This is a genomic window from Roseburia sp. MSJ-14 (assembly GCF_018918225.1).
Lineage (GTDB): Bacteria > Bacillota > Clostridia > Lachnospirales > Lachnospiraceae > Petralouisia.
The window spans coordinates 1-113,949 of the sequence record NZ_JAHLQD010000020.1; the positions used below are offsets into that span (position 1 = coordinate 1).

At 36.6% G+C, this 113,949-nt stretch carries 107 protein-coding genes, 3 tRNA genes, 1 rRNA gene and 2 pseudogenes; 7 read left to right on the forward strand and 106 right to left on the reverse strand.

Going from position 1 to position 113,949, the window contains the following annotated elements; all coding sequences use genetic code 11:
- Nucleotides 1–304: 304 nt before the first annotated feature.
- The 13 genes and pseudogenes from KQI83_RS08455 to KQI83_RS08515 form a co-directional block, all read right to left on the reverse strand.
- Complete coding sequence (locus KQI83_RS08455; protein WP_216556622.1) at nt 305–1,504, reverse strand: HNH endonuclease signature motif containing protein; 1,200 nt, start codon at nt 1,502–1,504, stop codon at nt 305–307.
- Complete coding sequence (locus KQI83_RS17085) at nt 1,494–3,353, reverse strand: DNA adenine methylase (RefSeq protein ID WP_216556624.1); 1,860 nt, start codon at nt 3,351–3,353, stop codon at nt 1,494–1,496. The genes KQI83_RS08455 and KQI83_RS17085 overlap by 11 nt, the downstream gene beginning before the upstream one ends.
- A gap of 185 nt (nt 3,354–3,538) precedes the next feature.
- Nucleotides 3,539–5,020 (reverse strand): annotated as a pseudogene (gene lysS / locus KQI83_RS08465) (lysine--tRNA ligase); the annotation flags it as partial.
- A 13-nt stretch (nt 5,021–5,033) separates the two neighbouring features.
- Nucleotides 5,034–5,513, reverse strand: a complete 480-nt coding sequence (gene greA / locus KQI83_RS08470) for a transcription elongation factor GreA (RefSeq protein WP_216556628.1) — start codon at nt 5,511–5,513, stop codon at nt 5,034–5,036.
- Between the two features lie 42 nt (nt 5,514–5,555).
- The gene (locus KQI83_RS08475) at nt 5,556–6,086 is read right to left on the reverse strand and encodes a hypothetical protein (protein WP_216556630.1); all 531 of its coding nucleotides are present in this window, start codon (nt 6,084–6,086) and stop codon (nt 5,556–5,558) included.
- A gap of 12 nt (nt 6,087–6,098) precedes the next feature.
- On the reverse strand, nt 6,099–7,082 hold the full coding sequence (gene dusB, locus KQI83_RS08480; protein WP_216556632.1) for a tRNA dihydrouridine synthase DusB: 984 nt from the start codon (nt 7,080–7,082) through the stop codon (nt 6,099–6,101).
- A gap of 4 nt (nt 7,083–7,086) precedes the next feature.
- The gene (locus tag KQI83_RS08485; RefSeq protein WP_216556633.1) at nt 7,087–7,863 is read right to left on the reverse strand and encodes a type III pantothenate kinase; all 777 of its coding nucleotides are present in this window, start codon (nt 7,861–7,863) and stop codon (nt 7,087–7,089) included.
- A 4-nt stretch (nt 7,864–7,867) separates the two neighbouring features.
- Nucleotides 7,868–8,218, reverse strand: a complete 351-nt coding sequence (locus KQI83_RS08490; protein WP_216556635.1) for a DUF6145 family protein — start codon at nt 8,216–8,218, stop codon at nt 7,868–7,870.
- Nucleotides 8,219–8,228: 10 nt separating this feature from the next.
- Nucleotides 8,229–9,221: a biotin--[acetyl-CoA-carboxylase] ligase gene (locus tag KQI83_RS08495; RefSeq protein ID WP_216556637.1), complete on the reverse strand. Its 993-nt coding sequence runs from the start codon at nt 9,219–9,221 to the stop codon at nt 8,229–8,231.
- A 13-nt stretch (nt 9,222–9,234) separates the two neighbouring features.
- Nucleotides 9,235–10,221, reverse strand: coding sequence for an ornithine carbamoyltransferase (argF, locus tag KQI83_RS08500; protein ID WP_216556639.1), 987 nt, complete (start codon nt 10,219–10,221; stop codon nt 9,235–9,237).
- Between the two features lie 82 nt (nt 10,222–10,303).
- Nucleotides 10,304–11,236, reverse strand: a complete 933-nt coding sequence (locus KQI83_RS08505; protein ID WP_216556641.1) for an SPFH domain-containing protein — start codon at nt 11,234–11,236, stop codon at nt 10,304–10,306.
- A gap of 37 nt (nt 11,237–11,273) precedes the next feature.
- Nucleotides 11,274–11,708 (reverse strand): NfeD family protein, encoded by a 435-nt coding sequence (locus KQI83_RS08510; RefSeq protein ID WP_216556643.1) that lies wholly within the window; start codon nt 11,706–11,708, stop codon nt 11,274–11,276.
- 125 nt (nt 11,709–11,833) lie between these two features.
- The gene (locus KQI83_RS08515; protein ID WP_216556645.1) at nt 11,834–13,039 is read right to left on the reverse strand and encodes a cell wall hydrolase; all 1,206 of its coding nucleotides are present in this window, start codon (nt 13,037–13,039) and stop codon (nt 11,834–11,836) included.
- Between the two features lie 276 nt (nt 13,040–13,315).
- Between KQI83_RS08515 and KQI83_RS17090 the strand changes: the two genes are divergently transcribed.
- Nucleotides 13,316–15,076, forward strand: coding sequence for a methyl-accepting chemotaxis protein (locus KQI83_RS17090; RefSeq protein ID WP_216556648.1), 1,761 nt, complete (start codon nt 13,316–13,318; stop codon nt 15,074–15,076).
- Between the two features lie 97 nt (nt 15,077–15,173).
- Here KQI83_RS17090 and KQI83_RS08525 read toward each other — a convergent pair whose 3' ends face one another.
- Nucleotides 15,174–15,488 carry a hypothetical protein gene (locus KQI83_RS08525; RefSeq protein WP_216556650.1) on the reverse strand — a complete coding sequence of 105 codons (315 nt, stop codon included), beginning with the start codon at nt 15,486–15,488 and terminating at the stop codon, nt 15,174–15,176.
- Between the two features lie 179 nt (nt 15,489–15,667).
- Here KQI83_RS08525 and KQI83_RS08530 point away from each other — a divergent pair, with 179 nt between their 5' ends.
- On the forward strand, nt 15,668–16,735 hold the full coding sequence (locus KQI83_RS08530) for an undecaprenyldiphospho-muramoylpentapeptide beta-N-acetylglucosaminyltransferase (protein ID WP_216556652.1): 1,068 nt from the start codon (nt 15,668–15,670) through the stop codon (nt 16,733–16,735).
- Between the two features lie 70 nt (nt 16,736–16,805).
- Here the strand turns inward: KQI83_RS08530 and KQI83_RS08535 are convergent, their stop codons facing one another.
- The 34 genes and pseudogenes from KQI83_RS08535 to KQI83_RS16755 all read right to left on the reverse strand — a co-directional run bounded on the left by KQI83_RS08535 (nt 16,806) and on the right by KQI83_RS16755 (nt 51,748).
- A complete protein-coding gene (locus KQI83_RS08535; protein ID WP_216556653.1) occupies nt 16,806–18,386 on the reverse strand; it encodes a glucose-6-phosphate isomerase in 1,581 nt (526 codons plus the stop codon).
- A 117-nt stretch (nt 18,387–18,503) separates the two neighbouring features.
- Nucleotides 18,504–18,920, reverse strand: a complete 417-nt coding sequence (locus tag KQI83_RS08540; RefSeq protein WP_216556655.1) for an HIT family protein — start codon at nt 18,918–18,920, stop codon at nt 18,504–18,506.
- Nucleotides 18,921–18,935: 15 nt separating this feature from the next.
- A complete protein-coding gene (locus tag KQI83_RS08545) occupies nt 18,936–19,928 on the reverse strand; it encodes an SCP2 sterol-binding domain-containing protein (RefSeq protein ID WP_216556657.1) in 993 nt (330 codons plus the stop codon).
- 64 nt (nt 19,929–19,992) lie between these two features.
- Nucleotides 19,993–21,219, reverse strand: coding sequence for a DUF6382 domain-containing protein (locus KQI83_RS08550; protein WP_216556659.1), 1,227 nt, complete (start codon nt 21,217–21,219; stop codon nt 19,993–19,995).
- Between the two features lie 2 nt (nt 21,220–21,221).
- The gene (locus KQI83_RS08555; RefSeq protein WP_216556661.1) at nt 21,222–21,437 is read right to left on the reverse strand and encodes a hypothetical protein; all 216 of its coding nucleotides are present in this window, start codon (nt 21,435–21,437) and stop codon (nt 21,222–21,224) included.
- Between the two features lies 1 nt (nt 21,438).
- A complete protein-coding gene (locus tag KQI83_RS08560) occupies nt 21,439–21,852 on the reverse strand; it encodes a prepilin peptidase (RefSeq protein ID WP_216556663.1) in 414 nt (137 codons plus the stop codon).
- A 1-nt stretch (nt 21,853) separates the two neighbouring features.
- Nucleotides 21,854–22,651, reverse strand: coding sequence for a TadE family protein (locus KQI83_RS08565; protein ID WP_216556665.1), 798 nt, complete (start codon nt 22,649–22,651; stop codon nt 21,854–21,856).
- A gap of 24 nt (nt 22,652–22,675) precedes the next feature.
- Nucleotides 22,676–24,229 carry a DUF5702 domain-containing protein gene (locus KQI83_RS08570; protein WP_216556667.1) on the reverse strand — a complete coding sequence of 518 codons (1,554 nt, stop codon included), beginning with the start codon at nt 24,227–24,229 and terminating at the stop codon, nt 22,676–22,678.
- The gene (locus KQI83_RS08575) at nt 24,186–24,353 is read right to left on the reverse strand and encodes a Flp1 family type IVb pilin (protein WP_216556670.1); all 168 of its coding nucleotides are present in this window, start codon (nt 24,351–24,353) and stop codon (nt 24,186–24,188) included. Before KQI83_RS08575 ends, KQI83_RS08570 begins: the two co-directional genes overlap by 44 nt.
- Before the next feature lie 26 nt (nt 24,354–24,379).
- Nucleotides 24,380–25,594, reverse strand: coding sequence for a hypothetical protein (locus KQI83_RS08580; RefSeq protein WP_216556672.1), 1,215 nt, complete (start codon nt 25,592–25,594; stop codon nt 24,380–24,382).
- 12 nt (nt 25,595–25,606) lie between these two features.
- Nucleotides 25,607–26,341 carry a type II secretion system F family protein gene (locus tag KQI83_RS08585; RefSeq protein WP_216556674.1) on the reverse strand — a complete coding sequence of 245 codons (735 nt, stop codon included), beginning with the start codon at nt 26,339–26,341 and terminating at the stop codon, nt 25,607–25,609.
- Nucleotides 26,325–26,960, reverse strand: a pseudogene (locus tag KQI83_RS08590) (CpaF family protein); the annotation flags it as partial. The pseudogene KQI83_RS08590 and the gene KQI83_RS08585, both read right to left, overlap by 17 nt.
- Entirely contained in the window at nt 26,936–28,690 is a 1,755-nt protein-coding gene (locus tag KQI83_RS08595; protein WP_216556678.1) for a recombinase family protein, read from the reverse strand. The pseudogene KQI83_RS08590 and the gene KQI83_RS08595, both read right to left, overlap by 25 nt.
- Nucleotide 28,691: 1 nt before the next feature.
- Nucleotides 28,692–28,865 carry a hypothetical protein gene (locus KQI83_RS08600; RefSeq protein ID WP_216556680.1) on the reverse strand — a complete coding sequence of 58 codons (174 nt, stop codon included), beginning with the start codon at nt 28,863–28,865 and terminating at the stop codon, nt 28,692–28,694.
- Between the two features lie 286 nt (nt 28,866–29,151).
- Complete coding sequence (locus KQI83_RS08605) at nt 29,152–29,340, reverse strand: hypothetical protein (RefSeq protein ID WP_216556682.1); 189 nt, start codon at nt 29,338–29,340, stop codon at nt 29,152–29,154.
- Between the two features lie 221 nt (nt 29,341–29,561).
- Nucleotides 29,562–29,789: a hypothetical protein gene (locus KQI83_RS08610; protein WP_216556684.1), complete on the reverse strand. Its 228-nt coding sequence runs from the start codon at nt 29,787–29,789 to the stop codon at nt 29,562–29,564.
- A 66-nt stretch (nt 29,790–29,855) separates the two neighbouring features.
- Nucleotides 29,856–30,389, reverse strand: a complete 534-nt coding sequence (locus tag KQI83_RS08615; RefSeq protein WP_216556686.1) for a hypothetical protein — start codon at nt 30,387–30,389, stop codon at nt 29,856–29,858.
- Nucleotides 30,380–31,336, reverse strand: a complete 957-nt coding sequence (locus KQI83_RS08620) for a hypothetical protein (protein WP_216556688.1) — start codon at nt 31,334–31,336, stop codon at nt 30,380–30,382. Before KQI83_RS08620 ends, KQI83_RS08615 begins: the two co-directional genes overlap by 10 nt.
- Nucleotides 31,329–32,069, reverse strand: a complete 741-nt coding sequence (locus KQI83_RS08625; protein ID WP_216556690.1) for a hypothetical protein — start codon at nt 32,067–32,069, stop codon at nt 31,329–31,331. Before KQI83_RS08625 ends, KQI83_RS08620 begins: the two co-directional genes overlap by 8 nt.
- Nucleotides 32,066–32,341 (reverse strand): hypothetical protein, encoded by a 276-nt coding sequence (locus KQI83_RS08630; protein ID WP_216556692.1) that lies wholly within the window; start codon nt 32,339–32,341, stop codon nt 32,066–32,068. The genes KQI83_RS08625 and KQI83_RS08630 overlap by 4 nt, the downstream gene beginning before the upstream one ends.
- An 11-nt stretch (nt 32,342–32,352) precedes the next feature.
- Nucleotides 32,353–32,937 (reverse strand): tyrosine-type recombinase/integrase, encoded by a 585-nt coding sequence (locus KQI83_RS08635; protein WP_216556694.1) that lies wholly within the window; start codon nt 32,935–32,937, stop codon nt 32,353–32,355.
- Between the two features lie 491 nt (nt 32,938–33,428).
- A complete protein-coding gene (locus KQI83_RS08640; RefSeq protein WP_216556696.1) occupies nt 33,429–34,112 on the reverse strand; it encodes a hypothetical protein in 684 nt (227 codons plus the stop codon).
- Between the two features lie 794 nt (nt 34,113–34,906).
- Nucleotides 34,907–36,388 (reverse strand): ATP-binding protein, encoded by a 1,482-nt coding sequence (locus tag KQI83_RS08645; protein ID WP_216556698.1) that lies wholly within the window; start codon nt 36,386–36,388, stop codon nt 34,907–34,909.
- 79 nt (nt 36,389–36,467) lie between these two features.
- Nucleotides 36,468–36,980: a hypothetical protein gene (locus KQI83_RS08650; protein ID WP_216556700.1), complete on the reverse strand. Its 513-nt coding sequence runs from the start codon at nt 36,978–36,980 to the stop codon at nt 36,468–36,470.
- Between the two features lie 34 nt (nt 36,981–37,014).
- Nucleotides 37,015–38,502, reverse strand: a complete 1,488-nt coding sequence (locus KQI83_RS08655) for a restriction endonuclease subunit S (RefSeq protein WP_216556702.1) — start codon at nt 38,500–38,502, stop codon at nt 37,015–37,017.
- 1 nt (nt 38,503) lies between these two features.
- Nucleotides 38,504–39,973, reverse strand: a complete 1,470-nt coding sequence (locus tag KQI83_RS08660; protein ID WP_216556704.1) for a class I SAM-dependent DNA methyltransferase — start codon at nt 39,971–39,973, stop codon at nt 38,504–38,506.
- Between the two features lie 38 nt (nt 39,974–40,011).
- On the reverse strand, nt 40,012–42,384 hold the full coding sequence (gene hsdR / locus KQI83_RS08665; protein ID WP_216556706.1) for an EcoAI/FtnUII family type I restriction enzme subunit R: 2,373 nt from the start codon (nt 42,382–42,384) through the stop codon (nt 40,012–40,014).
- Nucleotides 42,385–42,568: 184 nt separating this feature from the next.
- The gene (locus tag KQI83_RS08670; protein ID WP_216556708.1) at nt 42,569–43,348 is read right to left on the reverse strand and encodes a hypothetical protein; all 780 of its coding nucleotides are present in this window, start codon (nt 43,346–43,348) and stop codon (nt 42,569–42,571) included.
- A gap of 43 nt (nt 43,349–43,391) precedes the next feature.
- Entirely contained in the window at nt 43,392–44,201 is an 810-nt protein-coding gene (locus tag KQI83_RS08675) for a hypothetical protein (protein ID WP_216556710.1), read from the reverse strand.
- 12 nt (nt 44,202–44,213) lie between these two features.
- Entirely contained in the window at nt 44,214–44,519 is a 306-nt protein-coding gene (locus KQI83_RS08680) for a hypothetical protein (RefSeq protein WP_216556712.1), read from the reverse strand.
- 83 nt (nt 44,520–44,602) lie between these two features.
- A complete protein-coding gene (locus KQI83_RS08685) occupies nt 44,603–46,330 on the reverse strand; it encodes a DUF262 domain-containing protein (RefSeq protein WP_216556714.1) in 1,728 nt (575 codons plus the stop codon).
- 603 nt (nt 46,331–46,933) lie between these two features.
- Nucleotides 46,934–48,625: a hypothetical protein gene (locus tag KQI83_RS08690; RefSeq protein WP_216556716.1), complete on the reverse strand. Its 1,692-nt coding sequence runs from the start codon at nt 48,623–48,625 to the stop codon at nt 46,934–46,936.
- 1,070 nt (nt 48,626–49,695) lie between these two features.
- On the reverse strand, nt 49,696–51,009 hold the full coding sequence (locus KQI83_RS08695; protein WP_216556718.1) for a hypothetical protein: 1,314 nt from the start codon (nt 51,007–51,009) through the stop codon (nt 49,696–49,698).
- Nucleotides 51,010–51,076: 67 nt separating this feature from the next.
- Entirely contained in the window at nt 51,077–51,748 is a 672-nt protein-coding gene (locus tag KQI83_RS16755; protein WP_253295559.1) for an SHOCT domain-containing protein, read from the reverse strand.
- A gap of 129 nt (nt 51,749–51,877) precedes the next feature.
- Here KQI83_RS16755 and KQI83_RS08705 point away from each other — a divergent pair, with 129 nt between their 5' ends.
- Entirely contained in the window at nt 51,878–52,117 is a 240-nt protein-coding gene (locus KQI83_RS08705; RefSeq protein ID WP_216556720.1) for a helix-turn-helix domain-containing protein, read from the forward strand.
- Between the two features lie 37 nt (nt 52,118–52,154).
- Here KQI83_RS08705 and KQI83_RS08710 read toward each other — a convergent pair whose 3' ends face one another.
- From KQI83_RS08710 to KQI83_RS08800, 19 genes are all read right to left on the reverse strand, one after another.
- Nucleotides 52,155–52,385, reverse strand: a complete 231-nt coding sequence (locus tag KQI83_RS08710) for a DUF4314 domain-containing protein (RefSeq protein ID WP_216556722.1) — start codon at nt 52,383–52,385, stop codon at nt 52,155–52,157.
- Nucleotides 52,382–52,789, reverse strand: a complete 408-nt coding sequence (locus KQI83_RS08715; protein ID WP_216556724.1) for a DUF3846 domain-containing protein — start codon at nt 52,787–52,789, stop codon at nt 52,382–52,384. The genes KQI83_RS08710 and KQI83_RS08715 overlap by 4 nt, the downstream gene beginning before the upstream one ends.
- Entirely contained in the window at nt 52,746–54,014 is a 1,269-nt protein-coding gene (locus KQI83_RS08720) for a GmrSD restriction endonuclease domain-containing protein (RefSeq protein WP_216556726.1), read from the reverse strand. The genes KQI83_RS08715 and KQI83_RS08720 overlap by 44 nt, the downstream gene beginning before the upstream one ends.
- Nucleotides 54,007–54,606 carry a hypothetical protein gene (locus tag KQI83_RS08725; RefSeq protein WP_216556728.1) on the reverse strand — a complete coding sequence of 200 codons (600 nt, stop codon included), beginning with the start codon at nt 54,604–54,606 and terminating at the stop codon, nt 54,007–54,009. Before KQI83_RS08725 ends, KQI83_RS08720 begins: the two co-directional genes overlap by 8 nt.
- 123 nt (nt 54,607–54,729) lie before the next feature.
- Nucleotides 54,730–55,125, reverse strand: a complete 396-nt coding sequence (locus tag KQI83_RS08730; RefSeq protein WP_216556730.1) for a hypothetical protein — start codon at nt 55,123–55,125, stop codon at nt 54,730–54,732.
- Between the two features lie 3 nt (nt 55,126–55,128).
- Nucleotides 55,129–55,425, reverse strand: a complete 297-nt coding sequence (locus tag KQI83_RS08735; protein ID WP_216556732.1) for a hypothetical protein — start codon at nt 55,423–55,425, stop codon at nt 55,129–55,131.
- Nucleotides 55,426–55,861: 436 nt separating this feature from the next.
- Nucleotides 55,862–56,083, reverse strand: coding sequence for a hypothetical protein (locus tag KQI83_RS08740; protein ID WP_216556734.1), 222 nt, complete (start codon nt 56,081–56,083; stop codon nt 55,862–55,864).
- A gap of 2 nt (nt 56,084–56,085) precedes the next feature.
- Nucleotides 56,086–56,673 carry a hypothetical protein gene (locus KQI83_RS08745; RefSeq protein WP_216556736.1) on the reverse strand — a complete coding sequence of 196 codons (588 nt, stop codon included), beginning with the start codon at nt 56,671–56,673 and terminating at the stop codon, nt 56,086–56,088.
- The gene (locus tag KQI83_RS08750) at nt 56,670–57,284 is read right to left on the reverse strand and encodes a hypothetical protein (protein WP_216556738.1); all 615 of its coding nucleotides are present in this window, start codon (nt 57,282–57,284) and stop codon (nt 56,670–56,672) included. The genes KQI83_RS08745 and KQI83_RS08750 overlap by 4 nt, the downstream gene beginning before the upstream one ends.
- A 186-nt stretch (nt 57,285–57,470) precedes the next feature.
- Entirely contained in the window at nt 57,471–57,833 is a 363-nt protein-coding gene (locus KQI83_RS08755) for a MerR family transcriptional regulator (RefSeq protein WP_216556740.1), read from the reverse strand.
- Nucleotides 57,826–58,278 (reverse strand): hypothetical protein, encoded by a 453-nt coding sequence (locus KQI83_RS08760; protein ID WP_216556742.1) that lies wholly within the window; start codon nt 58,276–58,278, stop codon nt 57,826–57,828. Before KQI83_RS08760 ends, KQI83_RS08755 begins: the two co-directional genes overlap by 8 nt.
- A gap of 5 nt (nt 58,279–58,283) precedes the next feature.
- Nucleotides 58,284–58,787: a hypothetical protein gene (locus tag KQI83_RS08765; protein ID WP_216556743.1), complete on the reverse strand. Its 504-nt coding sequence runs from the start codon at nt 58,785–58,787 to the stop codon at nt 58,284–58,286.
- 99 nt (nt 58,788–58,886) lie between these two features.
- The gene (locus KQI83_RS08770; RefSeq protein WP_216556745.1) at nt 58,887–60,830 is read right to left on the reverse strand and encodes a hypothetical protein; all 1,944 of its coding nucleotides are present in this window, start codon (nt 60,828–60,830) and stop codon (nt 58,887–58,889) included.
- A 72-nt stretch (nt 60,831–60,902) separates the two neighbouring features.
- Nucleotides 60,903–61,199 carry a hypothetical protein gene (locus KQI83_RS08775; protein WP_216556747.1) on the reverse strand — a complete coding sequence of 99 codons (297 nt, stop codon included), beginning with the start codon at nt 61,197–61,199 and terminating at the stop codon, nt 60,903–60,905.
- Between the two features lie 23 nt (nt 61,200–61,222).
- Nucleotides 61,223–61,738: a helix-turn-helix domain-containing protein gene (locus tag KQI83_RS08780; RefSeq protein ID WP_216556749.1), complete on the reverse strand. Its 516-nt coding sequence runs from the start codon at nt 61,736–61,738 to the stop codon at nt 61,223–61,225.
- 43 nt (nt 61,739–61,781) lie between these two features.
- Nucleotides 61,782–62,417: an ATPase, T2SS/T4P/T4SS family gene (locus KQI83_RS08785; protein ID WP_216556751.1), complete on the reverse strand. Its 636-nt coding sequence runs from the start codon at nt 62,415–62,417 to the stop codon at nt 61,782–61,784.
- Complete coding sequence (locus KQI83_RS08790; RefSeq protein ID WP_216556753.1) at nt 62,377–63,399, reverse strand: hypothetical protein; 1,023 nt, start codon at nt 63,397–63,399, stop codon at nt 62,377–62,379. Before KQI83_RS08790 ends, KQI83_RS08785 begins: the two co-directional genes overlap by 41 nt.
- Nucleotides 63,396–63,893, reverse strand: coding sequence for an A24 family peptidase (locus KQI83_RS08795; RefSeq protein WP_330622342.1), 498 nt, complete (start codon nt 63,891–63,893; stop codon nt 63,396–63,398). Before KQI83_RS08795 ends, KQI83_RS08790 begins: the two co-directional genes overlap by 4 nt.
- Before the next feature lie 114 nt (nt 63,894–64,007).
- Nucleotides 64,008–64,280, reverse strand: a complete 273-nt coding sequence (locus tag KQI83_RS08800; RefSeq protein WP_216556757.1) for a pro-sigmaK processing inhibitor BofA family protein — start codon at nt 64,278–64,280, stop codon at nt 64,008–64,010.
- 141 nt (nt 64,281–64,421) lie between these two features.
- On the opposite strand from KQI83_RS08800, the gene KQI83_RS08805 reads away from it, so the two are divergent.
- Entirely contained in the window at nt 64,422–64,682 is a 261-nt protein-coding gene (locus KQI83_RS08805) for a DUF2508 family protein (RefSeq protein WP_253295560.1), read from the forward strand.
- A 72-nt stretch (nt 64,683–64,754) separates the two neighbouring features.
- Here the strand turns inward: KQI83_RS08805 and KQI83_RS08810 are convergent, their stop codons facing one another.
- The 7 genes from KQI83_RS08810 to KQI83_RS08840 form a co-directional block, all read right to left on the reverse strand.
- Nucleotides 64,755–65,231, reverse strand: coding sequence for a flagellar export chaperone FliS (locus KQI83_RS08810; RefSeq protein ID WP_216556759.1), 477 nt, complete (start codon nt 65,229–65,231; stop codon nt 64,755–64,757).
- Nucleotides 65,232–65,243: 12 nt separating this feature from the next.
- On the reverse strand, nt 65,244–66,692 hold the full coding sequence (locus KQI83_RS08815) for a flagellin N-terminal helical domain-containing protein (RefSeq protein ID WP_216556761.1): 1,449 nt from the start codon (nt 66,690–66,692) through the stop codon (nt 65,244–65,246).
- 87 nt (nt 66,693–66,779) lie between these two features.
- On the reverse strand, nt 66,780–69,929 hold the full coding sequence (locus tag KQI83_RS08820; protein ID WP_216556763.1) for a DUF6240 domain-containing protein: 3,150 nt from the start codon (nt 69,927–69,929) through the stop codon (nt 66,780–66,782).
- Nucleotides 69,930–70,014: 85 nt separating this feature from the next.
- Nucleotides 70,015–72,537: a hypothetical protein gene (locus KQI83_RS08825; RefSeq protein WP_216556765.1), complete on the reverse strand. Its 2,523-nt coding sequence runs from the start codon at nt 72,535–72,537 to the stop codon at nt 70,015–70,017.
- Between the two features lies 1 nt (nt 72,538).
- Nucleotides 72,539–73,684 carry a class I SAM-dependent methyltransferase gene (locus KQI83_RS08830; RefSeq protein WP_216556767.1) on the reverse strand — a complete coding sequence of 382 codons (1,146 nt, stop codon included), beginning with the start codon at nt 73,682–73,684 and terminating at the stop codon, nt 72,539–72,541.
- Between the two features lie 75 nt (nt 73,685–73,759).
- Nucleotides 73,760–74,302, reverse strand: a complete 543-nt coding sequence (locus KQI83_RS08835; protein WP_330622338.1) for a hypothetical protein — start codon at nt 74,300–74,302, stop codon at nt 73,760–73,762.
- A 60-nt stretch (nt 74,303–74,362) separates the two neighbouring features.
- Entirely contained in the window at nt 74,363–75,664 is a 1,302-nt protein-coding gene (locus KQI83_RS08840) for a patatin-like phospholipase family protein (protein ID WP_216556769.1), read from the reverse strand.
- Between the two features lie 97 nt (nt 75,665–75,761).
- On the opposite strand from KQI83_RS08840, the gene KQI83_RS08845 reads away from it, so the two are divergent.
- Nucleotides 75,762–76,550, forward strand: coding sequence for a sirohydrochlorin cobaltochelatase (locus tag KQI83_RS08845; RefSeq protein ID WP_216556771.1), 789 nt, complete (start codon nt 75,762–75,764; stop codon nt 76,548–76,550).
- A gap of 67 nt (nt 76,551–76,617) precedes the next feature.
- On the opposite strand, the gene KQI83_RS08850 is transcribed toward KQI83_RS08845, so the two are convergent.
- From KQI83_RS08850 to gnpA, 5 genes are all read right to left on the reverse strand, one after another.
- Nucleotides 76,618–76,761, reverse strand: a complete 144-nt coding sequence (locus KQI83_RS08850) for a hypothetical protein (RefSeq protein ID WP_216556773.1) — start codon at nt 76,759–76,761, stop codon at nt 76,618–76,620.
- 144 nt (nt 76,762–76,905) lie between these two features.
- Nucleotides 76,906–77,709, reverse strand: coding sequence for a class I SAM-dependent methyltransferase (locus KQI83_RS08855; RefSeq protein WP_253295561.1), 804 nt, complete (start codon nt 77,707–77,709; stop codon nt 76,906–76,908).
- A gap of 70 nt (nt 77,710–77,779) precedes the next feature.
- Nucleotides 77,780–78,376: a TetR/AcrR family transcriptional regulator gene (locus tag KQI83_RS08860; RefSeq protein ID WP_253295562.1), complete on the reverse strand. Its 597-nt coding sequence runs from the start codon at nt 78,374–78,376 to the stop codon at nt 77,780–77,782.
- Nucleotides 78,377–78,440: 64 nt separating this feature from the next.
- Nucleotides 78,441–79,013 carry a hypothetical protein gene (locus tag KQI83_RS08865; protein WP_216556775.1) on the reverse strand — a complete coding sequence of 191 codons (573 nt, stop codon included), beginning with the start codon at nt 79,011–79,013 and terminating at the stop codon, nt 78,441–78,443.
- Between the two features lie 186 nt (nt 79,014–79,199).
- Nucleotides 79,200–81,362 (reverse strand): 1,3-beta-galactosyl-N-acetylhexosamine phosphorylase, encoded by a 2,163-nt coding sequence (gene gnpA, locus KQI83_RS08870; protein WP_216556777.1) that lies wholly within the window; start codon nt 81,360–81,362, stop codon nt 79,200–79,202.
- A gap of 262 nt (nt 81,363–81,624) precedes the next feature.
- Between gnpA and KQI83_RS08875 the strand changes: the two genes are divergently transcribed.
- On the forward strand, nt 81,625–82,455 hold the full coding sequence (locus tag KQI83_RS08875; protein ID WP_216556779.1) for an AraC family transcriptional regulator: 831 nt from the start codon (nt 81,625–81,627) through the stop codon (nt 82,453–82,455).
- A gap of 32 nt (nt 82,456–82,487) precedes the next feature.
- Here KQI83_RS08875 and KQI83_RS08880 read toward each other — a convergent pair whose 3' ends face one another.
- From KQI83_RS08880 to KQI83_RS08900, 5 genes are read right to left on the reverse strand one after another with little or no spacing between them, the layout of a single operon-like run.
- Nucleotides 82,488–83,216: a phosphatase gene (locus KQI83_RS08880; protein ID WP_216556780.1), complete on the reverse strand. Its 729-nt coding sequence runs from the start codon at nt 83,214–83,216 to the stop codon at nt 82,488–82,490.
- On the reverse strand, nt 83,213–84,253 hold the full coding sequence (locus tag KQI83_RS08885) for an ABC transporter ATP-binding protein (protein WP_216556782.1): 1,041 nt from the start codon (nt 84,251–84,253) through the stop codon (nt 83,213–83,215). The genes KQI83_RS08880 and KQI83_RS08885 overlap by 4 nt, the downstream gene beginning before the upstream one ends.
- Complete coding sequence (locus tag KQI83_RS08890) at nt 84,189–85,934, reverse strand: ABC transporter permease (protein ID WP_216556784.1); 1,746 nt, start codon at nt 85,932–85,934, stop codon at nt 84,189–84,191. Before KQI83_RS08890 ends, KQI83_RS08885 begins: the two co-directional genes overlap by 65 nt.
- Nucleotides 85,935–85,949: 15 nt before the next feature.
- Nucleotides 85,950–87,023 carry an ABC transporter substrate-binding protein gene (locus KQI83_RS08895; RefSeq protein WP_216556786.1) on the reverse strand — a complete coding sequence of 358 codons (1,074 nt, stop codon included), beginning with the start codon at nt 87,021–87,023 and terminating at the stop codon, nt 85,950–85,952.
- Nucleotides 87,020–87,799: a sugar phosphate isomerase/epimerase family protein gene (locus KQI83_RS08900; protein ID WP_216556788.1), complete on the reverse strand. Its 780-nt coding sequence runs from the start codon at nt 87,797–87,799 to the stop codon at nt 87,020–87,022. Before KQI83_RS08900 ends, KQI83_RS08895 begins: the two co-directional genes overlap by 4 nt.
- Nucleotides 87,800–88,104: 305 nt before the next feature.
- On the opposite strand from KQI83_RS08900, the gene KQI83_RS08905 reads away from it, so the two are divergent.
- Nucleotides 88,105–88,941: a MurR/RpiR family transcriptional regulator gene (locus KQI83_RS08905; protein ID WP_216556790.1), complete on the forward strand. Its 837-nt coding sequence runs from the start codon at nt 88,105–88,107 to the stop codon at nt 88,939–88,941.
- A gap of 38 nt (nt 88,942–88,979) precedes the next feature.
- On the opposite strand, the gene KQI83_RS08910 is transcribed toward KQI83_RS08905, so the two are convergent.
- From KQI83_RS08910 to KQI83_RS09015, 22 genes are all read right to left on the reverse strand, one after another.
- The gene (locus KQI83_RS08910) at nt 88,980–89,594 is read right to left on the reverse strand and encodes a GDSL-type esterase/lipase family protein (RefSeq protein ID WP_216556792.1); all 615 of its coding nucleotides are present in this window, start codon (nt 89,592–89,594) and stop codon (nt 88,980–88,982) included.
- Nucleotides 89,595–89,767: 173 nt separating this feature from the next.
- Nucleotides 89,768–90,055: a helix-turn-helix domain-containing protein gene (locus KQI83_RS08915; protein ID WP_216556794.1), complete on the reverse strand. Its 288-nt coding sequence runs from the start codon at nt 90,053–90,055 to the stop codon at nt 89,768–89,770.
- On the reverse strand, nt 90,048–90,410 hold the full coding sequence (locus tag KQI83_RS08920; RefSeq protein WP_216556834.1) for a type II toxin-antitoxin system RelE/ParE family toxin: 363 nt from the start codon (nt 90,408–90,410) through the stop codon (nt 90,048–90,050). Before KQI83_RS08920 ends, KQI83_RS08915 begins: the two co-directional genes overlap by 8 nt.
- A gap of 123 nt (nt 90,411–90,533) precedes the next feature.
- Entirely contained in the window at nt 90,534–92,231 is a 1,698-nt protein-coding gene (locus tag KQI83_RS08925; RefSeq protein ID WP_216556795.1) for an ABC-ATPase domain-containing protein, read from the reverse strand.
- 20 nt (nt 92,232–92,251) lie between these two features.
- Nucleotides 92,252–93,382, reverse strand: a complete 1,131-nt coding sequence (locus KQI83_RS08930; protein WP_216556797.1) for an aldo/keto reductase — start codon at nt 93,380–93,382, stop codon at nt 92,252–92,254.
- Between the two features lie 35 nt (nt 93,383–93,417).
- Nucleotides 93,418–95,085: an extracellular solute-binding protein gene (locus KQI83_RS08935; RefSeq protein ID WP_216556799.1), complete on the reverse strand. Its 1,668-nt coding sequence runs from the start codon at nt 95,083–95,085 to the stop codon at nt 93,418–93,420.
- Nucleotides 95,082–96,806, reverse strand: coding sequence for a sensor histidine kinase (locus tag KQI83_RS08940; protein WP_216556801.1), 1,725 nt, complete (start codon nt 96,804–96,806; stop codon nt 95,082–95,084). The genes KQI83_RS08935 and KQI83_RS08940 overlap by 4 nt, the downstream gene beginning before the upstream one ends.
- The gene (locus KQI83_RS08945; RefSeq protein ID WP_216556803.1) at nt 96,760–98,328 is read right to left on the reverse strand and encodes a response regulator transcription factor; all 1,569 of its coding nucleotides are present in this window, start codon (nt 98,326–98,328) and stop codon (nt 96,760–96,762) included. The genes KQI83_RS08940 and KQI83_RS08945 overlap by 47 nt, the downstream gene beginning before the upstream one ends.
- A 90-nt stretch (nt 98,329–98,418) precedes the next feature.
- Complete coding sequence (locus KQI83_RS08950) at nt 98,419–100,026, reverse strand: alpha-amylase family glycosyl hydrolase (RefSeq protein WP_216556805.1); 1,608 nt, start codon at nt 100,024–100,026, stop codon at nt 98,419–98,421.
- Between the two features lie 82 nt (nt 100,027–100,108).
- Nucleotides 100,109–100,960 (reverse strand): sugar ABC transporter permease, encoded by an 852-nt coding sequence (locus tag KQI83_RS08955; protein ID WP_216556807.1) that lies wholly within the window; start codon nt 100,958–100,960, stop codon nt 100,109–100,111.
- A complete protein-coding gene (locus tag KQI83_RS08960) occupies nt 100,960–102,360 on the reverse strand; it encodes a carbohydrate ABC transporter permease (protein ID WP_216556809.1) in 1,401 nt (466 codons plus the stop codon). Before KQI83_RS08960 ends, KQI83_RS08955 begins: the two co-directional genes overlap by 1 nt.
- Before the next feature lie 87 nt (nt 102,361–102,447).
- The gene (locus KQI83_RS08965) at nt 102,448–103,701 is read right to left on the reverse strand and encodes an extracellular solute-binding protein (RefSeq protein WP_216556811.1); all 1,254 of its coding nucleotides are present in this window, start codon (nt 103,699–103,701) and stop codon (nt 102,448–102,450) included.
- 236 nt (nt 103,702–103,937) lie between these two features.
- Nucleotides 103,938–105,680, reverse strand: coding sequence for a glycoside hydrolase family 13 protein (locus tag KQI83_RS08970; RefSeq protein ID WP_216556812.1), 1,743 nt, complete (start codon nt 105,678–105,680; stop codon nt 103,938–103,940).
- Between the two features lie 32 nt (nt 105,681–105,712).
- Nucleotides 105,713–110,476, reverse strand: coding sequence for an alpha-amylase family glycosyl hydrolase (locus KQI83_RS08975; RefSeq protein WP_216556814.1), 4,764 nt, complete (start codon nt 110,474–110,476; stop codon nt 105,713–105,715).
- Between the two features lie 261 nt (nt 110,477–110,737).
- Nucleotides 110,738–111,313, reverse strand: coding sequence for a cytidylate kinase-like family protein (locus tag KQI83_RS08980; RefSeq protein ID WP_216556816.1), 576 nt, complete (start codon nt 111,311–111,313; stop codon nt 110,738–110,740).
- Nucleotides 111,314–111,391: 78 nt separating this feature from the next.
- Entirely contained in the window at nt 111,392–112,084 is a 693-nt protein-coding gene (locus KQI83_RS08985) for an LrgB family protein (protein WP_216556818.1), read from the reverse strand.
- Nucleotides 112,077–112,439: a CidA/LrgA family protein gene (locus KQI83_RS08990; RefSeq protein WP_216556820.1), complete on the reverse strand. Its 363-nt coding sequence runs from the start codon at nt 112,437–112,439 to the stop codon at nt 112,077–112,079. The genes KQI83_RS08985 and KQI83_RS08990 overlap by 8 nt, the downstream gene beginning before the upstream one ends.
- Nucleotides 112,440–112,522: 83 nt before the next feature.
- The gene (locus KQI83_RS08995) at nt 112,523–113,272 is read right to left on the reverse strand and encodes an SDR family NAD(P)-dependent oxidoreductase (RefSeq protein WP_216556822.1); all 750 of its coding nucleotides are present in this window, start codon (nt 113,270–113,272) and stop codon (nt 112,523–112,525) included.
- A gap of 99 nt (nt 113,273–113,371) precedes the next feature.
- A tRNA-Cys gene (locus tag KQI83_RS09000) sits at nt 113,372–113,442 on the reverse strand.
- 52 nt (nt 113,443–113,494) lie between these two features.
- Nucleotides 113,495–113,566 (reverse strand) — tRNA-Glu (locus KQI83_RS09005).
- Between the two features lie 39 nt (nt 113,567–113,605).
- Nucleotides 113,606–113,678, reverse strand: a tRNA-Asn gene (locus tag KQI83_RS09010).
- Nucleotides 113,679–113,848: 170 nt separating this feature from the next.
- Nucleotides 113,849–113,949 (reverse strand): 23S ribosomal RNA (locus KQI83_RS09015); the annotation flags it as partial.

The window sequence follows — 113,949 nt, forward strand, 5'->3', positions numbered from 1 at the left end:
ACAAAAAACTTCATAAACAACGTCATGGCGAATCCACCATTCGCTCTTTTGTCATGTCATTTTTTATTTCTAGTTCATTATACACTATTTCTGACGATTTGAGAAATTTCCTATAAATTCAAAAAAGACTGCCCAAACATTTTTGAGCAGTCTTTTCTTCAAGTTGCGAGTTTCCTCATCTTTTAACAGATATGTGTTTTTAACCTTTTAAGATTGATTTTTCTAGTTCAGTTGCTTTCTTTTTTTATCAATATTTTTTGTGCAAATTGCCAGTTGCTTTTAAAAAAATTTTTTCTTCTATTATTTATATAGCCTTATTCCTCCTCCATATATATTCTTGGAATTTCTTTGTCATAATTTCACCACTAAGCTGTTTTCTTTTTGTTATATCGTCTAAATAAATAATATGCCTTTTTTCCACATCATCAGAATAATATAATTGCCCTTTTTCATTCAATCTTAATATATTATCATCAAACAATTTGTGATGATTTTCACATAACCATAGTCCGTTTTCTCCATCCGTAGCGAAATTCAATTTTTCATCAAAAGATAACAATACCTCTTTCTTTATATCCGCCACAGACCATATGTGTGCACCTTGAATTAAAGAAGGAATTTCACAATTACAAAAGGCACAATGTTTCTTTCCTAATTTCATTCCCAAATTGTAGATATATTTAGGTGAACGTAAACTATTATTTTCCTCAAAGGCTCTTTTTTCTAACATTCTATCCGTAGCAACAACATCAATTCCACCCATTAAACGTATCACATTTAAACTTGCCTCTGGTAATTCTTTTAAATCTCCCTCTAAAATCTCATACAACGTAATTTTTTGTTTCTCATTCCGAAGCATTGACAAGGCATAACATATCATGCTGGTTTCATATTTATTCGCACCATATGTTTTTCCATATACTTCAATTTGAGAAGAATTACTTTTTGTAATATAAGTAGAATTATTACTTTTATTTTTTCCTGCATTTATTCTTCGATTAAACATAATATCTTCCACAGAATTATAAGCTTCTATTTTAGAAGATAGTGTTTCATCTGCATTCAAAAAACAACAGCCTACTGTATTCATAAGTCTATACATTAAAATCTGATAATCTGTTTCTGCGTTTCCAACAACATCTAAAAAATAATAGTATAATCTCTTCTTCGGATACGGATTAGTATAATAAATATTAAATGCAGTTGGAACACTTTGTACACTAGAATTTCTTCCACCTATTTCTTTTTCAGAAAATGTTATATAATTCACTTCATCTTCAAATTGCATAATTGCCAATCGCCCTTTATTATAGGATTTTGGAACAAATTCATCAGAATAATCATTTTCAACATATTCATATGTAAATTCTTTCTGATTCGTTATACGATAACAAACATCTTCTAATATACTTGGTGTTACAATATCGCTAAAATATATACCTTTTTGTTTTGACTTTTGCAAATTCTTTTTAATAATGAAATGCGGCTTTTCTCTATATATCATAATTTGTAATTAGCACTTCCTTTCTTTTGCTTCCAGAAATTCCTAATACTTCTCCCAAAGGGATTAAATTATACCCTTTATCTTGCACCCATTTAATAATATTTTCATTTTTTCTCCCTTTATGTTCTACCACATATGATAACATAAATTTAATTTCTTTTTCATTCAATATGTTTAAATTTTTTAATAAAGAGTTTTCTAAATCTTCATTCCATCCATTAAACCCTCTCTTTCCATCATTATACGAACCCGTTGTTAACTGATATGGTGGGTCAAGATAAATAAAAGTATTTTCATCAGCATTTTCAATAATTTCATTGTAGTCTGTACTGTTAAAAATAATATTTTTTTCTTTTATTATTCGAGAAAAACTTATCATTTTTTCAAGTACTTTATCATTAAACCACCGCATTCCAACTGGATTATTAAACTCATGTTTACTGTTAAATCTAATTTGTTGTTGATAACCATATAAAATAATGGTAAACAACATTCTTGGGTCTCTTTTCTGGATAGGCAGTTCATTATAATAACTTCTAGCTTCCCTATAAGCATCTGAATTAGCTTTTTCTAATCCAAATTTTTTTATGATTTTTTTCATATATAACAAATATTGATAAGTGTCATTCTCTTTAAATGACCTTATTATTTCTTCAACAAAATAATTTATGTCATTATATATAACCATTGGTGCATTACTATTGATTCCTACATTAAATCCTCCACCAAATACGTCTGCAAACATCTCAACATTATCAGGAACTTTTTCAAATATTTCATTTACAATTCTTCCCTTGCTTCCAATATAGTTTAATGGAGACTCATAATATATATCCTTTACATCTTTCATTTCAACAAAAAATAGATATTCAAAATGTTCTTTTGAATTATTTGATTTCCAATTTTGATACTTTTTATAAGAAATATCAATACACTGATATGTTTCTGGTTTTCCATATCGTTTCATTGAAGCCTCTATAAATTCTTTTGACATAAATCCATCGTTATTATAACTAAGCACTACATATTTCGCTTTTGTTTTCGACATAACTTTATCAAAAAGTATATTTGCTTTATACTCTTTTGACCAATCAGAACGCATTGGAGCTGTTTTTCTTGACCCAGTTACTTTACTTATTTCTGGTTCATCATTCAAAATTAATGTTTCAAGCAAATGATATTGTGTACCATATTGATTTTGCGTATATGGTGGGTCAAGATACAATATATCACACTCAATATCTGCAATAATATTTTCTATTTTATCATTATATAACTTAAATGACTTAACATCACAATCAACAGAATCAACTTCACTAAACCTAATTTCTTTCAAGGCTCTGCTATCCCATTGTTTTAAAAAAGCACCATATACTCCTGCGGTATTAGAAACATCTGAGACAGATTCAATCAGACATGCAAGTAAATAACAATACTCATCTTCTGATAATAACCCTTTTTCCCACCATTCTTCTATTTGTGCTCTAAAATAGTCAATTCTTCCTGCATTTTCACAAGTAAAATACATTCTTTTACTTGTAGTTGGAGCATAATTATTATAGTTAAAACCTTTCAAACTATCTTTACAACTATTTAAATATTCAATCGGATTAAATCCTAATTTTTCAAAATTACATTGACTTGAACAGATTTTTCCTCTTGCATAAACCGTAGACCACGTTAAATTATCATTTATAATTATTTCATAATATTGTTTAAAATAATCTGCAACAGTTCCAGTACCACAGAATGCATCAAAAAAAGTCAAATTTTGATTCAATAGTCCTTTGGCATTTAATAAATCTTCTATATCTTTTAAAATTGATTCTTTATTTCCTAAATATCTCACAAAAAATTTCACTCCTTGATTTCTGAGTTACCCTATTATCTTTTTATAAAACAAAACACCTCCCTCTAAACGAGGTTGAGGTGTCTTGTTAGCGTGTTCTCTTTATTTACTTATTTGGTCGCAAATCGGTCGCAATTTTTGACTTCCATACGCTTAAACCCTTATAAATAAAGGCTTTATTTATCCAAGCTCTTCATCGTCGGGAACAACAACACATCCCTGATTGCCGGGCTATTTGTCATCATCATAACCATTCTATCGATACCGAATCCGATTCCTCCTGTTGGTGGCATACCAATGCTCAACGCATTTAAGAAATCTTCATCTGTGTGGTTTGCTTCGTCATCTCCGGCAACTAATAATTCTTCCTGTGCCTTGAAACGTTCTCTCTGGTCGATTGGGTCGTTTAACTCAGAATAAGCATTTGCCATTTCCCATCCGTTCATAAAGAACTCAAAACGTTCTACATAATCTGGATTTTCCGGTTTCTTCTTGGTCAATGGAGAAATCTCGATTGGATGATCCATAACAAAGGTTGGCTGAATCAAGTGTTCCTCTACAAATTCCTCGAAGAATAAGTTCAGGATATCACCCTTCTTATGTCTTTCTTCAAACTCTACATGTTTTTCTTTTGCAATGGCTCTTGCTTCTTCTAAGGTATGAATCTCATTGAAGTCTACACCGGAATACTTCTTAACAGCGTCTACCATAGTAATACGCTCAAATGGCTTAGACAAGTCTAATTCTTTGTCTCCGTATGTTAAGATTTCAGAACCGGTTACTTCTTTTGCCACATAGCGATATAAATTCTCGGTCAAATCCATCATGCCGTGATAATCTGTATATGCCTGATATAACTCCATTAATGTAAACTCTGGATTATGTCTGGTATCTAATCCTTCGTTACGGAATACTCGTCCGATTTCATAGACTCTTTCCATTCCGCCTACGATTAATCTCTTTAAGTATAATTCCAAAGAAATTCTCAACTTCAAATCTTCATCTAATGCATTGAAATGTGTTTCAAATGGTCTTGCTGCTGCACCACCTGCATTTGATACTAACATTGGAGTCTCTACTTCCATAAATCCCTGTCCATCTAAGAATCTGCGGATTGTGCTCAATATCTTAGAACGCTTTACAAAAGTATCTTTTACATCTGCGTTCATGATAAGGTCTACATATCTCTGACGATATCTCACATCCGTATCTGTCAAACCATGGAACTTCTCCGGTAAAATCTGAAGACTCTTTGATAACAAAGTTACTTCTGTTGCATGGATAGACTTTTCGCCGGTCTTAGTGGTAAACACTTCTCCCTTAATACCAAGAATGTCACCTACATCATATTTCTTGAAGTCCTTGTAAGAATCTTCACCAATATTATCTCTCGCAACATATGCCTGAATATTTCCCTGCAAATCCTGTACATTACAGAACGAAGCTTTTCCCATTACACGCTTGAACATCATTCTTCCTGCAACAGAAACTGTCTTTCCTTCTAATTCATCATAGTTGTCTTTGATTTCCTGACTGTGATGTGTCACATCATACTTTGTAATCTGAAAAGGATCTTTTCCGTTTTCCTGTAAATCCTGTAATTTTTCACGACGAACCTTTAATAACTGGTTAATGTCCTGCTCTTGTCCATTATTATTCTGAGCCATTTGTATCCTCCTCTTAATTGGAACGCTGGATTCCCAATACCTTGTATTCTATCTCACCAGCCTGAGTCTCTACCTTTACTACGTCTCCTACTTTTGCTCCGATTAAAGCTTTTCCTACTGGAGATTCGTTAGAAATCTTACCCTGAAGGCTGTTTGCTTCGGTAGAACCTACGATTTTGTAGTCTAACTCTTCTTCAAACTCACAGTCGTAAATCTTAACACGACATCCAACATTGATTTTATCTAAATCCACTTCGTCTTCTACTACTACTTCTGCATTTTTCAAAATCTTTTCGATTTCTTCGATACGAGCTTCAATATCACGCTGTTCATCCTTTGCAGCATCATACTCTGCATTTTCGGAAAGGTCACCCTGCTCTCTTGCTTCCTTAATCTTCTGAGCAACTTCCTTTCTTTTTACTACCTTTAAATCCTGTAACTCGTTTTCTAATCTCTGTAAACCTTCATAAGTCAATAATTTTTTCTTTTCCATAAAGCGTTACACCTTTCCTCTATCTATTTATCATTATTATTTTTATATTCCTTTAACAATCACAATATTATACCCAATAGGTACTGAAATGTCAAGATTTTCCCCTTGATTCCAAGGTTTTTTGTAGATTGGAATATAATGAATTTTCTCATTGATACACTCTCTTAAAATTCCACTTTTCTGTTCCATATCCAAAACCACATTGATTCCTTCCAGAGAAAAATCATTCTTTGCTTCCAATTGCACTACCAGTCCATTTTCCACATACATTTTTTCTATATACTCGGAAAAATATGCCGGTCGCTCCGTTGCAATCCGTAAGAAGTTCAAATCTTCCGATATTTGTTCTAAAACCACTGCTACATCATCCTGAGAAAGCATGGATTCCGGTTCTGTGTCCTGATCCAGCAAAAGTGGGCGAAATGCACCATAGGGTATTTCGTATTTTTCAAGTATCTGTTCTATAATCCTTCGAAAATACACAAGAAACGGATTTTGTTGTACTTCCTTTGTTTGCTTGTCTTCCTTGGGATTTTCTTTGAAACACCAAAAGCGTTTCAGCCATTTCAACATACACGAATCCTACTACTGTTTTTCTCTAGTATATGATGCAACACTTCGGAATAATGCCTCTAAATCTTCGTAAGTCTCCACTTCGTTAATTTTTCCACGAAGTTTGGCAGAGTTCTTGTAGCCGCTGGTATACCATGCTGCATGCTTTCGCATTTCACGAATTCCTACCAGTTCTCCTTTAAAGGCAATCTGCGCCCTGGCATGACGCAGCAACATCTCTGTCACTTCCTCCATGGACGGCTTTGGCAATTCTTCCCCTGTTTCTAAGGAATGTAAGATTTGACGGAATATCCATGGATTTCCTTGTGCTCCCCGTCCAATCATAAAGCCATCGCAATTGGTCTGAGCTTTCATTTTCAAAGCATCTTCTGCGGTAAGAATATCTCCATTTCCGATGACCGGAATGGAAACTGCCTCTTTTACCTGACGGATAATATCCCAGTCTGCCTTTCCTGCATAATACTGTTCTCTGGTTCTTCCATGCACCGCAACCGCAGCAGCTCCTGCCTCTTCCGCAATTTTTGCAATTTCCACTGCATTGACATGTTCCTCGTCGAAGCCTTTGCGAATCTTTACCGTAACCGGCTTTTGAATAGCTTTTACAATAGCAGAAACAATTTCATATACCAGTTTGGGATTCTTCATCAGTGCAGAGCCTTCCCCGTTGTTTACTACTTTGGGCACAGGACATCCCATGTTAATATCTAAAATATCAAATGGGCGTTCTTCGATTTTTTTTGCCATCTCGCTCATAATCTTAGGGTCTGAGCCAAATAGCTGAAGGGACACCGGACGTTCTTCCTCTGTGGTGGTAAGGAGAATCTCTGTATTTTTATTGTTATAGTAAATTCCCTTGGCACTTACCATTTCCATACAGATAAGTCCTGCTCCCTGTTCTTTACATAACACACGAAATGGCAGGTCTGTTACTCCTGCCATGGGTGCTAATACCAGATTATTTTCTAATGTTATATTTCCGATTGTTAGTTTTTCCATACCTTTATTTTCCCCGATTTTGCTTATTATATATCAGGCGTAATCCCTGAAGCGTCAGATTCGGGTCGTAGATATCTATCATTTTTGTTTCCTTTGCGATAATCTTTCCAAGTCCCCCGGTTGCAACTACCTGCATATCGTGCCAGCCGGTTTCTTCCTTGGTCTTTTGAATGATATATTCTGTCTGTCCAATCTGACCGTAAATCAATCCTGCCTGCATACTGCTAATAGTTTCTTTTGCCAGAATACTTGCCGGCTTACGAATCTCGATTTCCGGCAGTTTCGCTGCATCTTCCCACAATGCTTTTGCAGAAGTTCGAATACCGGGTGCTGTTACTCCTGATAAAAATGCTCCGTTCCCATCTACCAGATCATATGTGGTTCCGGTTCCAAAATCAATAACAAATATCGGTCCACCATATAATTCATAAGCGGCAGCCGCATCTACAATACGGTCCGCTCCTATCTGTCTTGGATTTTCTGTTGCAATGCGAATCCCTGTCTTAATTCCCGGCTCCACAATTACCGGATTAATGCCAAAATATTTTATAAAAGAACTTAACAGCGAATGCATTACGTTTGGCACAACAGAAGCAATAATTACATCGTTAATCTCCTCGTAATCGATTCCGTTATGTTTTAACAAATCACGAATACATATTCCATACTCGTCTGAAGTACGAAGCAGCTTGGTTGTCATACGAAACGTTGCTTCAATCTCTGCACCATTAAATACACCAAAGGTAATATTGGTATTTCCTACATCTACACCTAATAACATAGACTTAATCCTCCAATTCCTCTTCTGTTAGTTCTTTTCCAAGGAAAAACACTTTATAATACATTTCCAGTGACTCCAGTAATTCACGTTTCGTCTGTTGGAACTGCTTAATCTTCAGCACACTTCCGATTTCATCATACAGTAAGTCTCCTTCATCCGCTACTGTACGAAAGTTCAGATTGCCTTCTTCATCAAATATCAGTGTAAGTACACCACCAATATCTTCTGTATACAGTACACACATGATTTTCAACTCATCCTTGATACTCTCCGGAAGCCCTTCAAATGCCTCGTTTAAATAATATTTCTGGGTATATGCGCTAGAACCGCACAAAATTACTTCTTCCCGTTCCATAAGTTCTCCTTTATACATATCCGTAAATTCCACGAACAGATACTTCTCCGGAAGAAATTTCCACTGTCTCTCCACTGTCCTTTTCTACCAAAAGACTACCATGTGCATTGATCCCAAGTGCCTGTCCTTCAAATTCTCCTAAAGGATCTAATACGCGAACTTTGCGGTTTTTATTCACAAGTTCCTGATTATATTCCTCCATTAAGCCGGATAAGTCCTGTGTTTTTATATATTTTTCATAATATATTTCAAATTGCTCTAAAATTTTCTCTAAAAGCTGTGCTCTGGATATCTTTGCTCCTCCCAGCTTTTCATTTTCTATATCGATTGATGTTGCCTTTTGCGCCAATTCCTCCGGAAAAGATGACTGATGTACATTGATTCCTGTTCCGATTACCACATGGTTTACATAATCTATCTGTGCACTCATTTCCGTAAGAATTCCCACTACCTTTTTTCCATTTATGACAATATCGTTTGGCCACTTAATCTGCGCCTTTAATCCGGTACTTTCTGAAATACCTCGTGCCACCGCCATTGCCATTACAAGTGTCAGCATTGGTGCGTTCACAGGCTCGATTTTGGGTCTTAACAATATGGTAAAAAAGATTCCCTGATGATGTGGGGAACTCCAATCTCTTCCTCTTCTACCGCGACCTGCACTTTGCATATCGGCAACTACAAGTGTTCCGTGTGGTTCACCTTCTTCTGCCTTACGCTTCGTCTCCGTATTGGTAGAATCAATTTCATCATAATAAAATACCTTGTGTCCCAGCCATTTGGTGTGCATACAGCTTACAATTTCCTGTTTGGATAACACATCCGGCACAGCAGACAGACGGTACCCTCTGTTTTGTGCCGCTTCTATTTTATATCCCTGTTCCCGAAGCTGCTTAATTGCCTTCCACACCGCGGTTCTGGAAACTCCCAATTTTTCGCATAATTCCTGTCCGGATATGTATGCTTCACTTTGACGTAATATCTGCAATATTTTTGTCTTCATGATTTTACCCTGTTTATTTTAATGTTGCATACATAATTGCTTTTATGCTATGCATACGATTTTCTGCTTCATCAAATACTACTGACTGTTTACTTTCAAATACTTCGTCTGTTACTTCCATTTCACTTAAGCCGAATTTTTCGTGAATCTGGCGACCAATTCCGGTCTTTAAGTCATGGAATGCCGGTAAACAGTGCATGAAAATTGCCTTTTCTCCTGCGTTTTCCATTACCTTTTTATTTACCTGATATGGCAATAATTCTTTGATTCTGGATTCCCATACTTCTTCTGGTTCTCCCATAGATACCCATACATCTGTGTAGATAACATCTGCATCCTTGGTTCCTTCTATAACATCTTCGGTAAGCGTAATAGTTGCTCCAGTCTCCTTTGCTACGGATTCACAGTAAGCTACCAATTCTTTATCCGGGAAGTAGTTTTTATTGGTACATGCTACAAAGTTCATACCAAGCTTTGCACAAGTTACCATAAGGGAATTTCCCATATTATAACGAGCATCTCCCATATAAACAAATTTTACACCTTTTAAATGTCCCAGATGTTCTCTTATGGTAAGCATGTCTGCTATCATCTGTGTAGGGTGAAACTCGTTGGTCAAACCATTCCATACAGGAACTCCTGCATACTGTGCCAATTCCTCTACAATGTCCTGTCCATATCCACGATACTCTATACCGTCAAACATTCTTCCCAACACTCTTGCGGTATCTGCAATACTTTCTTTTTTACCAATCTGAGAACCGGATGGATCTAAGTAGGTCACATGCATTCCCAAGTCGTGAGCTGCCACTTCAAAGGAGCAACGTGTTCTGGTACTTGTCTTTTCAAAAATCAGGGCAATGTTTTTTCCCTTTAGTTCATCATGTGCAATTCCTTTTTTCTTTTTATCTTTTAATTCTGCTGATAAATCTATCAGATATGTAATTTCTTCCGGTGTGTAATCCTTTAATTTTAAAAAATGACGTCCTTTTAAGTTCATGTTTTCACTCCTGTTCTATGCATATGAGAGCGGGCTGTCCGAAATTGTGACACCCCGCTCCCTTTTCTAGTTCTGACTTACTTTATTTATCCTCTTTTGCTACTTCTGCAATAGATTTTACTAATCCTGCCATTCCCTGAATCTCAGATGGGATAATAATTTTTGTAGCCTTTCCATCTGCAGCCTTTGCAAATGCTTCTAAGCTCTTTAACTGAAGTACTGCACCGTCCGGCTGAGATTCTTTTAAGAAACGAAGACCATCTGCGTTTGCCTGCTGAATCTTTAAAATAGCTTCTGCCTGACCTTCTGCTTCCCGAACGGTTGCTTCTTTCTTTGCTTCTGCACGAAGAATTGCTGCCTGTTTTTCTGCCTCTGCATCCAAAATCGCAGATTCTTTCTTACCTTGTGCCACAAGGATAGTTGCTGTCTTTTCTCCTTCTGCCCTTGTAACAGCTTCACGACGTTCACGCTCTGCCTTCATCTGTTTCTCCATCGCATCCTGAATTGCCTGTGGAGGAATGATGTTCTTAAGTTCTACACGGTTCACCTTGATTCCCCAAGGGTCTGTTGCTACATCAAGAGAAGCTCTCATCTTGGTATTGATTGTCTCTCTGGATGTAAGTGTTTCATCTAACTCCATATCACCGATGATGTTACGAAGTGTTGTTGCTGTTAAATTCTCAATTGCCATAATTGGATTCTCTACTCCGTAAGAAAACAATTTTGGATCTGTTATCTGGAAAAATACAACGGTATCAATTCTCATTGTTACGTTATCCTTAGTGATAACCGGCTGTGGTGCAAAATCTACTACCTGTTCTTTTAATAATACACGTTTTGCGACACGATCAATAAATGGAACTTTAAAATGAATTCCAACGCCCCATGTAGCTAAGTAACCACCTAAACGCTCGATAACCATTGCGTTTGCCTGAGGTACCACCTTGATACAGGATGCTAATAAAACTAATATTAATACAATTAAAATAATGAATACTACTAATCCACCTGGCATAATAAACTCCTCCATTTATAATATTTTGTTCTTTTTATTATTTTTGTTCTTTCATCTTTACAATTAACTTTACACCTTTGATTTCTACAATTTCAACAACGGTGTCTTTGGCAATTATGGTATTATCCACAGCTCTTGCTGTCCATTCCTGACCGGCTACACTTGCCACACCTTCTGACTTCAGATTATCAATTGTTTCAATCACTATGGCTTCCCTTCCAATCAAACTTTCTGCATTGGTACGGGTCTTATCGTGATTTAGATACTTCATTGCAAAAGGTCTTGTAAATATCAGCAATATAAAGGACACTATACAGAACAATATCCACTGCATCAGAGTACTTGCACCAAGTAAACTAGCAATAAATGCAACCAGTGCTCCACCGGCAAACCAAATCGTGGTAAGTCCCAATGTTATAATCTCAATAATTGCCATTACAACAATCATTATCAGCCAGAAAAGCCCTTCCATAACTTCCCCTCCTTTATAATTTATAGTTTCTTCCATATTACTATACTTTTTCCAAGATTACAATATTTAATGCAATAAAAAGCAGCCCTATCAAATGATAGAACTGCTTTCCGTTTGTATGTTATTTAAAAGAATACATGGTTTCCGATTACGATTCCTGCCTGTCCGGATGCTGCATTTTTAAAGTTTTTAGCTCCGCCTACATTATCAGCTCCGTTAATTGCTTCCTGAGCTGCTTGTAAACAACTTCCGCTAACTCCTCTGCTTAATACACTTTCCAATCTTCCGCTGGATGCCGGTGAAAACTGTCCGCGCTGGTAAATAACTCCTGAAATGCTTCCTGCATATCCTGCACGATAACGATTCATTACAACAGCTCCAACTGCCAACTGACCTTCATAGCCCTCGCTTCCTGCTTCACACTGAATTAATGCTCCCAGCAATGTGACATCATCATAAGATGCTGCAACTGCATCTTTCTGTGTCTTAGCAGCCTTTTTCTGCTCTTCCTGTGCTTTCTTTGCCTTTTCCGCTTCTGCCGCTGCGATCGCTGCCTTTTCTTCCTCTACGGAAATTGCTTTTCCAAGCTCTAACTCTACATTTACAAATTCCTGACTTACATATCCTGTTTTGTCATTACATTTAACAGCAACCCATCCTTCTACCTGTGGTGCCTCTTTGTCTACCTTGAGCTTTCCGCCCTCTTCCATTACATCTAAGATTTCTATTCCATCTTCGGAAGATGCCTGTGCTCTTACTCTCACACCACCACTTACTGCTGTAGCATATGTGGTTCCCTGTTCATTTGCAAGACTTTCTGCCTGAATTCCGGTTACACAGAACTCATTTTTTACATATCCTTCTACACTTCCGGAACTGATTTTTGTCCAAACATCGCCACGTTCTACGATATCCGCAACTGCTCCTTTGTGAATCTTTCCTACTAATTCAGAATCATCGGATGCCTCTGAACGAACATTCAGATAATCCTCTACATTTGGCATAAGCTTTGAAGCCCATGGAGATACTTCCTCATTTACCATCTGTACCGGTGCTTCCACATTTGTCTGTTGCACTGTTACAGCTGCGCCTTCTGTTTCCACTGATTCCTGCGCTGTTTCGATTGCCTCTGCTGCCTCTGCCACCAAATTATTTTCTGTCTTCTGTATGGTTGCTACTTCATTTTCTTCTTTGGTCTCTTCTGCGAATTCTGTTTCCGGTTTCTGGTTTGCCGCCTTGGTAGATGGATTTGTACCAAATGCTGCTGAAAGTGTAATAGCAAGTGCAAATCCTGCAATTATTCCGCTTTCTATAACCTTCTTGAATTTCATAATTAACCTCCTGATTGTACATCGCTGCATAAATTTCATTTTATTATATTATTTTATGCAAATTTGTTACAATTATTACAACTCTGTTACAATATAGCAAAATTTTTGTAATTTGTCAAGTTTTCAAAAATATGTGCTGTTTTTTACTCTTATTTTGCCCATTTTCTTTGTCTATTTTCACCATTTCTTTTCCTTATATTTTGTCGCTTTTTATTGCATTTGACAAATTATGATGTTATAATGTAGCAAAGACGCATGAACAAAGGAGGAATTCTTGTGGGTAACGTAAAAAAGGCTGCAACAAAGCCAAAAAGAGAAAAAAATTTGCAGAAAAAAAGCTCCGGAAAATCAGCAAAAACCGGTTTCTTTTCTTCCATCAAATCAAAAATCGTCATGCTTCTGACAGGTTCCATTTTTATGGGTATTGTATTAAGTATTGTACTGATTATCCCATCTGTTAGAAATAATACTATGACCCTGACAAAGGACTATATGGATGATATAACCTCTGCTTACGGACGTGTTTTGGATCAGAATATTAACATTTCTGTTATGTACCTATATGCGGACCGTTTGGAAAACTTAGTAGGTGGTGTTGGACTTGAAGGAATGGACAGCAGTTACTTCTATGTAACAAGTGCTGACGGAACTATTCTTTACCACCCTGACCAATCTAAAATTGGTACTATGGCAGAGAGTTCGGTTATACAGGATGTTGTAACTCAACTCGGTAACGGAAATATTCCAGACCCTGCCGTAAAGCAATATAAATATCACGGTACACAAAAATATGCTTCTTATTATGTTGCCGGAAACGGAAAGGCTATCCTGCTTCTTACCGCTGACAAAAGCGAAGTTATGGCATCTGTTAACAAGGCATTTTATACTGCAATCGGTGCCGGTATTTTCATTATTGTATTACTTGGCATTGTAGGTTACCTTATCACTGCAAAACTCACACGACCTATTTTACAGGTCACACCCCTTATCAATCGTTTAGCGGATATGGATTTTCAGGAAGATGCAAAGACCATTAAAATCAGTAAACGTTCGGATGAATGCGGCACTATGGCAAAAGCCCTTCTTGCCCTGCGCGAATCCCTCGTTCAAGTTGTAACGGATATTAAAAATCAAAGTGCTTTATTATATGAAACTTCTGCACAATTAACCGGAAGTGCAAATACTACAAGCGGTACCGTGCAAAACGTAGAACAAGCGGTTTCTGAAATTGCCTCCGGTGCAACAAATCAGGCACAGGAAACACAAAAGGCTACCGAAGATATTGTTCTCATGGGTACTATGGTGGAAGATACCAATTCTCAGGTTTCTGCTCTGCATAACGCAGCAGATGCAATTAAAGAATCCAGTGATACTGCTAACAATACCCTTCAGGAACTTGACCTTATTAATAAGAAAGCAATTGATTCTATTAACGTTATTTACGAGCAAACACATACAACAAACGAATCTGCTCTGAAGATTAAAGAAGCAACTACATTGATTGCCTCTATTGCCGATGAGACAAACTTACTTTCTTTAAATGCTTCTATTGAAGCTGCAAGAGCCGGAGAAGCCGGTCGTGGATTTGCCGTTGTTGCTTCTCAGATTCAAAAACTTGCAGAACAGTCCAACGACTCCGCAAGACAAATTGATGAAGTTATTTATGCACTGTTAGAAGATTCTGAAAAGGCTGTAAAGACCATGGACGAAGTAAAGACTATTATGGAACAACAAAGTGAAAACGTATCCAAAGCCGGAACCGTGTTCTCTCAGGTGGAAACAGGTATTACAGAGTCTATCAATGGCATTGCCCAGATTGCGGACCGCACAAACAAGTTAAACTCTACCAGAAGCGGTATTGTTGATGTGGTGCAAAATCTTACTGCTATTGCAGAAGAAAATGCAGCAAGTACGGAAGAAACCTCTGCTGCTGTTATTGAAGTTGCAAACGTAATGCAGGAAATTTCAGACCATGCGGCAGAATTACAGAATATTGCTTCTACCTTGGAAAAGAATATTTCCATTTTCAAAATTTAATGTTTAAACCAAAAGAGCGCTACATACACGAATATATGTAGTGCTCTTTGTTTTATTTACGCAAGTTTCTCATAGTTTACGCAAGTTTCATCTCGTCTTAGGAAAAATATTCCTGCAAAACAGCATTAAAGATTTGTTCATCCTCTTCCTGCTTTTTCAATGCTTCTATCTTAGCTCTAATTTCCTCTTCCCGTTCCATATGTTGCTCACCATCTGTTTCCTCTTCTTCTGTAAGAATCACATCAAAATACGCCTGCATATTTGCAGTAATGCTCTTCAAACTGGAATTTAATCTTTTTATCTGTTTCAAAATCCCTGTTAGCAGGCACAATATCACTATTCCAAACACTGCCTCCAGTCCGATTTTTGCTATCTCTCCGTAATTTTGCAGTATATCTGTTACTGTATTCATAATCCCGCCTCCTTTTCTTCTCTTATTATAATGGAGTTTCCTGCTTTTGGAAAGTAGGACAAACCCACTTTTCATCGCATGTTTCGGGCTTTTTCGACGACATGTTTCCCTTGACTTTTTTATAGAGGAGTATAAAATAATGAGTAATGATAATTTGAAAAATAATTTTGGAGGTTCTAATGAAACGAATCGTACTTACCGGTGGTGGAACTGCCGGACATGTTACTCCCAACATTGCATTGCTTCCCCGTTTAAAAGAACTGGGATATGATATTCACTACATCGGCTCCTATGAAGGAATGGAAAAGAAGCTGATTGAAGACTGTGGTATTCCTTATTATGGTATTTCTTCAGGAAAATTACGCCGTTACTTTGATGTAAAGAACTTTTCCGATCCTTTTAAGGTATTAAAGGGCTACGGTCAGGCGCGTAAACTTCTGAAGAAATTGAAACCGGATGTAGTTTTTTCTAAGGGAGGATTTGTGTCTGTTCCTGTTATCTTTGCTGCAAAGCGTTGCCACATTCCAGCTATTATACATGAATCCGATATTACTCCGGGACTTGCTAACAAGCTTGCTATTCCAAATGCCTATAAGGTATGCTGTAACTTCCCGGAAACCTTAAAATATCTTCCAGCTGACAAAGCCATACTTACCGGTTCTCCAATTCGAAGCGAGTTATTGAGCGGTAACCGTCAAAATGCTCTGAACTATTGCCATTTGACAGAGGAAAAACCTGTTATTCTGGTAGTCGGTGGAAGTAGCGGTTCCCAGTTTATTAACGAGGTTGTTCGTGGCATATTGCCGGAACTTTTAAAAAACTATCAGGTTATTCATCTGTGCGGAAAAGGAAATCTGGATAAATCCTTACATGGTACCCCAGGCTATGCTCAATTTGAGTATGCTAACCAGGAATTAAGTGATATGTTTGCTCTTGCAGATATTGTAATTTCCCGTGCCGGTGCAAATTCTATCTGCGAATTACTTGCCTTACATAAGCCAAATATTTTGATTCCACTTTCTGCCAATGCCAGCCGTGGTGACCAGATATTAAATGCACATTCTTTTGAACAACAGGGATTTAGTATGGTGATTGAAGAAGAGAACTTAAGTAATGTAGTTCTTTTAGATGCGGTGCAAAAGCTCTATGAAAATCGTGACCAATACATCACCGCCATGAAAGAAAGTAAACAGATGAACTCAGTGGAAACTGTAGTTCAAATTATTGAAGAAGCTGCTAAAAAATAATCGTACACAAAAGGGAAGATTTGTTGATTCAAATCTTCCCTTTTTCTTGCTCAGGTTTTATTTTGATTTATTAAATATTTAATAAATCACTATATACTTTCAAAGCTCCGTCTGTTTCATGTGCTAATACACGCTTTGCTAATACTTTACCAAGCTGTACACCTTCCTGATCAAAGCTGTTGATATTCCATACAAATCCCTGGAACATAACTTTATTCTCGAAGTGTGCTAAAAGTGCTCCAAGTGTCTTAGGATTTAACTGGTCACCAATGATAATACTGGATGGACGTCCACCTTCAAAACTCTTGTTGCGGTCTTCATCTGCTTTACCACATGCAAAAGCAACAATCTGTGCAACAACATTTGCACACAGTTTCTGCTGACTTGTGCTATCCTGAATCACAACATCTCTGCCCATCTGATTGTTTTTAAATCCAACAAACTGAAGTGGTACAATATCAGTTCCCTGATGAAGCAACTGATAGAAGGAGTGCTGTCCGTTAGTTCCCGGTTCACCGAAAATAACAGGACCTGTCTGGTAATTTACCGGTTCACCAAAACGGTTTACAGATTTTCCGTTGGACTCCATATCAAGCTGCTGTAAATGAGCTGGGAAACGGCTCAATGCCTGAGAATATGGAAGAATTGCTGTATTCTGATATCCCAATACGTTACGTTCATAAACCCCAATCAATGCATCTAACATTGCAGGGTTTGCAAGTAAGTCTTTATTCTTAGCCAGTTTGTCTTCTGCTGCGGCACCCTCTAAGAACTGTGCAAATACTTCCGGTCCAAATGCCAGTGATAAAACTGCACCACCTACTGCAGAAGTGGAAGAGAAACGTCCTCCGATATAATCATCCATATAGAAAGCTGCAAGATAGTCATCACTCTTTGCTAATGGAGATGTTTCACTTGTAACTGCGATCATATGCTTAGAAGCGTCTAAGCCTGCATTCTTTAATGCATCTTTTACAAAAGATTCATTGGTTAATGTCTCAAGTGTTGTACCTGATTTTGAAACAAGTACAAAAAGTGAATGTGCTACATCAATACTATTTAACACGGCTGCTGCATCATCCGGATCTACATTACTGATGAACTTTGCTTCCATTTTAAAAGTATGATTTACTTTTGCCCAATTCTCAAGTGCTAAATACATTGCACGAGGTCCAAGGTCACTACCGCCGATACCAATCTGTACAACGGTTGTAAACTTCTCTCCTGCTGCATTTGTAATCTCACCATTATGCACTTTGTTTGCAAGCTCTGCAATTCTCTTTTGCTGCTCTACATAAAATGTACGCTTATCTACGCCATCTGCTACTACAGCTTCTCCCAACTGTCCGCGGGTCATGTGATGAAGTACACGACGCTTTTCTCCGGTATTTACAACTTCACCATTGTAAAGTGCCTCAAACTTTTCTACCAGCTGAGTCTCTTCTGCTAATTTTGCAAGTGCTGCAAGTACATTGTCATCGACCTGTTTTGCTGCATAATTATAAACAAGTCCTTCTCCCATAGGTACAGAGTACTTCTTTACACGTTCTGCACCATTTTCTCCTGTCATAGTTTCTCCCAAATTTACGCGCACTACTTTGGAAAGTTCCTGATATGCATGAACTGTATCCAAATTATTCCAATTGATCATGATTCGTGCCTCCTTAAATCGATATGTTATAACTTCTTATCGGAGAAATTATACTATTAAATCACTTTAAATTCAAGCATAACCAAACGTAAGATTAATTCTGATTTGCATTATTTTCTATTTTATCAGCTTCTGATGAATCTCTTCTAATTCACTATCACTCAATTCCAAATGATTCCAGCAAATCTTGTTCTCATTTCCGTCATTTTTATAACGCGGAATCAAATGCATATGGAAGTGAAATACGGTCTGTCCTGCTACTTCTCCATTATTCTGCACTAAATTAAATCCATCGCATTCCAAATTATCTTTCATCTTCTTTGCCAGTTTCTTTGCTAATTTCATGGCATCTGCTGCAACTTCTTCCGGGATTTCATACAGATTTGCATAATGCTCTTTTGGAAGAATTAAAGCATGTCCCTTAGTTGCCGGACTAATATCCATAATTACACGAAACTGCTCATCTTCGTATATGGTTTTAGATGGAATGTCTCCTGCTGCAATTTTACAAAAAATACAATTTGTGTCCTTCATTGTGCTACCTCCTACTTATCCTAAAACAAATATCTGATCTAACATTTTTAATGTTTTAAAATCACCCTTTGCAGTCATTGCACCTGTCATAAATGCCCGCTGAAAGGTCATTCTTCCTTGTATGATTTCTTCCATTACAGAAACCGGAAGTTTTGCTAATACATCTACATGCTCCTCCTGTCCGTAATGAATATTTAATTCCTCATTGTGAACATTAATGGTTAATGGCTTTTTCCTGCCCTCTATCATAAATGTATAGATTGCCGAGAAATCTTCCTGTGGTACAAACCCATTTTTTAACTCATGGATATACGCTACCTCGTCCTCCGTTTCACTCTTTCCCATCATATCCTTAAACATACTGGTCAACTCTTCAATGTCTTCCTTCTGTTTTTTTACATAATTGTCGTTTGACACAAACTTGGAAAGCTGTTCGCTTTCCTGTGGTGTTAAATCCATCTGCTGGGTACGCAGTACAGACTGTTTTACTGCCTGATTACTTGTTGGAAGATTCTTGATTTTCTGAGAAATAGTTCGATACAGATTCTCTGCCTTTTTCTCAATAATCAATGTATAATCATGATTCATTTCAAAAGAAACCAAATCATCCACATAACCGCATAAACCTGCGCAAGGAAGTCCACCTAAAATTTCCCATGCATTTGATAAGGTAAGTTCTCCTTCCCGTTCCCCGTAAGTCGTAGACATGACAATGGGCTGCATATACGTTGTTGCTATTTTATCCTTGTCTGCATACAACCAGCATGCGTCCAGAAACTGCTGCATATAGCCACCGATTCCCAACCATTCTACTGTGGTCGCCAGGATGATTCCATCTGCATCTTTAATAGTCTGTGGTAACGTGGAAATGCTATTCTTATATTCAAATATATTATATCGCTCTACGTTTACTCTTAACTCTGTTAATACTTCCTGCATTTTATTAATGACATAAATTGTCGGGTCATCCATCAACCCTCTTCCGCCATAATAGATATTTATCTTCATATACTGCCTCCAATTTTTTCACTATCCTTAGTATATAAATTTTCCCTGATAAAATCAATCTATTTTAATAAAATACATAGGCTTCTGCCCCAAATTGTATCCTGTCATTCTTATTTAATTTTTTACTTTTATGATATTCTAACTTTTCCCCATTTAAGTAAGTTCCATTGGTAGAGTTTAAGTCTTCAATATAATACTCTCCTTCTTTTTTCAAAATTTTTGCATGCAGTCTGCTGATGCTCTCTGTTTTTATATTGGCATCTGCCTGACCGGAGTTACGCCCTATAAAAAACTCTACTCCCTGAATCCATATATCTTCACATTGATTTTCCCCCTGGTACACCAATTTTCCCTCTGGTTGATCTTTATTTTTATATAGTTTTTGGGTATGATACATTTCAATTGGCATTTTCTTTGAAGTTTTCTTTTTCTTTTGTTTTTCCTTTTGTGTTTTCTTTTCCTTTTCTCCTGATTTTTTTCTTAATAATCTTGATAATATTGTACTTTCTTTTGCTTTTTGACTTTCATCTAACTTCAAATAATTTCTTATGGAAGAAGGAACTCTACTTTGGAAATATTCTTTTATTTCCCACTGGATTTCTTCTTTTTTCTCCGCTATTGCATCCGCCAAAAACGTTCCAATCCTTTTCTTTTGGGATAGTACTTGTTCTTCTTGTAAATCCCGTTGTAGAAATTCCGCTTTCTTCTCTTTTTCTACTGTTTCAAAAATAGGAATCTCGGGTTTTAACACATTATTTTTCATTACTTCCCTCAATACCTGATGAATACTAATATTTTCATTGATAGAAGCTTCATAAACCTGATATGCCAATTCCACACACGTCTGCTCTTGATGATCAATTTCTTTTAACGTCTCTGCCATCCAAGCTTGAAATTTTTCTGGAAAACAACCATCTTCAAAAGGCAAATAAGTAAAATGTACTGTTTTATCCGCTAAATCTACATAAATCAATTCTTTTTGTAATGAAAGCCGATCTTCCTTCAGCAAAAATTCCGGCATTTTTTCGCACACTTGCTCTAAAGAAAACAAAATTGTTCTTAGCATTTCCATGCCTATGGGTTTTCCCCCCAGATAATCTGCCAATTGCTGTTTTCCTGTAACCTCAAACCAATATTGCGTTTTTCCGTCTTGAATTACTATCTGCATATCTAATAATTGCGGTACCTTATACTTTTGCAAAAGTATCAATTCGTGGGATTGTACAATATCCTTTGTTGTTTCAATGCACATATAACTTTTATGCAAATTTCTCTGATAGGTTATATTCATTGCTACTCCTCCCCACTATTATTTTCAAACGTTCTTAAAAATTCTATTTTCCGAAAAGAATCTGCCGGTTGAAACTCCTCCCACCATCGGTCATACTGGGTTGTTTCTGTTACTTCTATATATAGGTCGATTGTTTGACTTAGAATCAATAAGATACACCCTAGTACAATAGGAACAACCAACGCTGCTTCTACAGTATAACTTCCTTGCACTCTCATGTTAAACTACCAGCATAAATGCATATGCCATTAATAAAAACGGCATAAACGCAATTTTATCCTTACGTTTTTTCTTTTTTAATAGGATTACTCCCAATGACCAGACTCCGGCAAGACATATTCCAATTAAAAATAATTCCAGATTTTGATAGCCCCCTAAATATACGCCTGTTACTGTTAGCAAAATTCCGTCTCCCAATCCAATCTCTCCGTGGGTCAAAACACTCATTGCCATAACTGCAATTCCCAGTAACAGTCCCCAAAGCATACTGTATACAGAACATCCGGGGTAAAATAAATGTAAGAATACCCCTATGATTCCAAATAACAATATATATGTTACCGTTACCTCTTTCTGTTTTAAATCCTCTACTGCACATATACTCAACAATATTAATAATACTACACTTTGCATTTCACTTTCCTCCACATCTTGAGCAAGGGCTACGCCCTTTTACCTGGTCAAAACGCATCATATATATCGTACGTTTCAGTCCACTACAATTTAATTTTATATGATAACATTCCCCTTCTTCTGTGATATAGACCATAGCTGTCTTTTTTGTTTTCTTCATACAATGTTCACATGCCCGATATTTTTCTGCCTCTTCCATTGATACTGCATGGATGGATAATTTTAAATGGGTACATTCTCTACTTTTATGATAAACACTTCCATCCGGTGTTATATACACCCATTCTGCACTGTTCCCGTTTTCACCATTTCCTGGAATCCCCTTCCACCGACGACATCTACTGGATTTTGAAACTTTCCACATGCTATCCTGCAATAGCCAGCCGGGTAATTTTATTTGATAGTCAACTTTCATATCCAGATAGCGTTCATCCACTAAGGAATCACTCCATGAAAATCCTGCCATTCCTAAATTTATCATAGCTGTGGAACACTGACTCTCTTCTATTTTTTTATAAAATAAATATTTAATTTGATTTTCTGCCTCTTCTGGCGTTATTTCTTTTTCTAATGCAGTTTCTGCCACTGCCCCATCCAGTGCCTCCCCCACTATATACTGAATCTGCAATCCCCGAAATAGGAACAGCACTGTCACCATTGCAAATAAAAACCAGGGCAACACCAGAGCTGTTTCTACTGTCAGACTTCCTTTTGCAAGGGGAGAAAACAGTGCCCCAACTTTTAATCCGTTGTGTTTGAGAGAGCTTTTTTGTTTTTCCTTTCTATATATTTGAGGCACTCTTTTCTCCCCCTCCTTTACCGTTTATTCTTCATACATAAATGTTTCAGATGCATAAAAATAGTAATCTCCCTTTATCTTCTTTCCAACTGGAATCACACTGAAAAATAATGGTTTCCCACTATAAACTGCATTTACCTTTATCCCAGATATCATGGCATCCATACATAACCTGTCATTTCCGGAAAACAGTCTTATATTTTTCTCTATCACATTTAATGCACGCATGGTTAACTGATTTTCTTCTGTCATGTACAACAATATCTGCAAATATTCCTGATAGCTCATGCCCACTTCCTGTTTTTCCTGATTCTCTCCTGAAATGCTTTCTGACAATTGAAATAAATTGCATTTCCATTGGGTGCTGTCTTTTATAAGCGGAACTTTTTCTCCTCGTAAAAGGCATCGTACATCTAAAATACTCTCCCCATAACACCACGCTATTAAAACTCCCATTTGTGCTGTTCGAATAAGGGATGCACTTCCTGTAAATCCTACTGCTCCGGTGGCAATCTTTAATGCCAGTTCTTTTTTCTGACTATCCTTCATAATCGCAACGAAATTGGCACTTTGGCGTAAAAACAATAGTCTTTTTACCACTTCTTCTAAGTTCTCCTTATCTGTGTCTTTTCCTGCAATGCAATATTCCAACTCATAATCTAAGACATGTCCCTGTTCACTGCCTTTTGTTTTACAGGAAAAACAGTGATTTAAATACTGCACCAGCCATAACTTATCCACACTGTCCTTTGTGTCTGCTGTCATATTTCCACAAAATAATGTGCGATTATCCAGACTGTCAACCATATCCATCCCTTTTCCTGATAACTGTGACGTTTCCTCTAACACGATTGCCAACAGTGGAGAACTCTTTAGTTCTGTTATATAATGAATGGGATTTTCCGGTAGTACCTCTTCTGATTCTTGTAGCATTTCTGATTCTTTAGGTATTTCTTGTCGATTTCCTGTCTCACTTTCGTTTCCTGTGTCTTCTGATTCTTCTGTATTTTCTGCATTGTCTGCATTTTCTTGTGCTTCTAATGCTTCTTTCCATGTTTGCTCTAAATCACCAGTTTCATTTTCTACGTTTTTCCACACATCCACCTGCTCTTTCAGTGCATCGATTCCCTCTTTTGCCAACTGTTGCTTTGCTATTCTACATGCCTGTCGTTTGAACTCCACGCCGTTTTGATCTGTTGCCATTATAAAGGATGCTATTTCCACATCTTTTAGTGCCAACCGATATACATTCGATTGTCTGTTTTCCTGATATGCCTCTTCCATGATTCGGCTTTCCAAAAGCCGAAGGTCTGCTTCTCCATTTCCATTACTTATATCCAAAAACAATAATCCATAATGCTCCCAAAGCTCTTTGTTATAACCGCCAAATACCGATTCCATTTCCAATTGCAATTTTCTATTTGCCATGGTTTGCAAACCGTTTACCCGCGCCAACTCCAACATACTAAGTAGAAATGATAAAATCAGCACTAATACAAGTGCTAAGAATACCGTTACACTCCCCTTTTCCTTTTTAGAGTTGTCCTGCACGCTCTGTAATTTTTGCAAAAATATCATTTATCAGTGCTGTTATCTCCTTCTTAAAAATAATCACTAATCCAATAAGTACGACCAGAATCAGAATTACTTCTACCACCCCGATTCCTTCTTCCTCTGTCAAAAAATTTTTCCATTCTTTCATATTTTTGCTCCTTTCTCATTCTTTTCTTATATTTCCATTGACATCATGGCTGGTACCATAATGATAATTAAAACTACTAACAACATTAAAAGCATAGGAAATAATAACTTTGTTCCGGCTTCTTCTCCCGCCGTTTTTATCCTTGCTTTCTGTTTTTCATATGCCTCTGACTTTTCTTCCTCTAACAGTCTTTGTATCTGTGCACTTCCTTTACGGACATTTTGCACCAGTATCCATGATAATTTTCGATATTCCGGTAAGGCGCATCGTTCTCCGAAATGCTGATATGCCTGAACTTCTCCCACGCCTTCCTGCATTTCATAAACCGCAATTACCATTTCTTCATAGGCTGGTCTTTCCGATATACGTTGCTCATCTCTACGCCTTTGATAGGTATCTGCTATCTGCTTCCATGCCAAGGCAACATTCATGCCTGCTCCTGTAAGCAAAATTAGTTTTCCGAGAATATCCGGATAATCCCACAATAGTTGTTGTTCTCTTTCCTTTTGCTCTTTTTTTGCTTTTTCCTTTTCTGATGCCACTATGCATCCTGCTGCAATCATTCCTAATCCAGCCACAAAAAAAGCGCGATTTTCTTTCTTTTTCTTCCACGAAAGTTTTATGCCGTTTACTTCTTGAGGCAATTCCAACTGATTTGTTCCAGTTCTTTTATTTTCCTCTTCCAAGGTCTTTTGTATGTCCCCTATGAGTTGTTCCGTTTTACTCTTTTTCGGAGGAACTACTTGTATGGCAAATTCATAAATTTCCCTTTCACCTTGACATTCTAATTCAGCACTGACTGTAACCATAGCTGCCTTTGGGGGCAATTCCCGCATGGTTCCATCCAGGTAAAAAATGTGATAATCTGAAAGTCCATATTCTGCCCGAACCGCTCCCTTTTGTAGCTTTTCCGGTAAATGCAAATCTGTACTAATATCTTCCAGGCTTTTATTGTCGCCAAGTATTCTCTTTTCTAATTCCGCTTTTGCCTTTTTTAGTACTTCTTTCTTTTCCTTTTGTGTAAATTGATATTCCTCCGCCGTAACTGTCCACGCATAACTCTCTATTGTTTTTCCAGCGTCCAGAGTATATTCCTGTTTCTGGCTACCCTTTCCCGCCTCTTTTCTTTCCAGTGTATCTGTATGACTTTCTCTTCCATCAAGGACAGCTAATATGGCAGCCAGCACACCTGTTGCAATGATTACTTTTATTGCCTTTTTCTTACTTTCCCTTGATACCACCTTATTGCCTCCCTATAACCGAATAATTTTTTGTCCTAACAGATATGCTCCTGCATATAATCCTAAGCATCCACTCATAACCGCAACTCCGGTAAGATTTCCATATAACGGACTTAAGAATTCCGGCATACCCATTCCCATATAAAGCAGTATTCCACAAGGCACCAGCGACATGATATTTTGCTCCAACCGCTTTGCCGCAATAACCGTATTAATTTCCCGCTTCACTTCTATGCCCTCTGCAATTCTCTCGGTACTATCCCAAAATACTTTTCCCATATCTCCACCTTGCCGTTTTGCGAAAGCAAATACCTGTGAAAAACTGTGTATTTCTTCTATTTCGGTTCGCTCTGCCAATTCCTCTAACAGATGCTCTATCGGGATGTTCATTTTAAGTTGATGATTGATTGCACGAAATTCTTGCGACATAATACATTTCGTTCCATACAATCGAAGAAAGTCCTGCTCTCCTTCTAAAAATGCATTTTCCATGGAATATCCGGCTTTTAGTAACCCTGAAATAATCTGAAGCATTCCTTGAAACTGTAATAAGTTTTCCTGCTTTTGTTTCTCCCTCCAATGATTACCTAATTGCCTTTTTACAAACCAATTGCAAATGGGTAGCAATATCATCGCCCAGACACTTCGGTAAAACAACCATGCAATCACCGCTGACAATCCTACTGCTACCAACATACACACCAGCCTTTCTCCCTTGGTAAAATAATACTTATTTTCCGTTTGCACTTATATTCTCCAATCCTGCTGCAAGTAGCTTTTCTCGATGCAACAGTTCTCCTCTTTTTTTCCAGTGACCTATAATTTTTCCTTCTTGTATGCCACTTTCTATAAATTCATACAATGTATTTAGCTGAATCTCTCCTTCTTTCACTCCATTTAATTCTGCAATTGACAATACTCTGCGACTTTTATCTCTCAGTCTTTCAAGATGTACCATAATGTCGATGCCGGAGGCAATCTGCGCCTGAATTGCTGCTAAAGGCAATTCCATTCCCATCAAAACCATGGTTTCCATACGGTGCAACATATCCTTACAACTATTGGCATGTCCGGTACTTAAAGAACCGTCATGCCCTGTGTTCATGGCTTGAAGCATATCCAAACATTCTGCCCCGCGAATCTCTCCCACAATAATCCGTGTAGGGCGCATTCTAAGGGCTGTTCGTATCAAGTCACGAATGTTAATTTCAAGACTCCCATCTGCTCCTGCATTTCTGGTTTCTAGTCTCACTAAATTAGGAATTCCCTGCAACTGAAGCTCCGCAGAATCTTCAATGGTAATCACACGCTCTGTTTCCGGAATAAATGCAGAAAGTGCATTTAGAAATGTGGTTTTACCATATCCACACAAGTCAACGCAGTCTCATTAAATAAAAAGTCTGTGGCGTCATCACCACAGACTTCATCTGGAACATTGAAATAAACATGTACCTGTTCCCCATCCCAAACAACTTTCTTAATCAATATAGATATAAGTTCTCTCTTTTTATCCATAGAAAGGTTTTTAAAGTCTTCTTTACTTAAATTAAGGAGTCTCTCAACTATCAAATCGAGATTTTTATGCTGTTCCTCTATATTAGCAAGTTTTTTATTTTCCTTCGCAATACTTTCTTTTAATTCTTCTATCCTATCATTACACTCTCTAATGCTTGTATTTATTCTTTCGATAACTTCTTTACTAAGCAGACCAGTAGCCATATTTTCTACTAGGTTATCAATCTTTTTCTGCTGTTCTTTTATCTCTTTCTCAAGTTTTGGGATAATATTAGTACGAGTGTTTTTTCCCTTCGCAGACAATAGATGTTCCTTAACGTAATTAATAGATCCTAATATTTTTTCTTTCCTATCAAAAAGAGCATCAATTATTTTTTCATCTACTTCAGTAGCAGATATATTTTCAACATTACATAGATGACCTTTACGCTTTCTTTTATTCTCACATCTATAATGAGGATAATGTACCTCTTTATCTTTTCTCGATTTTCTATTGTAAGATGATATAGTACCCCCACAACATCCACACACAAACATATCACTAGTAATGAGGACATTATTATGCTTTGTGTTCTTCTTATTCTTCTTTCCACTATTTTTTAAAATTTTCTTCTGTACCTTTAACCAATCTTTTCCTTCTATAATCCCCTCATGCGGTGCAATTGCTACAATCCATTCATCTATGGGTGCATCTTCTCTCTTGGAGTCACCCGTTGTCTTTCCATATGTAAGCAATGCATGTTTTCCATCAAATAACTCCCTCTCAGGAATATTATCCTTAGAAAATCCTCTTGAAATCAACCAGTCATACACCTCTTTTGTGGCTTTAACATATGCCATATTCATTAGCATATCTTGAATTGTATGCTGGTCAAACATCTTTGCCCATCTAGGCTTGTATCCTAAATCATTGCACTTATCTGCTAATGCTCCATAGCTTAGCTTTTCATCTTGATAAGTTTTAAAAATATATTCAATCATTTCCATTTCTTTTTGAATAGGAGATAAAATATACAAATATTTTGCATCAACCCCAGATATAATACCATTATTTGGTACTTTTACAGACTCAAAACCATATGGTGCTGTTCCTCCCAACCAAAATCCTCTTCTTGATAAAGAGTCCTTTGTGGCAATAATTCTTTGACGTATATTATTACGTTCCATCTCTGCCATCAATGATAAAAACATTATCAAAAACCTTGTCATAATATCATTCTCATCAGCAGGATCATAGTCAACCTTATCCTCTACACAATGAAGCTTGACCTTATATTCTTTTAACAATTCAATAAAGTTTAATAAATCTGTTGCATTTCGCCCCAGTCTATCCAACTTATACACGAATACTGCTTGTATTTTTCTATCTTTAATAGATGCTATCATTTTCTGCATCTGTTCTCTATCCATATCTTTTCCAGACTTTTCATCTGTATAACATTTAGTAGAAAGCTCATACTCATCTCCATAGTAGTATTCTGCTAACTTTCTACACTTATCTTCTTGAGTATTTAAAGTATCACCTTTCTTAAGAATAACACTCTTTCTGGCATAGATTGCCACTACAAATTTAAGTTTCATATTAATTCTCCTTCCTTGCTTTTGTTACTACATAATTATAATCATCCTTTTCCAGCATTTGATTTTCTAACCAAATGTTTGAAAATCTTAAAGAAAACTCATTGAACAATTTTTCAATTTGGTTCACAGTTAATTCCTCCTCATGGCATACAACACTAATATTTTTTTTACCCACTAAAGAAACCTCCAGAATATATACTATCCCCGAAAAACGAGAACAATAAAAATTCCTGAGATGAAGGTTCGATTCAAGATGAATAAAAACTCCAACAATATTAATCGATTTCACAAATATTAACGGATTCCATTAACACAAACACAACTCCATTCTATATAAACAGAAATGGCTAGTGACAACTCCATTTCACTAGCCATAAATTGCATGTTCATATACCTATATCCAAAAAAACATCATTTTCTTAAATCTATCTCCCATTTTTTAACACCAACTACCTATAACTTTATTGACTACTACCAAAATTTTCGATGTAACTCTGAAATTCTCTTAATAAATCAGTATCTTCTATATAAAATAAGTCCCTATCCTTTGCACAAATAGTCAAAAGTTGCCCTAGTTGCAAGTCTGGAAAGAGTGCCCAAGCCTTTTCTATAGCTTCCAGCATGGGAGATATTCTTTCTATTTCTCTCATATAAACACCTCTTCTTGTCGTAAAACGATTGTGATATTTTCCAAAAAACTACCCCTGTTCATTCTAGAAACCAAGAGCATAGCATATTACTTTCAAATTTAACATACAATGTATATCAACAAGTTAGACAACAAGGTTCATTAACTCGTAGCTTAAATATTTTTCAAAGCAATAAAAAGTTATATTGAGTTACACAAATAATAAGAACAGCGTCTTAACTCCTAGCCAAAGTTTAATGTAAAACTTTTAGGAAGTTTGCCATTATTTTCATTATATAAATGGTATAATCTGTTTCTCACATGACATGCATCATACACATCGCCACCTATAGAGATTTCCAACTTGTCCCAATTTTCTACTGAAACCTCCATAGAAAAATTAGATTCTTCGCCTTTTATATCGCAAGTTATAATTCCATCTACTAACTTGATATTTTTTACACTAATCATTTTCAATCGCCTCCTTCGATAATGGCATAATAACTTTAGCTGTTCATTTAATATCTCTCAAAAATATTATAAAATTTGTCCAATGTCATCTTCATCACCAAACCTTTCCAGTGCCTCCATCAGCTCATCATCCTCCAAGTTAAATAAATCCTTGTCACCTGCACAATCAATCAAAAGCTGTCCTAAACGCAGATCTGGATGCTCTCTCCATACTTCTTCAAGTTTTCTAATTACTGGTGATATACGACCACGTTTTCTTATAGTTCCCCCTGAGCAATTCACATATAACATACACCCATCAAACTCAAAGAAATAACAGTCCTGTTTTAAATCTGACTCATATTTATTAACTGCATTATCAAAAATATCGAGGAAAGCCTGTAGTTTTTCATGTGTATTTTTATCATCTGTATAAAAACTTAAAATCTCCTCATCCACAAAATCATCACCCATTTTTACTTTGACTGTTTCCAGCTTGATATAGGTAACTCCCTCTTTTTCTAAGCCTTTTAATAGCTCTGCTTTGAAATCTTTGTTGAAACAGGCACATATACTATTCCTGTTACGATAGAAACAAGGAATATGATAGCTTAACCACATAAAATCATCTCCCTTCGCAAAATATCTGGAATCAAGTCCTCAAATATAGGTAAAGCTTCTTTCTTACCATACACCTCGACATACTCTTTATTTATCCAACCGCCATAGATACAATAATCAACAATATCTCTTTCACAGCGAATGGTTTCATCGATATCAATAATTAGATAAAATGTCCTCTTTATACCATCAACAACTGATGGCAGGTCATCAAAGAGAATTCTAGTATCTGGGTTCTTTGTTGAATTGATTTTTGACAATCTTACTGAGTCATCCTGCATAAAATCAACCAGCATAATAGCCAATCTTCTACTGTTGAGTTTTTCTTTTAAAAGTGTTTTTGCAAATATTTTCTTATCACAAATTACACCAGCCTCAAACCACTCTCTGTATGTCAAAACAACTTCACAACTCTCTGAATATTTCATATCTATTAGTCGAGCTATATCTGGCAGGTCACGTTTCCAGTCATATTCAAATTTACGACAAAACGCAAATAAGTCTTTGCCATAGTCAAAGTTAACTGGCTTAAAATTCCCAAGTGCAAACAAAATACCATCGACATTATCCTCATCGATACATACTGCGAGCAAGATATCAATGTCTAATTTCTTTAAAGCATCTATAACCAAAGTGTCAAGATGCTTCGTATGCGTATATATTCCTCGTTGAGAGTTGCTAATCAAAACAAGCCCTTCCTTCTCACACCTATTAATATATGTGATAGGAAAAACCCTATCATTTTTCTCGCGAATCGCATATCTGTCACCTTTTATGAAACTACAACTTCTATTCTTAAGAAAAGTTATAGATGCCTCGTCACGAAAAGGATATTCATATTTTGCAGTCAGCATTTCAAATATGGAATATACATCTTCACATACCTTGTATGTATTATCGTTATATACACCATACTGACCTGAATGGTATAGAATAACATTAAACATCAGAATTACCTTCCTTTACAAAATCAGTCATCCAACTCTTTCCATTGAATGCATCAGGGCTTACCAAGCCTTCTGGATGATTTTCTTCAGTTACGCAAGTAATAGTTGTGCCAGACTCATACACCTTTTTATCTATGGTCACTGGTCTGCTCCCTATATTATTTACAACCAATCTCTTGATTGAATCGCTCATGTGGTAGGTGCTTACAATACCTCCGCAAAATGCATAATGTCTAAAATCAACCACACCTGATATGCAATATAAATATGAATCAACAAACATTCCTGAATGTATTCTGCTACTTACTCGATGAACACCATCCAAATATTTAAAATGAACACTAATAATGCCTCCAGCACCTAGTTCAAGGTATAAGTCACCACTTAAAAGTTCACTCTCTAATTTGGTAACAAAAGAACTCTCTTTTTCATGGGCTAATTTTATTGCTTCGTCTACAAAATGTGAAACAACCTTTAAACGCTCCAAATTGTCTTTGGAAAATTCAGCAAACCTTTGAGTAATTCTAATATCCTCGAATAAACAAAGGTATTCACTGCCAGACATTGTATGGAAAATGAAAGCCTTGTTTGCTTCATCAACCTCAACAGTATCAATCATAGATGTAATAACAAATGTACCAGCTAAGAACCTTTCGCTATCACTTGCTATAAAGCCTCCTAACACAAAAGATTCCATAATTTCTTCAACGTGCCATTTTGCTAACTTAGTCATACACAATCACCCCCTATATTTGGAAAGTAAACTACAGTATCCAGTCCAAGATTATCGTATGTAGTTCCCTCCAGCTTAAAATCTACATCATCAACATTATTATCATCCATATACTTTGTGAGCTTCATTAGAAAATCCATAAAAGAACAACCTTGCTTTACAACTACACCCAAGCACTTACGACCAAACATTCCTCGACCTGAATAGTTTTCATAAATTTCGTAGCCCTCATTTTCATCTACATATTTTCTGATAGCTTCTTCTACTGTCATTGCTGTACCTCCTAAACTAAATTCACAACTGTACCAGCAAGGGCGTCCTCAACCTGTTTCTGCTGGATACCAATATATCTCTGTGTCGTAACAACACTGGAATGCTGGAGTAATACTCTCACCAGCTCTATGTTGTAATCATTTTCCACATAAACCTTAGTAGCAAATAGCTTTCTTGCACTATGCGTTCCATATTGTCTTAAAGGCAGTCCCATCCTTGAAAAAACCTTATTTAAATGACGCTCTACCTGTCTTTCAGATATATCAAAGAGCTTCGCATCAGAACTGATACCTTTGGAAATGGCATAGTCCTGAATAAAGCTATATACCTCAATAGGAACAGTAAATGTACGCATCTTTCCAGTCTTCTGTTCTTTAATATCTAATCTGTAACGATTGCCATCTTTGATAAAGGAACACATTTTAAGTTTTAATGTATCTCCAAGTCGTAATCCTAAGGTAGCTTGGAGAACCTCAACTGCTGCAATCCTCTCATTAGGTTTGATAAGTTTCTCATCAAGAATAAATCCTGAACGCAATAAGCTGATACTCTCACGATACTGCTCATCTGTAAGAGCAACGCATCTCTTATTCATAAACAAGCAACTCCTTTCTTTATGTGATTTGCAGAAGTCGTATAAACACGCATAGGAATGCGTATTAACTACCCATGATACTGACAGCATCACACAAACACCGCATTTATCACAAAGGTCGATTAATACATATTTTAAGACCTTGAAACCGACCGCACAGATTGAGCTGTGTGCCCTTGTTCCAAGACCAGCCAGACTATCCGCCATAAGACTATATAATGCGAATGTCGAGCCAAATACAAAGTTACACCATTTATTTTGTGAATATACGACTTCCTGTGGTGTCCTACTATAACTCTGTTCACAGGAGCTTGGAATAATCACTATTTCACAAAAAGTGCCGACAGTATTTGGTGGTTGTGCTTTATAGCAAGGGAATCATAGAGAAAAAGGACAAGTACCAAGATATATACAGATACAAAGAGGTGCGTTACTTCCTATTATAAAGAGAAAAAGGACTGGCTACAAAGAGCCAGTTCAACAATACATTATTATTCACTTTTACAATAATCAATCACCTTTTTTGGGGGAACCGCAAGATGGGATACTTTGTCCTGCATTTTCTTATAATAGAGGCTCCACTCAGAACTGTCAGAACTGAAAAGTTCATCCATAATAAAAGCAAGAGCTTCAGGCTTTACCTCTGATAACTTGCTCTCAATAGCAGGCTCACTAAAGTGGGCTACAAGCATAAGAGCCTGAAACTTCTCCTCCTCTGTGATTGGCTGTACTTGAACAGAATCCACAGTAATATTGTGAATCTTTTCAAGCATATAATTTGACAATTCCTTGCCAATAACCAACCTATTATTAAGCTTGTCAATATAAGCTCTTGTCTTTGCTATCTCCTCAACTGGTGCATATACACAAGCATCAATCAGCCTCTGACCATCAAAGAGCAGACCTGACAACTTTGTAGATACTCGTGATACTCTGCTGCGGTAAGTATTCACATTCACCCCAATAAAATCAGCTACTGCATTGTTGTTATAACCTTTACCAGCATACAGATATATCAGTCTGTCCATAGGGTTCGACACCCAGACGAAACTGTCAAAATATTTTTTGACAGACTGAAGTATCTTCATGTACTCAGGATCTGAAAAAATATCAGGCTCCTTTGCAATCTTCTCTTTTGCCAAGAAAAATGCCTCAAAAATGTTTCCTGTGTTCATAATAAAGCCTCCATCCTACTGCATCACTCACGGAAATTTGTCAAATTCTGTGGTAGCAGATTTTCCTTGTTAAAATGCCATAAAACAAAGCCTTTTCAGACATTTGCTTCACAGGCATCTGCTTTTACATCAAAGATACAATAAGATTGAGCATCGGGAAGTCAGCCTTAGTTTCCCGATGCATCTATGACTACCCATAAGCTGTTGGGAAATGCCAATATTAATTTCAACTGCATAACTGGAAATACATGATATATTTGACTGGAAAATCACAAAAAATATTTAGATACAAAGATACCAGAGCCAAGACACACTTGCTCAGCAAAATATAATATTATGTTTTTGAGATGATACTAACTCCTACAACTGTATCATGAGAGCAAATAACATTTGATATTGCTGAAATATCTCACATAAAATCTTCACTTACACAAGTGTCGAGCAAGCACATCAATACAACAGACTAGCTCAAAACAGACTTTACTAATATGAAACGACACCAGTCCGACAGAACACAACATAGACCAGCTCATTATAAAATCAGAATGTATTATTTCATGATAGAATCACTTAACACATAATCAGTACATATAAAATCATGGCAGTTCTGATTAAGACATTTTCAGAATAGTTGTGAACAACATAGCTTAGATGATTTTATACAAGAATATATCGGCTCACGATTAGAATGGCTCTGTTCAGAAAAGAATTGCTTCAAACACTTATGATTAGACATATTGGAACACATGGAAAAAGGCAGCTACCGCAATGGTAACCACCCTTTTTTACATCATTTACATTGATAATATTTTACTTGCTAAAACACCAATGATATCTGTCAATTCTGCTTCAAAATCCCTTGATACATCTCCTGCACCACTTATTGCATGTCCACACTCATGTAATAATGTTCCTGCATATTTGCTTAATTCCTTCAATTGTTTTCTTTTTATCAAAACTCTTCCTTCGTCTAGAACCCAAAGTCCTACTGTCTCGCTAAAAATTTCTGATTCATAGATTTTATCTACTATTTGAATTTCTTTAACAATTGATGGTTTTCCTCCAATGAATTCTAATATTCTGTCTGTCTTATCGTAAACATTACGTTCATCTACTGTTAATTCACTTACATTAATAACATTAGGAACAAATCTGCTCTGTTCTTCCTTAACATATTGCTTTGCTGTAGTTAGTGTTTTTCCCTCATCCGCTCCAGTATTGTAATCTTCCATTTTATTAATTAAATTATCTGGTACAACCACTGGATTATATCCACTTCTTCTCATATCATCAATTAAAGATGGAGTATATTTCAAATCATCCGCAGTTACAAATGTTGTATCTTTTTTTAACTCACTCATTTTCATTGAAGCGTACATAGCTACATCACTCCAAGACAATTCATCATGTCTATTACCAGAACCAAATTCTTGTAAATCATCTACTAATTTTTCTATAACAATATCTGAACAGCACTCTTTTAAAATATCTTTAATTCTACCTGTATATGCAGTTCTTCCAACATTTGTTCTCTCTCGATTAAGTGCTTTCTTTATTTGTGCATTTAACGAAGTTATATTATATGAAAACAAAAAATTAGTTTCTTCTGCAACCTTTACTCCATTTATATAGATACTGCTATTAATCCCACTATTATCCAAAACCTCTCCATATTTTGTTTTTTCCAATGATATATCTTCCGTAAATTTCAAGAATAACGATTTAGCTTTTTCAATATCCTCTTTTGTGCATCCATATAGACAGAAATCTGTGCCTACCATGTATGTATCATTTGTTGGAGTAATTTCTGCATGTAATGTTATTATATCTTCAAATCCAACTTTTGATGCAGTCTTCAATGTAATAGTACCATATTTTGATTTTATTTTTACCTTTACATTATGGCGATATAATGTCGCCAATGCATCTTTTAGTCCAACCCCAAATCTTCCAATTAATTTATCATTTCTCAATTTTTCTTCATTCTCATTCTGAGTTAAATGATGATAATTCAAGCCTCGACCATAATCAATTATATGCCACCAACCATCATTTGATTGTTTTATTTCTATGTCCTTAGTTTGGGTTATTATCTGCTCATCTAATGCATTAGCAATAATTTCTCTTATCGCATGATAGTTCTCCCAGTTTTCAAGTATTTTTTCTATATTCAAGTCAAATTCTCTTTCATTTTTCCCATCATTTTCCTGTTCTTGTGTATGTACTTCATTTTTAATATTGCTTTCTTTTTCCCTAAATATATCAAATATTCCCATACAGCATACCTTCTTTCATTCACAAATATATTAATTCATTTGTACTTTTTATACACAGTCTATCATTATTTATTTTTAACTATCTAGGTGACACTCCGCCTCCTTGGAAAGGATGTGCTGCACCCCAAGAAATATAATTTGGCTCAGTTACTGCAACTCTACTTCCATAGGACTGTGACTTGTGTTTTTGTGACAATTTTTCTTCTCTAGTTCTCCTTATTCCTTTCCCATTATCATAAGCAAGTCTTTTTCCTGTACAGCATAATAAAAACTCTACATTTCCCCACACACGATTAATTTGAAACTCCGATCCTTTCTTTGTATCTCGAATAAACACTCCAAAACAATTTTTATTGCCTTTTACCTTAGTTGATTTAGTGTTCACTTCATACATTGAAAAAATATCTCTGCCATGAATAAGCATACGAAAATAGCATTTATTTCCAAAGTGATTAAACTTTTCCTCAAACACCCAGCAGTCATCCTTCTTTACAAAATCATTAATATTGAGATAATTTCTTCTAAAAATGAATACTGTCTTTGTTTTGCTTAATCGCTTATTTTTCAAAACATATTTAGGCATATCTGTCATAAACTGCCTCCTATATTTTCTTCTTTTTTAGCATCTAACACTTAATAAGTTGATCACAATATGGTAACAGTTCCTCTATCTTGGCAACGATACGTTTCTGCTCGGCAAGTGGTGGGAGTGGAATAATAAAATTTTTGAGTTTCTCTGCACTTAATCCCTCTCTTGATACCCCCACTTGTACATCCATTATCTTTTGCTGAATATATGCTGATATTATTACAAAATGTACCCAAAATCTCAAATCCAAATTAACAAGCCTGATAATCATAACATGCTGATTAATGTTTGCTTTGTCAAAATCATCAGGTACTAATGCACATCGACCAATAGAGCCACCTGTTATATTAAGTAAAATGTCTTTTGCAACAACAACACTATTAGGTCTATTCAGTTCTTCTGAAATAAATGCAATCCCATCAAATCTAAGTCCATCGTTATACACATTCTGTGAACGCAAAAACAAGATACCATCATCTTGATATACATTTTTTCCCCCAGTAGGTGTACTACCAGAACCTATCTTTTCACAAATTGCTGATAATCTCACCCATTTCCAACTAGCAGGAATTTCAAAAGGAATTTCATCTTCAGTAATCTCAGGCAATGGCTTTTCTTTCTTAATCTTACCATCTTTGATAAGCTGAGCTTTCTCAGCAACAATTTGCTCACACTGCTCGTCAGCAGTACCTTCTTCTGGTCGCTGTTCCACCAGCTTACCCTGCATGGCAAGTTGTAAGATACTTTTCTTCATATCCTCTGGGAATTTTTTATTAAATGTTTCCAGTTTTGTATAAGCCTTGTCATACTGCTCAATATATGGAAGAATTTCCTCAATCTTGGCAACGATGCGGTGCTGCTCTTCAAGTGGTGGTACTGGCATTAAAATTGTTGCAAGTTTATCATTAGAAATATGAATAATAATATCTCCTGTGGCTAAGTTCCTTTTACAACTAATAGCATAAGGCGAATTAATGAAATACACTAAATATAATGGGTTCATCATATGATGTGACCAACAAGTCATATCTCCACCCATAGCTATAGTATCTTTTCCCTCATATGTTACTGCCATAGCAATATCTGTTTTGTTTTCTCCTGTTAAAGTCATAGCTACATCGCCAGTATGAATCTTATGACACTTATCAAAAAGTTCCTTAGTAACAAACGAAACTGTTTTCTCAAACTTTGTCCTGTATGTAGTATAAAGTTCTCCATACCTGATACATGGGTATCCATCCTCTATTACTTCTGTTCTTTTTATTCCTGAACCTCTTGTTAATGAACCAATCTCACCTACCCTCACCCACTCCCAAGACTCAGGAATTTCAAATGGTATCTCATCCTCAGTAATCTCTGGCAATGGCTTTGACTTCTTTATCTTTTTATCTTTTATGAGCTGATCCTTTTCCAGCTTTATCTGTTCAAGCAACTCTCTCGCAGTGCCTTCTTCGGCTCTTTGCTCGACGAGCTTGCCTTGAACAGCAAGCTGTAGGATACTGTTCTTTAAATCCTGTGCATTCAAATTAGTTACCTCCCAACATAGAAGTAATCTTCTCTAATACATGGTCAATCTCAGCATTAAGGGATGCTCTCTTTTCCTGATACTGATTAATCAAATCCATCGGGGCAAGGATTTCCTCTTCTTCGTGTGGGAAACCACAGAGGTCAATATTATATCCATTGGCTGCGATTTCATCTACTGTATATTTCTTAGCCTTAGGGAATCCGTCTACTTCAATCTCCTCACGATTATCCCACCACTCTAAAGCCGGAGCAAAATGCTCAAGTTTCATAGGCTTTGTCTTTGAAAAATTCTTATACCCCTCTGGCATGTCCAAACGATAGAACCATGTCTCCTCTGTTGGATGTGTATTATCAAAGAACAAAATGTTTGTTGTTATGGAAGTATACGGAGCAAATACACTATGTGGCATTCTGATTACTGTATGAAGATTAAACTCCTCAAGCAGTTTCTTTTTGATATTGACTTTTGCATTATCAGTACCAAACAGAAATCCATCAGGCAGAATAATTCCACATCTACCATCTTTCTTCAAGCGGAACATAATAATATCCATGAAAAGGTCAGCAGTCTCAGAGCTGCGTAGTTCCGTAGGGAAGTTTGCTTTTACAGAATCCTTTTCGTTGCCACCATATGGAGGGTTCATAAGGACTAAATCAAACTTTTCCATCTTTCTGTACTCTTTGTAATCAGTCTCAAGAGTATTTCCATGAATAATCTCTGGATTATCAATATCGTGCAACAGCATATTTGTTACACACAAAATATGAGGTAAAGCCTTTTTCTCCACACCGTAAACAGTATTATTATATATTTCCTTATTCTCATTAGATGTTAAGCTCTCATCGTATAATTCGTTAAGAGCAGATACCAAGAATCCACCAGTACCGCAAGCGAAGTCAGCTACCCTGTCACCTAACTTTGGCTTTGTGACTTTTACCATGAAGTCAGTTACAGCTCTCGGTGTGTAGTATTCGCCAGAATTACCAGCACTCTGCAGGTCTTTTAAGAATGACTCATAGATAGAGCCAAATGCATGTCTTTCCTCATACTCTGTAAAGTCTATTTCATCAATAATATTGATAACCTGTCGGAGCAGGATACCATCCTTCATATAGTTATTGGCATCTTCAAATGCATAACGCACCATCATCTGGTTCATTGGCGTGTCCTCTGACACTTCAAGATTTTTAAGTGTTGGGAACAGCTCATTGTTGACGAAATTCAAAAGTGAATCCCCAGTCAGAGCCTGACCATCTTTATTATCGACTGCCCAGTTTCTCCACTTGTATTTGTCAGGTATGATGGAAACATAGTCATCATTGATAAGTTCCCACTCTTCTTCTTTTGCATCATATATCTTTAAGAACAGAGTCCATACAATCTGCTCGATACGCTGGGCATCACCATTAACACCAGCATCGTTACGCATTACATCTTGTATTCTCTTAACAAAATTAGTTATAGCCATTGGTAAAAAACCTACTTTCAATTATTATTTGTAAAATACTACGCAGAGAAGATTTCATCTTCCAGTTCTTTCACAGCCTGTTCATATGCTGCTTTACCTCCAAAGGCTTTGACAATCTTCATAGGACTTCCAAACTGCTGGAATTCGTGTAACTGTAAAACCTTTGTCTCCTCTATCTCTTTCAATCCTTCACTTGCATACTTATCCATAAGTGTTCCCAGAACCTTTTGTGCAAGCTCTGAATACTTATAGAGATATCCTCTCTTCTGAACATTTTTGATACGCTCTATACGGGTAAGTGGTGCTTTATCATATGCAAGGTGCAGGATTAAATCAAAATCGTCTATATCAGTCTGACCTGTCTCTTCACGAACAGCATCCAGCAGTACACCATCCTCACGAAGCTCTTCTACAATAGCCTGTTTCTTCTTTGCTTCATTCCACTTCTTAAGGAATACATCTAACCTCGCATACTGTCCTAAAATATTCTTTCTTGTGTAATCGATAAGACTTTCAGTTATAAGTTTTCCATCTTTATCAATATACTGTATACGCTCCGACAGGACTTTGACTTCTACATCCTTGATGTAATACTTCTTAGGCTTCTCAGAGCCATCACCAGTACCCCAATCATCGCCAGAATCACCAGTATTTCCTGTATTTCCAGTACCTGAATTACTGCCAGTATCATCTCCTGTATTTTCAGTATCGTCTTCATTGCCTGTTACTGGATCTACTGGGTCATCGCCAGTAATGTCGATTACTACCTCAGGGTTACCATCAAAATCTTTATCAGCAAATAATCTTGATGCGTTACGGAAGTCCATAATTGTAAAATATGTTTTTCCATAATCCTCAAGCAGACGAGTACCTCGACCAATTATCTGCTTAAACTCTGTCATGGAATTAATATTATTATCCAAGACAATGAGCTTGCACATTTTAGCGTCAACACCTGTGGTCATAAGTTTGCTTGTAACTGCTATAACAGGATATTTGCTGTCCTCATCGATAAAATTATCCAGTTGGGCTTTACCTTCAGCATTATCTCCAGTTATGCGCATAATGTACTTGTGGTTCTCAGTCCACAAGTCTTTGTTCTCATTGATGAGAGCCTGTCTCATACGCTCCGCATGCTCCACATCTACGCAGAACACAATGGTCTTGCTGAACCTGTCAGTTTTCTTCAAGAATTCTGTAACTTTTTTTGCAATGACTTTGGTTCTCTCATCAAGTACAAGAGTCCTATCAAAATCTTTGATATTGTACTCTCTATCCTCGATTTCATAGCCATTATCATCATGTTTCCCAGCTTCTGGACGATAACCAACAAGGTCTTTATCAAGTCCTATACGAATGACCTTATATGGAGCAAGGAATCCATCATTAATACCCTGTTTCAGAGAATACTCATAAATAGCTTCTCCAAAATATGTCTGCGATGATGCTTCTTTTGTTTCAATTGGTGTAGCTGTCATACCTATCTGAGTTGCACCAGAGAAATATTCTAATATCTTTCTCCAAGCTGACTCTTCCTTAGCAGAGCCTCTATGACACTCATCAATGAGTATCAGGTCAAAGAACTCAGGCTTAAACTGCTTGAATGGCTCTACACCCTCATCACCAGCTAACTGCTGGTACAATGCAAGATAGATTTCATAAGAACTGTCAAGCTGTTTATTCTCGACTTTAGTCATTTTACCCCCGAATGGCTTGAAATCACCAGATATTGTCTGGTCTACAAGGACATTCCTATCAGCAAGGAATAATATTTTCTTTTTAATACCAGCTTTCCATAGTCTATAGATAATCTGAAACGCCATGAATGTTTTACCAGTTCCAGTTGCACAGACTAAGAGTACCCTGTCCCTTCCACTTGCCACAGCATTTACAGTTCTGTCGATGGCAATTCTCTGGTAGTAACGAGGTGTCTTATAACCTGGCACCCAGTAATATGGCTCTAGCAGAGCTTTCTCACCAGTTTCAGAGAAATTCATCTCATTTACATATCTGTGATACAGCTCATCTGGCGATGGGAACTCATCTAAGGAAAGGTTACGAATATCACCAGTTATTAAATCCTGCTCTACAAAGCCATCTCCATTGGATGCATATACAAACTTCACATCCAGAGCTTCTGCATACTCTATAGCCTGTTGCAGTCCTGCTCCGACTGGATGGTTGTTATCCTTTGCTTCTATAATTGCCAAAGGAAAATTAGGCTTATAAAATAACAGATAATCTGCACGTTTCTGCTTGCCTCGTGAAGTTATATTACCTCTTAAGATAATGCGACCTGCTGTGAACGCATATTCATAGCGAATCTGCTTCTTATCCCATCCAGCTTGCTCTACTGCTGGAGTTATGTATCTTGCTTTTATATCCTCTTCTGAAAGGTCTCTTTTCCCCATTTACCCAGCTCCTTTCCTTTGTAGTCATTATCTCATAATAGCAGTCCTATAATCTGGACTTCTACGAAAAAATTTCAGTATCTGTGGGTACAACTACCCAAGAATAATTGTACCACATATCACTCATCTTTTCATCTACATTATGGATAAGGAGCTTCGACAAATCATATGTAACATATCAATATTAAAAGAACATAAATTCTGGTGTACCATCCGCATGAATAGATGTAAGAACAATCTTTTTATCAAACAGTTGTGCCTTAGTCAATTTTGCCTTTATCTTTTCAGGAATTTTGTCCCACAACAATACTTTATGTGTATGATAGTAATCAACAAATTTCAAATACATGCCACTACTCAACCTATAAATCAAATCATTGAATGCGAACATGGTAATGTCATCAATGCGTATCAAATACAGTTCTTCAGCAGAAAAGTTATCATTCTTCAAACCTTTCCTGTCTTGCTCCATCGTTTCGTATGTAGCTACAACATTCCACCCATCTAACATACTAAGCAACATTTCATCAGATAGCTTAGCAACATCCTCATAGCTAGTTCTAAATAAAGGATCTACTATCGCATTAAGCCACTCATTTTCTATACACACATTACACCAAGCAATATAATTCTCACAGTAATGTGTAACAATAATTTTAACATAACTTTCTATATTAACCTGCAAATAACACTTCATGTTCTCCTTATTGGTCAATAAAAACTGTAACACCCAATAGCAACTTTTGTCCTCAATACCATGTTTTAAATAATAATTTGCGAACTTCATACATGGACGACTTCTTAAACTAGACTTACTCAATTTTAACAAATTCTCATTAGTATGTAATTCAACCTGACAGAACCCATTTGAACATAAACAGATTTTGCATGAGTCTGTCCCTGTTTCAATAATATCTACTGTTCTAACCTTATCCTTACTTATCATCTCTAACTGTCTATCCATTTTATTCTTCTCCTTCTCTTATACGCATTACAACTGCATTATCTTAAATAGCCTTATTCTGAAGTTTTTCCTTTATATAAGACTTTTTGAACTTTTCTATTTCTATAGTTCTATTTGAATTTACCTTATTTATTACATATGGAGCATCGTGCAGCTTTACTTTTGTCACAAAACTAATTTGCTTTTTTTCTAAATCAAAAATCCTGTTAGCCTCTATAGCTCCACTCTCTAATAAATACTTTGCAGTCCTTATCTTGTTATAAACATCTTTATTCACTCTATACTCCAGATTACCATTAATGACGTATATTTGACCAAAATGTGCATCTCTGCGAATTTGCGATACAATATTCCATTTTGTAGCCAAAGATACTACATCTCTTATATCCATCTTCATCAATGTTGCTATAGAATTACTACACACTTTTTTGTAACAACCATTCTTTGAATTAGTTTTCTTATACTGCTTAGTAAGTTTTACTCCAGCAACTGATAACTCTATCCCAACATAATGCTCATGACGCTTACTTTTCCATGTAAAACTGCAATTCTCGCCTACTATAGTCACTTTCACGTTACTATAATCCTCAACCATCGGCTCTATATATTTTTTTGAAAATCCAATAAACAAATGACAATAATCCACATTATTTTCAATAAAATCCTGTATTATATGTGACTTGTCCATATCTAAATTCCAACTAGCTATCTCAATTATAGTTTTATCATTATCCTTCATAACAAGTCGATTAGGTTGTCTATGAAAATCTGCATGAACTTCAACAGTTCTTGTACCATCTTCACTTGTAACCTTTTGTGGGTAGGTATTACCCTTCATAATCTTTGTCGCCATATTTTTCCTTTCTTACACACTATAGCAGAGAATCATATTTGCCATAGAATCAACTTTGATATACACAGGCTTATCCTCATGTGTTTCCTCATCCTTTACCATTCTGACAAATGCCTTAGCATTGTAGAGCTGGTACATCAGACGATTAAGCTCTTTGTATGCATTTCTACGCTCCTCACTATTTGGCATAGCAGATAACTGCTTGCAAATAGCTTTCTTTTCTGCCTTGAGCTTAATTACAGTTGCCTCTTTATCGGCAATTGGCATAGCTCCGCTTGTTGCATAATCTACGAGTACTTTTAAATTATTGAAATCCATAATAATTTGCTCCTATCTTAAAATTATTTTATATTTACTGCCTGCTTGCTACTGCTCACAGGCAGATTAATATGTATCTATTGTTACGCAACCCCTTCTGTTCCATCTGAAACATCATTTGCAGGCTCTGCATCTGCTTCTGGCGAATCAGATGCACTATCTTCAACAGTTGTTTCTGATGTGTCAGATGAAGCATCAGCCAGTGCTTCAGCACTCTGGGATACCCCATTATCGTTGGAAATATCTGGAGTTTCTACTTTGCTAGTGGTTTCAGTAGCTTCTGTAGTATCTGATACCTCAACATCTTCTGAATTTTCTGTATCCACTTCTTCACTAGTGGTTTCAGTTACTTCTGTTGTATCTGACTTCTCTGCATCAACAGCTACTTCTGGAGTAGATTTACTACTATCAACCTCAACACTTGCAAATACATTCTCATTAGAAACCTCTTCAGAAGTAACTTCCTGTGCTGCATTATTTTCTGTGGTAGAATCACTTCCCTCCTTAGCTTCTTTACTTGATACACTCTTATCTTTAGCTTTTGAAGATTTCTTATTAGGGTTCTCTACAAGTTTCATCTCTGAAAGGTCAACCTCTGGAAATACTTCATGAAAATGATCTTTAAAACATTCCAGTTTACCTTCCACGCTTGCCTTAGATATGGTTCCACCCTTACAAGTTGCCTTATATGGGGCATCCTTAATTTTATCTGACATAAAAGTACTAACATAGGTACCAAACTTTTTAACATCAATGTTGTTTTTCATAGCAAAATGTCCCATTACCACTACATATGGAATAACTGACTTTTTGATACCCTTTGTACCTATGTTCCCAACATAATCTAATGTCTTGTTAATATCTTCTCTCGTTGCTTCATCAAATTTACATATAACATCTTTGCCATACTTATTTATATTAGAATTGGAAAGGCTAATCATAGGCTGTCGTTCCTTACCTCCAAGTCCTAAACAACAGTCAATGAGATATACTGACTGATAAAAGCAACCAAGCTGTACCTGTTCTGTTATCTGCTTATTGGTAAAACCTGCTATTGGATTATTAAAAATTGGTTTGTTCGTGCAAATGTTAACCCAATCGATTGCATCTGTTCCTATATCACAACGCAATACCTGCGACTTTGATAGCGGTGTTCCATTATTGTAACGTTTAAAGAGCATTTTAATATCATCAATGCTACAATCTTTGTAATACACAACCTCTATCTCTGTATTCTTGATTTTGCTCTGCATTTCTTCTGGTAACTCATCAAATGCATTGCCATTATACTTACCATCCTCGCTTGCACACTCAACCTTATTAGAAAGGCGTGATTCATTTTCTAAAAATTTTTTCAATGTAGTTAAGCGTTGCTTTCCATCTACCACAAAACTTGTTCCTTCATTCTCGGCAATGATAATCTTAGGAATATCAATTTCTCTCATTACAGAATCAATAAAGCATGACTGCTGGATTCCATTCCATTGCTTATCACTTCTCTGGTAGCTAAGACAAGTGTTGTACTCGCCACTATTAACCTTTGCTACTGCATCTCCAATATTTACATTAATTCTTTCTGACTTCATAATTTTGTCCTCCTTAATCTGTGCTGCTACTGATGCATTACTTCCTAATAACATATCTGTGTCCTCCTTGTTCTCTACTACTGCATTGTTTCCTACTGGCATATCATTACCCTCCTTAATCTGTGCCGCTGTTTCATTGCTTCCTAATAACATATCTGTGTCCTCCTTGTTCTGTGCTTCTACTCCTGTTGCATTAACTGCTGATAAATTAATAATTTCTGACATAATATTGTCCTCCTTAAAAATATTTATTTCTTGCTTTATTGCTATGAGCAAATTTTAACTTCCTAAATCTTCAAAATCACTTTACTAAAAAAATTTTTTATTTAATTTCTTTCTTTGTTGTTTTTGCTAGCTTTACAGCATTTCTACTACCCCGTTTTGTAAAATTAGGGTGTAGTTCTTCACTTACTCTGTAAAATCAGGGTGTAGTTTTGACTTACGCATAAATCATAACTGCTGAATATCATTACATTGTTCTTCACTTCACTGATAACCACGAAGTGTGCTGTACTTATCATCTCCTATCATTTTCTACTGCTTCATTAATAGTTACATTCTTTCTGACTTCATAAGATTATCCTCCTTAAAAATATTTGTTTCTTGCTTTGTTTCTATGAGCCAAGGATAATTTCCTAAATTTTCAAAAACAATTTACTAAATATTATTTTTTACCTTGCTGTTTTACGGCATTTCTACATCACTTTTGTAAAATCAGGGTGTAGTTTTGGCTTTCTTTGTAAAAATAGGGTGTAGTTTTGACTTCTATAGACACAAAAAAAGACAAGGAAAAAATCCTTGTCCTTATCCAATAAACCACTTAACTTCTTATATACAGAGTTTACTTAGTCTATATTTATTTGTTCCAGTCTCATTTCTATCTGATGATACTTCTATGTTATACTTTGCCTTAAATTTATCAGCCGACAACTCATCAAAATTTATGGATGTGATAAAACTCATAGCTGTACTTATATTGTGATCTTCATTGCTACATTCATATATGTAGCAATTCCTGTGGCTTTCTCTCATTTTTTTTATTATATCATCATAATGTTTATGTGCATCTATGTTTCCAAAAGAATACTCTTTCAATGTCATTACCCAATCGCCACTATACTCAAGTAAAAAATTGATTATGCTATCTTCTTTTTCCTGAGCTGTATCTTTCTCTCCATAAGAGAGCCATGACCTTTTTTTACCGTCAACTTCTTTTTCCAGTAGTTCTGTATCAAACCCATATCTATCATATTCATCATATTTTGGAATGTCTACAAATAACAGAGCTTTCTCATCTACCCCAAGTAATTTGAAAATATTCTTAATTATATCTTTAACATCATTCTCACCTTTTATATGGTTATAATTAGTCATGAGGTCGACAAGCAGATTATCTTCATATTCTCTATACTCAGTTTTCTTTAATGCGTTAGCATATGCTACAAAGCTATCTTCTGTAATATCAAATACCTTTTTTATCTGCTTTAAGCTGGAGAATTTCTCTACATATTCACCAGATAGTTTATCATACTTTATATTGTTCTTTTTCCAATATGGCATCTGATAACACAATGTAATGAATCTCAATGCTGCATACTTGCTGTTATATATCTTCTCTTCTTCCTCTAGTTGTTCTTGCGTCTTTTCTTGTTTCTCTTGCGATTTCTCTTGTTCCTCTCCTTCATCATTTTCTTCTTTCTTTATACCAACCTCTAATTCAGGCATACCATATAAAAGTCTTATTGCTTGATAGTCATAAAATTTTGCTTCAAATTCATCTATTCTGTCTCTACCTATTTTCTCGCTAGTCTCATCTAAAAATTGCTCTGCCCTTTCTCCATAATGATATATAAATTCATAAGTATAATTTGGATCTTTTGTCATACCATCATAATATCTCTTATAGGTAGCTGCATCTTGCGTATAGAAGATATTATGAGCATAGCCATTTGCACAAATGGCTGGCACGTACCCCACTTTACCAAAGACATCGACAAATGTGTCTGTAACAACTCGTGACTCTGAAATAATATGATGTAGCATTGCTACATATATAGGGTTTGATACTATCTCTGCATATGCCATAGGAATATTTAAAGCCTCATACTGACTTTGCTGCCATTTAGCATAGGGTGAGTAAATATTCCAACTTGATGTCTTATCAAAGACTTTTTTATTGAAGCCAATAGCTTCTATTAATTTATTTTGGGATAGCACTTTATACACTTTTCTTTTTTTCTTATTCTCTGGTTCATTATCATATTCCATCTTTTTTGTATATTCTATGGTCATGTAGTCATACACCAGTCTAAAAGTCAACATTCGTAACCATTCTGGGATGGCACTATTATTCTTATATTGTTGCCTGATTTCCTTTACTTTCTGACTTGCTTTGTCAAAGTCCCTGTCGGCACCTTCATCTAAGATATCTATTATTGCTTGTTCGTCAATAGTCCCAGTACCTGATGACTCCATATATTTTCTTAGAGATGTTTTTATCTCTTTATTGCTATACATCATAAAAAAAGCTCCTAACTGCGTTTTCTATATTATAACACAGCTTGGAGCCTGAGGTCGTATAAAGTTATTATATGGTCGTATCTACAAAGTACATACAAACCAGCTACGCAGTTTGCAAAAAAAGTACCCCTGCAACGCACCATATCAGCCCTAAATGGCAATATTTTACAGCACTGGAAGTAGTAGCCAGTACACAACAAAAGAGCCTGTGTGGGCAATAAAAAGCACCCAAGCAATAGCCAGTACTGCTGGGTGTTTGTGCCTCGCTACGAACTGTCAAGGCTGATAAAATGGGCATCTACAGGTGCTATACGGAACTGCTAGTATAACTGCCCTGACTGCAAGGGATAGATAGGAAATCCCCCGGTAGGTAGAGGGCTACTTAAATCCCTCAATCACTAATAATACATCCATTTTACTACTAGTGAATGAACTCTGAACTTAATCTACCACCATGAAATTAAAATACTTATAAAACTTTCAACTCACTAAAATATTTAATACTAAGTAGTGAAATCAAACTAACGAATATGTAAATGAACTCCATGCCGGAATAAAATATTCAATTTTCACAAGAAAAACTCCAGCAAAATGACTGCACCAATAGATGAAGTATATGATATAGAAAATGAGAACTGCCACCATATGCTGACTGCAAAAAAAGCACTGCCTGCCACATTTAGACTGGCTCTCCGCCGATTTTACGGATGAAAAAGCATATAAGACACACAATGCACAAGAAATATTCACTCAACATATTTTAACTAACAGTTTTCAGATGAATATAATTGTAGCTGGAACACCTCGACAAATATATGGGAGAAATACCGCAGAAATAGTAATTTTCACAAGGTCGTAAAAAGTCGAAAAATTGTCGGAACTTTGCTAGAGCCGATTTGTGCCACTTTTAATAGTAGGTGGCACAGTTACAAGGCAACACTATTTAAAGGGCTGTATGGGGCGGAAATGCGAGCCAGAAACCGATAAAAAGTACCCCTGATACTGTTAGATAGGCAGACATAAGAAAAGACCAGTAAATCCAATTGAACTTACTGGTCTCTGATATTTTATTAATAATTTTGAATTGCAGAGATAACATCTCCTTGATTGCTATCTTCCTCACCAAAACTTTTCATATCTTTATATGCTGAGAGATTTCTTTCATATTCATCCTCCGAAACCTCTGTAGCATCTCCAATATAATAACGGAAAGAAACGGTGTCACCTGATAAGTCCTCTTCATTATAACCGTCAAAAATCGATTCATAATCACCATTTGCATTACATTGACTAACACTATCATAATAGTATCCCTGACTTCCACCGGTAATATATACACATCCGTTCTCAGCTCTTATATACGATTTTGTAAATTCTATACTTTTGACTTCATTATTCTTATTTATATAATAAAATTCTCTATCATTAATCCTAGAGTTATATAAGAATAACTCTGGAATGTTATCTGAATTAACATCCTCTAAAATATAATTATATTCTGATAAATCCAATGAACTATTATTAAAATAGTCAATATATGCCTGTTTCCAAGCTGGCATATCACTTGTATCTATATTTTCCCTATCTTCGTTAATAAGCTTATCTGCTGTAAAATAATACTGAGCATCAATTGCTGCTCCATTGTTATTAACATAATTACAATCTGGATACTTTTCTCTATCATTAGCATTTAATGAGTCTGAAGCTGGAGAAATATATCTAATTAACCATTCCTCTGGATTATCGTCTGAATTTACTAGTTCTATTGCAAATAAATCACTTTTATCATTACTATTTCCCTCTGCTGATAGACTATAATTAACTTTAACAAACATTTTTAAAACAGCATCTGTTCCCTCTTTATATCTAAAAGAACTAAAATTTGATTCCAAACATGACACAGAGCATGAATAATTTACTGTTTGATAGTTATAAAAAGGAGCTGTAAAATGAAGCAAATTATTTAATGCTAAGCCTGAAAAATCATCTTCCTTATACTCTGATACTATTCTCATACCATTTGCTGGTGTAAAAGCTCCAACCACCCCTGTGTGAGTCATCATATTTTTTATACTAGTAGGCTGAGCATTGCCACCTGTATTTAATTTACCAGACTCAAATGACCAATCTATCCAGCACCTCAAATACAATTCAAAGAAATCATGTAGCTCCCTACTGCATATAGTACTTGTATCAATAGTTAAATACTCATCTTTTTCCTCTATGCTTTCTGTAGCAGCTTCAGTTTCTGCAACAACTTCTGTTACACTTTCTGTAACCTTTTCCTTTTCTGTATTCTTAAAATCATTCTTCTTGCCACATCCTGTTAATGCTCCTACTACCATGACTGCCGACATGATAGCACATAATATTTTCTTTCTCATAAATTTATATTCCTTCTAAAATTAAGACCAGTAAATAATTAATTATTCACTGGTCTTTTTTATCCTGCTAACCTAATATCTTTTTCTTCGCATTATCAAAATCCGCCTGCGAAATAACACCTGAATCCAGTAAGTCTTTGTATTTTTTAAGTTCATCAGCTCCTGAGCTATTGCTAACTGTATTTGGTGCATCTTTATAATTATCTTTCGCCTGACGTAAAGCTCTCTGAAAATTATTTACTTCATTTTCATTGTAACTTGATGCTTTAAATGCTATCTTTCCACCAGCAAATGATATTTCAAATACTTTTACCTTTAAAAACAAATATAATCCCCACAAAACAATTGTTGGTAGTATTGCCAAAAATATAAGATATAAAAAGCTTGGCAATATTTCAAAATCATTTAAACTTGGGAGAGCTGTTACTATAATAAATGAAAAAATAACTGCCCATATAGTACACAAAATAGCCAGTACCATTAACCCAAAATGCTTAATAAATGTAAATCCTGTTCCTGTCACATCCTTCAAGTCAACTGTTTTTTCTTCCTTAGTTGACTTATAATTATTCCCACTCTTGGTATAACACTTTCCTCTAAAGTAAACCCTCTTATCAGTTACTGTACAAAATCCATTTTCTAATGAACCAGTTGATAAAAAGTTTCTAAGATAATTACTACCTAGAGTAGAAATTTCTTTTTCGTTTGCATCCACAAACAAATTACTCATATTGTTCATAAAATAAATTTCTCCTTCTTTTGAATATTATTAAAATTAGATACCATGTAAAATTATATCATAAAACTTCTATTTTGGACACTATTTTCTTCCATTTTGGATAATACTTCATCAAAGAGGTGAACCAAAATGGCTGAACGAGTAAATCAACACTTGAATCCACTAATCGGAACTAACATAAAAAGACTACGCAAAGAGCGTAATATGAAAGCTACTGAAGTTATTGCCAAGCTCCAATGTGAAAATGTCAATGTCACAACAGGCATATTCAGTAAAGTGGAACATGGATATAATAATCCAACTGTTGATATGCTGATTGCACTTACCAAAATTTTCAAGTGCGATTACAATGAATTTTTCAAACAATAAGCGACTGTTCCCAAATGAATGGTGTCAGTCGCTTATTTTATTTCACAATCTTGAACTTATCTTTTTCTATAATAACAGCGATACTGCCAGACTGCGGTGGCAACCATACCCCCTGTAGTTGGAGAGCATCATCTACATAGTCAACCTTAAAGCGACTACCAACTGGTTTAGGACTATATGGATCTTGAATAGGTTCTGTCAGTTCAATAATCGTACCATGTGGATAGCGACCAGAATAAACAGCCTTTTTATCAATAGGATAACTCATAACCCTTCCTCACTTTCATCATAATCAATTAAACCTTGTGGGTTTATAGGAACTAAGTGTTTTTCTATTACTGGTATATCCTCTGGTAAAATTGATGTGAATTCGCCATCTTTATTGTGTCGCACACACATCGCATTTCCAACAAGTAAATCCCATACACCACCATTATCATCGACAAAAAATCTGTTCATCGGGAAATTTTTGAGCTTACCTTCATCGTTACAGATGACATCTATTTTATCTGTAATACTGACTACTGCAATAAGTCCATGTGGCTCATCATAATTAACATACCTTTGTTCAGCCTCCAAGGTATTATCAACCTCTTCAAGATAGCCTTTATAAACTACACCCGACAGCTTATTCACTCTCAGCAGATATGCCTGTATTTTCTCCTGCTTCAATTTCAACATCCTCCTTGCCAGAACCTTCAACATCAGTATCCTCAGCATCTTCCGTAGGCTCGTTCATAAAACTACCCATAATTGGCGTGTCCTCATCAGAACTACTAGTGTCAGCATCATCCTCAGAGTTTTCAGAAGTTATCGACTCCCAAGTCCAAGCGTCTTCACTTTCAAAAGGCTTTGATGTATTAGCCACATCCCAACAGAAGTAATTGCACATAGCAATGAACATTACACGAAGCCTCTGATTGACATTTACAATCTTTATGTTTCCAGAGCCACTTGCTTCTTCATACGCAGGATATAAAGCGTTGGCAAAATCATTGATAAATGCCTTGAAAAGCTCAGGCTTTACATTGTTCTCAAAAGCTATCTTTGACATCACGATTACAATAGGAACATTGTTTTTACGCAGGAATTTATTCTTGTTTTCAAATGCAGAATCAAGGTAATCTACGATTTCCATAATCATCTGCTGTTTTTCTTCATTGTAACTGTTCCTGATACTCTCGGCATATGAAAGCATAGATGCTGCGGAGATATTCTTAAACTCTCTCTGCTCGTGTCGCTGGTCAAGCAATGCCATGCCCTGCATCAGCATCAGCAAATCATCTTCTTTGAGAGCCTGTTTCTCTGTGATATTAATAGCCTGTGTAAAGAAGTTCCCTGAAAGCAGAGTATTCACAAACTCCATCAGTTCATTGCCAAGCTTAGCTTTTCCTTTTTGCATTGCTGAAAGTGCTACACCACTATTGATATTAAAGTATAATTTTTCAGCTTCTTCCATCGTATAATTCTCAATAGCCTGTACTGTAAATCTGTAGTTCTTGATGATATCCTGCAACTCCTCTTCAAGCTCTGAATACTTCTTACCGGCAATATCATATGTAAAACCATCAACTTCTACTGGCTCAACTGAACCATGCAATGTCCACTCATCATTTAAGAATGGAAACAAAGTTGTGATAAGCCTTTGCTGTCCTTCGAGAACTTGGTAGCCAAAGATATCCTTGCCCTTAGAATCCTCGCCTCGCTTATCTTTTAACAAGACAATCGGTGGAATATATGAATCTGCAAGCATACTCCATACAAGATTTGACTTGAGGATAGGACTCCACATACCACTATGTCTCTGAAATGGCAAGGTGCATTGAAGCACCTTATCATCAGACTCAAACCATTTCTTCATTGTATTTACAGATACTGGCAGACTTGATCTATTCATCCATATCCACCTCAATTCCATCGTATTCTTTTTCCAGCTCCTCTCGGCTCATCTGACCTAAGCGGAGCATAGTAGTATCCTCCAGTTCATAGATAGCCTGTCGAAGTTCCTCATCTGACATATCAGATAAATCATCTTTTTCATCTCCAAACTCATCCTGTGCTGCTATATTAACTGGTGGAACGATTGTATTTGCAGGATAATTAAACACATCGTTTGGTGCATAAAACTGGATGAGTGAGCCTTGACAAAAATATGGCTTGCTCTTACCTTCATCAAACTTATACTTTTCCACAAACATCATCGGCTGGAAATCACAATCAGAGAAATCATAATAACCATCAGATAATAACTGCTTCATGATTTCCTTGACCTTAGCTGTTGGCAGATTACCAATCGTGAACTCACCGATGGCAAAGACGTTGCACACAGTATTCTTTACCTGAAAGTGTAATCCACTTACAGCTTGCTTACTGTCCTTGGCAATCTGCACCAATCTTATATTTGTTCCATTGAAAGGCACTCTCTTTTCAACAATCTCTTCAACCTTGCTTATTTCAAATAAGCCTCCATTAACTAAAACCTTAACCATAATAAATCCTCCATTTCGTGAGTTTAATTTTTTCGTGTGTCTATCTATCACTCTGTTTAACTTTAATTGCAAGTTATTTTTGAAATTTTTCATAGAAAAATTTACAGGATACCCCATGATTGGCTAATTTATGGGAAAGTCCTCTTCATTGTTGGCTTTATTCCACTCAGCTAACCTATTGACTTCATTAAGCACATCAGCCCAATCATCCTCATAGAGATTTTGTATTGTGTACCAAAGTATTGTTAACAACTTTTTTCTCTCTTTAGGCTCAAAGGCATCCGATGGCTCTAATAAAATGATTTTTGTGATATCCTTCTGAAGCTCCACATGATTATAGCCATAAAATTGAATCAAAAACGTGGTTATAACGCTAACCTTATTTCTTCTTATCACTTTATTGGTTTCCTCACGATATTTGTCCAAAATATCTACTATATCAGCGTTGAAACCTTGCTCTCTCCAACGCTCTTGTGCCATCTCAAAAAATCTATCACAAGCTCTGTCAACTAATCCCATTGCCTAACCTCCTAAGGGTAGATGAACAACAACCTTTGCTATAGTGAATAAGTTGTAATACACCCTAAAGAATTTAGCTGATTCCTCTGGTGGAACAACAAGCTCATCACTTGTAGACAATATGACTGCATTACTTATACCCTCTGACCTGTAATACTCTGCAATCCTCAAAATATCATCATATTTTTTTGCTGTGTTCAAAACATTCCAATCCCTGACATGGTTCTGCTCATCTCTGCTCTTTGGCTTTAACAGAACAAAAGAATTTGGGTGTCTTTCTGTAATAGTGTTTAGTAGCATAGAAAATCCTCCATCGTATAATTTTTGCCCCCGTTTGGGGTTGTGTCATGATAACTCTTGTCTTAGGTTGCGTAAATAGCACCTTAAAAAGTTTCTTATAAAATTGGAAGAACTCACATCTATATCAACAACTACTGCATCACAAGAATAACAACTGGCGTTTACCCATACCCCATCAGCTTTTGGGAGTTATTTCTTACCCTAAAAACTACAGAAAAATACAAAGGCAATCACATATTTCACATCGTCCTCAAAAGTACCTATATGTGACACCTACACCAAAAACTACCAGTCAATCAAAGGTTGGAGATTTGAAAATGCTTTCTATGCTGGACATCTACAAGAAATATTCATTACCATACAATAACCTTGAAGTTTTCTGCATTGGCTATGGCATAAGAAAAGGACTCATCATATTTTGACAAGTCCTCAGTTATTACTTTGAATGCTTAATCAACTGTAACAGAATCAATTGGTTAAGCTGTCTTTTATCCTTTTTACCTTTCATCCGCCTCACATACTCTATGTAATCATACATTATCTGAGCATGTTCAGAGCTTGACGAATCCAATGTGATTGCTCCTGATTTTGCCATTTCATAAATCAGAATCAAAAACTTTGTGTCATCATTTGAAAGTTCAAATAGCTCCCTATTCATCATCACACCTCCAATACTTCTTCAAGTGGCTTGCCACAGCTAAGAATAATGTGAATGATTTCTCCCATATAGGGATATTTTTTCACAATATCTTTTACAAGCTGTATTGACTCAGGAATACCTTTGTTTGCCTGTAAAAGGGCAACCTTGATATTCACTTTGTCAATGACAATGAAATCCAAGAGTTTCTCATCTAAGGATTTCAAAGCCCACTGAAGCTCTGCATTGTCGATGATATTTTTTGCAATATCTTCTGTCTGCAATGCAGAAACACAGCTTGTTACTACCCCTCCTTCAGCCAAATCATCATAATCATCAAGCAATAGCTTTTCATTCTTATGACGTCTAGCCTGTTCCAGCTTTCTGAGCTTTTCTACCTTTCGCTCATACTTGCGGAGGTCAAACACTACATTTCCATCTGAATCGTAGTGTTCCATTTTCAATTTTCCCGACAATACAGCCTCAACGACTTCGAGGGTGCAACTGCACCCTCTACTCTCGATACTGGCAATGTCTTTAAACATAGACCATAGACTGCCAGAATCTATGTAATCTATCTCATTAAATGAGTATGTTCTTAATAAACTCATTCTACATCACCTCCCATATTGTATTCCTTTGCCTGCTCCCATGTAAGCTCGTGGAACATAGTGACACACAACACGAGCCACCATTTCTCCCTAAAATCACGAGATGCATCATAATCAAAATCGTCACCTGCAACCTTTTTACTACAGCTACGATTGCGACTATTCTGCTCTGATGTTGCTAATCTCACAGCAGAACTGTCGTTGAACCTGATATCATTAATTATATGGTCAACGCAATATCCTGCTGGAATGCAATCAAACGCAAGATGAGCCAACGGAACGTATGTCCCATTCATACTCACGATTGCTTTCAATTTTCCATCAGCCCTACCTGTAAAGGCAACTTTTTTCTTTGTATCAGCAAAGAACTCATCATACACAACCTTGTCCACGGTAGTGAAAGAAACTAATCGTGAATATGTACTGTAATAAACAACTAGCACTACTGGCTCATCATACTTGTGGTAAAACCAATTACATGTACCATGGCTGAAACGCTCAGTACAAGAATATCCCTTTTCAATCAACAATTTCTCTGTCAGAGAAATCTGCCCTACAAGTTTTTCCTTTGCAGTACCTTTAACTGCCTCAAACATATCTACAAACCTCATATCAAAGCCCTCCTAATAAAAAAACTGATTATTTGTGCCATGGCAAAAATAATCAGAAATAAGGACTCTAAAAATGAACTGGAGAATAACAAGTGAACTGCAATATAATTAAAGACTGCACAAAAAAACAGGAGTACTACCCCAAATAAGGATAAATACTCCTGCTATCACACAGATAGGATATACCTACATCCTACTTATAAATTTTTCAAGGTCACTCACATAGTACAGCCTCTTATGACTGAGTGGTAACCGCCTACAGGGAACTAAAATACCTTGTTTGTCAAGTTCCTCTAAAGCTTCATAGCTTATAGCAAGCCTTTTTCTTACCTCAGAGCTTGACAAAAAGTAGACCTGCTCTGAATCAACAATACTACCACTACAGCAGTCACGAATAAAATAAGTAACCTGACTGCTTGAGTAGTATCTCCGATTGCCAACCTTTACTGCTGGAACTATAAGACCTACAACCTCATAATTCCTTAAAGTTGACTGCGAACAGCCAATAAGACTGCTCGCATCCTTTGTGGTAAGTAATGCTTTATCCATGCAGTACCTCCGCATACTTATTTAGAACAGCCTCTTTTATATTTTTTATGCTTACATTTTCTAATTGCTCACTATAAGCACTGGCTAAATCATACATATCAAAAGGCTGTTTTTTGATTATGTATGGTGTAGCTTCTGTAAGCACACCAGATATGAATTCATATAAAAATGACAAGATGTGCTTCTGTGGAACATCTACCGATATACACTTCATAGCTTGAAGCTGTGCTATTGGTGTCGGTGGAGCTGTATAGCCTAACTCGTTAAAAAGGCACTCATAATGAGTTATTTTACCCCTGCGACTGATGGAAAATATTAAGCCTTCATCTGATAGTTCAATATCATCAGTTTCTGGCAGGAGAACTACATCTTGCCTACCACTAGGAAAAGTGATGGCTGGTCGACCATCACTTTGTATTCTTATTTTCCATTTCTTTATCAGCATACAAACTACCTCCCCTCTATATGCTGCAAGGCATCTCTGAATAGATGCTCATAACGATAAACCTCAAAAGCATCCATGATACCATAGTCATCCAATAACTTTGATGTAAGTGGCTTGTCGTATGGAACTCCATACATTACCAACTTACATCTAAGAAAATGCACACACATACAAAAATATTTTACTGTCTCAAATACAGGATTATCAGGCTCCTGTACTAACTTGTCCCATAGCCATACTGAACATCTCATAAATGGCAGATAGATAAGCTCTCTGCCAGAGAAATCTCCATCCTTGCCAGCTATATCAATGTCAATCTGTGGGCAGATAAGATGGAACTCGGCATCTTTCTGTCTATCAGATAAATCACTTATATAACAAGTTATCTGTGTCTTTACTGCTGATAAGATGTCTATAATCTCAGACGGTTCCATCTCATCCAAACTTGCGTCTTCATATACAGACATAAACTCAGTCAGTCTTTGTACTGCACTTTTATACTCTTTCATCTGTTTATCCTCCAATCCACTTTTTATATGTTATAGTGAATGATACGAAGTGAAAACTTGAAAGTGTTTTTATCTTATAGACAGTAAGAGAGCTTGGGATTAAACCCAAGCTCCTGAAGAATAATTTTGTATTATGTCATTTTTTCGCCAGTTATGAGCTATTTCTCTTAATTGCTCATAAGGAGTCTGATTACCATCATTCCTAATTAGGTTATCCAAAAATTCTGAATATGGCATAACCTCTATATGATGTCCTAACTCTTTGTCATATTCAAATGCATATGGAATATTTCTTCTAGGATCAAAATTACACAACATCATTTCTACTGTATTCCTAGTCTCTCCTCTATATTGATATGTATAATAGAACAACAATAGCCATATTGTCTTTTCAACTTTGATTTTCTTTTTAGTATTCACTTTATAATACTGTTTCTTTTTTTCAAGTACAATTTCAAAAGGTTTTACAAATCCATGATAATAGTCCCAATAACTTCTTATTAAAGAATATCCATCTTCTTGATAAGCCCGTCTTCCTCTATCTGGCTTTTTCTCATACAAATCAATATACTGCATTGAAAAAAGCCAATTGAATTCACTGTTTCTAAGGATATCAAGCATTTGCTTATGTTCTTCATCTCTGAATGGTACTTCATAATCTGTAGTAAGAAAGTAAGGCGAATCAAGATATATGAATCCATCAGAATTTTCTTTTATAATATCTCTAAAATCTTCACATCTAACACCAGCATTCTTCAAGGATTTCATATAGTCTATTCCATCTATAAACTTTATCTGGGATTTTTTTATCCTTAACTTTTCTAGGAATGTTGCGTCAGAAGCGTCCTCCTGATGATATTTTTTATATTTCTTATCACTCTTATAAGCAACCATTAAAACATTTCTTAAATATTTCTCATATGCAGGAATATCCATATCGATAACATTAAACTGATTCCCTCTTTGGTTTTTTTGCTTGAATGAGTTGAGAAACATCCATGCTACACCAATATCATAATACATTTGAATATCCTTATCAGATATATTTGTAAAATTAAGAGTAACACCTGTGGTTGCTTTCACATATTGTTCATGAATATACACATAGTTATTTCTCATGCGAATAATTATATCTTCAAATAGTGGAATATCTATATACTTTTCATAGTGTTTTTTATGCTTTTGCCATTCCTTCACAGTGTATAAATTCTGACCATCACTTAAATCTTTACTGACAAAGTTATTATGTAATTGTGCCAGTCTTTCACGAACCTCATTTGAATCATGCGATATTGAATAAAGGAAACATGCTGCACCTACATCTATATCATTAACAACACTTTCATTTGCCTCTACAGATGCTACGACTGTACCAGTTCCAGCAAATACATCTACAAACTTTTCCAACTGGTTCATTTTGGGTGCTATCCACTCTGTTGTACTTCCAGCATCATAAAACAAATCAGTTTCTGCTTTTTGTCTGCTAGACTCATAATATGCTCTCTTTATAGCTGAAGTGAGGTAAGATTGCTTTTTGCCATTCCTATAAAGAGTAATTGAACTGTATGAGTCTCTATTAGCTTTCTTCCTATAACGTGGAGATATATGCCATTTATTTAAAATATTATCTTCTAAACCTACTTGTTCTATGAAGTAAGAATCAGACATTTGCGATACTTCATTTTTCTTTTTTATTATTTTAGCTTCTACAATCCAAAAGAAACAGATTTTCTTAAAAATGACTGGATATACTGCTCTACCTTTTATCATGCCATTTACAATTGGATAGTATTTATCTTTCCATTCCCTTAACCAGTCAAGTGACTCCCATTTTATTCTTTTCCAATTAATACCATCAACAGTATACTGTACATGACTGAGAAACCCTCTAAACAATTCATCATACATCACATACTCTTTATTTGTAACAACTGTATCACTAGCAATATCGCCACACAACACTTTATTTATATATTTCTTTTCATTGCCAGAAACCTTCTCGTAAGGCTCATATGTAAGTAACTTAAGCATTAAATCTGTCATATGTAATCCTTTCCTCTTGAAAACTACTTTTATTTTATCACGAAAGAATTACAGTCACAATGTAAAGTCTGCTTATGCCTTATTGTACTTTCCCATACCGCTTAGCACATAAGAGTCATGCGACTTAATAAGATTTACAGCTTGATAGATATTGTATGCAAACCCATGTTTATGATAATAACTGATATACTTTGAATGTTTATGATAAATAATAATAGGTTTATTATCTATAAATGGCATAGGCTTACTTAAAATCCAATAATGCTTAGTATTTTTAGACTTTATTTCAATATAATTATCTGTTACTTGAATAATGTCATAATAGCCACTTCTTAAAATATTACGTTCCCCTTTAGTTATATTCTTCATAATATGAATACCTTCCTAATACCTTATATATTTAGTTCTTCAAAAATCTTTTTATACTTCTCATAACTTTTTATCGACAATTTGTGCATTCTTTTCAATGAATGTCTCAATGTCGTATATTCAATATTATATTTTTCAGCAAACTCTTTACTAGATAGACCAGTTTTTTCTATAGCTGTAGCCAGTTTCATATCATAATCACTATCTATAAATAACATGTAATCATCAGCTATATCTTCATATTTGATACCTATGGCATCACAAACAGCTTTATAATTTGACACAGATGTATAATAGTCTTTACATGCATTTTCATACTTCTTTAAATAACTAGTTCCATTCTGCATACCTATTTTCTTTGCCACCTCATTTGCTGTAATATTGTTTTTGAGTCTATAATATCTTATCCTACCTTGCCATGTATCTAGCTGAAGTTCTTTCAAATATTGCTTTAATGTAATGCCATTAAGAATTCCACAATCCCAACTTGGCTCAAAAACAATAGGACTATATAAATTCAGCAGACTTTTATAGGTCAAACTTATTTCGGTTTCGATGGAATCTAATGATATACTGCGTTGACTAATGTGGGGGCGTTTTTCCGGAACCTGTTCCGCCCGAAATAAAAATGTTATGGCCTGCCTTTACCAGTTGTTCTAATAACTTTGCACACTCTGAACTAATACTTTCTTTTTCTATCATTGCTTTCATATCCATTGGCGACTTTGGAAACTTTCGTATCGTTACTGCCGGTCCATCAATGGCTATGGGAGATAGTACTACATTTACTCTGGAACCATCCGGCAACCTTGTATCTGCAATTGGCTGTGCTGTGTTAATGACACGATTATGCCGCCCTACCATTTGCTGTATAATATCTTCTAATTTTTCTACGGAAGAAAAATGCTGTTTCCACAGGTACATCGCTCCGTCTTTTTCATAAAAGATCTTTCCTGCGCCATTTACCATAATCTCTGTGATATCTTCTTCCTCTAAAAGCTCTTGCAACACATCTAACCGCCGCAGGGAATGAAATACACCCTTTCTTAACTTTTGTCGCTGTTCTAAAGATAACAGATGTTCTTTGCTGTAACGAATTATCTCTGTATCAATTACTTCTAACAAACGCTCTTCATCGTTTTCCTGGGTAATATCTAACTGTATCAGTACCCGCTTTTTAATCTCTTCTACCTGTTCCTGCCAACAACTCTCTGACATAGTCTCCCTGTCCTCCCCACATCCACTGCTGCATTACACATCCCGGTGTAATTTTTTGTCTATTCCATTCCGGCAATGATAATTTTACTATTTTTTCTTCTACAGAATTGATATTTGACCGACCGGCCATTTTTTGAAAGTCTTTATAGATTCCATGTGAAAACACATTTTGCTCTTGTGGTAAATATATAGTTCTGCACTTTTCTAACACAGAAAAAAATCCTGAAAACATGGTTCCTATATCCAACACAATCACATCATATTCTTCTTGCTGTTCCAACATTTCTAAAAAGCTCAGATAATCCGACTCCTTTAATTCTGAAAGTAAGATTCCATCCTGCACCGGCGGAAGATATGACAACTTCCCTAATTGATACGTAAATCTTCCAAGATTCATTTTTTCTCCGGTTTGCAAATTCTTAGAAAAATACATTACATCCAACAAATCTTGTTCATAATCCTCTTGAAGCCAGTATGTTAATCCACTGCATTCCTTCAAATTCACATACAAAGTCCTTTCTGTTTCTGCCAAAATTGTTGCCATGGTAAGTGCTAACGGTGTCTGCCAGATATTTTGTTCCGGCGAATACCATCCTATTATCTGCGCCCGTTTTCCTGCTCCCACAAACTTTTCTTTATGATATGCCTCATAAAATTCATATATCTTGCGTATAACCCCTGATGCCGGCTGATACTTTTCAATAACAGGAAGTGCTTCTGGCTCCTCCCCTTCTTCCCACAAATGTATCCACAGAATATTCTCATTCTGCCCGATTTCTTCCTGAATCCACGCTTCCTGTATGAATGCTTTTCCCAGCAAAACAATTTCAAATTTTTGCTTAGAAAATTGCTCCCGAAACGCCTCTAATGCAGAAAAAAATCCACCTGAAAATTTTTCTCCCTGTTCTATAAACAGATATGTGCCGATACTTTCCCCATAGGATTGATTTGCATCACATACCGCTACAGACAATGTACTCAATAAACCACCTCACATGCGATAAAAAATCCAATTAATATTGCAACTGAAAAATGAATGATATTTTGTTTTCCTTTTGATTCTCTGGGATATTTTGTGATTTTTCCTGTCACCATTACCTGATGTAGATACTCTCCACAGACACGCAAACGCGCAAAAAGATTTTTTTGACAAATAAGTTTCCACAATGACAATACGGCTGCCACAAAAAATGCCGCTCCCATTGTAATAAATGCTATTTTTAAATTCCATATACCACTAATAACGGAAAACAACTTGATGTCGCCTGCCCCTAAGGCACGCATAAGAAATAAAAGATATAATAAGATAATCGGTACTGATACTTGAACTATGAAGGTCACAATTCCTTTGACTTGATATTGCCATACCTGAAAAAGTAATCCTATTAAAAGTCCGCATAGAATCAGCCAATTACTGATTCGCCAGGTTCTAAAATCCATCCACACTGCAATCCCCAGCACAAACAGTGTAACAATAACGCTTACATTTCCAACCTATCACCTCTCCTCATTATTGGTAATTTGCATTATATCCTAAGCATTTTTTCTTGTAAAGGGAAATCATGCATTTTTTCCATTTTTGTAAAATAGTTACAAAATTTTATAGAGCATAATCCCATATAACAACACAAACCCGCTGATACCAAGGGTTCCGATTGTCAAAGCACTGACTGGATTTATTCCAACCGCTATGGCAATCCCTTGGGTTTCCAGCATCTGATTTACAACGCTAATACCTACCACCCCCACTGCCGCGCGACTCAAAAAAACCGCTGCCACCTTCGCCTTTTTCTTCATCATTCCCATAAGAAGTACCACCAGACAAATTCCGGCAATTGCTATCATTCCGTATTCTTGCTCCATTTCCTGTTTTCCTGCTATCTTCTTTTTCTAAAATATATACATTTTGGAAAAATTTATGACTTTTTGTATAGACTTCCCATTTTCTGCTTATACTTTATAAAAGAAACTTTTAAGCGCTATTATGAAAGGAATGGGATTCATATGTTTCAGAGTTCGAAAAAGCAGTTATCTGATACCACTGCTTACACTCTACTTTTAGATGACCTGGAAAAAGCCAGATATGATTTGGCACTTGCTTATGATGATTTTCAAAATGCCATGGACCCGGATATGATAGACTGTTGCATTTATCAGGTAAATGCCTTGCAGATGCGATATAAATTTTTACTTACCCGGGTGAAACAGCTTAATCCCGAAAATTGTAATTCTACGGAAGAAAATTTTTCTCTGCAAAAAGCTTGACTTTGCGATGTTATATGAAAAATGGAGTTATACATTACTGATATCAGAATGTAATAACTCCATTTTTATTTTTTATGCTAAGAACCCTCTGCTACTCTCTGAACCTTGAAGGGTTTCTGTCAATGTTCCCTTTTGATAGGTCATCCCTGCAACTACCTGTTGTGTATGCTGCATTAATGGTTCTGATGTATCGTGTTGTGCCGCTTCCCAGAATCCATCATATAGATTCTTCAAAACCTTCTTAGCATCTATAATATTTTGTTCCGTATTTTTTACAATAGCAAGTGCCAATAATTCATTTATAAAACGATAAAGTGCATGAAGATCCTTTGATACCGGATAGGTAAAATCCAATGTTCCCATCAATCTTCGTACTACCTGCTGAGCCTTATGCACAGAATCCTTAAATCCTTCATAATTTCCTACTTTCTGTGCTTCCTGTGCCTCTTCCAGATAGGAAAACAGGATATCGTAAATAATAATAATCATTTCCCCACGATTACAGCAACTAAGCCTTCGGGTAAACTCCTGTTTCTTTTCATCCTTCATACTTTAAGCCCCCTACTGTAATAACTGGAGTACCTGCTGTGGAATATCATTTGCCTGCGCAAGTACAGAGGTTGCTGCCTGAGATAATACATTATATTTTGTATATTCAGACATTTCTTCTGCCATATCCACATCTTCAATACGGGAAAGAGCCGCTGTCATATTCTCTTCTGTTCCTTCCAGACTATTTACAGCAGAATCCAAACGATTCTGGTATGCACCGATTCTAGAACGTGCTTCACTTACCTTACCAATTGCATTATCAAAACTTGTAATTGCTCTTCCGGCACCATTTACGGTTCTTACATCTACTTGATCAATGTAAAGGCTCTTAGAAGAAATTTCCGGAATACGCACATCCATTGTCTGATTTTCATTTGCTCCAATCTGAAGTGTCATTGTTCCGATATCTGTAACTTCCAGTGATACATCTCCGGCTACGTCTGGCATTACTTCAAAGTTCATTTCAAATCCGCTTCGATCTGTTACTTTTACATGTGTTCCTTCTGTTGTCATAGTTGCCTGTGTGGTAAATCCATTATCACCTGCTGCAAATGACACATCTGCATCTGCACCATGTTCTGTATAACCATTGGCCGGAATTCCAAGGTATGCTGCTAATGCTGTATTTTCACAACTTATATTTAATTCTGCTGCTGAACCATATTGTTTGGAAACAAATACCAATGTTCCACCTGCTGCTACATCTGTTGGTACATATCCTGCATTTTCAGCTGTTCCGCCTGTTGCCGTAGTATCTGCCACTACCAAAAGATTTACATTTCCGGTTTCTGCTCCGGCACGAAGTTTCTCGTATACCTGTGTAAAAGTATCACCTTCATTAATTTCTACTTCTACACCGTTGATTACAACTTTACCTTCCTGAGCTGCTGTTACTGTTGTAGTAGCTGCCGCAGTATTTCCTTCACCTACCGCATGTTCTGCCGGTGCATTTACTGTAATACTATAAACACCTTTTTCCACATTATCCGAAATATCAATTCGTTCAATTCCTCTTACATTTGGATATACTCTGGTATCCTGTGTTCCGTCTAACAGATTCATGGTATTATATTCTGTATCCTTGGAAACACGGTCTATTTCATCTGTAAGAGATGTGATTTCTGCCTGAATGGCTTTTAAATCTGTTTCTGTGTTGGTCTCATTTGCTGCCTGTACAGATAATTCACGCATTCTTTGTAACATGCTTGCTACTTCGTTTAATGCACCATCAGCAGTATCCAATACGGATACACCATCTGATGCATTTCTGGATGCCTGATTCAATCCTTTAATCTGCGCATTCATTTTGCTTGCGATTGCCATTCCAGCCGCATCATCGGATGCATGATTAATACGCAATCCGGAAGACAAACGCTCTAAAGAAGAAGTCAATCCATTCTCCGTTCTTAATAATTGTTTATTGGCAATAACTGCCGACATATTGTGATTAATTTTCATATTGTGCACCTCTCTTATGGTTTGTATATCGGCGTCCCTGCCTGAAATATTAAGCCGTTTCTTCCTTGTTTCGGCAATTAAGTTCCTTTACTCTTCTATTCCCAGTTGTTTTACTGCACCAATAAATTCTTTTGCCATACCATACAGCACCTTGGTCTGTACCTGATATTCTTCTTCCGGCTGGTCACTAATATCCCCATAGGTTCGATTATCCAGAGAAAACTGTGTTAAATCCAAGTTATCACTTTGAATCAAATCCAAGTTTGGATATAAGGTTCCTTCCATACTGAGTTTTTCAGATAACTGTTCTTGCTGTTCTTTCAGATTTTCTATGGTATCTTCAGAATCCGAAGCAATATAACCCTTTACCTTTTCCCCCTGCACCTGAAATCTTGCTACTACTTTTCCAAGTTTCGGTGAGTCAAAGATAACATCTAATCTTCCTCGCTTTTCTGTTCCCCGTACAATCTTTAACTGTATATTGGTATATTCGTCTGCTACAAGAACGGGGATTGCATAATTTTCTTCTTTTGCCATTTTATTTCCCAGTTCAATTTCCTGACGCATAATCTTTAAGTCTCGAATATCGAAGCTTTGTACATCTGTAGCCTGTGCCATTGTTTTCATTACGTTTTCCGCTACATCTGCAAGTTTTTTCTGTGCCTTTGCCATATCTTCCGGTGTCTTTACCGCTTCTGCAAAGTCCTCTAAAATCCCCTGCTTTACTTCTTCTAAATCAATATCGCTTTCTTCCTCGTTGCTATGTTCAAACAAGGTCTTAAACATACCGTTTCGATTATGAAGCATCTGGTTTGCCGCCAATACGTTATACGCCGTTACCGGCATATCATATCCGGTCAATAATTTTAATACTTGTTCTTCTGCACCTCTTGCCTGCGCAAATTCCTGTAACTGCTGTTGATAGTATGCTTCCTCTGACTTCTGATCTACTTGTGCATTTTTCAGTTGCCACAGCAATTCTTCCGGCGTCATTTCGTCTACTGTACCCTGTTGCTGTGCCTGTTCCATACCTTCCGGTGTCATTCTTGCAAATGCTTCCTTGGCACAATCGGTCTGATATGCTGCCTCTATCTGCTGTGAAATACTTAAATCCGGTGTCTTTACCGTTTCTGTTGCTCCAAAATTATCGTCTACCGATGTATTCACGCCATGGCTTCGATTGGTTCTTACCGCAGTAAGCAGATTCTTCATGCTAAGCTCTGCTCCCTGATTTAATACTGCTCCTATTACTGCTCCATCTGTTTTATCAATCTGATTTAACAATCGGTAAATTCCAATGTAACTATCCCTTTCTTCCGGAGTAATCTCATTTTTTTGCTCCATTTTCCAAAGATACTTACTGAATTTTTCTTCTCCACCTGCATCTATTTGATTTTTAATTTCTTCTGCCTTTGCATTTAACTGACTAATATCCATTTCCAATGGATTTACACCTTCACGAATCATTTCCATTACTACGGTTGGAGAAAGATTTTGGAATAATACCTGTACCTTCTGGTCCGCCGCTTTCATTTGCGTAATGGAATCTGCTGTAATGTCTAACTGATTATATGCCAGTATTCTTACTGCCCTTTGATTTGCCTCTGTTGTTTCCATTCCAAGATCTTTTAAAATATCATCTACATTTTGGAATGCTTTTTGAATAGAGTCTCCCATATCTGCCCTTGGAGCAGTCATCAGGGTTTCATATGCTTCACCGGCCTTTTGGAATTCATTTTTTAATTGTGTTCCTGCTTCATGCAATGTATTAACCGTATGGTTTTCTACATTATCTGTTCCTAATACATAAGCCGGTACACTTTTTAATTCTTCCGCTTTTCCTACTGTTTCTGCTAAAAGTTCTGTATTTTCCTTGGTCGGTTCAATTCCATTATTACTTAGCAGATTTTTATAATAATCATTTTCTAAATCTTTTAACTGCTCTACCAAGTCTTCCAATGGCTTTGTTTCTATGCTGATTCCTTTTTTCAGCAAAGCATAGTTTGCTTCTGTTGTCATCATCAGACGAATTTCTTCTAACTGGCGGCGAGCCGTAATATATTTTATATCTTCCTGTGCATATGCCGGAACTTCTGCACTCTGCGTCTCTTTTCTACTATCTGTCTCATCACCACTTTGTGCGGCTGTATTACTGTTATGGGCTGCCGCAAGATTTTCTACCGTTACTTGCTGTCCCTTTTCTACCACGGTCCATATATCTGCATCCGTAACGTTTTCTACGATATCGGCAGTCTGCTCTGCCCGGTCTTCTAAGCTGTATCCCTCTACCACTACTGCATCTTTTGGACGATTTCCCTCTGAAATAGCTGTCATCATTGCGTCCATAACAGTTGCTGCATCCACCGGGAACTCCATTTCAAATAAATCTGCCGCATACTTAAGATTTTCTGCCGTCAACGGAATATTGTTATCCAGCATCCACTGGCTATAACCTAATGTGGTATCGTTTACTTCCAGTCCTGCTTCTTTTACTACCTGTTCAATCTGCTTTTGAAAATTTTCATCTACTACGCTTTCTTGGTCTGCACCTGTTTTTGCAGTCTGCTGCATCGGTACTGTTGCAGATGCAGTTGTACTGTGCTGTGCTTTATACAAATTTTCTACAGTCGGAGAAAGTTCATTTTCTACCATATACTTTACAGTCTGTTCGTTACAATCGGTTAGGTCTGCTGCCTGCTTCAAAGTCTCCTGACAATCTGAAATGTTTTCCTCAGTAGCCGGTAAATCTGCCGCAGTAATGGTCTGTTCCATCTGGTATGCCATTCCTGTACTTCCTAACATTTCTGCCAACTGATCCATGCTTAAATCATCACCAAAAATGCTGATATCTACACCGGCTTTGGCAAGCTGCATTTTTATCTTATCCATTTCTGTTACTACCGTTTTTACTTCGGTACTGTTTAACGGAGAACCATCTTCATCCATTTTCGCACAATCATCTGCTGATGCGGTATTGGTCACCGTTTCCATACGTTTTTTATAGAGTTTTACCTCCATATTCTCTGCATCCTGACGAATTTTGTCCAATTCGGACTCTGAATCTCCAGCAAAAAAGGGCTTGTCTACGGTCGTCTGCTGTACAGACCGCACCTCACCAGTTGTCTTATCAATCTGCTGAGTTGTGGTCTGCTGCGTCTGAACGGAAACACTCCCTTTTATTTCTACACTACTATTTGATTTGGTAATTTCTATTAAATTACTGTTATCTACTCTCATGTTCCGCACTCCATTATCCTCTATACTCATCGTTACGTTATTTCATAACTACTATTTCGGTAATAAGTGCAAAAAACTTTAGAGGCTACTTCAGATACCCCAGGAAAACATTTCCTGCTGCCTCGAACATGGCATTACTATCCTGAAGCCCCATTTTATAGGTTGTATTACTATCCGGATTATATAGAATGGTATTATGTTCGTCATATCCCACGATTAACATTGCCTCATTATTTACAACTGCATATACAGGTGTTTTCAGGTTTACATAATATAGTACCTGTTCTACATTACAACCTGTCAAATCAATGACTTTATCATCACTTAATGATTCCGTCAATATCTGTTTTGGTGTCTCTCCCTGGGTCAAAAGCCCTTCCACATCCATACTGATACCTTCGGTCTGAAGAATTGCTGTCAAACACCTTGCCGTAGCGTTTGTACCTGTCTGACTTTCGTCTATCGTTACGTCTCCTACTACAGCCTGTGACGTTTTTCTTCCTCTTCGCCAAATATATTTTTGCTTATCTCCAATCACTACACCCATGCTGCTATCTGCTGTAGTTACCGCTTCTGCCACAAATGGGGTAGCTTTTACAATTTTTCCGGCACTATATACATAATAAATTTCCTGTTTCGCATCTGTATTTAGCGTTACACTTCGATCTTCTTTAACCAAAATTTCCTTTGGCACTACAATCTGGGGTGCTTCTGTCAATTCTTCTCTATCTCCCGCAAAGGTAAATTCAACAATTGTCTGCTTTTGTTCTAATTGCGAGGTGTCCACGGTAATATTTCGTTCTGCCTCTAACTGTTGATTTTTAATAGTATCCTGCTCTGCCGGGATTGCACCTGCACCATTTTGATATACACGATTCAGATATATGGTCTCATCCTCTACATAGGCCTTTGTTATATAATAACCGTCCTTGGCATAATCTTTTACAACTTCTCCCTTTTCATCCAATATCTGAACGCGGCACATTGGGAACTGGGTATTTCCTGCACTATCCACTACAACATCTCCCTGTCTTGCCGCTCCGTATATAAAGTCATTCTGGACAAATCCTATCGGTTGCAGATATTCGCCCTCACCCGCTTGAACCTCACGGATTTCTTCTCCTTCTAAATCCATAACTTTAATCGTTGTTGCATTATAAAGGGTATCTGAATCCTGCCATGCAATATATCGTCCTGTTTCAGATACTGCATAGCGTCCTCCTTCTAAATGATCCAGCACTTTTTTACTCTCTCTGGTATACAGATTGATGCTATAAAGACTGTCACCGGCTAACAGATAAAATACATTTCCGTCACTAACGTAGAAAATGTCTCCCCATTCTGCCTTTAACATCTCATAGGACTTATCCGATGGAATAAATAATTCTTCCTCTATGGTATTTCCCACTCCATCATAATGATAAACTGCAATTCCGGTATTTCCTTCGTGATTTCCTCGATTCATATAACCATACACTACAAAATCCATACTTCCGGTTTCGTCTATCTTAATAATTTTTATATCATGCTGTGGATTATTTTCTCTGTCATCAATTCCTTCTGCACCACGGAAACTATATACTTTGGAAAGACGATTGTCATCACTGCTGTAACTCCATAATTCCCCTTCCTGCACGAAGGCTATGACACTTCCTTTTTCATTTGCCTTATATTCCACATCTTTGGAACGAATTCCAAGGGAAATTCCATTTGCAGTAACCCTGTCACTTTCTCCCCGGAAAATCTCATTCATTGTTCGCTCATAATTCAACAGGTACATTCGATTATTTCCATAACGTACCCGGTAATACTCTTCTACATTATAATACTCCACTTCTCCGTTTTCACCGGCAGCCATTAGTACATAATTCAGCACAATGGTATTATAGGATGTTCCGATTTCCTTAATAGATGGTATCGGTTTTTCCACACGTTCTCCGGTAAAGTCTGCCCATGACACCTGGTTCAAACTAGAATGAATGGTTACTTTTTGAAGGGAAGTATTATCTTCCTGTGTGTTGGGTTCTAAGTAAGTTGCAAGACTATTTGCCTGCTGCTTATCAAAGGTTTTTTCGTGAAAATCTAAGACAAAATCTACTGCCTCTTGTACATGATATCCACTTTCCCGAATAATTCTGGTATAATAGTAAACTTCTTTTCCATCACACTGTAATGTGAGAATCAACATATACTCTTTGTCTTCTTCTAATATATTTTCAAACTGAAGCTTCTCGCTCACTACTCCGTCTTTTTGTGAAAAACTTTCGATTTTATCTTCCTGAATCAACCGTTCCATGTCAATAGTACGCACCTGATAGGAAATAGCTTCTACCTGACTCTGATACGTTTTTATATCAATTGGTAATGTTAAATCTTCCCCCAATGGTGCAATGGCATCTCTGACTCCTGTACCGTCCATTTCCTTGGTATATCCGTACAGTTCATCGATTTTGGTTCCGTTTTCTTCTAATGATATTACCGGCAAGGTCGGCTCCGACATTTTCGTAGTAAGATCTATGTTATTTTGGTGAGTTAAAATACTGGTTATCACCATTGTTACAATAAAAACTGTAACTAGTACAATTCCTTTTATCACACCCTTACGCATGCTATTCGTCCTTTCCATTCTGCAAAATTTCTAGTGTAGGAGACACGTCAAAAAATTCCATTACCTTTCGATAGGCTGCTGCATCTTTTTTCCCGCCCTTTTTCACTCCACGAATCAATATATTCTTCGGAGTATGTTCCATATCAATAAATTCTAATATCTGCACCTGATAACCCTTGCTTTCTAATATTTCTGCACGCAAGGCATCCGTAAGTAATGCCGCCATTCGCTCCTTTATCAGACCATACTTTAACACTGGTTGTAATAGCTCATTTTGCATCTGTTTATTCAACTCATGCTGGCAACAAGGTACAGACAAAATCACCTTTGCTCCCCATTTCACAGCCTTGTCCAAGGCATAATCCGTAGCTGTATCACAAGCATGCAAAGTAACTACCATGTCTACCGCATCTACACCTTCATACTGTGCAATGTCACCTACAAAAAAACGAAGCCCATCATATCCGTATTTTTCTGCCAGTTCATTGCAATGCGCAATCACATCTGCCTTCAAATCCAGCCCGATAATCCGTACCGGGTATCCCTTTAATTCTTTTAAATAATGATACATTGCAAAAGTCAGATAAGACTTCCCGCATCCAAAGTCCAGAATCGTAACTTCACGGTCTTTTGGCAACTCCGGTAAAATATCTTCGATAAATTCCAGAAAACGATTAATTTGACGAAACTTATCATACTTGGCATGTACGATTTTTCCTTCTTTGGTCTGCACACCCAAATCTACCAGAAATTCGACTTTTTTCTCCGGTTCTAAAATATACTTCTTTTTCCGATTGTGAGACAAATCTATCTGCTTTGCACAGGTACAGTCCTTTTTTTCCTTTATGGTTACTTTTCCCTTTTTGCTAATAAGAACCGTAGCCTGTCCACACTGCGCCATAACTTCTAACTGGCGATACAGTTCCATCCACTGTAATACCTGTTCTACTGCTTCTTCTTTGGTTAAGTTCTTATGATAAACCTTTTTCTCCTTATATTCGCTTGCCTGAAATACCAGTTCATCCTTCACCAGAACCGGTCGAAGGTGGATTTTTCCAGCATTCTCCCGGTTCCTTGGATTACTGATAATCATCTGTACAAGGCTCTGATTTAGATATTTATATAAAAGTTCTTGTAATTCTTCCATTTGAAACCTTTCTATATTTAATGGTTTTTCCTGTTTCTTCTATCAGTTGAAAAGTATATCACAATCATGGGGATTTTACCACCATCTGCGGCAACGTTTATGGCGACATCTGCGCTGATGCATTTCATTAAACAACAAAACCTGTATCAAATCTTCCAATCCTCTGTCTCTCGGTGGACGCATCCCCGGTCTGTGTGGTGGTCTTCCCGGTCTTTGCAGGTTTATTTTCTGACCTCGTTCTTCTACCATACTTCCCTCTAGCGGAAGCTCCTCTGCCTGCATCGTCTCTTCATATTGCTCACTTTCAAAATCCCGAATATTCATGCTTTTTCCGGAAACTGCATCATAAATTCGGTCTGTAATCTGACGTAACATCAGTTGATCCGGTGTCTCATCAAACATGAGACTGCCATCATACTCCATTTTGTCACATTCATCTTCTACCAGTTCCTGAATCTCACGAACCTCCTTTGGATACATATCCTTTAGCTTCTGCATATCTCTGGCATACTCTAATTCTTCCATATAAACGGTCTGAATTGGATATGCCATATAAAAAGGCATTTTATTGTGACTCGCGTCCCACGCTCCATATAAAGATTCCTGTTTATAATCCACAACGATTCTCCCATTTTTTCTATCTCTATACTATATGCGCATGCCCTTTTTCTGTCACTCCTAATCCACTGCCAGCAAAAATAGTGCCGCTGCCAATTCATAAGGTAAAAAGGTTAATAGTCCCAATTGTTCTGTTAAATCTATTTTTCCTGCTTTATATCCGTAATAGATACAACCTGTAATATAATCACTGTTTTCTCTTATTTTTAACTCTGCCAGTCTGGAAGTGATTTCCATTCCCGGCCTTCCATCAAATACATCAATATCAGGATATGCTTCTTTTTCTTCTAGTTTTTCCAAAACTTCCCCAATAAATTCTTTTAGATGCCACACCTTATTTTGTTGAATGTTAAAAATTTCACCACAGATTTCTGCTGCTCCGGTAAAATAATCTTCTCTGGTATACGCATTTTCTGTTTTTCGGATATGATCTTCTATATTTCCGCAAAGTTTTTTACTGTCTCCCGGCTTTACAAAACGACTGAATGTCCCTTCGGTAAGATAGGATTCCGTTCTTGCCACACGACCTACAAAGTTCTGTATTATCTCCTGATACTCTGTATAATCTTCTCCGTAAAACTGATACTGTTTTCCCATCATACAGCCAAATTCTTTCATTGCATCATAATATCCAAGCTGAATATTATCATCAATAATCTGACGTTCAAAGTTCAACATCGTTCCCAGCGAACGACTTGGTTTTATATAGGTTACATATGGTTTGTTTACATAATTAGGATGACTTGGATTGGTATGTAAATCAATTGCAATGACCTCATCTGCTCCCATTTTTAACGCCAAATCTATTGGTAAATTATCATAATAACAGCCATCTAAATATGTTTCTCCATCAATTTTATGCATTGGAAATACCGGAAAAATAGAAGCAGATGCCATAATAAAGTCCTTCAATTTTCCCTGTGGGATTTCTTCCTTAGTAAGTTCTAATGACCTTAAATTGCTTACCTGAACGGTTACTAATCCAAAATCAATATCTGATTGACGCACTTTTTCCTCATCAATCATTCCATCTATAAATTCTATAAAAGGAGAAATATCTGCTCCTTTATTTTTCACATATTTTTTCAAAAAAGGACGGATTTGCTCCCTTTGATTATACATGCCTTCTATGGTGGTAGTAAGATTAACTCCATCCTTCATAACATCTTCCATGCGGATATTTCCCCAAAGTTCACAGGCTTTTTCATAATCTCTCGTAGTCATCAATGCCCCAATAATCGAACCTATGGATGTTCCCGTTACAATCTGATAATCAATATCTAATTCCTTGAGTGCCTGCCATACTCCCAACTCATAGGCTCCCTTCGTTCCTCCTCCGCAAAGTGCGATAGCTCTTCTCAATTCATCCACCTCCCATTTTTTTGAGTATATCATATTTGACGTGTCTTTGTCACTCTGCTATACTTGTGCTGATATCAACAAAGAGGCAGGTAATCATATGAATCAACAAAAAGCAATCCTTTTGGTAAGCTTTGGTACAAGCTATATAGAAAGTAAAGAAAAAACAATAGACAAAATGGCAACCGATGTTATGAATGCTTTCCCTGACTATGCCATTTATCAGGCATGGACCAGCAAAGTAATTATTCATATTTTACAGAAACGTGACCATATTCACATTCCTACTATTGAGGAAGCAATGACACAGATTTGGGCAGATGGAATTACAGACTTAATCGTACAACCTACTCACTTAATTAACGGATTAGAAAACGATGCCATGAAAGAAACTATTTTATCTATGGCTTCAGAGGAATTGACGGTTCGCTTTGGCACCCCTCTTCTTACCTCTACCGAAGATAACCACCTGGTATTAGATGCGGTAATGAAAGAGTTTGCAGACATTCCGCAAGAAGACGCATTAGTATTTATGGGACATGGTACAACACATTATGTAAACTCCGTTTATGCTGCTTTAGATTATACTTTAAAGGATATGGGATATACACACGCTTTTATGGGAACCGTAGAGGCTTATCCTGACTTAGATGTATTGATTCGTCAGGTAGGTCGTGTTCATCCAAAACGTGTCCACTTGGCACCGTTTTTATTGGTTGCCGGAGACCATGCTAATAATGATATGGCAGGCGATAAGGAGGACTCCTGGAAATCACGGTTTGAAGCTGCCGGATATGAAGTTGTCTGTCATATTAAGGGATTAGGAGAATACGAAAGCATACGAAAAATATATTTAGAACATTTAAAAAATGCGGAAGCTGAAACATAATATATGCACACAAAATACAGCCCAAAGCCATCCTTTTTCTCTTGGCTTTGGGCTGCACTTCTATTTCTTACTTGTCTTCCTCAATTCCCCATTTTTCTTTCATGTAATTCTTACCGTATCCGCTTCCAATGCTACTGCCAACCTTGCGCCAAAAAATCGCATATACTACCGCAATCACACTTAGCAATATGCCACTCACTAAAAGTTCCATACTCACTCCACCTTTCTACCTGTACGGTTGTTTTGTGCTCTCCCTTTATAATTTCTATTTTACCCTTTTATAACGTTCTGTCAACGAAATCTTGCGTAATTTATAACTATTAGATTTTTCACTTTTCTTCTCTTCTTTAACGTTTCATATTTTTTCCATTACAAGAATTTTATTTGATATATTTCGAATAAATGGAATCTTTCCTATCACTTTATAGACTGGGCTAAATACCTTCATTCCTTCTACCAGACTGACATCTTTTTTATTAGTAAACTGTGGTATAAGTTTTTGAAACTCACTGCCATTTTTTACTCCCCAAGTAAACTTTGCCTGACTTCCTTCAATGGATTTTTCTGTAACATGACGTACCACAAACGGAGACATCGTCTCTACAAACACGGTTGCTTTATGAAATTTTTTATTGATAATGTCAAATATTTGTTTTACCTCTGTTTCGCTTAGATACATGGTAAGGCCTTCAATTATAACTAATACCGGCTCTCCCTTATATTCAATTTCACTTATATAGGAGGCATCCATGGCGGACTTTGCTATCTGATAAACAGACCCGTTTTCCTCTAAAAATCGTTTTCGAATATTAATTGTCTCTGGTAAATCAATATTGTACCACCGTGAAAATTTTCCCTGCATTCGATAACACCTTGTATCCATACCACATGCAATATTTACCACAATTGCATCTGGAAATTTATTCAGAAATTCTCCAACCATTTTATCCAACACGATTGTTCTTGCAATAACTCCAGAGCTCATTGTTCCATCTTTATCTGCCTTAGAAAAATCATATTCTAACTGAGATACAATCTCAACCGCCTTAGGATCATAAATATAATGTTCTTTTTTCTGAGATTCCTTCGCCCTTGCATACAATGTCTGAAGCATTGTTTCCGGCACTCCCTTTACTGTAACTTTTTCTTTTTCCTCCATGTTGTTCTCCTTCCTTTTCATCATAACACTTGTCACTTTTTGTTATGTTATATAAAAAAGAGCTCCATAGCTAATTGCTATGAAACTCTTTTAAATTCTGTAATAATTTTTCGGTTCCACCATTGGCATAAATACCAATTTTCTCCGCTAAATACAAACTATATTCCATGTCATAATTTCCTTTAATAATCTCCAGACAACTATCCAGCCTGATTTTTGCCAGTATTTTTATTAAATCTTCATTTGGTGGTGCTTCCAACCTGCTCTTATAATATACCTGAAAAGACCGTTCCATCATTCTTTCTACATTTCTTCGATAACTCTCGTAACAACTTCCCTGTGCCTTTTCCATAATAATAATGGTTTCCTTTTTATGCGCTAATATGAACTGCATCATAAGCACATCCAGCCTGGCACCCTTCTCAGGCTCTTTCAGCTCTATTTTCATGTATTTTTCTAACAGTTCCTCGTATTGTACAATAAGTGGTTCCAGAATGGCTCGAAATAAAGCTTCCTTGCTTTCAAAAGAAAAATACATCGCCCCGGTGGTAACTCCGGCTGCCTTGCAGATGGTTCTAAGGCTTGCTTTGGTATATCCCTTTTCCAAAAACTCCTCCACTGCCGCCTGCTTTATCTTTTCTACTGTCTTTTCTTTATTTTTCATCATAACACCTGTTATGTTAGTATATTTTTACTCATTTGTCAATGATTCTTATCCTGGTTATTCTAAGTTACATGTTTGACTCTTTCGAATATTTTTCAAAATACATTTCTGCCTGTTCCTGATTTAAATGAAATCGTTTTTGAAGCTTTTCCAAAATACGTTTTGGTGGGATTTTCTCTTCCAGATTGTCTAAAATAAAAATCTGAATTCCCTCTACACGACCTTCTTTTCGACCTTCCTTTCGACCTTCTTTTCGACCTTCTTCTAACCCCTGTTTACGTCCCTCCTCTCGACCTTCTTTTGAATACACCTGCCGCATAGATTCTTTTATTAACTGCATTTCCCGTTCTTCATCATATTCGAAAATACTCATTTGAATCGCCTCCGCTTTATACTTGAGCAGGAACTCCTGCAAAATTCCCTGTTTGATACACTCATTGACTGCCCGTTCTACAGCCACATCAATACTCATTGTGGCTGCATATTCCCGCACCTTTGTTACATAGAGCATATATTCTCGTAATGTTTCACACTTTTCCAATAATTCTTTATTTTTCCCTAAATTGATATTTAACATTAATACTTTTAACTCTAACTCCGGTTCGGATATTTTCTTTTCAAATTTTTCTGTTTTGTTCATATATTGTCCTCCTTCTTATATCGCAGGAGGCTTCTACAGAATCTCCTGCTTTGTTGTTTTACACGAATAAAAGCACGGATTTTCTGAATAAAGAATCTTTAGAAAAGTAGATGGCAATTTGCCTGGAATCTTAGAAAAAATATGCTTTGCACATATTTTAACATGATATCCCTCTTTTCACAATCATTAAATTTTTATTTGGTACCACCGTATCTCATTTGCTGCCATTTCTAATTCAAAGCTGCTTCCATCTCCCTTATAAATTGTGGTTTTCTGAGGTTCATAAGTGTTATTTACTACACAGTACTTTCCATTTTTAATATACGCATGCACTTCTACGTTATAGTTTGTACTAAACCATTTGTAGAGATTTTCTTCCTCATGGCTGCTCCAAAGAACTGCTCGATACAACAGTCTGCTATTTTCAAAGCTATAAGGAAGTCCACTGATATACACAGCTCGACCTTTTCCAAAGTCATTTACCGCCAATTGCACCTCTTTTTCCTCCTGCACCAAAATTGTAGTTCCTTCCAGTGCATAAATATTTTTCTGCCCTTCTCCAAAGTCAATTCTGCCTTTGCAATCTTCCGTAATAAAGTGTGCATGATTTTTCCAATTATACTTATCATATCCCAGGGTAAATCCACGTTCTTCCTCTACTCCAAACACATTTGCCAACTGAAAATAACGACCATTTGCCTGATGGGCACTTGGTTCTCCTACCCCAATGATTCCTCCACCTCGATATACAAATTCCTTTATGGCAGTAACAATCTGTGGGTCACACCAGTACTCTCCTCCGGTGTGCGCCGTATCCGCACCGCCGATGTTTAAGATAACATCTATATCCTTTAATAAATTCGGATTTGCTTTTATATCCTCAAAACTTATAAATGTTACATCAAACGGTGCCCCAGATAACGCTTCTATAACACCTGCATAAGAATAATTTTGTTTCTGATAGAGGGCATGGTGAACCATGTGTGCACCCCATGCACGCATTTTCCCCCAGCAGTTCAAAACAGCGACTCGTTTTACACAATATGGTGTACATCCTTTTACATTCTCGTATAACTCCCGAAACTCATCACACACGGATTCTACATATTCCACAAACTCGGGAAATTCGATTGCCAGTTTTAAATATCCGCCATATCCAATGCGGTCTACCGTTTTTCTTAAAATGGCTCGTCTGGCTGTTACCCAATTTATTTTTGCCTCTTTTACCGGGTCGCCTCCTTCATAAAATGTATCCGGGAAAAAGTATGGCAGTAAACGCCCTTCCGTATATTTCACCCCTTCAATATCACTAATAAGTCGAAGTGTAGAACCATTTCCCACACTTCCTACCACAGCATCTAGTCCAATGTTCGAGAACTCTTCCATGAATGGCTCTGTTCCAATCCAATGATCTCCTAAGAACATCATGGCCTCCTTACCGTATTCATGGGTAATGTCCACCATTTCCTTAGCAATTTTCGCTACTTCTCTTCGCTGGAATGCCTGAAAATCCCCATATTCCTTGGAGGGAATCCGATACTGTCCGTTATAGTATCCCTGATCGATGATATATTCCGGGCGAAATGGATACCCTACCTCTTTTTCAAATTGTTCTAAGATATAAGGACTGACAGATGCAGAATATCCATACCAATCCACATATTTTTCTCTTGCAAGCTCATCGAACACCAAGGTAAATTGATGAAAAAATGTGGTAAAACGAAGTACATTTACATAAGGATGATTCTCTATAAACTTTCGCAACCGCTTCATAGTAAATGCATGGGTCTTTGGTTGACGTACATCAAAGGTAATCTGATGTTCTACCTCTGTCCAATTATTGGTAACGGCATTATACATATGCACCGGGTCCCATATAATATAAGCAAGAAAACTTACCGTATAATCGTGAAATGGCTGTGTTTTTATGGTGACATTCCCGGTTGTCTCCTCATAACTCCATTCCGTTACAGGTACTACCTGCCCTGTGGTCCGATCTAGCACTTCCCACCAACGAGTAATATCATCTCTGCTATTTGGTTTTAACATATCCGGATACAGCCCTTTCATCAGTTGTACTACAAGGCTAGTGTCTTTCGCCGTATAAAACGGTGTCATCAAATACATCTGCTGCACCTCATCCGGATTTGCCTTTGCCCATTCATTATCTTTTCTTGTCGTATAGTAAGTAGAATATATCTTAGCATCTACCTCTTGTAATTCCTTCGGAAAATCTGTTCCATCGCAATCTCTCACTGCATCCGCTCCCCAGCGTTTCATCATTTCCAGTGTTTGTGGTATTACATCCACATCTGTTGGTATGGTTACGCGTCCCTTTGTTTTTCCCATAGTAATCTCCTCCTATATCCCTTCTCTGAAATATTTTTACAGTTGTTTTCTACCTTCAGCATATGGAAAAAAACGTTCTTTTTCAACTTATATCTTGCGCTGTTTTTTAGATATGTTGCTATTTCATTCTTTTCCTGCTAAAATATTAATATCATTGGATTATAAGAAACTTAGATACTTACGATGAACTCGTCATAACTGACATCACTTGGACACAAAAGCGTCCGGCAAGGGAACTGTTTGTTCTTTCGAAAGGAGCCTTATGGGAAATACAAAATATCATCTTTCTTCCCCTGACGCAGACAGTAGTTCTGCTCGACTTTTATATGTTACTTTTTCTAGATATGAAGAAGACTGGACCAGTTTAAGGCACAGTCATCATTTTTGCGAACTTTTTTATGTGAAAAACGGAAAGGGTGAATTTGTCATTGAAGATGCCACTATTCCTATCCAGAAAGACGACCTTATTTTGGTGAATCCCAATGTAGCCCATACGGAAATTTCATTTCACACAGAACCTTTGGAATATTTGATTCTCGGTGTGGATGGTGTTGTGTTCTCTTTTTCTCAGCAATCCCAATATATGATTCTTCACTGTAAAAATGATACACAAACCTTGCTATTTTACTTTTCTACCCTTTTAAAAGAGATTACAGAAAAGAAACCAGATTATGAACTGGCTTGTCAAAAACTGCTGGAAGTTCTTCTGATACAACTAAGCCGCTATAACAACTTTTCTTATAATCTTGTTCCAACGCAAACCTTACATCATGAATGCAGCAAAGTAAAACACTATATAGATGCTCACTATGCGCAAGACCTCTCTCTGGATGCACTGGCAAAACTTGCGCACTTGAACAAATATTACTTTGTGCACATTTTCACCAATACCTTTGGTATTTCTCCTATTAGCTATCTGCAAAAGAAACGAATTTTAGCCAGTTGCGAATTGCTAACAGATACCGACCACAGTATTGGAGAAATTGCACAGCTTACCGGATTTTCTTCTCAAAGTTACTTTTCCCAATGCTTTTTGAAACAGTGTGGAATGACTGCCGGAGTATATCGGAAAAAACATAAAATAACTCTTTAATCTTTGTAATTGCATATATTATTTTCGGCTTTTTACTGAAGCCATTCCGGTACTCGATTCAGTACTTTTAGTAATCCTTTTTTCTTACGATTGATCACTAACTCCTTTGGGAAATCGCAATACTCCAATATTTTTAAACAACCTTCAAAGCGTCCTACATCGCAAAAAATATGTGCATCACTTCCTAATATAATTGGTACTTCCTTTTTCTTACAATATTCTAATAATACCAAGTCATTTTCCCATGCATTCTGTCGTCCGGAAGCAGGGCCAAAAGAAGAATTATTTAATTCTAATACCACTTCCTGTTCTTTTGCTGCATCCGTCAACCAATCATAATCTAAGGGATAACGGTTGTCATCCGGATGTCCGATAATTTTTATATATGGATTTTTCATTGCTCCGATTAACGCACTGGTATTCTCTTCTTTACTTCCTGACTTAATACAAGGAACATGAAGACTTGCTATTACATAGTGCAATGCCGGATATATTTTTTCTTCCACATCAATGGTTCCCTGATAATCCATAACATTTGCTTCAATTCCTTTTAATATTTTTACGCCCTGAATTTCCTCCGGGATTGCTCTGTAATTGGTAAAAAAGATTGGATTGGTCGTTCCCGGCATACTGATTGCATGGTCTGAGGTTCCCAAAATCTTTAATCCCTTTGTCGCTGCCTCTTCCACATTTTCTTTTAACGTACCATACGCATGTCCACTGGCAACTGTGTGGGTATGCAGGTCAAATAATAATTTCATACTGCTTCTCTTCTTTCTATTACCATTTTTATATTTTGTCCCGGCTCATATTCCTCATTGGCACTTGTGTATACGGTAAAATTATCTTCGCCATACTGCACCGAATAGTGTATTTCCCGACCATTATACTGTTTATTGGTTATTACACCCGGAATACCTTCCCCCTGTGTTACCAGCCTTATTTCTTCCGGTCGTACCGGGTATAATCCTTCCTGATGGAATACGGGGGCAATTTCACCGTCATGGTACCGGATAGGCTCATTTAACACTTGGAAATAGTCTCCATTCCATCTGCCTTTGATTAAATTACATTTGCTGACAAAGGTAGACACAAACCGCGTTGCAGGATGACAATATATCTCTTTGGGTGTTCCTATCTGCTCTATTTTTCCGTCCTTCATAATAATGATTCGATCTGCCATTGCCATCGCTTCACTCTGATCATGAGTTACATATACAATAGTCGCACCTGTCATCTTATGAATATCCTGAATTTCCTTTCGCATACTGATTTTTAATTCTGCATCCAATGCACTCAACGGCTCATCCATAAGAAGCACCGATGGCTTTCCTACAATAGCTCTTGCCAATGCTACTCGCTGTCGTTGTCCACCGGATAATTCCCCCGGCAATCTGTTTTCCAATGCCGTAAGTCCGGTACATTTTAACGCATAGTCCACCATTTTTTCTTTTTCCTGGGCTGAAATATGCCTTTGTCTTTTACTTTTCATGGGAAATTCCACATGTTGACGCACCGTCATATGTGGCCATAAGGCAAAGGATTGAAATACCATGCCCAGATTTCTCTGTTCCACAGGAATCATAGTTTTTGCATCGGAACAGACGACACCATCCATTCGAATTGTTCCGCTTGTAGGCTGAATAAATCCACCGATTGTACGAAGCAATGTGGTTTTTCCGCAACCGGAAGGTCCTAAAATTGCAATAAATTCTGAATCCTTAATGGAAACATTAATATGATCCAATGCTAATGTTTGATTGAACTTTTTGGTTACATTTTCTATTGAAAGACTCATATACACGTTCCTCTACTTTTTTATATTCACTATTTTTATGATTGATAAGAAAATATCCTGTTAGCACTAATACTACAATTACCACTGACATAGCTGCTGCAAGATTATAATCTCCTGCCTGCTGAAAATTAAAGATCATTAAACCAATGGTTTTTGTTCCTGCTGCTGCAAGCATAGATGACAGCGTCAGTTCTGTTAATGCTGAAACAAATATCATAAAGGTACTAGACAACACAGGTCGAATTAATAAGGGAATCAATATTTTCCCCCACACTGCAAAAACACTTCTTCCGGATGCTGCCGCAGCTTCCTCTAATGCAGGATGAATGGACAACATTGCCGTTGCACTTCCCTTTATTTGTAAAATTAAATAGCGGGTTACATAGGCTATCATTAAAATACTAATGGTTCCATAAATTCCCGGGCGAATCCCCGGCAGTGGCTCTACCCAATGAAAAATCATAGATAATGCCAGTACAATTCCCGGAATGGCATAAGTAAGAGATGCACTCTTTTCTACCAAAGTAATCATTCTTCCCGGATGGCGTACTTTCTGATAAGCAATAGCCGTTCCTATGACAATGCAGATTATGCAACAACCACAGGCAAGCATCAAACTGTTTCGTATCGCATCTAATACACCTTTATTCTGAAAGATTGCAGTGAAATTATCTGTGGTAAATTGGTCTAAGGTCATTTTTACGCCGTAATTTTTTTGAAATGCGCTGGTAAACATGGAAATCAACGGCACAATATTAATGATACACAAAAAGAGAATTACACCGTATTGTAAAACTTTTCGTTTTCCTGAACTTAACGGAATACGCACAGAATAATCTTCCTTAATACTTTCCATTCCAGAACTCTTTTTTCCAAATATTCCTTCTACCAACGTTCCCGCTACTGCAATTACCGATAAAATCACTGACAATGTAGCCGCTAAAGAAAAGCTATTTGGTCCAAAACTAATAGACTTTTCATAGATGTAAGTACTTAACACCGGAATTCCCGAAGAAATTCCTAAAAATGCCGGAACTGCAAAGTTATCAACCGCTGCTAAAAACGCCAGAATACTTCCACTGATAATTGCCGGCATTGCCTGAACTAAATTGATTTTAAGCATTGCCTGTCCGATTCCATAACCACAAGTCCGCGCTGCCCATTCCATATCTGTTGGTATTTTACGCAACATATGAATTACATTCATATATACAATAGGTACATTACAAAATCCCAAAACTAAAATAATACCTGCTATGGAATAGACGTTAATCTTCCCAAGTCCCATAGCTGAAAGTGTCTGGTTAATCATTCCTTTTTGGCTAAAAAGACTGCTCCAGGAAAGAGTGATAATGTAGGATGGAATAATAAATGGAAGTAACACCAGTAATTCCAGTAACCTTTTTCTGCGCACATTGGTATATGCAATAATAAATGCAAATGCGCTGCCTAATATTGCTGCAATGGCAGTTGATCCTACTGCAATCACAATGGTATTTAAAATTGCTTTTCTGGTTCTATCTTCTTGCAGGAGAAGGGCATAGTTCCACAGACTATACCCTTCCTCTGACTTTAGACTCATGAGAAACAACCGCACAATAGGCGCAATAAATACCAGTATGATTAACAAATAACATAAACTGTGAATCGCGTACTTTTTTCCTTTTTTTAACGTTTCCATGTGTCTCTCCTGCTTTTACTGGAACAAGGAGCTAAACTGCTCTTTATCTGTTTCTCTTGCTTTATATAACTCAGAAATATCATATGTCATAGTCTTTAACTCACTGATACTCTTTAATCCTTCCGGTGCCTTAACGCCTTCTTTTATTGGAGTGTAACCGATAGATGCTGCTAATTCCTGTCCTTTATCTGATAAAACATAATCTACAAATGCCTTTGCTAATTCTTCATTTTTAGTATCTTTTAAAATTCCAATTGGCTCTGTTACACATGGAGAACCTTCTTCCGGATATACAAATTCTACCGGTGCACCTTCCTGTTTTGAACGAACTGCCATATAATCAACAATTACACCTGCTGCTTTTTCACCTGCTACAACTGACTTTTGAATTGCACCGTTTCCTTTATCAACAGTAACTCCGTTTTCTTTTAATGCTTCATAATAATCCCATCCTAATGCATCATTTCTGGTCATTACTCCAAGATTATATGCTGCTGCACCTGAGTACAATGGACTTGGCATAATGGTATTGTCCTTAAAAGTATCCTTTGCCAGATCTGCAAATCCTTTTGGTGCCTCTGATACCATATCGGTGTTATAGATAATACCGGTAGAAATTACTTTTGTTCCTGTATACATGTGATCTTTATCAATAAATTCTTCCGGAACTCCTTTTAGTTCCGGAGACTCATAACTCATCATTAAATCCTGTTCTTTTAAAGATTCAAATGTAACGCTGTCAGCAACTAACAATACATCTGCCAATACGGAATCTGCCTGTTTTTCTGCCAATACTTTACTTACAACTTCTTCTGTTCCGGAACGAAATACCTCAACTTCAATATTCGGACATTCTTCATGGAAGCCATCAATCAATTTCTGTGCATCTTCTTCTGGCTGTGAAGTATAAAGAGTAATCGTTCCTTTTAAATCTTCCTTTTTTACTTCCGGTGCCTGGGAAGTGGTATTTTCTGCTGTATTTTCTGTCTTATCTGCCTGATTTGTGTCTGTCTTACTATTTCCGCAACCTGCCAAACTTGCTGCTACCAGCACTACCGCTACTGCTTTTGCCAATAAACTTTTTTTCATTTTTTTCCTCCATAATTCTTTAAAAAATTAACATTTTTCCTGGCTACTGAAAATTCTTTGCTTGAATCAAATCCTTCTACTACAAATGGGAGCTGATATTTCTCTAATATAGGAAGAATTTCTGTAAAATCATAATCCCCCTCCGGCAACGGAGTATGAAGATGTTTTCCCTGCCGATTACTAATGTGGAACTTTGAAAAATGCTTTCCCTCTTCTAACGCTGTGAAAATTTCCTTTTTTCCTTCACAGTGGGCAATGTCTAACGTATAACAAAATTCATCTTCCATTTCCTGTGTGATTTTCTTCATAGCACCTACTGAAGTGGCATATTCTTTTGGAATTTCTTCCATGATTTCCAGCGAAATATCTATATTTTTTCGTTTCGCGTACTCCAGTATTTCCTGTAATGACTGATGCATTCGCGGATAATATTCCTCCATATTTCCGGCAACTGTTGCATGTCCCGGATGAACGGTAACTTCATCGGCATTTAATTCCACTGCCAGGTCAATGGACTTTTCAATTTCTCCAACGGATGCCTTGCGAATACCTTCATTCAAAGATGATGGATTCAAATCCCAACTACAGCTATGAACTACTGTTTTTACTGGGTAAAGTGCTGACAACCTTTGATATTCTTCTATGGAATATCCTCTTTCAAACCAATGTTGTGCCCACATTTCCACTCCATCCAGCCCATTGCTGTAAATAAAGGAAAATATTTTTTCCAATGAAGCATTCCACAGCAAAGTGGAACCTAAGTAAATCTCTGACATATGAATCCTCCTCGTCTGTTTCAGTCATGAGTTGATAATAGAGTTCTTTTGTAAAATGTAATGATATACTTTTGTAAATTTTGAGTAAATTTATTTCATTTTTATTGTTTTGCAATTTTTATTGCAATTTTGAGATATTTTGTTAGAATAAAGGTAACTATTCAAAACCACCTAAAATAAGAAAAATTGATATGTCATGCTTGCATTTAAATATCAGTTTTTCTTATTGGTAAGGTGGCTCCAATAGAGTCACCGCCCCATAAATGAGCAAAATTATAAAAATTTCTACCTGGAGGTTTCAAGAAATGCTTGAAAAATTATATGAGGAACATAAAGATTCTTTTTCTAAATCAGATTACAAAATTATGGATCATTTGATGAAAAATCAAAGAAACCTTCCCTATCTTACCACAGAAAGCCTTGTAGACTCTCTGGGCCTAAGCAGCTCTACGGTATCTCGCTTTTGGGAAAAAATTGGATTTCAAAATATGAAAGACTTTAAAGATTTTGTACGTCTTGCCGAGCAGTCCTCCCCTTCTGCCAGAACTTCATTTGCTTTAAAACGTTGGCAAGCCGAGGAAAGCCATCTAAAGAATATAAAAAGTCAGTACGAAGACCATATCATGCACACACTGGATAAGTTAGAACCGGAGGTACTTCACCAGGCAGTACATACTATTTTTACGGCAAAGCACCTTTATTTCTTCGCTACCGATGCCGCCATTGGTCTTGCAGATATTTTAACTTATCGCTGTCGCCGCCTTGGGCTTACCTTTACTCCCATTGCCACCGGTTCCGGTATCTATGAAACCATGACCAACCTTGGCAGTCGTGACCTGGTGATTATGTTCAGCTATTCCCGCCTGTTATCCGAAGTGCAAATTTTACTCCGGCATGCCAAAAAGGTTCACTATAAGACCATTTTGTTTACAGACCTTCTTGCTTCTCCGGAAATTACCCGTGCGGATATACTTCTTTACAGTTATCGGGGCGAACCAAATGAATATCATTCCATGGTCGCCCCGATGACGGTTGTTGATTTATTGATTATGAAATTGACAGAGGAATGCCCGGATGCAGTAAAACGTGCGGAATACTTAGAACAGCTCCGGGAAAACTATTCAAACTTTATCAAGCGTTAAATCAAGATTTCCTACTTATTGACGATTTGATGAGATTTTTACGCTATTCTTTGTAAAACTGCCTCTGCTAACTGTCTGTGTCCGTTCTCGTCTAAATGCTCACGGTCTGCGCCACTTGCCTTGGCGTAGTCGGATGCAGCTAAAAAGGCACAACCGTTGCGCTTTGCCACCTGCTCATAAACTGCCTTTAAGCCCTTTGAGGTTTCAACGGATTCCTGATTAAATTCCGGGTCATATCCTTCTTCTCCCACACCTTCTCCCAGCAAAATAGGAGATACCAAAAGAATCTCTATATTTTTATCCGCCGCCTGTATCTGGTGCACCAGCTTTTCTACACCCTTTCCGATTACTTCCGCAGATGCCTGATAAATTGTCTTGCAATCATTGGTTCCAAGCATAAGAACTACCTTTTCCAATGGTTGGTGAGATTCTAAAATCATAGGAAGTACCGCCACACCTCTTCGATTGTCCCGTAGTTCATCTTCAAAGACCGTTGTTCTTCCACAAAGACCTTCCTCCACTACCTGAAAACCTTTTTCCCTTATCCCTTCTGCTAAAATTCCAGTCCAACGCACTTCCCAAGGATAGCGGTCCTTCGTTCCCGGAATCAATCCATAGGTATTTGAATCTCCAAAGCATAATATCTGTTTCATCTGCATCCTCCTGTCTTTTTCCTATATTTCATACTTGTTAACTAGGTTATATATGGATTATATGCAGAAAACAGTATTCTGTCAAGAGGATTTTTACTTTTAATGCATCTTTTATTATTTCAAAAAGCTGCCACTGAGATTTTTTTCTCATTGACAGCCTCTTTTTAACCCTTTTAAACTTTTGCTTTTGGTACAAACTCAATTTTCAAAACCATATCCATTCCATCAGCAAGACGTTTTAATAATTTCAATGATGGATTCCTGGTTCCATTTTCTAACTTGCTAATATCCGCCTGATTAATTCCTGTCCTTTGGGCAAGCTCCTTTTGCGTAAGGTTCCGCGAAATTCTGGCATCCACAATTGCCCGAATAACATCCATTTCCGGCTGAATATCATTCCATTCTTTCTGAAACTCTTCGTCTTGTAACTGTTCATTTAAAAATTCTCTAAATTCACTCATGATGTTCCATCCTTTCTAAGAAATGATTTCGATATGTCTTTGCCAATTTTATTTCTTGTTTTGGGTTTTTTTGGGTTTTCTTAATAAATCCATTTGTAATAACTATTCTTTTCTCAAAATAGAAAAAATATAATACTCTTGATATATTATTTCCAACTTTTACCCTTATTTCAAAAATTCCATCTTCTAAATATTTACTATATGGCTCTCTAAGATAGTTTCCCTTTTCTTCTAGTATATCGATTATTCCCAACATTCTAGCTCGCATTTTCTTATCAAGGCTTAAAATAAATTCTTTTGCAGGTTTTTCTCCATTATCTTTTGTATAAAACTCTACATCAAATCTATTTTTTATCTTTCTTCCTCCCTTCTACTTTAATCACATTATATGGTATATATGCCATACTGTCAACTTACAAAAATGACCTTTTTATTATTTTCTCTCTCGTATCAAATGTTTTTTATAAGGTATTTTTCCTTACCCTCTCCATCGATTCAAACATGCAAATACTTCCTGTTTTCTAGGCATTGCAAGTCCTGACGGTAAATAATTTCCATCACAAATTCCGGCCAATCCTCGTTGCGCCAATATCTGTTCTAACTTCCCTAAGATTTCCTGAAGTGTTTTTTCTCCCTTTCCCATATTTGCTGCTACATATTTTAAAATATACCCCAGCGCCGTTACCTGCTCCACATCTGCAATCTGCTCTAAATAACGTAAATCCACAGTTTCATGGTTTAAGGAAAATCCATCCTTTCCCTGAACTTTCACCTTTATCCGGTCATCACCACGTTTTCCTTTTACATAGAATTTCAATTTTCGTTCAAAGGATGGTCGTTCACTTTTCGGTACTTTTTCCACAGGAATGGGAAAACTCTCTGCCTCTTGTTTGGCAAAGTCGGTAATATCCCGTGGAATATATTGCTCCATCTGCAAAATTACATCCGCTTTATGAAAATAAGAGCCGGAACTTCCTGCTACCAATATAGTAGAAATACCATAGTGTTTATACAACTCCTCAATTCGGTCTATAAACGGTGTAATCGGCTCTGCATCCCTGCTTACCACACGCTGCATCAGCTCATCTCGTATCATAAAGTTAGTTGCACTGGTATCTTCATCAATTAAAAATACTTTCGTTTCTGCCTCCATTGCCTCTATTACATTTGCTGCCTGGGAGGTGCTTCCGCTGGCATCTTCCGTGGAAAAATGTTTTGTATTCTTCCCGTTTGGCAAATGGTTAATAAACATAGACACATCTGTATTTTTAATACTTCTGCCGTCCTCTGCCCGAATTTTCATTGCAGAACTATCCGTAATGACATACTCTCGACCATCTCCGGCAATGTGATTATAAACACCCATTTCCAAAGCTTTTAACAAGGTAGATTTTCCGTGATAACCGCCACCCACAATTAATGTGATCCCATTTGGTATTCCCATTCCTGTTAATGTTCCATAATAAGGCAATTCTAAGCTTACTCTTAATGACTCTGGTGACCGGAATTTTATCGCACCTTTCATAGGCTTTTGAGAAATCCCTGACTCTCTTGGTAAAACACTACCATCTGCCACAAAGGCACACAGATTGCGTTTTTTTAATTCTTCTCGAATATACTGCTGGTCTTGTGACAATTCCATAACCTGCTGCACTTGTTTTTTATTCAATGACTTATAATATAGGGACTTTCTTACGCACTCCGGTAAAAAATCAAATATTATTTTCTCCAGTTCTCTTGCATTAATGGTTCTTCCGTTTGCAGGAAACCCAATTTCCAGTCGCAGCAAAATGTCACCGTTTTCTTCTTGTATACTGCATGCACTGCGTTCTAAAATTTCCTGTCCCGGACGACTTACCGACATTAAGCCACTCTTTCCCGAACCCTTCGCCTGAAATGCAAAGCCCGCTACTTCCTTCCCAAACTGCCGCAATAAGTAATCCTGCAATGCAATTCTTTTATGCTCCTTATCATATAATTCCTTTGCAAAACCTGCCTGTGCTCCTTTCACCTGTACGCTCACTTTAGAAGGTGCCGCAAATGGGTCCCCTTGTACATGGTCTATACTTAACACATAACCCGGGAACTGGTATTGTCCCCGGGTTTCTTTATAGGCAGGATATCCTTTACGGTCAATTTTCTTCAATAATTCCCTTAATTCTATCGCCTGTTTCATTGCTTTTGCTCCTGCTTTTCTTATTTTCTTTTTGCTTCTTCCAAGTCTTTTTGCACCTGTTCCAAATTTTCACGAATGGAAAGGTGCTGTGGACAGACATTTTCACACTTTCCACACTTTATACAGTTGACTGGTCTTTCTTTTTCCTCCATCTCTTCCCAAGAATACTTTATAACTCCATATCTTTGGTAAATATGATACTGATTCCAGATTCGGAAGTTTTTCGGAATATTCACACCTGCCGGACATGGCATACAGTAAGCACATCCGGTACAACCATTTTTCACCCTGCTGCGTAGTGTTTTCACCACTTCATTAATGGTACTTTCCTCTTTTTCATTTAACGGCTTAAAATGTGTGAAGGTATTCAGGTTATCCTGTGCCTGTTCTTCTGTAGACATTCCACTCAACACTACTTTTACATTTGGGTGACTTGCTACCCAGCGCAATGCATAAGAAGCAACCGACTTATCCGCATCTAGTTTATGAAACATCTCTTCGATGTCTTCGGAAAAACCTGCCAGACTTCCGCCACGAACCGGCTCCATAATTACAAGCGGTACTCCTAACTTTTCCGTCAATGCATACCCCTTGTCTCCTGCCTGTTCTTCTGTATCCATGTAATTATACTGTATTTGACAAAAATCCCAGTCTCTGCTTGTTAAAATTTCCTCAAACACTTCATAGTCATCATGAAAAGAAAATCCCAGGTATTTAATTTTTCCTTCCCTCTGTAACTTCTCACAATGTTCTATTACATTTAGCTCTTTCACTTTTTCCCAACGTTCTTTGTCCAAGGCATGAATCAGATAAAAATCTACATAATCTTTTTGTAGTCGCTCTAACTGTTCCTGAAAGATTCTTTCTGTATCTTCTTCCTTTTCCAGTAGCCAGGTTGGCAATTTGGTTGCCAGGTAATAAGTATCTCTGTCATACTTATTTAATACTCGTCCTACAAATGGTTCGCTTGCCTTTTCATGATATGGATATGCAGTATCAAAGTAATTTACCCCTGCCTGATATGCCATATCCAACATTTTTTCTGCTCTTGGCTCATCAATTTTACCTTCTGGGGTTGTAGGAAAACGCATACATCCAAATCCCAGCAAACTTGCAGTTACACCAAGTTTTTTCATTTCTCGCTTTTCCATACTATTCTCTCCTTTTCTATCCTTACTTATCGTTATTACATTCCGGCATTTACTTCTTGTAATATCTTTTCTCCACCAGTCTGATACCATTGCTCCACAAAAGTATCAAAATAATCAATTGGTTTTTCACCTGTAATAATTTCTAAATAGGTCTGTTTTTGCATTTCCTTTAATTTCCACCACATAGAACGCATGGTATCTGTTTCTGCAAAAAAATAGGTCTTTACTTCTTCTGTCTGGGCTCCCGCTAATACTTCACACGCTGTAATTCGTGAGGTATATGCGGCCCACTGATCCGGCGTAGCCGTTTCCGGATTGTCTATATATTTTAAACAGTGTTGGTAATAGGACTGTTCTAACAACTCCATACTGTCTACATCCCTCTCCCCTGATAATGCAGAAGTCAGCTCATTGTAACAACGATTCAATGCATCACTGTAATCTACATTGATATAAACAGGTCGTGCTGTGGGATCCACATTCCATTGATAATAATGGATAAAATCTTCGTTATTAATATCCGTATAACGAACATAATCAAACAGCACACTAATTGTTTTCATAATTACTTCCGGATGTTCATATCCCTTTCGCACCACTACATACTGAGTACTTGCGTTTTGCTGTGCATATCTTGTCTTTCCATCCTCTGTATTAGACAATAGATATGGTTTCCACTCTGCATCCGGATTTTCCTGCATTGCTTCCATCAATGGATTATTTGGTGCCCACCAGGGTCCGAAAAATGCTCCACACTTTCCTTCAATAATCGTATCTGCAATATTATCATTAGTACGCATTAAGAACTGCTTATCTAAAATACCACGCTCATACCATTCTCTTGCTTTGGCAAGTGCCTCCTTTGTCTGCGGCTGCACACCACCATAATAAAGCTTTCCATCCCCATCCTTCATCCACTGTTGCGGATACGAATCATACTTAGCAAATAAAATATCCAGGTGATATTCATAGTTATATCCCATCTCACCACAAATGTCATTTTCACATGCCAGTCCAATGGTATTTCCTGCTCCATTTCCACCAGGGTCTTGCGTTACAAACTGTTCAATAATATTTTCTGCATCCTCTAATGTTTGTGGTTCTGCTAATCCCAGCTTGTCCATCCAGTCCTTTCGTAGCCACAATAACTGTGGACCATCAGAAATATTGGTTTCCGGCAATGCCATGAGCTTTCCATCAAATGTCACATTTCCCAAAACACTCTCATCATAGCTGGCATAAATATCTTTAATACGTTCACTGGCACAATTTTGATAGGCATCTGTCAAATCTTCTATCATGTCATTTTCCACCAAGGTCTGCAAGTTATCTAATCCCTGAACTAACATCACATCCGGAAGATTATTTTCTGCAATTGCCATATTTACAATATCGTAATAAGAAACACTGGTTTCTTCAAATACATCCACATTTTGTATATTAAGCATATCCTTCAGATATCTGGTGTAAACGTTATTTTCATAGGTATCTCCCTCCGGAAGATTAGAATTATTAGTACTTGTCATCTTTCCAAGGGTATAGGTCACTTCCTTAGGATATTTTCCGAAGGGGGTAGTGCTGGCCACTTCATATTCTTCTGCCAGATTTTGCTCTTCTTTTCCCTGCTGTTCTTCTTTTGCAGAAAAAGTACATCCTGTCATCAATGCAGCTACTAAAAGCACACTAATTACTTTCTTTTTCACGGATTCAGTCCTCCTTTTCTGATTACAATTGGAAGCTTTACCGTAATTGTAGTTCCCTCTCCCACTTTACTTTTTATATCAAGACCATACTCCTGTCCGTATATTAACTTTATTCTTTCATTTACATTTCGGACACCGTATCCCTTTGATTTTTGCGTTATAATTGTCTTAGCTACCTCTTCTTCCATGCCCACTCCATTATCTTCTACAGAAAGGTACATGGTTTCCCCTTCACTCCAGCCGCGAATGATAATCTTTCCTCTGCCTTCTGTTTTCAAGTCCACACCATGGTCAATGGCATTTTCAATTAATGGCTGTAAAATCAGGTTTGGTGTATCATAGTAATACATCCGCTCATCAATATCCATCTCCACATCAAACTCATAATCATGCATCATCAACTGAATATCCAGATAAGACTTTACATTACTAATCTCATCCTCTAATGGCAACACATTATTTCCTTTATTCAACGCAGTTCGATAAAATTTTGATAAGGCTAATGTAATTTTACTAATATCCTTTTCGTTTGCTTCAATTGCCTTCCAGTTAATTAAAGACAGACTATTATATAAAAAGTGAGGATTAATCTGAGCCTGAAGTGCCTTCATTTCATATTCTTTCAACGAAATTTTTCCCTCGTACACTTCTTCTATCAAGGTCTTTATCCGCTCTACCATATCTCCAAAACCTTGTATTAATTCTCCGATTTCATCCTGTGAATCACTTACTACCGTTACCTCCAGGTTTCCTCTTTTTACATCCTTCATATTCTGAGTTAACTTTTCGATATTTTTTACAATGATTCTGGTAAGCTGTGTCAATAGCATAATTGCTGCAATAATACTGATTACATAAATCAATACCATTGTCTTCATCATTGGACGAATGGTCGTCTCAATCTGAGAAGTTGGACGATATAATCCTGCATGAAGTCCGATTTCCTCTTTGGAATCACAATCTACAAAAATAAATTCCGAGTCATTCGCCGTCTTTAGCGAAGTAATATTTTTCTCGCTAAAATCCATTTCATCATATGGTTTCTTAAACACATTATAATCAAAAATCATTTTGTCATTTTTCTGCACATATACGCCATAGTTCTCATCCAACATCTGGGTAAAAGGCTCAAACAACTTATCATAATCTACTTCAATATAAATAACTCCGGATTCTCCCTGCAACTGTGGCATATTCCTTACACAAAATACCTTCTTTTGGGACTTATCCATCACCCACAGTATTTTATTATTGTTGGCAGCAAGCTGTGCAAACCAGGGCTCTTTTTCTATATCTGTAATGGGCGCAAGTGTAGTATCATGTCTTTCAATATCATTTCTTGCATAAATAGTAACCTGCTTAATGTCATTATGTAAATATTTTAAAGATGTTACCATGGGGTCAAATACTGTAGAAAACTGATTATACATCTCATAATAATTATCTTCATAGGGATATGACACCGTTTGCAAAATCGCCTGATTAAATGCCAGATAATCCGACATGTTCTCGTAAATTGTCAATTGATTATTTACTACTCCCATTGCCTGATTCAAACTATTTTGCAGATTTTTTACTTCTCGTTCTACTAATAGCTGATTCACAAAATGATAGCAGTATATACCTACAATCAACATTGGTAACAACCCTGCTGCTAAATAGATAAGATATAACTTATTTCGTAATTTCAGATCCTTGATCCAACGATATATCTTCTTCATTTACTTCCCCCTGGCTCCTATACTTTTGAGGACTGATTCCAAAATACTCACGGAAACTCTGACAAAAATAAGATACATTGGGATACCCTACAGCATAACTAATATTCACAATCTTGTTGTGTGTATTCTCTAACATCTCTCTTGCCTTTTCCATGCGATAAGTTTTAATAAACTTACTGATATTTTGTCCTGTTTCTTTTTTAAACACATGGCTTAAATAACTTGGTGCCATATATACACTTTGTGCCAATGCATCTACACTGAGTTCTTCACTATAATGCTCATAAATGTACTGTTTTACCGTTTCGATTTCTCGATGCAATACAGATGGACTGCTTCCAAAACTCTTTTCCAAACGGTCAATATTATTATTTACAGTATCCATAATTGTTTTGAAATCTGTTACACTATATAACTGTGTAATTTCTTCATTTAACTGTGTCTCATCTATCTTTGGCATACTACTGTAAATATCTTTTAACAGATTAGAAAACACAAACTTAATATATATCTGAGAAAAATCCGTCTTATTGCGATACTTGTCACATAATCGTCCAAAATGCTCCCGCAATCCGGCAATATCCTTCATACGGATGTCTTGTTTCATCTGCTTCATCAACGTATCATCATTGGTGTGTTCAGCCTCTTCTCCTGTCATATCAGTATTCTCTGAAACATAGATTTTACGCTCCGGCTGATAAAAACGACCTTCCATCAGCATTTCTGCTTCATTATATGCTTTTTCCAAATCCACAGATTCTGCAATATCATTTACAATTGCAATAAAACAATCTTCCTGATAGGTTTCTTTGATATAATTAATTACTGACTGTGCCATATTTTTCACGTCACTGACATCGTCATATTTCAACAATAATACAGACTGCTGAGGATTTAAATTCAAATACAAACTATCCTCACCGGCAACCTGCAAAATCTCATCTTTAAACTCTACTCCTGCTTTATTGAAAAAGTCTCCCATAAACTCTAACAATAATAAACATTTGATTTCTTCAAATTCCTGAATATCTACTAACTCACCAGACTCTTTCTTTACATCTTCTATAGATTTTCCATTTAAAAGTCCATATAATGCATGTTCCTTTACATAGCTTAATCCCTTTTCTGTAATTTTTTTCGTTCTCTGGCGACTTTCCATTTGAGAAATAATTTTCTTAATTAATTTTTCAAACGCTTCCGGCTCTACCGGTTTTAGCATATAATCAACCACCCGAAAAGATAATGCTTTTCTGGCATATTCAAATTCACCATATCCACTGAAAATTACCGTTTTCATTTCTGAATCTACTTTTACCGCCTCTTCAATTAGCTGAAGTCCATCCATAAACGGCATTTTTACGTCTGTCAGCATAATATCAAATCGCTTTTGTTTTAATCGTTCCAATGCATCCCGGCCATTTGCTGCTTCTTCTATATCCAACTCTACATCAATTTGTTTTAAAAGGAACTGAATTCCTCTTCTTTCAATTTTTTCATCATCAACAATTAAGATATGATACATAATGATATCACCTTTCCGTCATTTATACACGACTTATTGGCGGTGCTACAAAGCGCCGCCACAAGAACAGATAATATCATTATAATTGCTTTATTTCAAAAAGACAATAGAATATGCGGGCATTTTTATTTCTTCTTTTGTGGATGTAATTTCACTTCCATCCACAGTAAGGTAGTTACAAACAGACATTTTCTCCATGCCTATATCCTTTAAAGATATTTTGACCTCTTTTTCCGAAGAATTACAAATAATTCCAATCGTATCATCTTTCCAGGTTTTAGTCATGGCTGATACATTCTTCTGTTTGATATCTTTTACTGCCTGTATGGTTCCTCTTGCAATTTCCGGATAAGTATTTCGAATCCGAATTGCCTTTTTATAATAATTATAAATAGAATTTTCATCTTCTATTTGCTTATCCACCGGTTCAAATTTCTGTTTTACTTCATCTGCCCCCACCGGATCATTGGCAATACCTGTCTTATCATCATCAGACCAGTACATAGCAAGTCTCTTATTTTCATCCTTTTTACCACTGCTTGCCATTCCGATTTCTTCTCCATAATATACAAACGGGCTACCACTTTCTGTCATTAATAATCCTGCTGCATATTTCATTTGATTTTCATTGTATGCATACTGTGCTCCCACTCTGGCAGTATCGTGATTACTTAAAAACGGTGCATCTATATATGCTGGATTTTGTGCACGATATTTACTGTCAAACGCTTCTAATGCTTCTGTAAAGCTCTTATCGTCTGCAACTCCACGCACAGTTTTTGCGATTCTTCCATCACTCTGAGACATTGGAAAATCAAACAAACTTGTAATTCCACTGGCATAATATTTGGCAATGGTGTCTGACTTTTCCCACACTTCCGCTACCACATAAGCATCTTTATCCACACTTTTCACATAATTTGTAAACCAGGACAGTACTTCTACATTTCTGTCTACTTCACCGGAATAATATTCCTTTGCTGCATCCAAGCGGAATCCATCCACTCCCTTATCCAGCCAAAATGTTGCTATATTTTCAATTTCATTTCTTACATCTTCATTTCCAAGGTTCAAATCCGGCATCTGATCCCAGAATACACACTCATAATACCATTCACTATTTCCAACCTGATGCCAGGTATTTACTCCGCCTTTATCTTTTGCAAAATTATAATAATTTACATACTTACATTGTGATGTATCCGGTTCTGCTCCTTCCGGCAGACTTTTCAAGTAATCACATGCCTCTGTAAACCACGGATGTGATGCAGATGTATGATTAAATACCATATCAATAATTAATTTTATTCCTCTTTTATGACATTCCTCAATCAACTGTTCCATATCTTCCATAGTTCCATAACTTTTATCAATATCATAATAATCTTTTACATCATACTTATGATAGGAATCGGAAGGCATAATCGGCATAAGCCATATTCCATTAAAGCCTAAATCTGTATCTGTTTTGTCATCCCCATCATTAATATAATCTAACTTTTGAATGACTCCTTGCAGGTCGCCTGTTCCATTACCGTCACTGTCATAAAAGGAACCTACAAATATTTCGTAATAATTGCGATAATTATCATCTACAATATTTAATGCTTCTACATTTTTTTCCTTTGAACAAGCAGTAAGGAAACTCCCCGCTACCAGACAAATGGTCAAAATCAATGCCTGTACTTTTCTTTTCATATACTTCTCCTGTCTTAAACAAAATGGGAGAGACTTTTCCGCCTCTCCCTTGATATTCTCTCCGTCTCTGCGGATAAATTTATTAACCTTTTACTGCTCCGCTCATACCTTCTACATAGAATTTCTGCGTAATCAGGAATAAGATAGCAATTGGAACAGATACTACTACGGCACCTGCTGCGAAACAGGTATACCAAGAATCAATATACTCTTTTTCCAACATCTTCCACAATCCAATAGAGACTGTGTACTGAGTTGCATCTGCACGACAGATAACTTTTGCAAAAATAAAGTCAAGCCATGGTGCCATAAAGGATGTCAAAACGGTATACACAATAATCGGTTTACTCAGTGGAATTGTAATTTTTGTAAATGTCTGCCACTTAGTAGCTCCATCAATAATTGCAGCTTCATCCAAAGCCTTTGGAATGGTATCAAAGAATCCCTTTGCTACATAGAATCCAACACCACTACCGGCAGAGAATACAATAATCAATGCCAGACGAATCATAGATCCGTTTACAAGATTTAATGCCTTCAAAATATAGTATACTGCAATCATAGACATGAAAGAAGGGAATAATCCTAAAATCATGGCAATGTTCATGTATGGTTTTCTCATCTTAAAGCGCATTCTGGACATACAATAAGATACTGACAGTACGAATACTGTTGAAATAATACATGTAAAAATTGCGATAATAAATGTATTCATGAACATCTTAGGGAAGTCCAAAATACTTGTATCCGTAAATAACTTAACATAATTGTTCAATGTATAAGTCTTTGGAAAAAAGGTTGATACATATGATCCCTTTTCTCCACGGAAACTTGTCAAAATTACCCAAAACACTGGTAACACCCAAATAAATGCCAATATTGCTAACAATATATGCACAATAACATTTGTAACTTTTTTTCTTGCACTGTTCATTACATGAATCCCTCCTCATCTTTATAGGATGTGGTATTTCGATATGTTACCAAAGCAACAATTGCCAATACAATAAAGGTCATAATACCAATAACTGCACCTAAATTATAATAACTCTTATCAACGGTTAACTTATACAACCAGGTAACCAAAAGGTCTGTCTTACCTGCTGTATCGCCAACACCGGTTGGATTACCACCTGACAACAGGAAGATAACGTTAAAGTTATTAATATTTCCTGTAAACTGTGTAATCAGATATGGGGTCATAACGAACAACATATATGGTAATGTAATCTTAAAGAATGTCTGCACTGCATTTGCTCCGTCAATTTTAGCTGCTTCGTAAAGCTCTGCCGGAATATTCTGCAAGATACCTGTTACCTGAAGTAAGGTATATGGAATACCCACCCATAAGTTAATTACAATAACAGTAACTCTTGCCCATGTGGCACTTGTAAAAAATGGTAGTGCCTTGTCTATCAAACCATATTTCAATAACAATGTATTTACGATACCTGTCGGCTGCAACATTGTTCTCATAATCAGCAGAGACACGAACTGTGGTACAGCAATAGAAATAACGAAACAAAATCTCCAAAATCCCTTTGCCTTTGTGTCTTTACGGTTAATTACGATTGCTAAAATCATACCAAAGATATAATTCAATACAGTTGCAAATACCGCCCAGATTAATGTCCACCCTAATACAGAATAGAACTGTCCTCCAATACCATCTTTAATATTTAAAATTTTCTTAAAGTTTGCAAGTCCTACCCAGTCAAACAGTACCAGCTTATCACCAATCTTACTGTAATTTGTGAAAGCCATGGTGATATTATATAACAATGGTAATACTGTGAATACCAATACCCCCATGATTGGTCCTGCTAATAATAATTTATGTAAATTTTTATCAAACAAACTCTTGAAGTCTTCTTTAAATGTATTAATATGCTTGCCTTCTTTAGCAAGTAATTCTACCTTATATCCACTCTTTACAGAATCTCTCCATACAATAATGAATAAGAAGGTAACAAATATAGTTGCAACACCATATAGCAAAATCAGACTTGACTGATCTCCTGCTGTATATTCAAAAATACTTTTTGCGTCATTCCAAACTTTCTGCTGCTCTCTCCACCCCAGAGATGGCAACATGGACATGCTGTAGAAACCATATTGAATCATATAAACTAACCAACTGATTTCAACTGCTAAATATATCAGTCCCTTTATAACTTGCTTATGTGCAATATTTCCAAGACCCATAATCAACAGGGACAATTTTGTAATTATATTTCCTTTTACCAACGCTCCGGTAACTGTATAAGGATCTTGAAACTCTTTTACTCTTTTTTTCTTTGCCTCAGCCTTTTTCACTTTTGGGCCTCCTATCATTTAACAAAGACATCCAGGGTGCCGGTTCTTACGGCATCCTGGAGTCTTCGGTTCTTATTAACTCCGAACCGCTAACTATCTTATTATTTATTCTGCTGCTGCATCAGTGTTCATTGCTGTATTCATTTCTTCTGTTTTATCTGCTGCATTGTCATGTGTAACTTCACCAGCGAAGATTGCTTTACCCATGTTTTCTGCTGGGCTCCAGTAGTTACCCATCTTAGATACTAATGGCTGTACGATAGATGTGTTCTTCATAACATCTGCAACTGCTTCAGCGATAGCATTGTCAGAAACATCAATGTTTGTGTTAGATGGAAGAACGTTTCTCATTTCATAATGAGCTAACTGAGATTCTTCACCTGTAAGGTATGCTGCAAGAGACATAGCCACTTCCATATCCTTTGCATGTGGATTTACACCAACTGCTTTAGATCCCATGAAGGATTTCATCTGCTGATCCTGTCCATCAATTTTAACAGTAGGAAGTGCTGCAACACCCATGTTTTCACCAAGTGCTTCTTCTACAGCATCTGCATCCCATGTTCCGGAGAAGATAGCGTTTACACTCTTATCACGAAGACCAGCGATTCCAGCTCCGTCTGCATCGTTAACAAAGTTAGGATTTGCAACTAAATCTACTAAGTAGTTTGTAACTGCTACACCCTTATCTCCACCAAAGTCAATTCCGTCATCTTCTTTTGTTCCATCACCGAATAAAGTACATCCGTTTGCTGCATAGAAAGCTTGAATATACCAAGAGTTAGTAATTGGGAAGGAAACTTTTCCTTTTTCTAGCATTGTGTCAAGGCTCTTAATATCATCTTCAGAGAATACACTCTTGTCATAGTACATAAACCATGTATTAGATGTAAATGGGAATGCTACTACAGCATCGTTATATGTAACAGAAGATACGATAGACTCAGAGTTATTTGCTTTAATATCATCTAAGTAACTTCCACCGATTTCTGCTAATCCGTTGCAAGATACCAAATCTGGAATATTGTCGTTAGCAAGCATGTAAACATCTGCGCTTCCTTCAACGTCGTTCTTTACTGTATCTTTTGCTTCACCTTCTGGGCAAACACCATAAGTAAATGTAACGTTCCATTCCGGATGAGCTTCATTGAAAGCTTCACACTGCTGTTTTAACCAGCCAGTATCCTGATCTTCCTGTGGGCTCCATACTGTTAAAGAAACATCTTTTGTTTCTCCATCTTTGCTTTCCCCTGCATCTTTTGTGTCAGCTTTTTTGCTGTCATTGCTGTTACCACATCCAGCTAATGTTCCGAATGCCATAGCAGAAACTAATAATAATGATACGAGTTTCTTTTTCATTTTGCTTCCTCCTAAAAATATAAATTCTTTACTTTCAGACTTTTATCTGATGATTTCATTATACTTTTGATTAAATTCAAGGTAAATATAAGCATTTTTTGAAATATATCAGATTTCTGCGTTTTTTTATAAATTTTATAAAACTATGTCAAACATGCTATATAAGCACTCGATTTTTCTCGTTATTTGGGAGAAAAAAGAACACATATGCTTTTGGCATACATGTTCTTTTCTACCTATTTCTGAATCAAAACTCCTCCAGGTAATAACTTTCCATTCTCATACTTCCTAGCAAATAATACTTCTTTTTGCGGAATTTCTTCTGCCTGTTTTGAACAATTCATATAAACAAATAACTTCTGTTCCCACTCTAACTTAATGTATTCGATTACTCTTGGATTATTGATTTCATTTGGAAAATGGAAGTGAAGACTACGAAAGGTATCCTGCCCTTTTCGAAGTGTAATAAGCTGCTTCATCTGAGCAATTCTTTCTTCATATTTTCCCGCTTCTATTTCATCCCAAGGCATGCACCGACGACAATCCGGATCATGTCCTCCTTCCATGGCAATTTCTGTCCCATAGAAAATGCAAGGACTTCCCGGCATAGTAAAGAGCACACACAATTCCTGATAAAATGCATCTTCATCTCCTGTTCTGGAGAAAAGGCGATCTGTATCATGGGAATCTAACAAGTTAAACAATACATTGTTGTTTTGCTGCATATACATGGTGTAGCACCGATTAATTGTATGCTCAAAATCTACCTTTGTTAAACTCTTATCAATCCAAAAGTCGTTAATGCTACTGGTTAATGGGTAATTCATAACAGAGTCATATTCATCTCCCACTAACCACAAGGATGCATCATTCCAAATTTCTCCCAACAGATAAATATCGGGCTTTATACTCTTAACCGTCTTTCTTATGGTCTTTAAAAACTGATGAGATACTTCATTTCCCACATCAAATCGAATCCCATCAATATCAAAGTTTTCTACCCAATAACTACATACCTTCTGAAAATATGCTACCACGTCCGGATTGTTTGTATTTAGTTTTGGCATTCCTGCTGCAAATGCAAAGGAATCATACTTGCCATCTCTGGTATCCCATACAGTCGTATCAAACGGCCATTTATGTACCATAAACCAATCAAAATATGGTGAATCCGGTCCCTTTTCTACCACATCTTTCCAAAATGGAAAACTGGTTCCACAGTGATTAAATACACCATCCAGCATAATCTTCATATCACGCTTATGCATTTCCTCTACCAAACGTCCGAAGACTTCCTTGTCACCAAACTGCGGGTCTATTTCCATATAATCTTTTGTATCATACTTATGTGTAGACGGAGATTCAAATATCGGTGTAAGATAAATCCCCGTTACACCCAGTTCTTTCAAATAGTCCAGCTTTTTAATAATTCCTTCCAGGTCTCCGCCATAGAAATCCTCATTTTTTACCCTTCCCTTCTTCCATGGCTTCACCTGTGCAGAATTTCGTGCAGGATTTCCATTGCAGAACCGGTCCGGGAAAATCTGATACCAAACCATATGGTTAACCCAATCCGGTGTTTTTGCAATATCGGAAGGATTCATCCATGGAAATATAAAATACTGAAACATTTTTGCGGATAGTTTTTGCTGTTCCCCATTGATAATACCATCTTCATAATAATAGTACCGTTCTCCATTGCTCTCCAATATAAAATAATATTTCAGTCTCTTATATTTCGGAATTACTGTGGTTGTCCAGAATCGTTGATACTTCAGGTCCTTTTTGTAAATAATTTCTTCTTCTGTTCCACTCCATCCTTCTACACCTCCCGCAATTCCACTGCTGTATGGATCTCCATAGCAAATCCATACTCGCTCCACGTCATATCCGGTCTTGATATTCACAATCATTTCCTTTTCATTTCGTGGATAACAATACGGCGGCTCTGTCTTATGGTAAATCTCTGCAAAATTCATGCTGTTTTCTCCTTGTACTACTTAAAACTTTATTAACAATATTTCTTTTTACGCGCTATCTCAGCCATTACAACTGCTGCTGATAACACCATCAATACTAATCCTGCTACCTGCGTAGCATCTCCCGTTTTAATTACGGTATTTTCCAGTTTTGCTTCTTGTTGCTGTTGTTGCTGCTGTTGCTGCTGTTGCTTGTTATCTGCATAGGTAAACATATATGTGCCACCTTCAGATGCTGCCGGAATAGTCAATGTCACCTTTGTTCCATCAATTTTACTGCTGTTTCCATATCCAGATGTAATCAAATTCGTATATACATCATCTACTGCTACCTTCTTCAAATCAAAGGTAATTGTTTTTGCCTTATCTGTAGTATTTAATGCAGTTACAACATGACGTCCCTCATAAACACGGTCAAACACTACATATCCATCTGCATCACTTGTGCCAAGACCTACTCTTTCACCCTTTGCAAATACTTCACTGTATATATTTCTTGCAGCTAAAAGTCCCTTATAATGGTTCAAGATTTTATTGTCAGATGTTACCTTGCTCCAGTCAAAATCATATCGGTTGGTCTGATATGGATAATTATTTGCCCCATACAATCCAATTTCTTCCCCATAATAAACAACTGGTTGACCTTTGGCAGTAATCTGTAAAGATGCCGCAACTAACATCTTGTTCAGTGCTTCCTTCTCTGTCATTCCATTTTCACTAATCAGTTTATATACCAATCCGTCTTCATCATGACTGCTTAAGAAGTTTCCTAAAGTTGCTGTATTATCAATTGTGTTATTTCTTTCCTCTAACTTCTTTTCAATAGAACTGATGCTTCCCGTTACAAACTGCTGTCCGAAATCATTAAAATCAAAGTCAAGAAGCGAATCCATCTGACCTGTTCTTAACTGACCACCATCAAAAGTATATCCCGCGCCGGAATATTCTCCAATCATCTTAAATGCTGGGTTTGCTTCTGTTAAAGAATTCTTAAATGCCTTCCATGTAGTATCATCCACATGTTTTACAGTATCTACACGGAAGTAATCAATATTATAATTTGTCATCCATGCTGTCTGCCATGCAACTAACTGATTTCTTACTTCTGCTTTTTCCGTTGCAAAGTCCGGAAGTCCGGAAAGCGGTGCTAACTGGTCATCACCGGATACCGTTTCTGCACTGCTTCGAATCATATCTCCGAAAACAGATTCTGTATTATAACCTGCATGATTCAGCACTACATCTACCATAATTTTAATGCCACGGCTGTGTGCCTCACTAATTAAAGTCTGGAATTCTGCTTCTGTTCCAAGGGTTGGATCTAATGTTGTAAAATCCTTTGCCCAGTATCCATGGTAGCCATGAGAAGTAATTCCCGGCACTTCTGTGGTCAGTGCATCATCAATATTATCTACAATTGGAGTAATCCAAATTGTATTGATTCCTAACTCTTTTAAATAATCTAACTTCTGTGTTACTCCTGCAAAGTCTCCTCCATGATATCCAGATGGATTATCTTTCTCTACACCTATATTATTGGATGTATTTCCATCATAGAAACGGTCTGTTACCATAAAGTAAATAATCGCTTCATCCCAATCAAAATCATTTCCGGTCTTTTCTGTTACTGTAATAGTTGCAGATGTAGTATATTCATTTTCATATTGGTCTTTTACTGTGATTGGAATCGTATATGTTCCCGGTTTTACATTTTCATTTACTGCAATTGTTCCTGCCATTAACTGTGGATCAATTACAAATTGACTATTTCCACCTAATGCAGAAATATCAGCAGTTACTGCACTTACTTCCATATCATCTACTTTGTTTGCTGTAACTTTTAATACAGAGTTTTGTGTGTAATCTACTGTTTTCTGTGAAAACTCTGCACTTGCAGATGCTGCATACTTTTTATAAGTATAAACAGAATATTCTACCAAAGTACCATTTGCACCCTTAGCATTTGTAAGATTATTATCTGTTGCTTTTACAAATGGTGCTCTTTCTTCTACTCTGTCATTATATGCATCTAACTGGTAATTTCCATCAATGCAAAAACGATAATAATGATCTCCCTCTGTCAGACTGTTGTAATAATATACAAAACGGTCTGTATCTGCATCATAGGTCATATCATATGTATTTCCATCAATTTCAACCTGAACTTTTCCTTCTAAGGTATTTAATTTACCTTCCAATACTAGATCATCATCGCGATAGAAAAATCCTACTCTTCCGTTTTTGGTATCTAGCTTATATCCCATGTTTTCCGGATAAATATAACTAATACCTTGTCCCTGAGTATAAATAGCTTCTGTTACGGTCTGTTTTAATGGAGTAGACAGGCTGTTGTCTCCGCCGTCTTTTTCTGCCCATGCATCCTCTCCATCTTTTCTATGAACAACAAAGGATAAACTCTTGGTGTTCTTTTTAATCGGTACCTTAAAGTACTGTTTTCCATTAATAGTGGTAAGTGGAATATCTACTTCACTTCCAAAACCGCTGTTCCATGTATACAAATACCAATTATCATAATCACCAGCAGAACGTACATACTCAATCATTGCATAACGATCTTTTGCTTCCACAATCTTTGGTAATGTTGTATATGCAGTTGTATCATCTGCAACCAAATACAATGTTACATTTTTATTTTTATCTGTATTGGTATAGTAAACATCTGGTCCCTGCCAGCTCCATTCTCCTTTAGAACGTGCAATCATTCCGAAATTTGTATAAGAAGCAGAAACTGTTGCTTTTAACCATGTTCTTCCATCTTCTAATACTTCTGTTTCTGTGAAATCATAAGCAGCTCCCGGTGCTCCATTTACTTCCCACAACCACAAGTCACTAGAATCTGTTGTCTGATGATTCTTGTCAAAATAATAAATAGTATAATTGTAAACATCTTCTACTGGTATTACAGTTAATGTTGCTTCAAACTCTCCTGCTTTCATTGTTACTGCAATATTTTTACCTGTATAAGATTTTTCCACTGTAATATTTCCATCACTTATAGAAACACCTGTAACGCCACTTGGCAAAGAATATGTAACCTTTACCTGATGTTCTGTACCATCACCTGCATAATATTTTACAGTTTCCGGCAACTTTGTTGCTACACCTTTTTCTGCCTGAATTGAAGTATCTGTAAGTCCTGCAATTAACAATTTACTATTTCCATCTGCTGTAGTTTCTTCGTTTGCAGGGTCTGTCATCCAGTCACTTGCATTTTTTATAAATTTATATGCGTAGCTTCCCGGTGCTACTGTTTTGGTATATTCCCATTGTTTTTTACTTGTATTATAAGTAAATTCTTCTTCACTATCCCCCCACTGAGGTGTTGTCAAATCTCCTGCTAATCTTACCTTTTCAGAAGTTTTTGGATTTTCCGGATATACAAAAGTCACCTTAGTACCTTCGATTACCGGACTAATTCCAGATTCTGTTCCTTTTACTGTTACTTTACAGTTATCGCTGCTTGGCATTCTGCTTGCATTTAATGGGTCCTGTTTCCATCCATTTGAAAAATCTCCATTTTCCACAAACTTATAACCATAATCTCCTGCTGCTGCGTTAGGAATAGTAATTGTCCACCAACCTTCTGCATCCTGAATCATATCTGCTGCTGTATCTTCTGTCCATCCGGTAAGTTCTCCTGCCAACTGAACTCTGGTTGCATCCGGTGCATAATAATTAAAAGTTGTTCCCCATGCATTTACTACCGGACTCTTTACTTTTGTCTGTAATTCATTGGTAATTGTAAATACATTATTACCGCCAACTTTTTCAGCTATATTCAGCTTATCTTCTGTCCAATTATTATCTACCATAAATCCATACTGGTAGGTTCCTTTTGCTACTCCGGAAATGGTAAGACTCCAATAACCGGTTGCTTCATTTTTCGTTAATGCTTTTTCTGCCCATCCTGTCATTTCACCTTTTACAGTTACTTTATTTGCAGTCGGACCATAATAATTAAATGTTACATCATTATCTTTTACAACCGGACTTTTAACACTTGGATCTTCTGCCGGAATATTAGAAACTTTAAAAATTTGTTCCTTTACCAGATTATCTGCTACTTCGGTACCATTTTTATACATTTTATACTCATAGGTTCCACTTGCCAATGTAGCTGTATCAATTGTAGCCGATAAAATTGCTGTATAGGTAGTATCCAAATTCATTGTAACAGAAGCTGCATCTGCCCAAGCTGTACTGCTTCCTTTTTCACGATACTTTACAGTCATTGTTGGATAAGTTCCATGTTCTGGATAATAATACAATTTTACACCGTCTGCGGATATTACAGGACTTCCTACAATTTCAGAATTTCCTCCAACTTTTGGATTATTATCATCTGTACCAATCCACTCTCCACCTACATTATCCTCAAATCCATAAGCATATGTAGTTCCTTTTTCAAAAGTAACTGTTGTATTACCACTTACTCCTCCCGGTGTTCCATCGCCATAAAATGCTTCTACACCTGTTACTCCGTCACCGCTAAATGGTACTGTTACACTCCAAACACCATTGCCATCATTTGTCAACGGAATATGAGCCCCCCAGCTTCCATCCCAGCTTCCCTTCATATAAACCTTTGTGTGTGTGTTCGTAGTATCATAATAATAAAAAGTAACACCACTTGCACTCACTGTTGCACCCTTATATTCCCCCCCGTCTGCTTTCGCAGTCATCGTTGTTCCCCCAGACAGCACAAAAGAGAACAACATTACCGCAGCCGTTAGCAGCCCCATAGCTCTCTTCGCACATTTGTGTGTCCATTTCATAGTGTAAAATCCTCCTTTTTCTTTTCCCTCTCCTTTACATCTGACCTTTATTTTATACTTGAAAAAGTAGTCTCACAATATACTAAAATGGAGTTCTCAAATTTACAACATATTTCCAAGAAATTTTATATTCATTTTTTTTAAATATAACGTTATTATAATTATGGAAATTTTTTATTTCTGTTTTTTATAATTATCTCCCTTTACATGCTTACAGCCGCCGACGTTACCCCCGTCAGCGGCTGTAATACTTTTTATTTATTATTTCATACGTTCTTTTTTATCTAAAAATTCCATAATCATTTCTACTGCTCCATCAACCCCGACAACACTGCTATCAATAGTCAACTGATAGGAATCACTACAATTCCATATCTCATCTGCATAATACTTATGGAATCCTGCTCTTGCACGGTCTTCCTTTTCTACTAACTTCTTTGCTTTTTCCATGCTAAGCTTTCGACTCTCAGCAGTTTTTTGAATACGATATTCCTCTGGTGCATGAATAAATACGCTTGTCATATCCGGATTGTCCTTTAAAATGTAATTTCCACATCTTCCAACAATTACACAATCCTGCTTTGCTGCTAATTGGCGAATAAATTGAAACGGAACCTCTCCATGTCTTCCAGAACCGCTGTCTAATGCTATAACATATAACAGACTACTTACCGGTTCCTCTTCATAAAATGCTTTTAATTCTTCGTACTGACTTGATTTTTTTGCCTCTATTGCCATAGATTCCTTATCATAATATTTAATTCCCAATTTTTCTGCAAGCTTCTTCCCAATTACATGTCCATAGCTTCCAAATTCTCTTCCGATTGTAATAATCATAAACCCCACTCCTGTCTGTTTTTATTATCTTTATTATAACACTGCCTACAGAGATTGCAAATTATATTTTATTTCTGATTACATTAAATTTGCATAGAACGATGCCATTATTACGGTTAAAAGACCTGCCACCGCAATCGCAAGACCGCTCATAGCTCCTTCTATTTCTCCCATTTCTATCGCCTTTGCTGTTCCAACGGCATGTGCCGATGTCCCTATTGCAATTCCCTTTGCAACGGGCTCGGTAATACGAAATATTTTACAGATTAATTCTGCCATCATATTTCCAAGAATTCCGGTAATAATAATAGATGCTACTGTAATGGTGACAATTCCTCCCATTTCCTCTGATACTCCCATACCAATTGCTGTTGTAATTGATTTTGGGAGCATAGTCACATACTGCTGATGGTTCAAGCCAAATAACTTACTTAATAGTAACACACTGGTAAGGCTGATAATTACTCCACTGGTTATTCCTAAAATTACTGCCTTCGCATTTTTTCTTAATAAATGAAGCTGTTGATATAAAGGAACCGCCAGACAAACCGTTGATGGTGTCAACAAATAACTCAAGTACTTTGCGCTACTGTTATAAGTTTCATAATCCACATGAAATACTACTAAAAATAAAATTACTATTACTACCGCTATTAAAAGAGGATTAAAAATAGCCATCTTAAACTTTCTCTTTATAATAAGTCCTATTTCATACCCCAAAAGACTGATTGCCATTCCAAAAAATATAGATTCCTGAGCTAAATTATTCATTCTTTTTCCTCTTTTCCATTCGTATAATTCCCTGTGTTATTTTTCCGGTAAATCCCATAACTATAATTGTAGTAATAACAATAATTGCACCTATTGGCAAAATAATATCTTTTAATACCCCCCAGCTATCAAGTAGTCCTACCGATGCCGGGATAAACATGACTGGCATAATTTCTATTAAAAAAGTACTGGCTTCCTCTACCTTATCCACCGTAATAACTCCTGTACATAATGCAAGTAACATTAATACCAACCCGTAAATACTTGCCGGAATTGGTAATGGAATCAGCCACTTTAAAGTTTCACCCAATAACGATATCAACATAATAATAAAAAATTGTCTTAAATACTTCATTTTTCTACTTCCTTTCATTTTTATCATGCTATACCTTTTTTTTGCATTCGTCAAACCTTGTATAGGATTTAATACACTTTTTTCTATTTCTTTTTTATCAATTCCACAAAAAATATTTTTATTCTTATAGGAATCACTCTAAGTATTCGATTTAAAATTCCCGGAATGATTATTTCCTTATTTTTCATTAACTTATTGTATGCATACACCGCCACTTTACCTGGGTTCATGGCACCCTTTGGTGTTTTTTTCCCTGTCTTATGAAAAAACTCCGTATTTGTAGTTCCAGGACATAATATACATACTTGTACATTATATTTTGCAGCTTCTCTCCTAATTGCCCTACTATAACTTAAAACATAAGACTTACTTGCATAATACGTCGCTGTATACGGACCTGGTTGAAATGCTCCAGTAGATGCAACATTCAGTATTTTTCCCCTTTTTCTCTTATACATATCCGCTAAAAAAAACTTACATAATTCTGTAAGCGTAATCATATTTAATACCATCAAGCCTCTGTCTTTTTCTTTATCTATAGACTCCGTTGCTCCTATTGCTCCATATCCTGCATTATTTACTAAAATATCTATCTCTATGTTCTCTTTTTTTATTTTTTTATACAGTTCTTCTGCTGCTCCTATTTTTGAAAGATCCTGCTGATATATATGTACCGATGTTCCATATGCCTGTTCCAAATTCTTCTTTGTTTGTACTAATCGTTCTTTATTAGATGCAACTATTAAAACTTCATAATGTTCTTTTGCAAATTTTTGTGCTAAGGCATATCCAATTCCACTTGTTCCCCCTGTAATAAGTACACAGTTTTTCATTTAAATACATTCCCTTCTATCTTTAATACAGCATGGTATTTTCTAAATATTCTATAATATAAGAAAAAAGATTTCAGAAATTCTTCTGAAATCTCTAAAAGGCGCCGACCAGATTTGAACTGGTGATGAAGGTGTTGCAGACCTCTGCCTTACCACTTGGCTACGGCGCCATATTTTATAAAATTATACCATCTACTGTATTATATGCAATATATCAGAAAATGACTCCTACGGGAATCGAACCCGTGTTACCGCCGTGAAAGGGCGATGTCTTAACCGCTTGACCAAGGAGCCTAATCTTAAGTATTTAACTATTCTTTGATAATAAAAAAACTCCCCGAGTAGGACTTGAACCTACGACAGCGCGGTTAACAGCCGCGTGCTCTACCGACTGAGCTATCGAGGAATAATGTTTTATATACCTTAAAAAGTTCACACAGAAATTATCCGATTTCCACTTAAGGAAGTTCCGTTCACTAAATTCAACCTTCGCCTTTGGCTCGCTTTCATTAAGTTCCTCGGAACGACCTTCGAACTAAGCTCAATCTTCACTTCGTTCGATTTCCCTAAGTTCTCTAGGTCAAGCCCTCGACCGATTAGTAACAGTCAGCTCCATGCATTACTGCACTTCCACCTCTGCCCTATCTACCTTGTACTCTTCAAGGGGTCTTACTTCC

Bases quoted from the DNA above. Each gene is read 5' to 3' on its own strand.
- KQI83_RS08455 (WP_216556622.1), bottom strand. From the start codon at position 1,504: ATGATATATAGAGAAAAGCCGCATTTCATTATTAAAAAGAATTTGCAA.
- greA (WP_216556628.1), bottom strand. From the start codon at position 5,513: ATGGAAAAGAAAAAATTATTGACTTATGAAGGTTTACAGAGATTAGAA.
- KQI83_RS08475 (WP_216556630.1), bottom strand. From the start codon at position 6,086: ATGTTGAAATGGCTGAAACGCTTTTGGTGTTTCAAAGAAAATCCCAAG.
- dusB (WP_216556632.1), bottom strand. From the start codon at position 7,082: ATGGAAAAACTAACAATCGGAAATATAACATTAGAAAATAATCTGGTA.
- KQI83_RS08485 (WP_216556633.1), bottom strand. From the start codon at position 7,863: ATGTTATTAGGTGTAGATGTAGGAAATACCAATATTACCTTTGGTGTA.
- KQI83_RS08490 (WP_216556635.1), bottom strand. From the start codon at position 8,218: ATGGAACGGGAAGAAGTAATTTTGTGCGGTTCTAGCGCATATACCCAG.
- KQI83_RS08495 (WP_216556637.1), bottom strand. From the start codon at position 9,221: ATGAAGACAAAAATATTGCAGATATTACGTCAAAGTGAAGCATACATA.
- argF (WP_216556639.1), bottom strand. From the start codon at position 10,221: ATGAACTTAAAAGGACGTCATTTTTTAAAATTAAAGGATTACACACCG.
- KQI83_RS08505 (WP_216556641.1), bottom strand. From the start codon at position 11,236: ATGCCAGGTGGATTAGTAGTATTCATTATTTTAATTGTATTAATATTA.
- KQI83_RS08510 (WP_216556643.1), bottom strand. From the start codon at position 11,708: ATGGAAGGGCTTTTCTGGCTGATAATGATTGTTGTAATGGCAATTATT.
- KQI83_RS08515 (WP_216556645.1), bottom strand. From the start codon at position 13,039: ATGAAATTCAAGAAGGTTATAGAAAGCGGAATAATTGCAGGATTTGCA.
- KQI83_RS08525 (WP_216556650.1), bottom strand. From the start codon at position 15,488: ATGAATACAGTAACAGATATACTGCAAAATTACGGAGAGATAGCAAAA.
- KQI83_RS08530 (WP_216556652.1), top strand. From the start codon at position 15,668: ATGAAACGAATCGTACTTACCGGTGGTGGAACTGCCGGACATGTTACT.
- KQI83_RS08535 (WP_216556653.1), bottom strand. From the start codon at position 18,386: ATGATCAATTGGAATAATTTGGATACAGTTCATGCATATCAGGAACTT.
- KQI83_RS08540 (WP_216556655.1), bottom strand. From the start codon at position 18,920: ATGAAGGACACAAATTGTATTTTTTGTAAAATTGCAGCAGGAGACATT.
- KQI83_RS08545 (WP_216556657.1), bottom strand. From the start codon at position 19,928: ATGAAGATAAATATCTATTATGGCGGAAGAGGGTTGATGGATGACCCG.
- KQI83_RS08550 (WP_216556659.1), bottom strand. From the start codon at position 21,219: ATGAATATAACCTATCAGAGAAATTTGCATAAAAGTTATATGTGCATT.
- KQI83_RS08555 (WP_216556661.1), bottom strand. From the start codon at position 21,437: ATGAGAGTGCAAGGAAGTTATACTGTAGAAGCAGCGTTGGTTGTTCCT.
- KQI83_RS08560 (WP_216556663.1), bottom strand. From the start codon at position 21,852: ATGCAAAGTGTAGTATTATTAATATTGTTGAGTATATGTGCAGTAGAG.
- KQI83_RS08570 (WP_216556667.1), bottom strand. From the start codon at position 24,229: ATGATATTTTTGCAAAAATTACAGAGCGTGCAGGACAACTCTAAAAAG.
- KQI83_RS08575 (WP_216556670.1), bottom strand. From the start codon at position 24,353: ATGAAAGAATGGAAAAATTTTTTGACAGAGGAAGAAGGAATCGGGGTG.
- KQI83_RS08595 (WP_216556678.1), bottom strand. From the start codon at position 28,690: ATGAAACTTAAATTTGTAGTGGCAATCTATGCCAGAAAGAGTGTTATT.
- KQI83_RS08605 (WP_216556682.1), bottom strand. From the start codon at position 29,340: ATGAGAGAAATAGAAAGAATATCTCCCATGCTGGAAGCTATAGAAAAG.
- KQI83_RS08610 (WP_216556684.1), bottom strand. From the start codon at position 29,789: ATGATTAGTGTAAAAAATATCAAGTTAGTAGATGGAATTATAACTTGC.
- KQI83_RS08615 (WP_216556686.1), bottom strand. From the start codon at position 30,389: ATGTGGTTAAGCTATCATATTCCTTGTTTCTATCGTAACAGGAATAGT.
- KQI83_RS08620 (WP_216556688.1), bottom strand. From the start codon at position 31,336: ATGTTTAATGTTATTCTATACCATTCAGGTCAGTATGGTGTATATAAC.
- KQI83_RS08625 (WP_216556690.1), bottom strand. From the start codon at position 32,069: ATGACTAAGTTAGCAAAATGGCACGTTGAAGAAATTATGGAATCTTTT.
- KQI83_RS08630 (WP_216556692.1), bottom strand. From the start codon at position 32,341: ATGACAGTAGAAGAAGCTATCAGAAAATATGTAGATGAAAATGAGGGC.
- KQI83_RS08635 (WP_216556694.1), bottom strand. From the start codon at position 32,937: ATGAATAAGAGATGCGTTGCTCTTACAGATGAGCAGTATCGTGAGAGT.
- KQI83_RS08640 (WP_216556696.1), bottom strand. From the start codon at position 34,112: ATGAACACAGGAAACATTTTTGAGGCATTTTTCTTGGCAAAAGAGAAG.
- KQI83_RS08645 (WP_216556698.1), bottom strand. From the start codon at position 36,388: ATGGGAATATTTGATATATTTAGGGAAAAAGAAAGCAATATTAAAAAT.
- KQI83_RS08650 (WP_216556700.1), bottom strand. From the start codon at position 36,980: ATGACAGATATGCCTAAATATGTTTTGAAAAATAAGCGATTAAGCAAA.
- KQI83_RS08660 (WP_216556704.1), bottom strand. From the start codon at position 39,973: ATGGCTATAACTAATTTTGTTAAGAGAATACAAGATGTAATGCGTAAC.
- hsdR (WP_216556706.1), bottom strand. From the start codon at position 42,384: ATGGGGAAAAGAGACCTTTCAGAAGAGGATATAAAAGCAAGATACATA.
- KQI83_RS08670 (WP_216556708.1), bottom strand. From the start codon at position 43,348: ATGGATAGACAGTTAGAGATGATAAGTAAGGATAAGGTTAGAACAGTA.
- KQI83_RS08675 (WP_216556710.1), bottom strand. From the start codon at position 44,201: ATGGCGACAAAGATTATGAAGGGTAATACCTACCCACAAAAGGTTACA.
- KQI83_RS08680 (WP_216556712.1), bottom strand. From the start codon at position 44,519: ATGGATTTCAATAATTTAAAAGTACTCGTAGATTATGCAACAAGCGGA.
- KQI83_RS08685 (WP_216556714.1), bottom strand. From the start codon at position 46,330: ATGTCAGAAATTATTAATTTATCAGCAGTTAATGCAACAGGAGTAGAA.
- KQI83_RS08690 (WP_216556716.1), bottom strand. From the start codon at position 48,625: ATGATGTATAGCAATAAAGAGATAAAAACATCTCTAAGAAAATATATG.
- KQI83_RS08695 (WP_216556718.1), bottom strand. From the start codon at position 51,009: ATGAGAAAGAAAATATTATGTGCTATCATGTCGGCAGTCATGGTAGTA.
- KQI83_RS16755 (WP_253295559.1), bottom strand. From the start codon at position 51,748: ATGAACAATATGAGTAATTTGTTTGTGGATGCAAACGAAAAAGAAATT.
- KQI83_RS08705 (WP_216556720.1), top strand. From the start codon at position 51,878: ATGGCTGAACGAGTAAATCAACACTTGAATCCACTAATCGGAACTAAC.
- KQI83_RS08710 (WP_216556722.1), bottom strand. From the start codon at position 52,385: ATGAGTTATCCTATTGATAAAAAGGCTGTTTATTCTGGTCGCTATCCA.
- KQI83_RS08720 (WP_216556726.1), bottom strand. From the start codon at position 54,014: ATGAATAGATCAAGTCTGCCAGTATCTGTAAATACAATGAAGAAATGG.
- KQI83_RS08725 (WP_216556728.1), bottom strand. From the start codon at position 54,606: ATGGTTAAGGTTTTAGTTAATGGAGGCTTATTTGAAATAAGCAAGGTT.
- KQI83_RS08730 (WP_216556730.1), bottom strand. From the start codon at position 55,125: ATGGGATTAGTTGACAGAGCTTGTGATAGATTTTTTGAGATGGCACAA.
- KQI83_RS08735 (WP_216556732.1), bottom strand. From the start codon at position 55,425: ATGCTACTAAACACTATTACAGAAAGACACCCAAATTCTTTTGTTCTG.
- KQI83_RS08740 (WP_216556734.1), bottom strand. From the start codon at position 56,083: ATGAATAGGGAGCTATTTGAACTTTCAAATGATGACACAAAGTTTTTG.
- KQI83_RS08745 (WP_216556736.1), bottom strand. From the start codon at position 56,673: ATGAGTTTATTAAGAACATACTCATTTAATGAGATAGATTACATAGAT.
- KQI83_RS08750 (WP_216556738.1), bottom strand. From the start codon at position 57,284: ATGAGGTTTGTAGATATGTTTGAGGCAGTTAAAGGTACTGCAAAGGAA.
- KQI83_RS08755 (WP_216556740.1), bottom strand. From the start codon at position 57,833: ATGGATAAAGCATTACTTACCACAAAGGATGCGAGCAGTCTTATTGGC.
- KQI83_RS08760 (WP_216556742.1), bottom strand. From the start codon at position 58,278: ATGCTGATAAAGAAATGGAAAATAAGAATACAAAGTGATGGTCGACCA.
- KQI83_RS08765 (WP_216556743.1), bottom strand. From the start codon at position 58,787: ATGAAAGAGTATAAAAGTGCAGTACAAAGACTGACTGAGTTTATGTCT.
- KQI83_RS08770 (WP_216556745.1), bottom strand. From the start codon at position 60,830: ATGACAGATTTAATGCTTAAGTTACTTACATATGAGCCTTACGAGAAG.
- KQI83_RS08775 (WP_216556747.1), bottom strand. From the start codon at position 61,199: ATGAAGAATATAACTAAAGGGGAACGTAATATTTTAAGAAGTGGCTAT.
- KQI83_RS08785 (WP_216556751.1), bottom strand. From the start codon at position 62,417: ATGTCAGAGAGTTGTTGGCAGGAACAGGTAGAAGAGATTAAAAAGCGG.
- KQI83_RS08800 (WP_216556757.1), bottom strand. From the start codon at position 64,280: ATGGAGCAAGAATACGGAATGATAGCAATTGCCGGAATTTGTCTGGTG.
- KQI83_RS08805 (WP_253295560.1), top strand. From the start codon at position 64,422: ATGTTTCAGAGTTCGAAAAAGCAGTTATCTGATACCACTGCTTACACT.
- KQI83_RS08810 (WP_216556759.1), bottom strand. From the start codon at position 65,231: ATGAAGGATGAAAAGAAACAGGAGTTTACCCGAAGGCTTAGTTGCTGT.
- KQI83_RS08815 (WP_216556761.1), bottom strand. From the start codon at position 66,692: ATGAAAATTAATCACAATATGTCGGCAGTTATTGCCAATAAACAATTA.
- KQI83_RS08820 (WP_216556763.1), bottom strand. From the start codon at position 69,929: ATGAGAGTAGATAACAGTAATTTAATAGAAATTACCAAATCAAATAGT.
- KQI83_RS08825 (WP_216556765.1), bottom strand. From the start codon at position 72,537: ATGCGTAAGGGTGTGATAAAAGGAATTGTACTAGTTACAGTTTTTATT.
- KQI83_RS08830 (WP_216556767.1), bottom strand. From the start codon at position 73,684: ATGGAAGAATTACAAGAACTTTTATATAAATATCTAAATCAGAGCCTT.
- KQI83_RS08845 (WP_216556771.1), top strand. From the start codon at position 75,762: ATGAATCAACAAAAAGCAATCCTTTTGGTAAGCTTTGGTACAAGCTAT.
- KQI83_RS08850 (WP_216556773.1), bottom strand. From the start codon at position 76,761: ATGGAACTTTTAGTGAGTGGCATATTGCTAAGTGTGATTGCGGTAGTA.
- KQI83_RS08855 (WP_253295561.1), bottom strand. From the start codon at position 77,709: ATGGAGGAAAAAGAAAAAGTTACAGTAAAGGGAGTGCCGGAAACAATG.
- KQI83_RS08860 (WP_253295562.1), bottom strand. From the start codon at position 78,376: ATGATGAAAAATAAAGAAAAGACAGTAGAAAAGATAAAGCAGGCGGCA.
- KQI83_RS08865 (WP_216556775.1), bottom strand. From the start codon at position 79,013: ATGAACAAAACAGAAAAATTTGAAAAGAAAATATCCGAACCGGAGTTA.
- gnpA (WP_216556777.1), bottom strand. From the start codon at position 81,362: ATGGGAAAAACAAAGGGACGCGTAACCATACCAACAGATGTGGATGTA.
- KQI83_RS08875 (WP_216556779.1), top strand. From the start codon at position 81,625: ATGGGAAATACAAAATATCATCTTTCTTCCCCTGACGCAGACAGTAGT.
- KQI83_RS08880 (WP_216556780.1), bottom strand. From the start codon at position 83,216: ATGAAATTATTATTTGACCTGCATACCCACACAGTTGCCAGTGGACAT.
- KQI83_RS08885 (WP_216556782.1), bottom strand. From the start codon at position 84,253: ATGAGTCTTTCAATAGAAAATGTAACCAAAAAGTTCAATCAAACATTA.
- KQI83_RS08890 (WP_216556784.1), bottom strand. From the start codon at position 85,934: ATGGAAACGTTAAAAAAAGGAAAAAAGTACGCGATTCACAGTTTATGT.
- KQI83_RS08895 (WP_216556786.1), bottom strand. From the start codon at position 87,023: ATGAAAAAAAGTTTATTGGCAAAAGCAGTAGCGGTAGTGCTGGTAGCA.
- KQI83_RS08900 (WP_216556788.1), bottom strand. From the start codon at position 87,799: ATGTCAGAGATTTACTTAGGTTCCACTTTGCTGTGGAATGCTTCATTG.
- KQI83_RS08905 (WP_216556790.1), top strand. From the start codon at position 88,105: ATGCTTGAAAAATTATATGAGGAACATAAAGATTCTTTTTCTAAATCA.
- KQI83_RS08910 (WP_216556792.1), bottom strand. From the start codon at position 89,594: ATGAAACAGATATTATGCTTTGGAGATTCAAATACCTATGGATTGATT.
- KQI83_RS08915 (WP_216556794.1), bottom strand. From the start codon at position 90,055: ATGAGTGAATTTAGAGAATTTTTAAATGAACAGTTACAAGACGAAGAG.
- KQI83_RS08925 (WP_216556795.1), bottom strand. From the start codon at position 92,231: ATGAAACAGGCGATAGAATTAAGGGAATTATTGAAGAAAATTGACCGT.
- KQI83_RS08930 (WP_216556797.1), bottom strand. From the start codon at position 93,382: ATGGAAAAGCGAGAAATGAAAAAACTTGGTGTAACTGCAAGTTTGCTG.
- KQI83_RS08940 (WP_216556801.1), bottom strand. From the start codon at position 96,806: ATGAAGAAGATATATCGTTGGATCAAGGATCTGAAATTACGAAATAAG.
- KQI83_RS08945 (WP_216556803.1), bottom strand. From the start codon at position 98,328: ATGTATCATATCTTAATTGTTGATGATGAAAAAATTGAAAGAAGAGGA.
- KQI83_RS08950 (WP_216556805.1), bottom strand. From the start codon at position 100,026: ATGAAAAGAAAAGTACAGGCATTGATTTTGACCATTTGTCTGGTAGCG.
- KQI83_RS08955 (WP_216556807.1), bottom strand. From the start codon at position 100,960: ATGAACAGTGCAAGAAAAAAAGTTACAAATGTTATTGTGCATATATTG.
- KQI83_RS08960 (WP_216556809.1), bottom strand. From the start codon at position 102,360: ATGATAGGAGGCCCAAAAGTGAAAAAGGCTGAGGCAAAGAAAAAAAGA.
- KQI83_RS08965 (WP_216556811.1), bottom strand. From the start codon at position 103,701: ATGAAAAAGAAACTCGTATCATTATTATTAGTTTCTGCTATGGCATTC.
- KQI83_RS08970 (WP_216556812.1), bottom strand. From the start codon at position 105,680: ATGAATTTTGCAGAGATTTACCATAAGACAGAGCCGCCGTATTGTTAT.
- KQI83_RS08975 (WP_216556814.1), bottom strand. From the start codon at position 110,476: ATGAAATGGACACACAAATGTGCGAAGAGAGCTATGGGGCTGCTAACG.
- KQI83_RS08980 (WP_216556816.1), bottom strand. From the start codon at position 111,313: ATGATTATTACAATCGGAAGAGAATTTGGAAGCTATGGACATGTAATT.
- KQI83_RS08985 (WP_216556818.1), bottom strand. From the start codon at position 112,084: ATGAATAATTTAGCTCAGGAATCTATATTTTTTGGAATGGCAATCAGT.
- KQI83_RS08990 (WP_216556820.1), bottom strand. From the start codon at position 112,439: ATGAAGTATTTAAGACAATTTTTTATTATTATGTTGATATCGTTATTG.
- KQI83_RS08995 (WP_216556822.1), bottom strand. From the start codon at position 113,272: ATGAAAAACTGTGTACTTATTACAGGGGGAACAAGTGGAATTGGATAT.